At 72.7% G+C, this 112,106-nt stretch carries 101 protein-coding genes, 1 other RNA gene and 2 pseudogenes (2 of these 104 cut by a window edge); 57 read left to right on the top strand and 47 right to left on the bottom strand.

What is annotated here, in order from left to right; all coding sequences use genetic code 11:
* The 4 genes from C1N81_RS31690 to C1N81_RS31675 form a co-directional block, all read right to left on the bottom strand.
* Positions 1 to 680, bottom strand: the 5' portion of a protein-coding gene (locus C1N81_RS31690; protein WP_394434728.1) for an MFS transporter. It extends 544 nt beyond the left edge of the window; 680 of the gene's 1,224 nt are visible here — the first part of the coding sequence; the start codon lies at positions 678 to 680; the stop codon falls past the left edge of the window.
* Positions 681 to 827: 147 nt separating this feature from the next.
* Positions 828 to 1,775, bottom strand: a complete 948-nt coding sequence (locus C1N81_RS31685; protein WP_394438349.1) for an endonuclease/exonuclease/phosphatase family protein — start codon at positions 1,773 to 1,775, stop codon at positions 828 to 830.
* 273 nt (positions 1,776 to 2,048) lie between these two features.
* Positions 2,049 to 2,729, bottom strand: coding sequence for a TetR/AcrR family transcriptional regulator (locus tag C1N81_RS31680; RefSeq protein WP_394434727.1), 681 nt, complete (start codon positions 2,727 to 2,729; stop codon positions 2,049 to 2,051).
* Between the two features lie 105 nt (positions 2,730 to 2,834).
* On the bottom strand, positions 2,835 to 4,430 hold the full coding sequence (locus C1N81_RS31675; protein WP_394434726.1) for a DHA2 family efflux MFS transporter permease subunit: 1,596 nt from the start codon (positions 4,428 to 4,430) through the stop codon (positions 2,835 to 2,837).
* Positions 4,431 to 4,620: 190 nt separating this feature from the next.
* Between C1N81_RS31675 and panB the strand changes: the two genes are divergently transcribed.
* The 3 genes from panB to C1N81_RS31660 all read left to right on the top strand — a co-directional run bounded on the left by panB (position 4,621) and on the right by C1N81_RS31660 (position 7,618).
* The gene (panB, locus tag C1N81_RS31670) at positions 4,621 to 5,493 is read left to right on the top strand and encodes a 3-methyl-2-oxobutanoate hydroxymethyltransferase (RefSeq protein WP_394434725.1); all 873 of its coding nucleotides are present in this window, start codon (positions 4,621 to 4,623) and stop codon (positions 5,491 to 5,493) included.
* A gap of 251 nt (positions 5,494 to 5,744) precedes the next feature.
* Positions 5,745 to 6,776, top strand: coding sequence for an ATP-binding cassette domain-containing protein (locus C1N81_RS31665; protein ID WP_394434724.1), 1,032 nt, complete (start codon positions 5,745 to 5,747; stop codon positions 6,774 to 6,776).
* Positions 6,773 to 7,618 (top strand): ABC transporter permease, encoded by an 846-nt coding sequence (locus tag C1N81_RS31660; protein ID WP_394434723.1) that lies wholly within the window; start codon positions 6,773 to 6,775, stop codon positions 7,616 to 7,618. The genes C1N81_RS31665 and C1N81_RS31660 overlap by 4 nt, the downstream gene beginning before the upstream one ends.
* A gap of 40 nt (positions 7,619 to 7,658) precedes the next feature.
* Here the strand turns inward: C1N81_RS31660 and C1N81_RS31655 are convergent, their stop codons facing one another.
* The gene (locus C1N81_RS31655) at positions 7,659 to 10,925 is read right to left on the bottom strand and encodes a BTAD domain-containing putative transcriptional regulator (RefSeq protein WP_394434722.1); all 3,267 of its coding nucleotides are present in this window, start codon (positions 10,923 to 10,925) and stop codon (positions 7,659 to 7,661) included.
* A gap of 260 nt (positions 10,926 to 11,185) precedes the next feature.
* Between C1N81_RS31655 and C1N81_RS31650 the strand changes: the two genes are divergently transcribed.
* Positions 11,186 to 11,989, top strand: a complete 804-nt coding sequence (locus tag C1N81_RS31650; RefSeq protein WP_394434721.1) for a site-2 protease family protein — start codon at positions 11,186 to 11,188, stop codon at positions 11,987 to 11,989.
* Here the strand turns inward: C1N81_RS31650 and C1N81_RS31645 are convergent.
* The 3 genes from C1N81_RS31645 to C1N81_RS31635 all read right to left on the bottom strand — a co-directional run bounded on the left by C1N81_RS31645 (position 11,976) and on the right by C1N81_RS31635 (position 14,147).
* Entirely contained in the window at positions 11,976 to 12,182 is a 207-nt protein-coding gene (locus C1N81_RS31645) for a hypothetical protein (RefSeq protein WP_394434720.1), read from the bottom strand. The two genes, C1N81_RS31650 and C1N81_RS31645, sit on opposite strands and share 14 nt — an antisense overlap.
* 108 nt (positions 12,183 to 12,290) lie before the next feature.
* The gene (gene npdG, locus C1N81_RS31640; protein ID WP_394434719.1) at positions 12,291 to 13,022 is read right to left on the bottom strand and encodes an NADPH-dependent F420 reductase; all 732 of its coding nucleotides are present in this window, start codon (positions 13,020 to 13,022) and stop codon (positions 12,291 to 12,293) included.
* Positions 13,023 to 13,031: 9 nt separating this feature from the next.
* Positions 13,032 to 14,147, bottom strand: a complete 1,116-nt coding sequence (locus tag C1N81_RS31635) for a sialidase family protein (protein WP_394434718.1) — start codon at positions 14,145 to 14,147, stop codon at positions 13,032 to 13,034.
* 210 nt (positions 14,148 to 14,357) lie between these two features.
* Here C1N81_RS31635 and C1N81_RS31630 point away from each other — a divergent pair, with 210 nt between their 5' ends.
* Genes C1N81_RS31630 through C1N81_RS31615 form a run of 4 tightly spaced genes read left to right on the top strand, consistent with a single transcriptional unit; the run spans position 14,358 to position 20,003 of the window.
* Entirely contained in the window at positions 14,358 to 16,904 is a 2,547-nt protein-coding gene (locus C1N81_RS31630; RefSeq protein WP_394434717.1) for a hypothetical protein, read from the top strand.
* Positions 16,905 to 16,913: 9 nt separating this feature from the next.
* A complete protein-coding gene (locus C1N81_RS31625; RefSeq protein ID WP_394434716.1) occupies positions 16,914 to 18,317 on the top strand; it encodes a hypothetical protein in 1,404 nt (467 codons plus the stop codon).
* Entirely contained in the window at positions 18,314 to 19,375 is a 1,062-nt protein-coding gene (locus C1N81_RS31620) for a hypothetical protein (protein WP_394434715.1), read from the top strand. Before C1N81_RS31625 ends, C1N81_RS31620 begins: the two co-directional genes overlap by 4 nt.
* Before the next feature lie 16 nt (positions 19,376 to 19,391).
* Positions 19,392 to 20,003, top strand: a complete 612-nt coding sequence (locus C1N81_RS31615; protein ID WP_394434714.1) for a hypothetical protein — start codon at positions 19,392 to 19,394, stop codon at positions 20,001 to 20,003.
* Between the two features lie 76 nt (positions 20,004 to 20,079).
* On the opposite strand, the gene C1N81_RS31610 is transcribed toward C1N81_RS31615, so the two are convergent.
* Positions 20,080 to 20,307, bottom strand: coding sequence for a hypothetical protein (locus tag C1N81_RS31610; RefSeq protein ID WP_394434713.1), 228 nt, complete (start codon positions 20,305 to 20,307; stop codon positions 20,080 to 20,082).
* A gap of 68 nt (positions 20,308 to 20,375) precedes the next feature.
* On the opposite strand from C1N81_RS31610, the gene map reads away from it, so the two are divergent.
* The gene (gene map / locus C1N81_RS31605; RefSeq protein ID WP_394434712.1) at positions 20,376 to 21,260 is read left to right on the top strand and encodes a type I methionyl aminopeptidase; all 885 of its coding nucleotides are present in this window, start codon (positions 20,376 to 20,378) and stop codon (positions 21,258 to 21,260) included.
* 169 nt (positions 21,261 to 21,429) lie between these two features.
* On the top strand, positions 21,430 to 22,080 hold the full coding sequence (locus C1N81_RS31600) for a biliverdin-producing heme oxygenase (protein ID WP_394434711.1): 651 nt from the start codon (positions 21,430 to 21,432) through the stop codon (positions 22,078 to 22,080).
* 38 nt (positions 22,081 to 22,118) lie between these two features.
* Here C1N81_RS31600 and C1N81_RS31595 read toward each other — a convergent pair whose 3' ends face one another.
* Positions 22,119 to 22,778 (bottom strand): PhzF family phenazine biosynthesis protein, encoded by a 660-nt coding sequence (locus C1N81_RS31595; RefSeq protein ID WP_394434710.1) that lies wholly within the window; start codon positions 22,776 to 22,778, stop codon positions 22,119 to 22,121.
* 214 nt (positions 22,779 to 22,992) lie between these two features.
* On the opposite strand from C1N81_RS31595, the gene efeO reads away from it, so the two are divergent.
* From efeO to C1N81_RS31575, 4 genes are read left to right on the top strand one after another with little or no spacing between them, the layout of a single operon-like run.
* Complete coding sequence (gene efeO / locus C1N81_RS31590; protein WP_394434709.1) at positions 22,993 to 24,147, top strand: iron uptake system protein EfeO; 1,155 nt, start codon at positions 22,993 to 22,995, stop codon at positions 24,145 to 24,147.
* Positions 24,148 to 24,177: 30 nt separating this feature from the next.
* Positions 24,178 to 25,464: an iron uptake transporter deferrochelatase/peroxidase subunit gene (efeB, locus tag C1N81_RS31585; protein WP_394434708.1), complete on the top strand. Its 1,287-nt coding sequence runs from the start codon at positions 24,178 to 24,180 to the stop codon at positions 25,462 to 25,464.
* Position 25,465: 1 nt separating this feature from the next.
* Positions 25,466 to 26,311 (top strand): iron uptake transporter permease EfeU, encoded by an 846-nt coding sequence (gene efeU, locus C1N81_RS31580; RefSeq protein WP_394434707.1) that lies wholly within the window; start codon positions 25,466 to 25,468, stop codon positions 26,309 to 26,311.
* A gap of 37 nt (positions 26,312 to 26,348) precedes the next feature.
* Positions 26,349 to 27,329: a hypothetical protein gene (locus C1N81_RS31575; protein WP_394434706.1), complete on the top strand. Its 981-nt coding sequence runs from the start codon at positions 26,349 to 26,351 to the stop codon at positions 27,327 to 27,329.
* A gap of 97 nt (positions 27,330 to 27,426) precedes the next feature.
* Here the strand turns inward: C1N81_RS31575 and C1N81_RS31570 are convergent, their stop codons facing one another.
* Positions 27,427 to 28,149, bottom strand: a complete 723-nt coding sequence (locus C1N81_RS31570) for a bifunctional DNA primase/polymerase (RefSeq protein ID WP_394434705.1) — start codon at positions 28,147 to 28,149, stop codon at positions 27,427 to 27,429.
* Between the two features lie 141 nt (positions 28,150 to 28,290).
* Between C1N81_RS31570 and C1N81_RS31565 the strand changes: the two genes are divergently transcribed.
* Complete coding sequence (locus C1N81_RS31565) at positions 28,291 to 29,235, top strand: glycerophosphodiester phosphodiesterase (RefSeq protein WP_394434704.1); 945 nt, start codon at positions 28,291 to 28,293, stop codon at positions 29,233 to 29,235.
* Here C1N81_RS31565 and C1N81_RS31560 read toward each other — a convergent pair.
* Positions 29,213 to 29,896, bottom strand: a complete 684-nt coding sequence (locus tag C1N81_RS31560) for a TetR/AcrR family transcriptional regulator (RefSeq protein WP_394434703.1) — start codon at positions 29,894 to 29,896, stop codon at positions 29,213 to 29,215. The genes C1N81_RS31565 and C1N81_RS31560 overlap by 23 nt on opposite strands.
* A gap of 145 nt (positions 29,897 to 30,041) precedes the next feature.
* On the opposite strand from C1N81_RS31560, the gene C1N81_RS31555 reads away from it, so the two are divergent.
* On the top strand, positions 30,042 to 30,224 hold the full coding sequence (locus C1N81_RS31555) for a DUF6243 family protein (protein WP_394434702.1): 183 nt from the start codon (positions 30,042 to 30,044) through the stop codon (positions 30,222 to 30,224).
* A gap of 96 nt (positions 30,225 to 30,320) precedes the next feature.
* On the top strand, positions 30,321 to 31,160 hold the full coding sequence (gene ddaH / locus C1N81_RS31550) for a dimethylargininase (RefSeq protein WP_394434701.1): 840 nt from the start codon (positions 30,321 to 30,323) through the stop codon (positions 31,158 to 31,160).
* A 124-nt stretch (positions 31,161 to 31,284) separates the two neighbouring features.
* Here ddaH and C1N81_RS31545 read toward each other — a convergent pair whose 3' ends face one another.
* Genes C1N81_RS31545 through C1N81_RS31535 form a run of 3 tightly spaced genes read right to left on the bottom strand, consistent with a single transcriptional unit; the run spans position 31,285 to position 34,802 of the window.
* Complete coding sequence (locus C1N81_RS31545) at positions 31,285 to 32,301, bottom strand: small ribosomal subunit Rsm22 family protein (RefSeq protein WP_394434700.1); 1,017 nt, start codon at positions 32,299 to 32,301, stop codon at positions 31,285 to 31,287.
* A 36-nt stretch (positions 32,302 to 32,337) separates the two neighbouring features.
* A complete protein-coding gene (locus tag C1N81_RS31540) occupies positions 32,338 to 33,519 on the bottom strand; it encodes a serine hydrolase domain-containing protein (RefSeq protein ID WP_394434699.1) in 1,182 nt (393 codons plus the stop codon).
* Complete coding sequence (locus tag C1N81_RS31535) at positions 33,474 to 34,802, bottom strand: multidrug effflux MFS transporter (protein WP_394434698.1); 1,329 nt, start codon at positions 34,800 to 34,802, stop codon at positions 33,474 to 33,476. The genes C1N81_RS31540 and C1N81_RS31535 overlap by 46 nt, the downstream gene beginning before the upstream one ends.
* Before the next feature lie 104 nt (positions 34,803 to 34,906).
* Here C1N81_RS31535 and C1N81_RS31530 point away from each other — a divergent pair, with 104 nt between their 5' ends.
* Positions 34,907 to 35,905 (top strand): Gfo/Idh/MocA family protein, encoded by a 999-nt coding sequence (locus C1N81_RS31530; RefSeq protein ID WP_394434697.1) that lies wholly within the window; start codon positions 34,907 to 34,909, stop codon positions 35,903 to 35,905.
* A gap of 206 nt (positions 35,906 to 36,111) precedes the next feature.
* Here the strand turns inward: C1N81_RS31530 and C1N81_RS31525 are convergent, their stop codons facing one another.
* Positions 36,112 to 37,743 (bottom strand): alkaline phosphatase D family protein, encoded by a 1,632-nt coding sequence (locus C1N81_RS31525; protein ID WP_394434696.1) that lies wholly within the window; start codon positions 37,741 to 37,743, stop codon positions 36,112 to 36,114.
* Positions 37,744 to 37,887: 144 nt separating this feature from the next.
* Between C1N81_RS31525 and C1N81_RS31520 the strand changes: the two genes are divergently transcribed.
* The 3 genes from C1N81_RS31520 (at position 37,888) to C1N81_RS31510 (ending at position 40,267) form a co-directional block, all read left to right on the top strand.
* Positions 37,888 to 38,688, top strand: coding sequence for an SDR family oxidoreductase (locus C1N81_RS31520; RefSeq protein ID WP_394434695.1), 801 nt, complete (start codon positions 37,888 to 37,890; stop codon positions 38,686 to 38,688).
* 142 nt (positions 38,689 to 38,830) lie between these two features.
* Entirely contained in the window at positions 38,831 to 39,295 is a 465-nt protein-coding gene (locus C1N81_RS31515; RefSeq protein WP_394434694.1) for a lamin tail domain-containing protein, read from the top strand.
* Between the two features lie 96 nt (positions 39,296 to 39,391).
* On the top strand, positions 39,392 to 40,267 hold the full coding sequence (locus C1N81_RS31510; RefSeq protein WP_394434693.1) for a PhzF family phenazine biosynthesis protein: 876 nt from the start codon (positions 39,392 to 39,394) through the stop codon (positions 40,265 to 40,267).
* Between the two features lie 10 nt (positions 40,268 to 40,277).
* Here C1N81_RS31510 and C1N81_RS31505 read toward each other — a convergent pair whose 3' ends face one another.
* Both C1N81_RS31505 and C1N81_RS31500 read right to left on the bottom strand, forming a co-directional pair.
* Positions 40,278 to 40,451, bottom strand: a complete 174-nt coding sequence (locus C1N81_RS31505; RefSeq protein ID WP_394434692.1) for a hypothetical protein — start codon at positions 40,449 to 40,451, stop codon at positions 40,278 to 40,280.
* Positions 40,452 to 40,512: 61 nt separating this feature from the next.
* Positions 40,513 to 40,836, bottom strand: a complete 324-nt coding sequence (locus tag C1N81_RS31500) for a nuclear transport factor 2 family protein (protein WP_394434691.1) — start codon at positions 40,834 to 40,836, stop codon at positions 40,513 to 40,515.
* 119 nt (positions 40,837 to 40,955) lie between these two features.
* On the opposite strand from C1N81_RS31500, the gene C1N81_RS31495 reads away from it, so the two are divergent.
* The 3 genes from C1N81_RS31495 (at position 40,956) to C1N81_RS31485 (ending at position 42,980) form a co-directional block, all read left to right on the top strand.
* Positions 40,956 to 41,567, top strand: a complete 612-nt coding sequence (locus tag C1N81_RS31495) for a DoxX family protein (protein WP_394434690.1) — start codon at positions 40,956 to 40,958, stop codon at positions 41,565 to 41,567.
* 76 nt (positions 41,568 to 41,643) lie between these two features.
* Positions 41,644 to 42,006: a MazG-like family protein gene (locus tag C1N81_RS31490; RefSeq protein WP_394434689.1), complete on the top strand. Its 363-nt coding sequence runs from the start codon at positions 41,644 to 41,646 to the stop codon at positions 42,004 to 42,006.
* 68 nt (positions 42,007 to 42,074) lie between these two features.
* Positions 42,075 to 42,980, top strand: a complete 906-nt coding sequence (locus tag C1N81_RS31485; protein ID WP_394434688.1) for a glycosyltransferase family 2 protein — start codon at positions 42,075 to 42,077, stop codon at positions 42,978 to 42,980.
* A gap of 24 nt (positions 42,981 to 43,004) precedes the next feature.
* Here the strand turns inward: C1N81_RS31485 and C1N81_RS31480 are convergent, their stop codons facing one another.
* Together C1N81_RS31480 and C1N81_RS31475 are read right to left on the bottom strand one after the other, a co-directional pair.
* The gene (locus C1N81_RS31480) at positions 43,005 to 44,549 is read right to left on the bottom strand and encodes an HtaA domain-containing protein (protein ID WP_394434687.1); all 1,545 of its coding nucleotides are present in this window, start codon (positions 44,547 to 44,549) and stop codon (positions 43,005 to 43,007) included.
* 112 nt (positions 44,550 to 44,661) lie between these two features.
* On the bottom strand, positions 44,662 to 46,083 hold the full coding sequence (locus tag C1N81_RS31475; RefSeq protein WP_394434686.1) for an HtaA domain-containing protein: 1,422 nt from the start codon (positions 46,081 to 46,083) through the stop codon (positions 44,662 to 44,664).
* A gap of 124 nt (positions 46,084 to 46,207) precedes the next feature.
* On the opposite strand from C1N81_RS31475, the gene C1N81_RS31470 reads away from it, so the two are divergent.
* The 3 genes from C1N81_RS31470 to C1N81_RS31460 are packed head-to-tail and all read left to right on the top strand — an operon-like array spanning position 46,208 to position 49,277.
* Positions 46,208 to 47,275 carry a heme/hemin ABC transporter substrate-binding protein gene (locus C1N81_RS31470; protein WP_394434685.1) on the top strand — a complete coding sequence of 356 codons (1,068 nt, stop codon included), beginning with the start codon at positions 46,208 to 46,210 and terminating at the stop codon, positions 47,273 to 47,275.
* A 2-nt stretch (positions 47,276 to 47,277) separates the two neighbouring features.
* Entirely contained in the window at positions 47,278 to 48,384 is a 1,107-nt protein-coding gene (locus C1N81_RS31465; protein WP_394434684.1) for a FecCD family ABC transporter permease, read from the top strand.
* Positions 48,381 to 49,277, top strand: coding sequence for a heme ABC transporter ATP-binding protein (locus C1N81_RS31460; RefSeq protein WP_394434683.1), 897 nt, complete (start codon positions 48,381 to 48,383; stop codon positions 49,275 to 49,277). Before C1N81_RS31465 ends, C1N81_RS31460 begins: the two co-directional genes overlap by 4 nt.
* Before the next feature lie 168 nt (positions 49,278 to 49,445).
* Here the strand turns inward: C1N81_RS31460 and mycP are convergent, their stop codons facing one another.
* Positions 49,446 to 50,645: a type VII secretion-associated serine protease mycosin gene (mycP, locus tag C1N81_RS31455; RefSeq protein WP_394438347.1), complete on the bottom strand. Its 1,200-nt coding sequence runs from the start codon at positions 50,643 to 50,645 to the stop codon at positions 49,446 to 49,448.
* Between the two features lie 1,177 nt (positions 50,646 to 51,822).
* On the opposite strand from mycP, the gene C1N81_RS31450 reads away from it, so the two are divergent.
* On the top strand, positions 51,823 to 52,266 hold the full coding sequence (locus C1N81_RS31450; protein WP_394434682.1) for a hypothetical protein: 444 nt from the start codon (positions 51,823 to 51,825) through the stop codon (positions 52,264 to 52,266).
* Positions 52,267 to 52,583: 317 nt separating this feature from the next.
* Here the strand turns inward: C1N81_RS31450 and C1N81_RS31445 are convergent, their stop codons facing one another.
* Together C1N81_RS31445 and rnpB are read right to left on the bottom strand one after the other, a co-directional pair.
* Positions 52,584 to 53,042 (bottom strand): DUF2563 family protein, encoded by a 459-nt coding sequence (locus C1N81_RS31445; RefSeq protein WP_394434681.1) that lies wholly within the window; start codon positions 53,040 to 53,042, stop codon positions 52,584 to 52,586.
* Positions 53,043 to 53,185: 143 nt separating this feature from the next.
* Positions 53,186 to 53,595, bottom strand: an RNA gene (gene rnpB, locus C1N81_RS31440) — RNase P RNA component class A.
* A gap of 118 nt (positions 53,596 to 53,713) precedes the next feature.
* On the opposite strand from rnpB, the gene C1N81_RS31435 reads away from it, so the two are divergent.
* From C1N81_RS31435 to eda, 4 genes are all read left to right on the top strand, one after another.
* Entirely contained in the window at positions 53,714 to 54,526 is an 813-nt protein-coding gene (locus tag C1N81_RS31435; protein WP_394434680.1) for a MerR family transcriptional regulator, read from the top strand.
* The gene (locus tag C1N81_RS31430; RefSeq protein ID WP_394434679.1) at positions 54,523 to 55,323 is read left to right on the top strand and encodes a hypothetical protein; all 801 of its coding nucleotides are present in this window, start codon (positions 54,523 to 54,525) and stop codon (positions 55,321 to 55,323) included. Before C1N81_RS31435 ends, C1N81_RS31430 begins: the two co-directional genes overlap by 4 nt.
* Positions 55,324 to 55,371: 48 nt before the next feature.
* The gene (gene yaaA, locus C1N81_RS31425; RefSeq protein ID WP_394434678.1) at positions 55,372 to 56,163 is read left to right on the top strand and encodes a peroxide stress protein YaaA; all 792 of its coding nucleotides are present in this window, start codon (positions 55,372 to 55,374) and stop codon (positions 56,161 to 56,163) included.
* Between the two features lie 72 nt (positions 56,164 to 56,235).
* Positions 56,236 to 56,859, top strand: a complete 624-nt coding sequence (gene eda / locus C1N81_RS31420) for a bifunctional 4-hydroxy-2-oxoglutarate aldolase/2-dehydro-3-deoxy-phosphogluconate aldolase (protein ID WP_394434677.1) — start codon at positions 56,236 to 56,238, stop codon at positions 56,857 to 56,859.
* On the opposite strand, the pseudogene C1N81_RS31415 reads toward eda, so the two are convergent.
* The 3 genes and pseudogenes from C1N81_RS31415 to C1N81_RS31405 all read right to left on the bottom strand — a co-directional run.
* A pseudogene (locus C1N81_RS31415) lies at positions 56,849 to 57,505 on the bottom strand (histidine phosphatase family protein); the annotation flags it as partial. The gene eda and the pseudogene C1N81_RS31415 overlap by 11 nt on opposite strands.
* A gap of 35 nt (positions 57,506 to 57,540) precedes the next feature.
* Positions 57,541 to 58,284, bottom strand: a complete 744-nt coding sequence (locus C1N81_RS31410; protein WP_394438344.1) for a zinc ribbon domain-containing protein — start codon at positions 58,282 to 58,284, stop codon at positions 57,541 to 57,543.
* Positions 58,281 to 59,141 carry a Nif3-like dinuclear metal center hexameric protein gene (locus tag C1N81_RS31405; RefSeq protein WP_394434676.1) on the bottom strand — a complete coding sequence of 287 codons (861 nt, stop codon included), beginning with the start codon at positions 59,139 to 59,141 and terminating at the stop codon, positions 58,281 to 58,283. Before C1N81_RS31405 ends, C1N81_RS31410 begins: the two co-directional genes overlap by 4 nt.
* Positions 59,142 to 59,439: 298 nt before the next feature.
* Between C1N81_RS31405 and C1N81_RS31400 the strand changes: the two genes are divergently transcribed.
* Both C1N81_RS31400 and C1N81_RS31395 read left to right on the top strand, forming a co-directional pair.
* Positions 59,440 to 60,687, top strand: a complete 1,248-nt coding sequence (locus C1N81_RS31400; RefSeq protein WP_394434675.1) for a hypothetical protein — start codon at positions 59,440 to 59,442, stop codon at positions 60,685 to 60,687.
* A 54-nt stretch (positions 60,688 to 60,741) separates the two neighbouring features.
* Complete coding sequence (locus C1N81_RS31395; RefSeq protein ID WP_394434674.1) at positions 60,742 to 60,921, top strand: hypothetical protein; 180 nt, start codon at positions 60,742 to 60,744, stop codon at positions 60,919 to 60,921.
* Positions 60,922 to 61,012: 91 nt separating this feature from the next.
* On the opposite strand, the gene C1N81_RS31390 is transcribed toward C1N81_RS31395, so the two are convergent.
* The 3 genes from C1N81_RS31390 to C1N81_RS31380 form a co-directional block, all read right to left on the bottom strand.
* Positions 61,013 to 61,951 (bottom strand): 3-oxoacyl-ACP reductase, encoded by a 939-nt coding sequence (locus C1N81_RS31390; protein ID WP_394434673.1) that lies wholly within the window; start codon positions 61,949 to 61,951, stop codon positions 61,013 to 61,015.
* An 85-nt stretch (positions 61,952 to 62,036) separates the two neighbouring features.
* Positions 62,037 to 63,113, bottom strand: a complete 1,077-nt coding sequence (locus C1N81_RS31385) for a Zn-dependent alcohol dehydrogenase (RefSeq protein WP_394434672.1) — start codon at positions 63,111 to 63,113, stop codon at positions 62,037 to 62,039.
* A 123-nt stretch (positions 63,114 to 63,236) separates the two neighbouring features.
* Positions 63,237 to 64,091, bottom strand: a complete 855-nt coding sequence (locus C1N81_RS31380) for a MaoC/PaaZ C-terminal domain-containing protein (protein WP_394438342.1) — start codon at positions 64,089 to 64,091, stop codon at positions 63,237 to 63,239.
* Between the two features lie 276 nt (positions 64,092 to 64,367).
* On the opposite strand from C1N81_RS31380, the gene C1N81_RS31375 reads away from it, so the two are divergent.
* The 4 genes from C1N81_RS31375 to C1N81_RS31360 are packed head-to-tail and all read left to right on the top strand — an operon-like array spanning position 64,368 to position 67,998.
* Entirely contained in the window at positions 64,368 to 65,303 is a 936-nt protein-coding gene (locus C1N81_RS31375; RefSeq protein ID WP_394434671.1) for an ABC transporter ATP-binding protein, read from the top strand.
* The gene (locus C1N81_RS31370; protein WP_394434670.1) at positions 65,303 to 66,019 is read left to right on the top strand and encodes an ABC transporter permease; all 717 of its coding nucleotides are present in this window, start codon (positions 65,303 to 65,305) and stop codon (positions 66,017 to 66,019) included. Before C1N81_RS31375 ends, C1N81_RS31370 begins: the two co-directional genes overlap by 1 nt.
* A 41-nt stretch (positions 66,020 to 66,060) precedes the next feature.
* Entirely contained in the window at positions 66,061 to 67,347 is a 1,287-nt protein-coding gene (locus tag C1N81_RS31365) for a sensor histidine kinase (protein WP_394434669.1), read from the top strand.
* 18 nt (positions 67,348 to 67,365) lie between these two features.
* On the top strand, positions 67,366 to 67,998 hold the full coding sequence (locus tag C1N81_RS31360; RefSeq protein ID WP_394438340.1) for a response regulator: 633 nt from the start codon (positions 67,366 to 67,368) through the stop codon (positions 67,996 to 67,998).
* A gap of 367 nt (positions 67,999 to 68,365) precedes the next feature.
* Here C1N81_RS31360 and C1N81_RS31355 read toward each other — a convergent pair whose 3' ends face one another.
* A complete protein-coding gene (locus C1N81_RS31355) occupies positions 68,366 to 69,817 on the bottom strand; it encodes an MFS transporter (protein ID WP_394434668.1) in 1,452 nt (483 codons plus the stop codon).
* A gap of 115 nt (positions 69,818 to 69,932) precedes the next feature.
* Here C1N81_RS31355 and C1N81_RS31350 point away from each other — a divergent pair, with 115 nt between their 5' ends.
* The gene (locus tag C1N81_RS31350) at positions 69,933 to 70,493 is read left to right on the top strand and encodes a GNAT family N-acetyltransferase (RefSeq protein WP_394434667.1); all 561 of its coding nucleotides are present in this window, start codon (positions 69,933 to 69,935) and stop codon (positions 70,491 to 70,493) included.
* A gap of 3 nt (positions 70,494 to 70,496) precedes the next feature.
* Here C1N81_RS31350 and C1N81_RS31345 read toward each other — a convergent pair whose 3' ends face one another.
* From C1N81_RS31345 to C1N81_RS31335, 3 genes are all read right to left on the bottom strand, one after another.
* A complete protein-coding gene (locus tag C1N81_RS31345) occupies positions 70,497 to 71,690 on the bottom strand; it encodes a lipid-transfer protein (protein ID WP_394434666.1) in 1,194 nt (397 codons plus the stop codon).
* Positions 71,691 to 71,749: 59 nt separating this feature from the next.
* A complete protein-coding gene (locus C1N81_RS31340; protein WP_394434665.1) occupies positions 71,750 to 72,931 on the bottom strand; it encodes an acyl-CoA dehydrogenase family protein in 1,182 nt (393 codons plus the stop codon).
* A gap of 489 nt (positions 72,932 to 73,420) precedes the next feature.
* Positions 73,421 to 75,598 (bottom strand): acyl-CoA dehydrogenase, encoded by a 2,178-nt coding sequence (locus tag C1N81_RS31335; RefSeq protein ID WP_394434664.1) that lies wholly within the window; start codon positions 75,596 to 75,598, stop codon positions 73,421 to 73,423.
* 254 nt (positions 75,599 to 75,852) lie between these two features.
* Here C1N81_RS31335 and C1N81_RS31330 point away from each other — a divergent pair, with 254 nt between their 5' ends.
* Entirely contained in the window at positions 75,853 to 77,607 is a 1,755-nt protein-coding gene (locus tag C1N81_RS31330) for an MFS transporter (RefSeq protein WP_394434663.1), read from the top strand.
* 93 nt (positions 77,608 to 77,700) lie between these two features.
* On the opposite strand, the gene C1N81_RS31325 is transcribed toward C1N81_RS31330, so the two are convergent.
* The gene (locus C1N81_RS31325; protein WP_394434662.1) at positions 77,701 to 79,350 is read right to left on the bottom strand and encodes a hypothetical protein; all 1,650 of its coding nucleotides are present in this window, start codon (positions 79,348 to 79,350) and stop codon (positions 77,701 to 77,703) included.
* Between the two features lie 99 nt (positions 79,351 to 79,449).
* Positions 79,450 to 79,980, bottom strand: a complete 531-nt coding sequence (locus C1N81_RS31320; RefSeq protein ID WP_394434661.1) for a hypothetical protein — start codon at positions 79,978 to 79,980, stop codon at positions 79,450 to 79,452.
* A gap of 159 nt (positions 79,981 to 80,139) precedes the next feature.
* On the opposite strand from C1N81_RS31320, the gene C1N81_RS31315 reads away from it, so the two are divergent.
* The 4 genes from C1N81_RS31315 (at position 80,140) to C1N81_RS31300 (ending at position 84,044) form a co-directional block, all read left to right on the top strand.
* Positions 80,140 to 80,826 (top strand): class I SAM-dependent methyltransferase, encoded by a 687-nt coding sequence (locus C1N81_RS31315; RefSeq protein WP_394438338.1) that lies wholly within the window; start codon positions 80,140 to 80,142, stop codon positions 80,824 to 80,826.
* 9 nt (positions 80,827 to 80,835) lie between these two features.
* Positions 80,836 to 81,888 (top strand): N-acetylmuramoyl-L-alanine amidase, encoded by a 1,053-nt coding sequence (locus tag C1N81_RS31310; protein ID WP_394434660.1) that lies wholly within the window; start codon positions 80,836 to 80,838, stop codon positions 81,886 to 81,888.
* 130 nt (positions 81,889 to 82,018) lie between these two features.
* Positions 82,019 to 82,909, top strand: coding sequence for a hypothetical protein (locus C1N81_RS31305; protein ID WP_394434659.1), 891 nt, complete (start codon positions 82,019 to 82,021; stop codon positions 82,907 to 82,909).
* A gap of 118 nt (positions 82,910 to 83,027) precedes the next feature.
* Complete coding sequence (locus tag C1N81_RS31300) at positions 83,028 to 84,044, top strand: LLM class F420-dependent oxidoreductase (protein ID WP_394434658.1); 1,017 nt, start codon at positions 83,028 to 83,030, stop codon at positions 84,042 to 84,044.
* Between the two features lie 9 nt (positions 84,045 to 84,053).
* On the opposite strand, the gene C1N81_RS31295 is transcribed toward C1N81_RS31300, so the two are convergent.
* A complete protein-coding gene (locus C1N81_RS31295; protein WP_394434657.1) occupies positions 84,054 to 84,617 on the bottom strand; it encodes a hypothetical protein in 564 nt (187 codons plus the stop codon).
* 157 nt (positions 84,618 to 84,774) lie between these two features.
* On the opposite strand from C1N81_RS31295, the gene C1N81_RS31290 reads away from it, so the two are divergent.
* Positions 84,775 to 85,062, top strand: a complete 288-nt coding sequence (locus tag C1N81_RS31290; protein ID WP_394434656.1) for a hypothetical protein — start codon at positions 84,775 to 84,777, stop codon at positions 85,060 to 85,062.
* A 182-nt stretch (positions 85,063 to 85,244) separates the two neighbouring features.
* Here the strand turns inward: C1N81_RS31290 and C1N81_RS31285 are convergent, their stop codons facing one another.
* The 3 genes from C1N81_RS31285 to C1N81_RS31275 are packed head-to-tail and all read right to left on the bottom strand — an operon-like array spanning position 85,245 to position 88,389.
* Complete coding sequence (locus C1N81_RS31285; RefSeq protein WP_394434655.1) at positions 85,245 to 86,318, bottom strand: prenyltransferase; 1,074 nt, start codon at positions 86,316 to 86,318, stop codon at positions 85,245 to 85,247.
* Positions 86,315 to 87,055, bottom strand: a complete 741-nt coding sequence (locus C1N81_RS31280; protein ID WP_394434654.1) for a class I SAM-dependent methyltransferase — start codon at positions 87,053 to 87,055, stop codon at positions 86,315 to 86,317. The genes C1N81_RS31285 and C1N81_RS31280 overlap by 4 nt, the downstream gene beginning before the upstream one ends.
* Positions 87,049 to 88,389, bottom strand: coding sequence for a glycosyltransferase family 4 protein (locus C1N81_RS31275; protein ID WP_394434653.1), 1,341 nt, complete (start codon positions 88,387 to 88,389; stop codon positions 87,049 to 87,051). The genes C1N81_RS31280 and C1N81_RS31275 overlap by 7 nt, the downstream gene beginning before the upstream one ends.
* A 221-nt stretch (positions 88,390 to 88,610) precedes the next feature.
* Here C1N81_RS31275 and C1N81_RS31270 point away from each other — a divergent pair, with 221 nt between their 5' ends.
* Positions 88,611 to 89,231, top strand: a complete 621-nt coding sequence (locus C1N81_RS31270) for a TetR family transcriptional regulator (RefSeq protein ID WP_394434652.1) — start codon at positions 88,611 to 88,613, stop codon at positions 89,229 to 89,231.
* 145 nt (positions 89,232 to 89,376) lie between these two features.
* Positions 89,377 to 89,841 (top strand): annotated as a pseudogene (locus C1N81_RS31265) (LuxR C-terminal-related transcriptional regulator); the annotation flags it as partial.
* Here the strand turns inward: C1N81_RS31265 and C1N81_RS31260 are convergent.
* The 6 genes from C1N81_RS31260 to C1N81_RS31235 all read right to left on the bottom strand — a co-directional run bounded on the left by C1N81_RS31260 (position 89,764) and on the right by C1N81_RS31235 (position 98,262).
* Positions 89,764 to 91,635 carry an ATP-binding cassette domain-containing protein gene (locus C1N81_RS31260; protein ID WP_394434651.1) on the bottom strand — a complete coding sequence of 624 codons (1,872 nt, stop codon included), beginning with the start codon at positions 91,633 to 91,635 and terminating at the stop codon, positions 89,764 to 89,766. The pseudogene C1N81_RS31265 and the gene C1N81_RS31260 overlap by 78 nt on opposite strands.
* A complete protein-coding gene (locus C1N81_RS31255) occupies positions 91,632 to 93,359 on the bottom strand; it encodes an ABC transporter ATP-binding protein (RefSeq protein WP_394434650.1) in 1,728 nt (575 codons plus the stop codon). Before C1N81_RS31255 ends, C1N81_RS31260 begins: the two co-directional genes overlap by 4 nt.
* Positions 93,360 to 93,513: 154 nt before the next feature.
* Complete coding sequence (locus C1N81_RS31250; RefSeq protein ID WP_394434649.1) at positions 93,514 to 93,648, bottom strand: SapB/AmfS family lanthipeptide; 135 nt, start codon at positions 93,646 to 93,648, stop codon at positions 93,514 to 93,516.
* A gap of 90 nt (positions 93,649 to 93,738) precedes the next feature.
* A complete protein-coding gene (gene lanKC / locus C1N81_RS31245; protein ID WP_394438336.1) occupies positions 93,739 to 96,366 on the bottom strand; it encodes a class III lanthionine synthetase LanKC in 2,628 nt (875 codons plus the stop codon).
* 187 nt (positions 96,367 to 96,553) lie between these two features.
* On the bottom strand, positions 96,554 to 96,787 hold the full coding sequence (locus C1N81_RS31240) for a ferredoxin (RefSeq protein WP_394434647.1): 234 nt from the start codon (positions 96,785 to 96,787) through the stop codon (positions 96,554 to 96,556).
* 2 nt (positions 96,788 to 96,789) lie between these two features.
* Positions 96,790 to 98,262, bottom strand: coding sequence for an aldehyde dehydrogenase (locus C1N81_RS31235; RefSeq protein ID WP_394434646.1), 1,473 nt, complete (start codon positions 98,260 to 98,262; stop codon positions 96,790 to 96,792).
* Between the two features lie 220 nt (positions 98,263 to 98,482).
* On the opposite strand from C1N81_RS31235, the gene C1N81_RS31230 reads away from it, so the two are divergent.
* From C1N81_RS31230 to C1N81_RS31195, 8 genes are all read left to right on the top strand, one after another.
* Positions 98,483 to 99,553: an MBL fold metallo-hydrolase gene (locus C1N81_RS31230; RefSeq protein ID WP_394434644.1), complete on the top strand. Its 1,071-nt coding sequence runs from the start codon at positions 98,483 to 98,485 to the stop codon at positions 99,551 to 99,553.
* A 107-nt stretch (positions 99,554 to 99,660) separates the two neighbouring features.
* Positions 99,661 to 99,915, top strand: coding sequence for a hypothetical protein (locus C1N81_RS31225; RefSeq protein ID WP_394434642.1), 255 nt, complete (start codon positions 99,661 to 99,663; stop codon positions 99,913 to 99,915).
* A gap of 13 nt (positions 99,916 to 99,928) precedes the next feature.
* Positions 99,929 to 101,086, top strand: coding sequence for a flotillin family protein (locus C1N81_RS31220; RefSeq protein WP_394434640.1), 1,158 nt, complete (start codon positions 99,929 to 99,931; stop codon positions 101,084 to 101,086).
* Positions 101,087 to 101,627: 541 nt separating this feature from the next.
* Positions 101,628 to 102,845, top strand: coding sequence for a prenyltransferase/squalene oxidase repeat-containing protein (locus C1N81_RS31215; RefSeq protein WP_394434638.1), 1,218 nt, complete (start codon positions 101,628 to 101,630; stop codon positions 102,843 to 102,845).
* Positions 102,846 to 102,901: 56 nt separating this feature from the next.
* The gene (locus C1N81_RS31210) at positions 102,902 to 103,492 is read left to right on the top strand and encodes an SCO2322 family protein (RefSeq protein ID WP_394438334.1); all 591 of its coding nucleotides are present in this window, start codon (positions 102,902 to 102,904) and stop codon (positions 103,490 to 103,492) included.
* A gap of 4 nt (positions 103,493 to 103,496) precedes the next feature.
* Entirely contained in the window at positions 103,497 to 104,627 is a 1,131-nt protein-coding gene (locus C1N81_RS31205; protein WP_394434636.1) for an energy-coupling factor transporter transmembrane component T, read from the top strand.
* Complete coding sequence (locus C1N81_RS31200) at positions 104,624 to 106,258, top strand: ABC transporter ATP-binding protein (RefSeq protein ID WP_394434634.1); 1,635 nt, start codon at positions 104,624 to 104,626, stop codon at positions 106,256 to 106,258. Before C1N81_RS31205 ends, C1N81_RS31200 begins: the two co-directional genes overlap by 4 nt.
* A gap of 224 nt (positions 106,259 to 106,482) precedes the next feature.
* On the top strand, positions 106,483 to 107,289 hold the full coding sequence (locus tag C1N81_RS31195; RefSeq protein ID WP_394438332.1) for an ECF transporter S component: 807 nt from the start codon (positions 106,483 to 106,485) through the stop codon (positions 107,287 to 107,289).
* Here C1N81_RS31195 and C1N81_RS31190 read toward each other — a convergent pair.
* On the bottom strand, positions 107,273 to 108,442 hold the full coding sequence (locus tag C1N81_RS31190) for a steroid 3-ketoacyl-CoA thiolase (RefSeq protein ID WP_394434632.1): 1,170 nt from the start codon (positions 108,440 to 108,442) through the stop codon (positions 107,273 to 107,275). The two genes, C1N81_RS31195 and C1N81_RS31190, sit on opposite strands and share 17 nt — an antisense overlap.
* 306 nt (positions 108,443 to 108,748) lie before the next feature.
* Here C1N81_RS31190 and C1N81_RS31185 point away from each other — a divergent pair, with 306 nt between their 5' ends.
* The gene (locus C1N81_RS31185; protein WP_394434630.1) at positions 108,749 to 109,996 is read left to right on the top strand and encodes a cytochrome P450; all 1,248 of its coding nucleotides are present in this window, start codon (positions 108,749 to 108,751) and stop codon (positions 109,994 to 109,996) included.
* Positions 109,997 to 110,080: 84 nt separating this feature from the next.
* On the top strand, positions 110,081 to 111,724 hold the full coding sequence (locus tag C1N81_RS31180; protein WP_394434629.1) for a hypothetical protein: 1,644 nt from the start codon (positions 110,081 to 110,083) through the stop codon (positions 111,722 to 111,724).
* Here C1N81_RS31180 and C1N81_RS31175 read toward each other — a convergent pair.
* On the bottom strand, positions 111,698 to 112,106 hold the final stretch of the coding sequence (locus tag C1N81_RS31175; protein ID WP_394434627.1) for a lytic transglycosylase domain-containing protein. It continues 821 nt past the right edge of the window; 409 of the gene's 1,230 nt are visible here — the last part of the coding sequence; its start codon lies beyond the right edge, outside the window; the stop codon is at positions 111,698 to 111,700. The genes C1N81_RS31180 and C1N81_RS31175 overlap by 27 nt on opposite strands.

Here is a 112,106-nt window from a genome sequence, read left to right as displayed (position 1 = left end):
AGCATCGGCGTGATGTAGCTGTAGGCGGAGAAGAGCGCGCCGAACCCGGCGACGGTGGTGCCGAGGGCGAGCCAGACCGGGAGCGAGCGCAGTGCCCGCAGTTCGCCGCGGACGCCGACGGCGGAGCCGTGTCCGTGGTCGGCGGGGACGAGCGCCGCGAGGGCGGCGATCGCGGCGAGCCCGATGGCGCTGACGGCGAGGAAGGTGGCGCGCCAGCCGAGCTGCTGCCCCATGGCGGTGGCGACGGGGACGCCGATGATGTTGGCGACGGTCAGGCCGAGGAACATCAGCGACACGGAGCGGGCCTTGCGCTCGGGCGCGACGAGCGAGGTGGCGACGACGGCGCCGACGCCGAAGAAGGCGCCGTGCGGCAGCCCGCTCACGAAGCGGGCGAGCAGCAGCCAGTGCTGGTCGGGGGCGACGGCGGAGACCGCGTTGCCGATCACGAAGAGCGCCATGAGCCCGATGAGGACGCGGCGGCGCGGCATCCGGGCGGTGACGGCGGCGAGGAGCGGGGCGCCGATGACGACGCCGAGCGCGTAGGCGGAGACGAGGTGTCCGGCGGCCGGGATCGAGATGTCCAGGTCGTCCGCGACGTTGGGCAGCAGGCCCATCATCACGAACTCGGTCGTGCCGATGCCGAAGGCGCCCACGGCGAGCGCGAGCAGGGCGAGGGGCATGGAAGATCGTCCAAAGAAAGTGGGGACACGGGGCAGGGGAGGCGGAGCCGAACTCAAAAGTTTACGTACGGAACAAAGTCTGCCGCACGCAGTATTCCGCCAGGTAAAAGCCCCGTGACAGTCAGCGCCCTACTGGGGTAACTCGCGTCACAAGGTGACGCTCGCCGCGATCGGCAGATGGTCGCTGCCGGTCTCGGGCAGCGTCCACGACGACACCGGCTCCACGCCCTTGACCATGATCTGGTCGATACGGGCCATCGGGAACGCGGCCGGCCAGCTGAACCCGAAGCCGCTGCCCGCCGCGCCCTGGGTGGAGCGCATCTGGGAGGTGATGGCGGTCAGGGCGCGGTCGTTCATGGTGCCGTTGAGGTCGCCGAGCAGGACGACCTTGCCGAGCGGCTCGTCGGAGATCGCCTCGCCCAGCGCGTTCGCGCTCGTGTCGCGCTGGCTGGCGGTGAACCCGGAGTTCAGCTTGACCCGTACCGACGGCATGTGGGCCACGTAGACGGCGACCTGGCCCTTCGGCGTCGTCACGGTGGAGCGCATGGCGCGGGTCCAGCCCAGCTTGATGTCGACGGGCCGGGTCGCGGAGAGCGGGTACTTGCTCCACAGGCCGACCGTGCCCTGCACCGAGTGGTAGGGGTAGGCGGAGCGGAGCGCCTTCTCGTACGTCGGCACGGCCCTGGCCGTCAGCTCCTCCAGGGCGACGACCTGGGCGCCGGAGGCGGCGACGTCCTCGGCGGTGCCGGTCGGGTCGGGGTTGTCCGCGTTCACGTTGTGCGTGGCGACGGTCAGGTCGCCGCCGCCGCTCTGCTTGTCGGTGAGCAGGCCGCCGAAACTGTTGAACCAGACGATCGTCGGGACGAGCAGCGCGACGAGCGCGGTCGCCGACCTGCGCACGAGCCCCAGGACCAGCAGCACGGGGACGAGCAGGCCGAGCCACGGCAGGAACGTCTCGATCAGCGAGCCGAGGTTGCCGACGCTGTTGGGGATCTGCGCGTGCAGCAGCATGACGAGTGCCAGGAGCACCGCGAGGACCGCGAGGACGATGCCGCGCCGCCACAGACCGCGGTCGCTCCGCAGCCGGCGGCCCATACGGCGCAGGCGGTCACCCGGTCCGGTCCGCCCGGTCTCCTGGCCGTCCACCGTGTCGGTGTCGTACGCCTGCGCCATACCCTCGTCGCCTCACTGCCGTGCCCGCCGTCCCTGCCCGAAAAACCCTAGGGGATATCCGGCGGCTATCTGTCCCGTCACACCCCGAAGAGGCGGGGTCTGTGACGTCCGTACGGCCACGATGACGTCCGGGGCGGCGTCCGGAGTTCCGAACACGGCAGCCAAATAAGCCGCTTGTGACGAAACGCGCACATTTCAGCGGGGGTTCCCGGCGGGGTCGCCGGTCCGCAGTCCGGCGAGGGCGAGGTCGACGATCCGCTCCGCGAGGTCGTCGGCGAGAGGCATGTCACTCCGCATGATGGAGCGCACCAGCATGGGTCCGGCGAGCAGGTCGTTGGCCAGCTCGACATCGGTGCCCGCGGGCAGTTCGCCGTCGGCGACACCGCGCCGCAGCACGTCGTGCATGCGCCGGCGGCGCGGTTCGATGACGATCTCGTGGTAGGCGTCCCAGAGCCGCGGCAGGGTTTTCATCTGCGCGAACACGTTGTGCAGCAGCACCGACCTGCGCATGCTGAGGCCGCGTCGGCGCAGGTGCTCCAGGAGGCAGACGAGGTCGTCGCGCATGGAGGTGCCGGGCAGTTCGGGGTCGGGGACCTCGATGGAGCGCAGGACGTCGACGAAGAGCTCCTCCTTGCCGCTCCAGCGCCGGTAGATGGTGGCCTTGCCGACGCCCGCGGTGCGGGCGATCCGCTCGATGGACAGCTCGGCGAGCGGGACCCCGTCCTCCAGGAGCAGGACGACGCCCTCGACGATGGCCTGCTCCACGGCCTCGCTGCGCGGACGGCCCCGGGCGGGCGCCCCGGGCTCCGGTGGCGGTGTCGGCGTGCCGGGGCCCTTGTGCCGTCGCGCCTGCCGCCCGGCCCGTTCCGTGTTCACGCCTCCGCCTTTCCGCCACGGCCCCGGAAGCCGGCACTCCGCCGGCTTCCGGGGTGATTGTCTCAGCGCTCCCCCGCACCGCTCGCGCGCGGGTGCGCGGGCTTGTCAGTGGCCCGCGCCGACCTTCTCCGCCTCCCCCGGCTGCCCGGCGGGCGCGGCCGGAGCCCTGCCGGGCAGGAACAGGGCCGTGACGACGGCGCTGACCAGGGCGATGCCCGCACCCCACAGGGCGGTCACGTGCATGGCGTGCAGGAACGAGTCGTTGGCCGCGCCGACCAGGCTCTCGGCGCGCGGCCCGATCTTCTCGGCGACGCCGAGCGTGGCCTCGATGGAGCCGCCCGCGGTGGAGCGCAGGTCGGGCGGGAGCAGGCCGAGCTTGTCCTCGATGCCGCCCCGGTAGGCGGTGGAGAGCACGGAGCCGAGCACGGCGATCCCGAGCGCGCCGCCGACCTGCCGGAAGGTGTTGCTGAGCGCGGAGGCGGAACCGGCCTTCTCGCGCGGCAGCGCCTGCATGATCACGACGCTGGTCGGCGTCATGACGTGCGCCATGCCCGTGCCCATCAGGAAGAACATGACCTCCAGGACCCAGATCGGGGTGTCCGCGTCGAGGATCGTGAAGGCGGCCAGCATGCCCGCGAGCAGGACGAGCCCGCCCGTGGTCGTGGCCCGTACGCCGATCCTGTCGACGACGAGCCGGGCGCGCGGCGCGAAGATCAGCTGGGCGACGGCGAGCGGCAGCATCAGGGCGCCGGTCTGCAGCGGCGAGTACCCGCGCACGCTCTGCGTGTAGAAGACGGAGAAGAACGTGACGCCCATCAGCGCGAAGAAGACCAGGGCGATGGCGGCGATCGCGGCCGAGAACACCTTGTTCTTGAAGTAGTTGATGTCGATCGAGGGGTGGTCGCTGCGCTTCTCGTAGACCACGAAGGAGGCGAGCACGACGAGCCCGGCGATGATGGTGGCGAGGACCTGGACGCCGGTGAAGTCGCCCTCGTCGCCGCCCTTGATGATCCCGTAGACGAGCAGGACGAGGCCCACGATGGACAGGACCACGCCGACGAGGTCGATCCGGCCCGGCTTCGGGTCCTTGGAGTCGGGCACGAGCGCGATCATCAGGATGACGGCGAGGATCACGATCGGCACGTTCACCAGGAAGACCGAGCCCCACCAGAAGTGGTCGAGGAGCAGGCCGCCGGTGATCGGGCCGATGGCGATGGCGAGGCCGACGCCGCCCGCCCAGATGCCGATGGCCTTGGGCTGCTCCTCGCGCTCGAAGACGTTCATGAGCACGGCGAGCGTGGCCGGCATGACGAAGGCGGCGCCGAGCCCCATCAGCGCGCGGAACGCGATGAGCTGGACCGGCGAGCCGGACTCGGCGGCGAGCGCGGAGCCGATGCCGAAGACGACGAGCCCGCCGATCAGCACCTTCTTGCGGCCGAGGCGGTCGCCGAGGAGGCCCGCGGTGAACAGCAGGCCCGCGAAGACGAGGGTGTAGGAGTTGATGGCCCACTCGAGCTCGCTCTGGGTGGCACCGAGGCCGGTGGGCGCGGGCGTCGAGATCGTCTTGATCGCGACGTTGAGGATCGAGTTGTCCAGGACGACGATCAGCAGGCTCAGCATGAGCACGCCGAGGATCGCCCATCGGCGGCGATGCACGGCCTCCGGTACACGGGAAGCCGCGGGGACGGCAGGACTGGTCATGTGTACGACCCTAGCCCCGTTTCGATACGGGACCGTCTCGTATTGAAATCAGAGGCAAAGCCTTACCCAGGCTTTACAAGCGCATTGCTCATGAGGGGGCCTGGCCTTTTGTCGGCACCCGGTGCCACCATGGGAAGCGATCCGGGGACGCCGTCAGGGCGCCTCGAGACGACATGAAGGAGCCGTTGCGATGACGCAACTTCAGGCTGCCCAGACACCGGCCACCGACAGCAGCGACCCCAAGGCGCTGTACGGAGGCAAGGGCACCCGGCGCATCACGGTGCGCGACATCACCCTCGCCAAGGAGCGCGGCGAGAAGTGGCCGATGCTCACCGCGTACGACGCCATGACGGCGTCGGTCTTCGACGAGGCCGGCATCCCCGTCATGCTGGTCGGCGACTCGGCGGGCAACTGCCACCTCGGCTACGACACCACCGTCCCCGTCACCCTCGACCAGCTCACCATGCTCTCGGCCGCCGTCGTGCGCGGCACGAGCCGCGCGCTGATCGTCGGCGACCTGCCCTTCGGCTCCTACCAGGAGGGCCCGGTCCAGGCGCTGCGTTCGGCGATGCGCCTGGTCAAGGAGGCGGGCGTCGGCGCGGTCAAGCTGGAGGGCGGCGAGCGCTCGCACGAACAGATCAAGCTGCTCGTCGAGGCGGGCATCCCGGTCATGGCCCACATCGGCCTGACCCCGCAGTCCGTCAACACCATGGGCTACCGGGTGCAGGGGCGCGGCGAGGAGGCGGCGCAGCAGCTGCTGCGCGACGCGAAGGCGGTGCAGGACGCGGGCGCGTTCGCCGTCGTCCTCGAACTGGTCCCGGCGGAGCTGGCCGCGGAGGTCACGCGGGTCCTGCACATCCCGACGGTCGGCATCGGCGCGGGCCCCGAGACGGACGCCCAGGTCCTCGTGTGGACGGACGCGCTCGGCCTCACCGGCGGCAAGATGCCGCGCTTCGTCAAGCAGTACGCGAATCTGCGTTCGGTGATGTCCGACGCGGCGAAGGCGTTTGCGGAGGACGTGGTCGGCGGAACGTTCCCTCTGGAGGAGCACTCCGTCCACTGACCCCCGCTCCTGCGTTTCCCCCTTGAGCCATAGCGGCACCAACGCGGCCCGTCGATCTTCCCCCGTCGACGGGCTGCGGCCGTTCCGGCATCCGCCCTGGCATCTGTCCCAACATCCGTCCCAACATCCGTCCCGACATCCGTCCCGACATCCGTCCCGACATCCGTTCTGTCGGCGATATATCGGCGATCGTTCTTGTCTGTCGGTCGGCTGTCGGTGACTTGTCGGTGGCGGCTGGCACCTTGTTGCCCATGACGCGAATCGACAAGAACCCCGGCGACAGCGCCGGCGGCCGCCCGGTGGCCGTGTCCGTGCGGGGACTGGTCAAGCACTACGGCGCGACCAAGGCCCTCGACGGCGTGGACCTCGACGTCCACGAAGGCACCGTGATGGGTGTCCTCGGCCCCAACGGCGCCGGGAAGACCACCCTCGTCCGCTGCCTGTCCACCCTCATCGTCCCCGACTCCGGCACCGCGGTCGTCGCGGGCTACGACGCGGTGAAGCAGCCCCGCCAGCTGCGCCGCGTGATAGGCCTCACCGGCCAGTACGCCTCGGTCGACGAGAAGCTCTCCGGCCGCGAGAACCTGTACATGATCGGGCGCCTGCTCGACCTGTCCCGCAAGGAAGCCAGGGCCCGCGCCGACTCGCTCCTGGAGCGGTTCTCCCTGACCGACGCCGCGACCCGCCCCGCCAAGACCTACTCCGGCGGTATGCGCCGCCGCCTCGACCTCGCGGCCTCGATGATCGGCCGCCCGCACGTCCTCTACCTGGACGAGCCGACGACCGGGCTCGACCCCCGCACCCGTAACGAGGTGTGGGACGAGGTCCAGTCGATGGTGCGGGACGGCGTCACCGTCCTGCTCACCACCCAGTACATGGAGGAGGCCGAACAGCTGGCCTCCGAGCTGACCGTCATCGACCGCGGCCAGGTCATCGCGGGCGGCGGCATCGAGGAGCTGAAGGCGAAGGTCGGCGGGCGCACCCTGCGCATCCGCCCGGCCGACCCGCTGGAGCTGCGCCCGCTCGCGGCGGCCCTCGACGACATGGGCCTGACCGGGCTCGCCACGTCCACCGTCGACCCCTCGACCGGCACCGTCCTGGTCCCGATCCTCAGCGACGAGCAGCTCACCGCCGTCGTCGGCGCGGTCACCGCGCGCGGCATCACGATCGGCTCCATCGCCACCGAACTGCCCAGCCTGGACGAGGTGTTCCTCTCCATCACCGGCGAGAAGGCGTCCGCGCCGCAGGACGCCCGCCCCGCACTCGAGGAGGTCGCCGTATGAGCACCACCACCTTGTCCCCCCTGCCTGGCACGCCCGCGCCCACCATCACGGTCGAGGCCGACCCCCGGATCGGGTTCCGCGGCCATCTGCGCCACACCGGCGCCCTCGTCCGCCGCAACCTGCTGTGGATCAAGCAGGACCCGGAGTCGATGTTCGACGCCGTCCTGATGCCCATCGTCTTCACGCTGCTGTTCGTCTACGTCTTCGGCGGCTCGATCGGCCAGTCCCTCGGCGGCGGCCAGGACGCCTACGTGCAGTACGTGATCCCCGGCATGGTCGCGATGATGTCCATGAACATCGCCCAGGGCGTCGGCACCGGCTTCAACGAGGACTTCCACAAGGGCATCATGGACCGCTTCCGGTCCCTGCCCATCGGACGGGGCTCGGTCCTGGTCGCGAAGATCTCGGTGGAACTGCTGCGGCTGCTCACCGCCGTCACGGTCCTGATGGTCGTCGCGGTCCTCGTCGGCTTCGACATCACCAACTGGGCCGGTCTGTTCGGCGCCGTCGGCCTCGCCGCGCTCTTCGGCTCCGGCATCATGTGGATCTTCCTGGTCCTCGGTGTGACCATGAAGAACGCCCAGTCCGTGCAGGCCATGGGCTTCCTGGTGATGATGCCGCTCCAGTTCGGCTCGTCGATCTTCGCGCCGACCAAGTCGATGCCGGGCTGGCTGCGGAACTTCACCGACTACAACCCGATGTCGGGGCTCGCGGACGCCGCCCGCGGCCTCATGGTCGGCGGCCCGGTCGCCCACGGCCTGTGGGTGACGCTCGCCTGGACGGCCGGCCTGACGGTCGTCATGGCACCGGTCGCGATCCGCAAGTTCACCAAGCAGAGCTGACGCCCGGGGTGCCCGGTCGACACGCGTCGGCGACCCAGGCTCACAACAGGGCGGCGGCCTCCTCCACGGAGAGGCTGCCGCCCTCGGCGTGTGCCCGCTCGTACGCGGCGTCGTCGAGCAGCGCCCGCACCGCCGCCTCGGCGTCCTCACGCCACTCCCGCTCCATCCGGGACGGCACGTGCCCGGCGGACAGCGAGGCGTCGGACGCGCCGATCAGCCGGGCCGCGAGGGACGCGTCGCCGGGGTTGCCGCGCAGCGCGAGCCCGCGCGCCGCGGTGAGCAGGTGCAGCGCCCCGAGGCTCGGCATGATCACGGCGGCCAGCGGATCGCCCGCGAGGCGGACGGCGCGCACCGCGCCCTGCAGAGCCTTGCCCGCGTCTCCGTCGATGACGTCGAGCATCGCCTCCATGCCGGTGGCCATGCCGTGGAAGAAGGTGATGTCCGCGACCTTGAACTCGCCGCGCAACGCGTCGAGTTGCTCACGCGCCTCGCCGGTCCGCCCGGTCCCCGCGAGACGGCCGACGAGCATCATCCGGGCGGCCGGCCTCGCCTCGTTCGTGTGCCGGCTGCTGACGTCGAGCGTCTCCCACAGCATCCGCTCGCCGCGCTCGCCGTCGCCCTGCTCGATGGCGACCTGGCCGAGCCGCACCTTGAGGATCGTGGCCTGCGCGTGCGCGCCCATCGACTCGGCCAGCTCGCGGGCGCGGGCGTAGTCGGCGGCGGCGTCCGCGAACCGGCCGAGCTTCTCGTGCGCCTCGCCGCGCGAGGACAGCGCCTCCGCGACGCCCCACGCGTCGCCGAGCCGGGTGAACAGGGCGAGCGCCTCGTCGGCGTCCACGAGCCCCGTGGGGGCCGTGTCGCTCCGGTTGGCCGCCATGTTGGCGCGGAACTGCAGGACGAGCGCCAGCTCCCAGTCGTAGCCCAGCTCGCGGCAGGTGCGTACGGTCGTGTCGGCCAGCTCGTTCATCTTGTCGAGCTGCCCTGTCATCAGGACGGCGAAGTACCAGATGTTGCCCGGGGTACGGCACGCCTGCGGCAGGTCCGCGCGGTACGTCTCCCGGATGACGCGCAGCCTGTCCTGCCCCTCCTCGGACTGCCAGGTGTCCATCTCCATGTCCATGTAGCCCAGGCGGGCGAGGTGGACCTGGCGGCGGGCCTCGTCGAGGAGTTCGCCGGTGAGCGGCGGCGGCCTGTCGGTGCAACGCTCCAGGAGCGGCGGCGCGGGCTTCGCGGGTCCGGCGAACGGGTCCGGGCCGAGGTCCGCGACCTCCCCCGACCACAGCCGGGCGTCACTGCGCAGATCCCGCATCTGCCAGAACCAGACCAGGGACAGGACGAGGCTGAGCGCCTCCTGCTCGTCCCTGCCCGCGACGGCGCGGCGCAGGGCGGAGCGTACGTTCTCGTAGTCGCGCTCGATCCGGGCGAGCGCGGCGCGCTGACCGTGGCCGCGCAGCAACGGGTCGGTGGTGCGCACCAGTTCACGGAAGTACGTGAGATGGGCGCGCTCGGCGCCCGCCCGGTCACCCGCCTCGTCGAGGCGCTGGCCCGCGTACTCGGCGACGGTCTCCAGGAGCCGGTAGCGCATCGCCCCGTCCTCGCCGTCGGGGGCGGCGACGACCAGGGACTTGTCGACGAGGGAGGCCAGCGCCTCCAGGGTGTCCGGGCCGCACACGGCCTCGGCCGCGGCCAGGTCGCAGCCGCCGCTGAAGACCGACAGATGGGCGAGGACGGTGCGCTCGGGGGCGTCGAGCAGGTCCCAGGACCAGTCGACGACCGCGCGCAGCGTCTGCTGGCGCGGCAGCGCGGTGCGGGCCCCCGAGGTCAGCAGCCGGAACCGGTCGTCGAGCCGGTCGGCGATCTGGCGCGGCGTGAGCATCCGCAGCCGGGCGGCGGCCAGCTCGATGGCGAGCGGCAGCCCGTCCAGGCGGCGGCAGATCTCGGCGACGGCCTCGGGCGCCTGGTCCACCGTGAACCCGGGGCGCACGGCGGCCCCCCGCTCACCGAACAGGCGGAGCGCGTACGGCTCCGGCAACGGCTCCACCGGGTAGAGCAGCTCGCCGGGGACGCCGAGGGGCTCGCGGCTGGTGGCGAGGACGGTGACGCCGGGGCAGTGCGCGAGCAGGTGCTCGGCGAGCGCGGCGGCGGCACCGATGACGTGCTCGCAGTTGTCGAGGATCACCAGCATCCGGCGGCCCGTGCAGTGCTCGACCAGGCGGACCAGCGGATCGTCGCCCTGTCGCTCGCTCGCGGCCCGCAACTCCTCCGCGCCCGCGCCGCGCAGCACGGTCTCGCGCGCCCCGAGCGCGCTCAGGACCGCCTCCGGCACGGCCTCCGGATCGCTCACCGGGGCCAGCTCGGCGAACCACGCGCCGTCCGGCAGCGAGCCCGCCATCCCCTCGGCCGCCTCCTGCGAGAGCCGCGTCTTGCCCGCGCCGCCGGGGCCGAGGAGCGTGACGAGGCGGACGCGGCCGAGGTCGGCGCGGATGGCGTCGAGATCGTCGCCCCGGCCGACGAAGGAGGTGAGACGGGCGCGGAGATTGCCCGGGGCGGCCTCGGCCCGCCGCGGCTCCGGCGCGCCCTGGCTCGGCTCTGGGTCCAGCAACTCCTCGTACAGGGAACGGAGTTCGGGCCCCGGGTCGGCGCCGAGGCGGTCCGCGAGTTCGCGTCGTACGTCCTCGTAGGCGGCCAGCGCCTCGGCGGCCCGGCCCACGTCGCGCAGGGCCCTGACGCGCAGCGCCTGGAGCGGTTCGTCCAGCGGGTGCGCGTCGCACAGCGCGGTCAGCTCGGGCAGCACCTCGTCCGCCCGGCCGAGCTCGAGGCGGGCGGCGAGCAGGGTGCGGCGCGCGTCGAGGCGGCGGGCGTCCCAGCGGGCCGCGTCCGCGGTGCGGTCGGGCAGGTCGGCGAGGGCGGGGCCGCGCCACAGGCCCAGCGCCTCCGCCAGCACGTCGGCCGCCTTGACGGGATTGCCGTCGGCGAAGGCGCGGGCGCCGTCCGCGGTGAGCCGCTCGAACCGGAACAGGTCCACGTCCTCGGCGGTGGCCACCAGCCGGTAGCCGCCCTCGTCCGACGCGACCGAGCCGGGGCCGAGCGCCCGCCGCAGCCGCCCCACGAGCGCCTGCAACGCGCCCGGCGCGTCCGCCGGCGGCTCACTCCCCCACACCTCGTCGACGAGCACGGCAGGGGGCACGATGCGGCCCGGCCGCAGGGCCAGCACGGTGAGCAGCGCACGCAGCCGCGCCCCACCGACAGGAACGGCCGTGCCGTCGTCGTGGAGCGCCTGGGTGGTGCCGAGGATGCGGTAGCGCACGGAGTCATTGTCCCCGGTGCGCGGTGCGCGGGGCGCCGGGGCGCCGTTACGTCGCGCCGTCGGCGAGCGGGCCGTGGGCGATCTTGCGGTGCGTCGTGGCTGAGCGCGCGGTTCCCCGCGCCCCCGAGACGCGCACTTCGTGCGCCATCTCCGCGGAACTCCTTGCCCGGGGCTGCGCGTTTTCCGTAGCGCACGGGTACGTTCAGTGACGCCACCCTCCAGCACCGGTCCGACACACAGCCAATCCGGGAGCTCCACCCATGACCACCGCCACATCCCGTCGCGGCGACAGCCGGATCAGCCCCGTCTTCATCGGCATCGTCGCGGTCGCCGCCGTCTCCGGGTGGGCGGTGTGGACGGACTTCGCCGCGCAGCCCGGGGTCGCCGTCTTCCTGTTCGTGACGGCCGCCTGGATCGTCTCGCTGTGTCTGCACGAGTACGCGCACGCGCGCACCGCCCTGCACAGCGGGGACATCTCGATCGGCGCCAAGGGCTATCTGACTCTGAATCCCCTCGTCTACTCCCACGCCGTGCTCAGCATCGTCCTCCCCGTCCTCTTCGTGATCATGGGCGGGATCGGGCTTCCGGGTGGTGCCGTCTTCATCGAGCGGGGGCGGATCCAGGGGCGCTGGAAGCACAGCCTGATCTCGGCGGCGGGGCCGTTGACGAACGTGCTGTTCGCGGTGGTGTGCACGGCCCCGTTCTGGCTGGACGCGCTGGACGGGGTGCCGGACACGTTCCGTTACGCGCTCGGGTTCCTGGCGCTGTTGCAGGTGACGGCGGCGATCCTGAACTTCCTGCCGGTCCCGGGTCTCGACGGGTACGGGGTGATCGAGCCCTGGCTGTCGTACAAGGTGCGGCGGCAGGTGGAGCCGTTCGCGCCGTTCGGGCTGCTCGCCGTCTTCGCCGTGCTGTGGATCCCGGGGATCAACCACTATTTCTTCGACGCGATCCACGCCGTGCTGCGCTCGCTGGGGGTCAACGAGTGGGACACGTACTGGGGGCAGAAGTTCTACCGGTTCTGGGAGGGCACCCCGGAGATCTCGACCTTCACACAGTCGTAGTCGTCGACCCGGGCCCCGACTGCCGCTCCTTCTCCATCTTCGCCTTGCGCACGTAGAACCAGGTCATGTTCGACGTGATGCCCGCGATGAGGACCCACACGATCCCGAGGAAGCTGCCCTCGACGAAGGAGACCACCGCCGCCGCGACGGCGAGGACGCAGACGACGAGGGCGAAGAGTGCGATGCGGGGCATGGGGTCGGCTCCAATACGGCACGGCTCGGTGTTCGCCGACCAGTGTCCCCCATGCCCCGCTGCCGCATGAAGCCGCCCTGAATGTACGGGAAAGATAAAGATGGGGCGTTATACGTCCGTGATGCGCAGGGCCGCGTGCGCCTTGTAGCGGCGGTTGGTGGAGATGAGGTTCGCGACCAGGGATTCGACCTGGTGGGCGTTGCGCAGACGGCCCGCGAAGACGCCGCGCATCCCGGGGATGCGGCCGGCGAGCGCCTGGACGAGGTCGGTGTCGGCGCGGGACTCGCCGAGGACCATGACGTCCGTGTCGATCCGCTCGACCGAAGGGTCGGTGAGGAGCACGGCCGAGAGGTGGTGGAAGGCGGCGGTGACGCGGGAGTCCGGGAGGAGCGCGGCGGCCTGTTCGGCGGCGCTGCCCTCCTCGGGCTTGAGGGCGTAGGCGCCCTTCTTGTCGAAGCCGAGCGGGTTGACGCAGTCGATGACGAGCTTGCCGGCGAGGTCCTCGCGCAGGGCTTCGAGCAGCGTGCCGTGTCCGTCCCACGGCACGGCGACGATCACGATGTCGCTGCGGCGCGCGCATTCGGCGTTGTCGGCGCCCTCGATGCCCTGGCCGAGTTCGCCGGCGGCGGCCTCGGCGCGCTCGGCGGCGCGCGAGCCGATGATCACCTTCTGGTCCGCGCGGGCGAACCGGTAGGCGAGGCCCTTGCCCTGCGGCCCGGTGCCGCCGAGGACGCCGACGGTGAGCCCGGAGACGTCGGGCAGGTCCCAGGGGTCCTTCTTGGCCGGGGCCTGCGCACCGCTGTTCTTCGCGTTGTCGCTGTCACTGTCACTGGTAGTCATGGGGCGACCTTACTCAGCGGCGGGGCCCGTGAGCGCGGTGACGGGGATGCGCCGGAAGGTGATCGTCTCGTACGCGGAGAAGTCCCCGGTCTCGTAGAGCAGGCCGACGGTGGTGTCGTCGACGCGGACGAGGTCGCTGTAGGCGGCGGGCAGGCCGTCGACGGTGTGGGCGGTGGTCCAGGTGGTGCCGCCGTCGAGGCTGCGGCGGACGGTCATCAGGGCGCGGGCGGCCGGGTCGGCGGGTCCCGAGTAGAGGAGCACGTCCGGTTCGCCGAGGTGGAGGAGGCTGCCTTCGACCACCGGTCCGGTCAGGCCCGCCTGGGGCCGGAAGGGCTTCAGGAGGTGTTCGCCGCCGTCCGCGGAGCAGGCGTCGGCGCGGTTGCCCGGGGACGGTGAGTCGTTGCGGGTGTTGAAGTAGAGGCGGCCGTCGGGGAGTTGGGCGGCCGTCGTCTCGTTCACGTTGACGTAGCCGTCCGGGTTGTCGTCGACGTAGCCGATCCGCCAGGTCGCGCCGTCGTCGTCGCTGAGGAGGCAGTGGCCGCCGTTGTACTTGCTCTCGGTGCCGGTGTCGGGGCCGGTGGGCGGCAGGGAGTGGTTGGCGGGGACGACGACGCGGCCTTCGCGGGTGAGCAGGGCGTGGCCGGGGGTGGTCGCGTACCAGCGCCACTCCGCGCGCTTCACGCTGGAGGTGATCTCGGTGGAGGAGGCCCAGGTGGCGCCCGCGTCGTCGCTGTGGGTCACCCAGACGCGGCGCCCGTCGGCGGCGGCGACCCGGCCTCGGCGGATGGCGTCCTCGGTGGCGGCGGCCGCGTTGCGGACGTGGACGAGCAGGACGCGTCCGGAGGTGAGCACGACGGGCGCGGGGTTGCTCGCGAGGTCGGGGCCGTTGCGGAGGACGACCTGGAGCGGGCCCCAGGTCCGGCCGCCGTCCGTGGACCGGCGCAGCACGAGGTCGATGTCGCCGCTGTCGGCGCTGGAGGCCACCCGGCCCTCGCAGAAGGCCAGGAGGGTGCCGTCGTACGCGGCGACGACGGCGGGGATACGGAAACTGGCGTAGCCGTTCTGCCCGGCGCGGAACGGCACGGAGGTCACGTACGGCTCGGGACGCAATCCTGTGGCGGTCATGCCCACCATGCTCCCCGCCGAAGGTAACTCCGGGTGAACTGTGCGGAACGGGCGGGCCGTTCGGTCCACCCGCACACCGCAGCAGTGTCCGCACCGCCGTGGACGTAGCGGAATCCGTACCGGCCCCGGCGCATATGCCCTCGGCCGCGTCGGGTACCAGTCCTACTCGGAGTCACCACGGCCCTTCTCGGCCGAACGGGGGAACGCGCCATGAGCGATGCCGGCTTGTACCGCCACGCGGAGCGGCTCTTCGAGGCGGGGCCCGGGGTCCTCGTCCTGCACGGCGCCCCGGGGATCGGGAAGTTCCGGCTCGCGTCCGCCATCGCGGACCAGTTGCTCGCCCGGCACGGGCGGCGCGGCAAGCGCCTGGAGCTGCGGATGGCGTCCGGCATCATCAACACGCCCCGCTACAACCTGCTCGAACTGTTGCGGGAGCTGGACGCCAAGCTGTCGCGGCGGCCCTGGGAGATGGACGACCTCCAGCTGTGCGAGATCTACCGGGAGGCGACCCGGTACGAGCCGGTGGTGCTGCTGCTCGACGAGATCGACCGGTGGGGCGAGGTGAAGGACTTCCTGCTGCCGGGCGGGGCCCGGTCGATCGTGATCGCGAGCGCGGAGGCGCCGCTGTCACGGGCCGACCTGCGGGACAGCGGGCTCGCCCCCGACCGGATCCACCAGGTCCTCGTGCCGGGCCCGGACCGCGCCCAGGCCCGGAAGATCTTTCTGGGGGCGGGGCGGCGCGCGCCCTCGTCGCCGCAGGAGCGTGCCGGGGTCGAGGAGCTGATCGGCCTGTGCGAGGACCGGCCCCTCGCGGTGAAACTGGCCGCCGGCCTCTACCGGCACAACCCGGGTCAGTCCGCCCGTGATGTCGTCGCCCGGATGCGGCGCCGCTCCGACGAGGACGACGAGGATGTCGCGCGCAGGCTGCTGCGCTCGGTGTACGAGCAGCTCAGCGAGGACGACCGGCGCCTGCTCGACCTGCTGTCGCTGTCCACGCGCTCGACCGTGGAGCCGCTGTCGGGGGTGACGGTGGAGAGCCTGCGCGGCCGGGAGCGGCACCGGCACATCGAGCCGGCCGCGCTCGGTGAGGCGGGCCTGTCCTCGCTGACCGACTGGGGGCTGCTCGAGGAGGTGGGCGAGCGGCGCTACCGGCTCAGCCCGTCGGTGCAGCGCTTCGCCGAGGAGCAGGTGTCGGGCCGTGACCGCCTGGACACCGGCGCCCGCAGCCTCGTGGACGCGTTCCGGCTGTTCGTCGCGGCGATGCCGGCGCTGCCGGGGATGCCGCTGGAGAACGGTTCGATCGCGCAGATCCTGAACCGGCCGCCGGACGACAAGAACCACGAGATGTTCATCCGGGTGATGGCGGCGGACCTGTGCGACCACCTCGTGCAGCAGCGCGAGTCGCTCGTCCTGACGATGCTCCTGCACGTCGTCGAGCAGTTCGGGGACGACGAGGCCCGCCGTGTCCTCGGTCTCGCGGTGCACGGCGCGCTCGGTGTCCTCGACCGCAAGTCGGGCCATCTGGACGAGGCCAGGGACCGGCTGATGTGGGTGCGCGACCAGTACGCGGCGCGCGACTGCCTGCTCCTGGAGGTCAGGACGCTGCGGCAGATCGGGGTCGCCTACTACCACGCGGGCGAGCTGCGCACCGCCGTGCACTATCTGCGCCGGGCCGTGGACCTGGTCGCGGGCGACGACCCGGAGCACGTGCGCGAGCGGCCCTGGGTGCTGCGCGTCCTGGGCGCCGCCTACGTCGACCTGGGACGCCTTGAGGAGTCCCGGCAGATCCTCACCGAGAGCGCCCTGCTGCACGAGCAGCACGACAACCCGCTGGGCGGCGCGTGGGCCCGCACCTTCCTCGCGGGCTGCCTGCTCCAGTCCGGCGAGGTGCGGGAGGCGGAGCGGCAGCTGGACATGGCGCAGAAGGTGTTCGAGGAGCGGACGGCGGAGGAGTCGTTCGCGCGGGCCTGGTCGGATCTGATGCGGGGCCGTCTGCTGTGGCGCGACCCGGAGTCGCGGGTCGGGGCCCTGGAGCGGATGCGGCGCTGTCACGAACTGTCCAAGCAGGTCGGGGAACCGCTCGGGATGGCCTACGCCAATCTGGAGGTGGGCCGGTGCAAGCGGGTGTCGGCCGACTTCGACGCGGCCCGCAGGGCGCTCGACGCCGCCCATCACGAGTTCGCGCAGATGGGCAACCGGCTCGGGGTGGCCTGGGCCTCGTACGAACTGGCGCTGCTGCCCGACGCGCCGCTCCCGCTGGCCGAGCCGCTGCTGGCGTTCGCGGCGGAGGAGTTCGAGGTGTGCGGGGAGCGCCTCGCCCTGGATCTGACGCGGCGCCAGCAGGAGCGGGTGCGCCGTGGCGAGCGGCCGGACGCGGCGGACGTCCGGCTCGTCGGCGAGCCGGCGCCGGAAACCGCCTGCCTGGTCACGGTGGACCGGATCGACGACCCGCACGAGGAGCCGGTGCCGGACCGGCCCGGCGCGCTCCTGTGCGTCTCGGTCTACCCCGAACTCGCCCTGCAGAAGGCGCTGACCAGCAGCGCGCACCCCAGGTGCCGGGTGCTCGCCATGGCGCAGGACGCGGACGTGGTGCCGGGGGCGCTGCCCCTGGACCCGTGCGAGGAGGCGTGGCCGATGCAGGCCACGTTCGATGTACGCAGTGATGAGCGCGGGCCCAAGGCGGTCCGGTTCGTCGTCCTGAACGAAGCGGCCGGGGCGCTGCTTCAAGACGTGGAAGTCACCTTGGACATGGAATGAGTCGCGCCCATGAGTTCGCACAAGTACCCCGCACGCACCGACCGCTACGAGTACCGGGGAGCGCGCAGGCGCGCCCTGCGCACCCGGTACGAACGCCGGACCCGGGCCGCCGACCTGATCGCGGAGCTGGACGTCCGGACGCCCCGTGAGGTCACGCTCGCCTTCCTGCGCGGTCCCGGCGACCGGAGCTACAGCTGCCGCCTGCTCTTCACCGACGAGCCCGAGCTGTCGTGGTCGGCGGCCTGCGGCCGTGAGCAGCGCATCGACACGGTCCTGCGGGACCTGCGGACCGCCTGGGACGAGGCGATCCGCGCCGAGGGCTGGGAGCGGCGGCTCGACCTGACGGGCCCGGACGCGGACCGGTGGGACGCGGTCTTCCGGCGGCTCGCGGCGGCGGGCCAGGCGGCGTTCGAGGCGATCTTCGTCAACCACGAGAAGCCCGCTCCGATGCGGGAGCTGGCGGAGCAGTTGTGCGCGCGGCTGCGGGCCAGGCGCTGTGTCGTCGGGGTCTGGTCGAACGAGCTGTTCGCGCCGTGGGGGCTGCTGGTGCTGCCGCCGCCGCCCGCGTCGGAGGCGAACCGGCTGGCCCAGGAGCGCCGGGACCGGCAGGACGAGCTTGCCCTCGACGGGGCCGGGGCCGAGGGCGGCACCGGTGGGCCTGTGACGGCCGCGCAGCGCTGGGGCCCGCGGTTCCTCGGCTACCGGCATCTGATCGAGCACCGCAGTCTCCTCACCCACGCGCACTGTTCGGCCTCGTCCATCCCCCGGCGCAACGGCACGCGGGCGGCGGCGCTCGCCCTGGTGCACCGGGACGCGCCGCCGGAGCACGCCGAGGTCATCCGGGTCCTCGCGGACCACACGGATCTGTACGCGTGCGGCTCCGACGCGACGGACTTCCTCGCGCAGCTGCACTCGGGCACCTTCCGACACCAGATGATCTACGTCTTCTCGCACGGCCACGGCTACAGCGGGGACCCTGCGCGCCTGTATCCGTCGACGCGGGGCGAGGAGTCCATCGGGGTCGGGCAGTTGCTCAGCGCGGTCGCGGGCGGCACCGAGGACCGTGCCGAGCCGCACGACGTGTGCGCGGTGCACCATCTGACGGGCAGCCCGCTGATGTACTTCAACGTCTGCCGGGCCGGGGAGTTCACGCCCGCCAGCGGCGACTCGGTGACCCGGCAGCTGAGCGAGCTGGGCGCGTCGTGCGCGATCACGCCCGAGCTGATCGCGCCCAAGGTCCTCGCGGTCGAGCACGCGCTGCGCTTCCTGGAGCCGTTCCTGCGCGACGGCGTCGAGGTCGGGGCCCGCCTGCGCCACCTCACCCGCGCCTTCGCCCGCGAGTACGGCACGCTCCTCGGCCTCATGTACGGGGTCAAGGGCCGCCTGGACACGCGGCTCGGGCCCACCTCGTGACCGCGCCCGTCACGCTCGCCCCCGCCTACCTCGACCTCGACGAGGACGGCATGCTCCGCCACCCCGACAGCGGCCGGCGGATCGACGACGACGCCGAGCTGCCCGAGGTGCTGCGGCAGTCGCTCAGCCTGCCCGGCGCCGCCACGGACCTGCTGGTGTTCGTGCACGGCTGGCTGACCCCGCCCGCCGAGGTGGAGCGGCGGCTCGCACGGCTGCTCGCGCTGACCGAGCAGGTGTGGGCCGGGGGCCGGGAGCACTACGGGCGGCTGCCGGACGCGCCGCGGCTGCTGCCGGTCGCGCTGCGCTGGCGCTCGCGCACCGGCTACCGCGCGGCGATCGCCCGCGCCCACGACGCCACGGTCGAGGGCCAGGCCGCGCACGTGCTCGCGGCGCTGCTCGGCTATCTGGACGAGTGGCGTGAACTGCCGGGCTCCGACGCCTCGTTGCCGGGCCGGGGTGGGCAGTACCTGCACTGTGTGGGGCACTCGTTCGGCTGCCGGTTCCTGTCCCGGGCGCTGCCCGAGGCGGGCCCGGCGGAGTTGGTCGCGCGGGCCGAGCACGTCCTGGCGGGGCCGGTCCATGCCGACCCGCGGTATCCGTGGACGGTCGACTCGGTGCTGCTGTTGCAGATGGCGGCGGAGCGCTCGACGCTCGGGCCCGGCGGCGCCTACGCGGACCTGTTCGCGCGGGCCCCGGTCAGCGGTCCCGTCGCCCTGACGCACTCGCGTCACGACCGGGCGACCGGCCTGTGGCACCTCCTCGCGGAGCGGCACCGGGGCATCGGCACGGCGGGCCTGCGCGAGGCGGCCGTGCCGGTCCACCGGATCCGGATGCACCGCCCGGACGAGCCGTACACCGACGCCGACCTGCACCACCGCCTCGTCGACGTGAACGCCTCACGGGTCTTCCGCCGCGGCCGTCTCCGCTTCGCCGGGGCCCACTCCGACCTGTGGCACCCGCACACCGCGCACCTGCTGCTCAGCCTGATGGACCGGGCGCGGGCGGCGCCCCGTACGGGCGGTCTTTCGGTGAACGGGCGGGACGCGGGCGCCGGTTGAGGCAGGATGCGCCCCCATGGACGCCGTACGAGTAGCCCTGCTGCGTGAGGTCCTCGCCGGGACCGAGTGGCCCGCCGCCACCCGCCGGTTCGCCGGGACGCTGCGCACCTCCGTCGCGGCGCACGGGGGCGGGCTGCTCCTCGTGGGCTCGGCGACGTACGAGCCGTGGCATCTGGCGGCACATTTGGTGGACGAGGCGGCCTGGTCCGGGATGCCCGAGCTGGCGCCGACCCTCGTGCGGCACGCGGCGCGCCCCGACGACCCGGCGCACCTGGCCGTCGGCCTGGGCCGGATCGCGGCGGCCAAGCGCGGCGAGACGCTGCTCGTGGTGGCGCCGGACGCGGCGGGCGCGCCCCTGCTCGAACGGGTGCATGACGCCCGCCGGGCCGGGGCGACGGTCCTCGCCCTGGACGCGGGCCCGGCGGGCAACGGCGACCTGCACGCCATGGCGCACGACGCGCTGACCGTCCCCGGCGACACGGACCTGGACCTCGACACGGTGCAGCACCTGGTCAGCGCGGCGGCCGGGGAGAACGGCGGCCACACCCTGCGCACCCGCCGCACCTTCCGCGACCGCCTCTCCCGCCTGGCGGACCATCTGACGTCACCGCCACCGGCCCGCTGGTGACCGCTCCGGCCGTTCTGGCCGGCTCGGTCGTCCAGTCGCCCCAGTCGTCCTAGACGCCCTAGACGTTCTAGTCGCCCTAGTCGTCCTCGCTCCGCGCGTTCGCGTCGTGCCAGCGCGGGTCGTTCTCCCACTCCAGGTTCTTCTCCCGGGCGGTGGCCATCGCGTGCTCCGCCTCCTGGCGGGTCGGGTACGGACCGAACCGGTCCTTCGCCGGACAGTCGGGACCCTCCTCGACCCGGTGGTGCTCCAGGCAGTAGAACCACTCGCCCGGCTTGCCGACGGTCCGCTTCTTGAACAGGGCCACGGCCGAACTCCTCTCCTCGGAACGCTCATGGCCATGGTCCCCCACGGCCGCTCGTTACACTCGCTGGCATGTCTGGCCAGCCGACGCAGTCCGCGCAGTCCTCGTACCCCGTCCTCGTACCGGGGCAGCAGTCCCCCGTCCGTGCCGTTCCCGGGAACATCCGGCGCCCCGAGTACGTCGGCAAGCCCGCGCCGACCCCGTACACCGGCCCCGAGGTGCAGACCCCGGAGACGATCGAGGCGATGCGGGTCGCGGGGCGGATCGCCGCGCGGGCGATGGCGGAGGCGGCGAAGGCGATCGCGCCCGGCGTCAGCACGGACGAGCTGGACCGGATCGCGCACGAGTACATGTGTGACCACGGTGCCTACCCCTCGACGCTCGGATATCGCGGATTCCCCAAATCCCTGTGCACAAGCGTCAACGAGGTCATCTGCCACGGCATCCCCGACTCCACGGTGCTGCGCGACGGCGACATCATCAACCTCGACGTGACCGCGTACATCGGCGGCGTGCACGGGGACAACAACGCCACCTACCTGGTGGGCGACGTGGACGAGGAGTCGCGGCTGCTCGTCGAGCGCACCCGCGAGTCCCTGGACCGCGCCATCAAGGCGGTGAAGCCGGGCCGCCAGATCAACATCATCGGGCGGGTCATCGAGTCGTACGCCAAGCGTTTCGGCTACGGCGTCGTCCGCGACTTCACCGGCCACGGCATCAACACGTCGTTCCACTCGGGCCTGATCGTGCCGCACTACGACAGCCCGCACGCGACGACGGTGATCCGGCCCGGCATGACGTTCACGATCGAGCCGATGCTGACGCTCGGCACGCACGAGTACGACATGTGGGAGGACGGCTGGACCGTCGTCACCAAGGACCGCAGGCGCACGGCCCAGTTCGAGCACACGCTGGTGGTGACGGAGACGGGGACGGAGATTCTCACGTTGCCGTAGGTTCCCGTCGCCCTGCCCTTACACCAGAAGCCCGCTCCCCTGCACCGGGAAGCGGGCTTCTCGCGTTGCCGATCAAGAGAACGGGTACCTTTTTTACCGACAGCTCGTCGGGAAAGCTGTTATGTTAGGTAAGGCTAACCTACCTAGACCCCGTCGGCGGAGGCCTTCCATGGACCCCTCGTTCTCCACCCTGATCCGCACCGCGTCGCACGAGCAGCACACCGAGGCGGAGACGTCGACGTTCATGGGCGACCTGCTCAGCGGCGCGCTCGGCGTCGACGCCTACGCGCGGTACACGGAGCAGCTCTGGTTCGTCTACCGCGCCCTGGAGAGCGGCGTCGAGCGCCTCGCCGACGACCCCGTCGCCGGTCCCTTCATCCAGCCCGAGCTGCTGCGCCTGCCCGAGCTGGAGCGCGACCTGCGGCATCTGCGCGGGGACGACTGGCGCGGGACGGTATCGGCGCTGCCCGCCACGCAGGCGTACGCGGACCGCATCGAGGAGTGCGTCGCCTCCTGGCCGGCCGGGTATGTGGCGCACCACTACACGCGGTACCTCGGTGATCTCTCCGGTGGGCAGATCATCCGCGACAAGGCCGAGCGGACGTGGGGGTTCGCCCGCAAGGGGGACGGGGTGCGGTTCTATGTGTTCGAGCAGGTCGGGAACCCTGCCGCGTTCAAGCGGGGGTATCGCGAGCTGCTCGACGGGATCGGGGTGGACGAGCTGGAGAAGCAGCGGGTCGTCGCCGAATGCAAGGCCGCTTTCGCTTTGAACACCGGGGTCTTCCGGGCGCTGGGCGAGGAGTTCTCCGCCGCCGCCTAGGGCGTACCGTCACGGGGCTCCGCCCCGGACCCCGCTCCTCAACCGCCGGAGGGGCCCGCACTGCGCAGCAGCACCCTTCCGCCCACCTCGATCAAGCCCTCCGGCTGCGGTGCCGTCAGGATCTGGGAGCCGCGGCCCTGCCTGATGTTCAGAGCCCGCTCCAAGTGGGCCGTGAGGAGGAGCGCCGCCGCGCCCGTCGCCTCGTCCTCCTCGATGCCGTCGTCGCGGCCGGGAAAGGCGCGGGCGCGTACCCGGCCCGCGGCCTTGTCCTCCCAGGCCCAGGCGTACACCCATTCCCCGGGCGCGGGCACCGGCAGCGCGTCGACCTCGGGCGCCGAGCCGTACTGGCGCAGGGTGCGCGGCGGGGCCCACTCGGGGCGCGCCTCGATCCAGGTGAACTCCCCGTCGAGGCGGGTGCCGACGGTGCCCGCGGGGACGACGAGTTCGGGCACGTCGAGCAGCCAGGCCGCGCCGACGCACGGGTGCCCGGCGAAGGGCAGGCGCAGGGTCGGGGTGTAGATGTCGAGGACGCCGCGCTCGGGGTCGTCGACGAACACCGTCTCGCTGAAGCCCAGTTCGCGCGCGAAGGCCTGACGCTCCGCGCGGCCGGGCAGCCGGGCCCCTTCGCGTACGACTCCGAGCTGGTTGCCGTGGCGGCCGTCGGGTCCGCAGAACACGTTCAGTACGTCGTAGTCCACGGGGGCAGTGAACCATGTGAGGGGCGTTGCTTGACCGCCCTTTGACCGTTCGCTGGGTCGTCCGTGGGTCGCTCGTATCCCCGCCGCGACCAGGGCATTTCGATGAGAGGTGAATCACGGGAAGAGCGGGTAGCACTAAGGCAAGCCTCATATAAGTTAGGGCCGCCTTAGCACCTGTCTGCGTACCAGCTGTGCATTCCCCTGGGAGCCCGTCATGCGAGCCGTCCGTCTCTCTGTCGTCACCGCCGTCGCCACGGCGGCGGCCCTGACCGCCGTCACCGGCTGCACCGAGAAGAGCGACGCCAAGAGCGGCTCCGGCGCCATCCAGGTGACCGCCACCGACGACGGGTGCGAGGTGGCGAAGACCGAGTTCCCCGCCGGGCACGTCGAGCTGGCCGTCGAGAACAAGGGCTCGCGCGTCACCGAGGTCGAGATCCTCTTCCCCGACGACCGCATCGTCTCCGAGCGCGAGAACATCGGCCCCGGCACCCGGCACACCCTCACCGCCGAGGTGAAGAGCGGCGACTACCGCATCGCCTGCATCCCCGGCATGAAGGGCAAGGGCCACCGCCAGGACGTCAGGGTCACCGGTGGCAAGGCCGCCGCCAAGCGGGACCCGCGCCTCGACAAGGCCGTCGCCGACTACCGGGCGTACGCGCAGGAGCAGGCCGACGCGACGCTGCCCCGGGTGAAGACCTTCACGGACGCGATCCGGGCGGGCGACCTGGACGCCGCGAAGAAGGCGTACGCGGTCTCGCGCATCGGCTGGGAGCGCACCGAGCCGGTCGCCGAGTCGTTCGGGAACATCGACCCGAAGACCGACGCCCGCGCCGACGGTCTCGAAGAGGGCCAGAAGTGGACCGGCTGGCACCGCCTGGAAAAGGCGCTCTGGCAGGACAAGAGGATCGGCGGCGCGGAGAAGGCCCTCGCCACGCAGCTCGACACGGACCTCGCGGACTGGCAGCAGCGCGTCGGCAAGGCCGAGATCACCCCGACCTCGATGGCCAACGGCGCCAAGGAGCTCCTCGACGAGGTCGCCACCGGCAAGGTGACCGGCGAGGAGGAGCGCTACTCGCACACCGACCTCGTCGACTTCAAGGGCAACGTCGAGGGCGCGGAGAAGGCGTACGACCTGCTGAAGCCGGTCGCCTCGGCCAACGACGCGGCGCTGACCAAGGAGCTGGACAAGCAGTTCGCGGCGCTCGACAAGCTCCTCGCCACCTACCGCACCGACCGGCAGGCGGACCCGGACGCGTACACGTTCGTCTCCTACGACAAGGTCGGCAAGGCGGACCGCAAGGAGCTGTCCGACGCCGTCAACGCGCTCGCGGAGCCGCTGTCGAAGCTGGCCGCCGCGGTCGTCAGGTAGGCGGTCATGGATCCCGTCACGGATGCGGTCATGGATGAGAACAACTCCCCTTCCCCGTCCCGGCGTTCGCTGCTGACCGCCGGAGGTGCCGGGCTCGCGCTCGGTGCCGTGGCCGCGGGCGGCGCCGCCGCGCTGGCCCGTTCCGACGGCGACGGTGCCATGCGGCCCGTCGCCGAGTCGGGCGGTCCTGTGCCGTTCCACGGCGCGCACCAGGCCGGTATCGCCACCGCGGTGCAGGACCGGCTGCACTTCGCCGCGTTCGACGTGAGGACCGAGGACCGCGAGGAGTTCGTGCAGCTCCTGAAGGACTGGACGCGGGCCGCAGCCCTGATGACCGAGGGGCGGCCGGTCGGCGACGGCGCGTACGGCGGGATCGCGGAGGCGCCGCCGGACGACACCGGCGAGGCGCTCGGCCTCAAGGCGTCCCGGCTGACGCTGACGATCGGCTTCGGGCCGTCCCTGTTCACCACGTACGGCAAGGCGTTCGGGATCGCGGACCAGCGGCCCGCCGCACTCGTCGACCTGCCGAAGTTCCCCGGCGACAACCTCGACAAGGCGCGCAGCGGCGGTGACCTGTGCGTGCAGGCGTGCGCCGACGATCCGCAGGTCGCCGTGCACGCGATCCGCAACCTGGCCCGCATCGGCTTCGGCAAGGTCGCCATCCGCTGGTCGCAGCTCGGCTTCGGCAAGACGTCGTCGACGACCCCGGACGCGCAGACCCCCCGCAACCTCATGGGCTTCAAGGACGGCACCCGCAACATCGCGGGCACCGAGACGAAGCGGCTCGACGCACACGTGTGGGCCGACGGCCACGGCGACCGCGACGGGTGGATGCGGGGCGGCTCCTACCTCGTCGCCCGGCGGATCCGGATGAACATCGAGACGTGGGACCGCACCTCGCTCCAGGAGCAGGAGGACGTGTTCGGCCGCGACAAGGGCGTGGGCGCCCCCGTCGGCAAGGCCGGGGAGCGCGACGAGCCGTTCCTGAAGGCGATGAAGCCCGACGCGCATGTGCGGCTCGCGCACCCCGACTCCAACGGCGGGGCGACGATCCTGCGCCGCGGCTACTCGTTCACCGACGGCACCGACGGCCTCGGCCGCCTGGACGCCGGGCTGTTCTTCCTCGCGTACCAGAAGGACCCGCGCACGGGGTTCATCCCGGTGCAGCGGCGGCTCGCGGCCGGCGACGCGCTCAACGAGTACATCCAGCACGTGGGTTCGGCGGTGTTCGCGGTGCCACCGGGCGTGCGGGACGGCAAGGACTGGTGGGGCCGCAGCCTCTTCGACAACACGGCGAGCACCAAGGGCGGGGCGTGACATGTTCGCGAATTACCTGATCGGGCTGCGCGAGGGTCTTGAGGCCAGCCTCATCGTCTGCATCCTCATCGCGTACCTGGTGAAGACCGGACGCAGGGACGCGCTGCGGCCCGTGTGGCTGGGCATCGGCGCCGCCGTCCTCCTCGCGCTCGCGTTCGGCGCCGCCCTGGAGTTCGGCTCGCAGGAGATGACGTTCAAGGCGCAGGAGGCGCTCGGCGGTTCCCTGTCGATCATCGCCGTGGGCCTGGTGACATGGATGGTGTTCTGGATGCGGCGCACCGCCCGGCACCTGAAGAGCGAGCTGCACGGGAAGCTGGACACGGCGCTGAGCGCGGGCACGGCCGCGCTCGTCGTCACCGCGTTCCTCGCCGTCGGCCGGGAGGGCCTGGAGACGTCGCTGTTCGTGTGGACGGCGGTGCACGCCACCGGCAACGGCACGGTCGAACCGGTGGCGGGCGCTCTCCTCGGCCTCGCCACGGCCGTGCTGCTCGGCTGGCTGTTCTACCGGGGTGCCCTGCGCATCAATCTGGCGAAGTTCTTCACGTGGACCGGCGCCATGCTGGTCGTCGTGGCCGCGGGCGTCCTCGCGTACGGGTTCCACGACCTCCAGGAGGCCGACTTCGTCGGCGGCCTGAACAACCTGGCGTTCGACATCAGCTCGACGATCGCCCCCGACGGCTGGCTCGGCACGTTCCTCAAGGGCGTCCTCAACTTCCAGCCCGACCCGACCGTCCTGCAGGTCGTCGTCTGGTGCGTGTACGTGGTGCCGACCCTGGTTCTCTTCTTCGCCCCGGCCGGTCTCCTCTCCCGCAGGGGCGCGGCAGTGGGCGCCTCCTCTTCCCGATAGGGTTCGGCCCCGGGAAGGGGAAGGTGAGAGCAACGTCATGAGCGAGGTCAGGATCGGGCTCGGCAGACCCGCGGCGGCAGCGGCGGCGGCGGTCGTGCTGTCCCTCACGGCGAGCGGCTGCGTGACCGTGCACGGGGAGCTCGAGGTCGTGCCCACGACCACGAAGGCGCAGGCCGCCCGCGCGCTGGACACGTTCGTCACCGCGTACAACAAGGCGGACAGGACGAACGACCGCACGGCCGACGCCAAGTACGTCACCGGGGCGCTCGGCGCGATCGACGCGGCCAAGCTGAAGGCGGGCCGCACGGTGAACCCGCAGGGCAACCCGCGGTTCAACGCGCTGAAGCTCACCGACTCGCGCTACACCATCCCGAAGAAGGCCGGCTGGCCGCGCTGGTTCGTCACCGACAGCGCCAACAGCCGGGTCGCCGACTCCCGCTGGGTCATGGTGTTCACCCGCGACAGCGTCGACGAGCCCTGGGCGGTCGCCTACCTGTCGGTGTTCCGGGGCGACACCCTGCCCGCGTTCAAGAAGGACGCGGACGGCTGGGCCGAGTCCGTCGCCGCGGACGACAAGAAGCTCGCGATGCGCCCGGCCGACCTCGGCACAAAGTACGCCGCGTATCTGAAGGACGGCGGGGACGGGTTCGCCGCCGGGCCCTCCACCTCCGAGTGGCGCGCGGCGCGGAAGAAGAACGGGACGCGGCCCGGTCTGTCCACGCAGTTCATCGACGAGCCGCTGACGTCCGGGGACTACGCGCCGCTCGCGCTGCGCACCGAGGACGGCGGGGCGCTCGTCTTCTTCGCCACGCGGCGCTACGAGAAGCAGACCGCGTTCGCGGGCAGTGACCTTCCGGCGATCAGCCCGAGCGTGAAGGCGCTGATGTCGGGGGACGCGAAGCAGTCGGTGACGTACGGGTTCGTGGCCAGCCAGACGGCCCTCATCGGTTCCGGCGCCGGGGAGGACGTCCAGGTCATGGACCGGGTCGAGGGGATCACTACCGCCGAGGGGTCCTGAGAGCCGGGGCGGCTGTCGTGGAGGTCGCGGGGCTCTGCCCCGGACCCCGCTCCTCGTCGCCGGAGGGGCTCGACCGGCCGGAGGGGCTCGACCGGGCTCAGGGCCAGGCCGACTCGTAGTCCGGTTCCGCTCCCGCGTGGCGGGCGCAGGCGTCCGTCAGGGGTTCCAGGAGGGTCAGCGGGTCGGGCAGCTCGTGCTCGGGTCCGCGGAGCCACTCCACCGTGCGGTCGCCGGGGAGGCGGGCCGGGGGGATCAGGACGTAGGAGCCGCGGCAGTGCCAGCGCATCCCGGGGTGTTCGTCCATGGTCTCGGGGTGGCAGTCCAGCTCGCAGGGCCACCACTCGTCCTCGTCCTCGGGCGTGCCGCGCGTCGCCGTGAAGAAGAGCATGCGGTCGCCGCCGGACACGGCGACGGGGCCGACGTCGACGCCGGTCGACAGGAGGCGCTCCAGCGCCTCGTGCCCGGCCTCGACCGGTACGTCCAGGACGTCGTGGACCATGCCGGTCGCGGTGATGAAGTTGGCCTGCGGCTGGTGCCGGGCCCAGCGCTCGATCTGCCCGCGGTCCGTCGTGGACTGGGTCTGCCAGGCGAAGGAGACGGGGTGGCGGCCGGGGGTCGGACAGCCGATGCGGTTGCACGAACACCGGTAGTCGACGGGGTGGGCGGCCGGGGCGAGCGGCAGTCCGGCGGCGGCGGCGGCCAGCAGCAGTGCGTCGCGGTCCACGTCCGTCGGGCTCTCCTTCGGGCCGCGGCCCGGCCTCAGCCACCGGGTGAACCTTCCCAGGCCCGAACGTGCGCTGTCACCGTGCTCCGCGCCCATCTATCCCCTTGCCACACCATCGCCGTCGAGCCGGGTGCCGGTTGATACCCGGACCACCATGGTCCCACTCTCGCGCTCCTGTAGGGGCCACAGGGTGTCATTGCCCTGTTTGTGCGCATTTGCGGACCTACCGTGGTCGCCATGGTTGCCATGGGCCCCCTCGTCACGCGCACCGCGCCGGTCGCCGGGCTCACCGGCGCGCTCTCCCTCACCGTCCTGGTCTTCGCGCCGGCGCTCGGCCGGGGCACCGGGCCGCTCACCGTGGACTCGCTGCCCCGGATCGCGTACACCGCGCACCGGGGCGGCGCCCTGGAGGTGCCGGAGAACAGCATGGCGGGCCTCGCCGCGGCCTTCGTACGGGGCAGCGCGCGCATCCTGGACTTCGACACCCGGATGCTGCGCGACGGCACGCTCGTCGTCATGCACGACGCGACCCTGGACCGGACGACCTCCGCGCGCGGCCCGGTGCGCGCCCTCGACCGGGCGCGCTGGGCGCGGGTGCGGCTGCGCCCGGCCGCCTCGCTGCCGGGCCACTGGCTCCAGGAGCGGCCGCCGACGGTCGCCGAGGTGCTCGACCGGTTCGGCGGCAGGACCCTGCTGATGCTGGAGGCGAAGGACCCCCGCTCCCTGACCGGGCTCGCCCGTCTCGTCCGGGTGCGCGGCCTGACCCGCTCGGTGCTCGTCAACTCCAACAGCCCGGCCGTCGCCGAGCGCGCGCACCGGCTCGGCCTCGTCACCCAGCTCTGGCGCTCCGCCCCGCAGATGAGGTCGGACCGGCCCGAGCGCTGGGCCGCGTACGTCGACGTCCTGGACATGGATCACATGGCCCGCGACACCGACCTCCTGCGGGCGGTGCGTTCCGGGGTGCCGCACGTGTGGGCGCACACCGTGAACACGCCCGGGGACCGGGACCGGGTGCTGCGGCTCGGCTGCGACGGGGTGATCACGGACGCGCCGGGCCTGCTCGCGACGGCGTCGTCCATGGTCACCGCCACGGACACCGCTCCGGTCACGGCCACCGCCACCGCCACCGCCACCGCCACCGCCACGACTACGACTACGGCTACGACTGCGGGCGGGCGCTGATCCCGTAGAGGGCGTACTCCACGAGCCGGTCGGCGTAGGCGTGGTCGAGCGGGCCGGTCTCCTGGAGCCAGCGCTGGGCGAGCGGGCCCGAGAACAGGTCGCGGGCGATCTCCGGGTCGACCTCCGCCTTGACCTGGCCCGCGTCCTGCGCGGCGCGCAGCCGGGCGGCGTAGAGGTCGAGCCCCGGCATGAGGAGCTTGGCGACGAACTCGCGGGCGAACTCTTGGTTGGCGACGCCCTCGGCGGCGAGCGCGCGGGCCGGGGCGTCGAAGCGGGGGTCGAGGAGTTCGTCGACGGTGGCGCGCAGCACGACCTTGAGGTCGGCCTCCAGGTCGCCGGTGTCGGGCAGGGCGACGGGGTTGAGCGGCACGTCGGGGTGGTGCTCGGCGGCGGCCCGCTGGTTCTGCTCGTTGAGGTCGAGGAAGGCCTCCATCAGCACCTGCGCCTTCGAGCCCCACCAGCGGTAGATCGTCTGCTTGCCGACACCGGCACGGGCGGCGATGCCCTCGATGGTCGTCCGGGGGTAGCCGATCTCCGCGACCAGGGCGAGCGCGGCGTCGTAGATCGCGCGGCGGGAGCGCTCGCTGCGGCGGGCGGAGTCGGGGGCCGTCTTCTTCTGGGCGTGGGCCTGCGCGCGGGCAGGGCCGGAGGTAGCGGACATGGTTCGAATGTAGCAGCGAGCGAGGCGAGACGTACCGTCTCGAAAACCCTTGACAAGACGATACGTCTCGTCCAGAGTAGAGCCCGTCAGCACGACGGACCGGACGAGCCCGTCAGCACGACGGACCGGAGAGAAGAGGCAGACCATGACCCGAGGTGGAGCAGGCGGCATGCTGGGCGTCGGCGGCACGCGCCGGAACCTCTCCCGCAAGGCGCTGCGCGGCGGTGGCCGTGGCGGACAGATCAGCGGCGGCGCCGATCCGGTGGCGCAGAAGCGGGAGTTGTTGCGGAAGTTGCGGGAGAGGCGCGATGCCGACCGCACCTCGTGATTCCGCTCCGTGAACCACCCATTCGGTTCACAGCCCGGAGGGCTCCTCCGACCGCACCATGGGCGCACCAGACCCTGCGGTTGTGAGGAGCCCTCATTGCGTGAGCCGTATCCCGGGTGTGCCGCCGGACGTCGCGCCACACCCCGGCGCTACCTCATGTGCCCACCGGCACACTTCAAGGTCACCTACTCGATCAATCCGTGGATGGACCCGGCGAAACCCGTCGACGTCCCCCTCGCCGTCGCGCAGTGGGAGGACCTGCGCGACCGGTACCGCTCACTCGGCCACACCGTCGAGCTCCTCGACCCGCTCCCCGGGCTGCCCGACATGGTCTACGCGGCCAACGGGGCGACCGTCGTCGACGGGCGGGTCCTCGGAGCCCGGTTCGCCCACCCGGAACGGGCGGGCGAGGCCGCTGCCCACCTGGCCTGGTTCCGGGCCCACGGCTATGCCGACGTGCGGGAACCCGAGCACGTCAACGAAGGCGAGGGGGACTTCGCCGTCACCGCCTCCTACGTGCTCGCCGGACGCGGGTTCCGGGCCTCGCCCCTCTCGCACGGCGAGGCGCAGGAGGTGTTCGGGCGGCCCGTCATCGGGCTCGACCTCGTCGACCCGCGCTTCTACCACCTCGACACGGCGCTCGCCGTCCTCGACGACCGGGGCGACGAGGTCATGTACTACCCGCCCGCGTTCTCGGCGGGCAGTCAGGGGGTGCTGCGGCGGCTGTTCCCCGACGCGCTGATCGCCTCGGAGTCCGATGCGATCGCCTTCGGCCTGAACTCGGTGTCTGACGGGCTGCACGTGTTTGTGCCGCAGGCTGCCGCCGGGTTGTTCTCGGCGCTGAGGGAGCGGGGTTTTGTGCCGGTTCCTATGGACTTGTCCGAGCTTTTGAAGGGGGGTGGGAGCGTCAAGTGCTGCACGCTTGAGCTTCGCTGAGCCGGATCGCCTTGTCGCCGTGGGGCGCGGGGATCGTTGGCGGGTAACGGTTCATCGTGGCTGGTCGCGCCCACGCGGCGGAGCCGCAAATCGATACAGCCCCGCGCCCCTGGCGGCGCCACCTCTAACGGGGCCATGCGTCGCCCCAGTTGGTGTTGCGGGCCCGCTTGTACTTCTCCCCGTGCTTCTTCGTCACCGTCGTCCGGGTCAGGGCCACCTCCGGTACGCACAGGTCCAGGAGGACCTGGCCCTTGCGGATCTGGGGGCGGCGGACCACGCGGGACGGGGCCGGGGACGGGGGGAAGCGGGTCGCTGCCACGTAGGAGAACTTCTCGTCCTCGTACGCCAGCGACCCGCCCTTGACCTGGCGGTGCAGGGAGGAGCGGCTGACCCGGGCCGAGAAGTGGCACCAGTCCTCGCCGGGGACGATCGGGCACCGGTCGCTGTGCGGGCAGGGGGCCGCGATGTGGAAGCCCGCCGCGATCAGGCGGTCGCGGGCCTCGATGATCCGGGCGTAGCCGTCGGGCGTGCCGGGTTCGATGACGACGACGGCCTCGGTCGCGGCCCCGGCGGCGGCGTCGACCACGGCCGCGCGGTCGGCGTCCGTCAGCTCCTTCAGCACGTAGGAGATCGTGACGAGGGAGGTGGGGGCGAGGGGGCCGCCCGTGCCGATGCGGGCGCGTTCCCAGTGGACGTCGGCCTTCAATCGCTCGTCGGAGCGGGCCAGTTCGCGGCCGAGGGCGAGGGCCGGTTCCGACCAGTCGAGGACCGTCGTCGGGCGCGGCGCGGGCCATACCGTGCGGGCCGCCCAGACCGCCGCGCCCGTACCACCGCCGATGTCGAGGTGGCCGGAGGGCGTCCAGTCGGCGGGCGCCGCGGCGGCGAGCGCGTCGAGACTGTCGGTGACCGCCTCGAACGTGGCCGGCATCCGGTACGCCGCGTACGCCGCCACGTCCGCCCGGTCGCGCAGGATCGGCGCGTCGGTGGGGGTGGTGCCCCGGTAGTTCGCGATGAGCCGGTCCACGGCGCGCGCCGCCTGGGTGGGCGGCAGCCCGTCGAGGAGCGCGGCGAGCGCGGCGCTCAGGGTCCCGGCGGGGTCGGTGGGCGCGGAGTGCGAGGTGGGGTGGGTCGGGGCGTTCACCCGGACGATTTTAGGTGCCGCTCCGCCGGTCCTGGTTCATGAGCCGGGCGGGCCCGTCACCGCGCGGGCCAGCTGGGTCGCCGCCGCAGCGCGGGGGCCGTTGTCGGCGGGGCGGCGGCGCGGGTGGACCGTGTTCGCGAGGAGGACGAGGAATGTGTCGCTCACCGGGTCCAGGACCAGGGAGGTGCCGGTGAAGCCGGTGTGCCCGGCGGCCCCGGCGCCCGCGAGCTCGCCCATGAAGGAGCGCTGGTCGATGCGGAAGCCGAGCCCCGGCGCGGCCAGCATCAGGTCGACGAAGTCGGGGCCGAGGATGCGGGCGGTGCCGTAGGAGCCGCCGTTGAGCAGGGTGCGGCACAGCACCGCCAGGTCGTAGGCGGTGGAGAAGAGGCCCGCGTGCCCGGCGACGCCGCCGAGCGCCCAGGCGTTCTCGTCGTGGACCTCGCCGCGCACCATGCCCCGGTCGGCCTTCGCCCAGGGGCGGCGCTGGTCCTCGGTGGCGGCGGCGCCGGGCCGGGGACCGAACGACGTGGCGGCCATGCCGAGCGGCCGGGTGATGCCGTCGCGGACCAGCGTGTCGAGCGGGCGTCCGGTGAGGCGCTCCAGGAGGTGCTGGAGCAGCAGCATGTTCAGGTCGGAGTAGAGGTACTCCCCCACGGGCGCCGAGGGGGCCTCGGCGCGCAGGAGCGCGAGCCGCGCGGCCGCGCCGCGCGCCTCGTACAGCGGGAGTTCGGGGCGCAGGCCCGAGGTGTGGGTGAGGAGCTGGCGGACGGTGAGGTCGTGCCGGGAGGCGGCGGTGAACTCGGGGAGGTAGGCGCCGGCCCGGGCGTCGATGCCGAGGGTGCCGCGCTCGATCTGCTGGACGGCGGCGATCGTGGTGAAGAGCTTCGTCAGGGAGGCGAGGTCGAAGACGGTGTCGAGGGTCATCGGGACCCGGTCGTCGGGCGGCAGCTCCACGCCCCGGTCGCTCTCCTCGTCGTACGCCGCGTAGCGCACGGCCCAGCCGGTGGCGGCCTCGGCGGCGAGCACCGGGCCGCGCCCGGCGAGCAGGACGGCGCCCGCGCACCAGGGGCGCGGTCCTTCGGGAAGCGCGCGCACGTCGCGGACGAGGCGGGCGATCCGGTCGGTGCGCAGACCGGCCCGCTCGGCGGTGCCGTGGCGCAGTCGTGGGGCGCTCAGGCCTCCGTCACCTCTTTCGTCGATCTGGCCGCGTGCTGCCACGGGCGGCACAGTGCCACGAAGGCGACGGCCGCCGCCAGGCCGCAGGAGAGCTGCACCAGGGCCATCGGCACGGCCGTGTGCTCGCCCGCGATGCCGACCAGCGGCGAGGCGACCGCGCCGATCAGGAACGACGAGGTGCCGAGCAGGGCGGACGCGGAACCGGCGGCGTGCGGGGTGCGCAGCAGGGCGAGCGCGTTGGTGTTGGGCGTGGCGAGGCCCATCGACGCCATCAGGACGAAGAGCCCGGCGGCGACGGGGACGACGCCGAGGTCCGCCGGGTCGCCGAACACGCCCGTGGCGACGAGGAGGAGGAACGCGGCGGCGAGGACGATCAGGGCCAGGCCGACCGCGAGGACCTTGTCGAGGCTGACGCGGCCGACGAGCACCTTGCCGTTGAGCTGGCCGACGGCGATCAGTCCGACCGAGTTGAGCCCGAAGAGCAGGCTGAACGTCTGGGGCGACGCCCCGTAGATCTCCTGGATCACGAACGGCGAGGCGCTGATGTACGCGAACAGAGCGGCGAACGCGAAGCCGCCCGCGATCATGTACCCGGTGAAGACCCGGTCGGCGAGCAGGGAGCGCATGGTGCGCAGCGCCTCGACGGTGCCGCCCGAGTGGCGGCGCTCGGGAGGGAGGGTCTCCGGGAGGAACTTCCCCACGATCGCGGTGAGCGCGATGCCGATGACGGTGAGGACGACGAAGACGCCGCGCCAGTCCGTGACGCGCAGGATCTGGCCGCCGATGAGCGGCGCGACGATCGGGGCGACGCCCGATATCAGCATCAGGGTGGAGAAGAAGCGGGCCATCGCGACACCGTCGTAGAGGTCGCGCACGACCGCGCGGGCGATGACGATGCCCGCCGCGCCCGCGAGGCCCTGGAGCAGACGGAAGGCGACGAGCAGTGCGGCGTTCGGCGCGAGGGCGCAGATCGCCGTGGCGGCGACGTAGACGAACAGGCCGATCATGAGCGGCCTGCGCCGCCCCCACTTGTCGCTCATCGGGCCGACGACGAGCTGGCCGAGCGCCATGCCGGTCAGGCACGCGGTGAGGGTCAGCTGCGCGGTGGCGGCGGAGGTGTGCAGGGCGCCGGTGACCTCGGGCAGCGCCGGGAGGTACATGTCCATGGACAGCGGCGGGACGGCGGTGAGGCCGCCGAGGACGAGGGTGACGAGGATCCCGGTGCGAACGGCCGCGCCGGGCACGGGAGTTGGGCTCTTCGCCGAGGTGACCTGCGGGGGCTTCGTGGTGCCCGTGGCACTCCCCGTACTTCCGCTCTCCGCCATCCCGTCGCCCCTCGTTCCCTTTCGTCTCTCCCGGCCGTACGTGCGATTACCTATGCTCTCAGCTCGGCGGAGTGGTCGAGACCAACATCTGAGGTGGGCGAGAGATGGCAGCGCAGCGCGTGCGGTGGGGCATTCTGTCGACGGGCGGGATCGCCGCGTCCTTCACGGGGGCCCTGCTCGACCTGCCCGACGCCGAGGTCGCGGCCGTCGCCTCCCGCACCGAGGAGTCCGCGAAGATCTTCGCCGAACGGTTCGGCATCGAGCGCGCCTACGGCGACTGGGCCTCCCTCGCCGCCGACGACTCCCTCGACGTGATCTACGTGGCCACGCCGCACTCCGCGCACCGGGCCGCGGCCGGGCTCTGTCTGGAGGCCGGGCGCGCGGTGCTCTGCGAGAAGGCGTTCACGCTGAACGCGCGCGAGGCGGAGGAGCTGGTCACGCTCGCGCGCTCGCGCGGCCTCTTCCTGATGGAAGCCATGTGGATGTACTGCAACCCGCTGATCCGGCGGCTCAAGGCGCTCGTCGACGACGGCGCGATCGGCGAGGTCCGCACCGTGCAGGCCGACTTCGGTCTCGCCGGGCCCTTCCCGCCCACGCACCGGCTGCGGGACCCGGCCCAGGGCGGCGGGGCCACCCTCGACCTCGGCGTGTACCCGGTGTCGTTCGCGCACCTGCTGCTCGGGGAGCCCTCCGAGGTCACCGCGCGGGCGATGCTCTCCGAGGAGGGCGTGGATCTGCAGACCGGGATGGTGCTGTCCTGGGCGGGCGGGGCGCAGGCGCTCCTGCACTGTGCGATCAACTCCGGTACGGGGGTGACGGCTTCCGTGACCGGGTCCGGCGGGCGGATCGACGTGCCGGCCGGGTTCTTCTACCCCGAGCGGTTCGTACTGCACCGGGACGGGCGTGAGCCCGAGGAGTTCGTGGCGGCGCCGGAGGACGGGCCCCGGGACTCGCTCCGGCACGAGGCGCTCGAGGTCATGGGGCGGTTGCGGGCCGGCGACACGGAGTCTCCGCTTGTGCCGCTCTCGTCTTCCCTGGGTGTGATGCGGACGCTGGATCGGGTGCGGGGGGCTGTGGGGGTGCGGTATCCCGGGGAGGAGTGACCTGTCCGTCGCCGGGCGCGCCACACGTCGTGGCTGGTCGCGCAGTTCCCCGCGCCCCTGAAGGCTGCGGCTTCGCCGCGCCTTCCCCGATGACAGGCCCGGCGTCCTTTCACCTGACGCGCCCCCGAGATGGCGCACGAAGTGCGCATCTCAGGGGCGCGGGGAACCGCGCGACCAGCCCCCACCGGCCCGCGGCCGACGAACCGTTACGCCGGACGCAGGCCCTGATTTCCGACCTCGGTGACGAAAGACGCCGCCGTACTGATCGGCGCCCCGGGCACGGAGATCAGCGGCACCGTCTTGAAGTCGGCCCGCGCCTCACGCCGCCCCAGATCCACGGTGACGTATCCGCGCCGCCCGTTGTAGAACTTCAGGTGCGGATTGGCCCGCATGTACGTGTCCCAGTTGGTGGGCCGCTCCGCCCCGTCCTTCCCGGAGGAGATGGACGTGGCGACGATCTCGGTGCCGAGGGTGCGCGACGCGGGGTCGCCGAAGTCGTCCTTGATGTCGAAGGCGTACCCGACGTGGACGTCACCGGTGAGCACCATGAGGTTCTCGACGCGCGCGGCCTTGACCCCGTCGAGGACGCGGCGCCGGGAGGCCCGGTACCCGTCCCACGCGTCCATGGACAGCTTCGCCTCGGCGTTGAGGTCGAGCTTGCGCTCGGCGAAGGTGACCTGCTGCGGGACGACGTTCCACAGGGCGCGGGAGTGGCGCCAGCCGTCGAGGAGCCAGCGCTCCTGCGTGGCGCCGGTGATGGTGCGCGCCGGGTCGTCCGACTCGGGCCCCGGCACGTGCGCGCCGTCGCCGTACGCCTGGTCGGAGCGGTACTGGCGGGTGTCGAGGATGTCGAACTGGGCGAGGCTGCCCCAGCCGAGCCTGCGGTAGAGCCGGGCGTCGGGGCCGGTGGGCAGCTGGGGGCGGCGCAGCGGCTGGTTCTCCCAGTACGCGCGGTACGCGGAGGCGCGGCGCAGCAGGAACTCGGCCGGCGGGTCGTCGTTCTCGGAGATGTCGCCTGCGTAGTTGTTCTCGGTCTCGTGGTCGTCCCAGGTGACGACGAAGGGGTGTGCGGCGTGCGCGGCCCGCAGGTCCGGGTCGGACTTGTAGAGGGCGTAGCGCAGCCGGTAGTCCTCCAGGGTGACGGTCTCCCGGTTGAAGAGGTCGGGAAGGACGCGGTCGGTGTACTTGCGGGCGCCGCCCGCCGAGTTGACCGCGTACTCGTAGAGGTAGTCGCCGAGGTGGAAGACGACGTCGACGTCGTCCTCGGCGAGGTGCTTGTACGCGGTGAAGTAGCCGTCGTGGTACGCCTGGCAGGAGACGGCGGCCAGCGTCAGTTCGGAGACGTGGCTCGCGGCGGCGGGCGCGGTGCGGGTGCGGCCGGTCTCGCTGACCCAGCCGCCGACGCGGAAGCGGTAGTAGTAGACGCGGCCGGGCGCGAGGTTGTCGACCTCGACGTGCACGGAGTGGTCGAACTCCGGGTGCGCGGTCGCGCTGCCGCGTCTGACGACGCGGCGGAAGCGCTCGTCGTGGGCGAGCTCCCAGCGGACCTCGACGCGTGCGGCGGGCAGCCCGCCGCCGGTCTCGAACGGTGTGGGTGCGAGGCGCGTCCACAGCAGGACGGAGCCGGGCAGGGGGTCGCCCGAGGCGACACCGAGGGTGAAGGGGTCGCTGGTCACCTTGCGGGCGTCCAGCTCGGCGGCGGCCGCGGTGCCCGCGGCGGGCAGGTTCACACTGAAGGCTAGCGCCGCCGCGGCGCCCGCGACAGTGAGGAAGCGACGCCGGCCCAAGTGCTGCGCGGCGGAGCGGAGTTCGGGTGCGTGCTGGGGTACGTGCGACATGGAGCCTCTCCCCTGAGCGCTGCTGTCGTGCGGTGTCAGGGGAATTTGAGTGGCCCGGGGCGACGCTCGACTGTCGCGTACACAACAGCCACATGGCGGATCGATGATCTCCCGGTGGCCGCACCGCCCGTACGCTGCGGCCCCATGGACGATCAGCGCACATCAGACCAGCGCACATCCGAGGCGGACAGCAGCACAGCGACGCGGACGGCCGTGGTCACCGGGGCCGGTTCCGGCATCGGCCGGGCCGTCGCCCTGGAACTGCTGCGCGGCGGCTGGCGCGTGGCCCTCGCCGGACGGCGCGCCGGGGCCCTGGAGGAGACGGCCGCCCTCGCCCCGGGCACGGACTCCCTCGCCGTCCGCACGGACGTGTCGGACCCCGGCGACGTGGAGGGCCTGTTCGCCGCCGTACGGGAGCGGTTCGGGCGGCTCGATCTGCTCTTCAACAACGCGGGGACGTTCGGGCCCGGCGGCGTGCCCGTCGAGGACCTTGCGTACGACGCGTGGCGGCATGTCGTCGACACCAACCTCAACGGGGCGTTCCTGTGCGCGCAGGCGGCGTTCCGGCAGATGAAGGAGCAGGACCCGCAGGGCGGGCGGATCATCAACAACGGCTCGATCTCGGCGCACACGCCCCGGCCGCGTTCGATCGCGTACACGGCGACGAAGCACGCGCTGACGGGCCTGACGAAGTCGCTCTCCCTGGACGGGCGTCCGTACCGGATCGCCTGCGGCCAGATCGACATCGGCAACGCGGCGACCGACATGACCGAGCGGATGCGGTCCGGCATCCCGCAGGCCAACGGGGAGCCGGCGGCCGAGCCCGTGATGGACGTGGCGGACGTGGCGCGCACGGTGCGGCACATGGCGGAGCTGCCACTTGAGGCCAATGTGCAGTTCGCGACGGTCCTCGCCACCAACATGCCCTACATCGGGCGCGGGTAGGGCCGGCCGCCGGCAACCGGAGCGGCTACGTGCTTGAGATCTAAATCTCCACAAGCGGAATTGCACCTACCGCCCCAGAACCGGACACCGCACCCCGTATGCTCAACTCCTCTCCACGAGAACTTCACATTTGGAGTGCATCTTGCGTATACGTTCCGCGGCTCCGGCCGCCCTCGCCGCGGTCGCCCTGACCGGCTCGCTGTTCGCCGCGTCCCCGGCCACCGCCGCCTCGCACCAGGGCGGGCTGCACCTCGGGTACATCCAGTTCGACAGCCCCGGTTCGGACAACCGCAGCAACACCTCGCTGAACGGGGAGTGGGTGAACATCCACAACAACTCCCGTTCCGCGATCCAGCTCAAGGGCTACAAGCTGAAGGACAGGACCGGCTACACGTACACCTTCGGCAGCTACAAGATCGGCGCGGGCAAGACCGTCAAGGTCCGCACCGGCAAGGGCCGCAACGCCACGGGCGTCCGCTACTGGGGTCGCGGATCGTACGTGTGGAACAACACCGGCGACAAGGCCCGCCTGCTCAAGCCGAGCGGTTCGCAGCTCGACTCGTGCACCTGGACCCGCCGGGGTTCGGGCGCGGTGAACTGCCACTGACGGCGCACCGCCACTGACCACTACGAGGGGGGTGGAGGGGGTGTCCGGGTCCTGGATCCGGACACCCCCTCCCGGCACGTTCGGCATCATGTCCTCATGACCGACCACACGACCGTTCCTGCAGCCGACACCGTGCTGCGCTACACCGCCTTCGCCACCGACCCGGCGGGCGGCAATCCCGCGGGGATCGTGCTCGACGCCTCCGCTCTCGACGACGCGGACATGCTGAAGATCGCCGCCGAACTCGGGTACAGCGAATCGGCGTTCGTCACCCCCGGACCGGCCGGAAGCGGCCGGAACGTTCACACGATCAGGTTCTTCAGCCCCAAGGCCGAGGTCTCGTTCTGCGGCCACGCCACGGTCGCCACCGCCGTCGCCCTCGCCGAGCTCCACGGCACCGGGGACTACATGTTCCACACCCCGGCCGGCGAGGTCCCGGTCACCGTGGACCGCGTGGACGGCGTGCTGCGCGCGACCCTCACGAGCGTCGCCCCGCACGTGGAGGACGTCTCCGCCGACGACCTCGCCGAGGCGCTGGCCGCGCTCGACTGGCCCGCGGCCGACCTCGACCCGGCCTTCCCGCCCCGGATCGCCTACGCGGGCGCCCGCCACCTCGTCCTGGCCGCCGCCACCCGCGAGCGCCTCGCCGACCTCCGGTACGACTTCGACCGGCTCCTGAACCTGATGCAGCGCCTCGACCTGACGACGGTGCAGCTGGTGTGGCGGGAGGGCGACGCCACCTTCCACGTGCGCGACCCGTTCCCCGTGGGCGGCGTCGTCGAGGACCCCGCCACCGGGGCGGCCGCCGCCGGGCTCGGCGCGTACCTGCGCGAACTGGGCCTGGTGCCGCACGCGGCCGAACTCACCCTCCATCAGGGCGCCGACATGGGGCGCCCCGGCGAGCTGACGGTGACGCTGCGGGAGGGCGACCCCCGGGTGCGGGTGAGCGGGGCCGCGGTCCCGATCGCGTAGCCGTACGCCTTCACGCCCGGCGCAGGATGTGCTCGACCTGCGCCGGCTCCGCGGGCGTGAGCGGGCCGTGGGCGAGGGCGCCCTGGGCCGGGGAGTCGTCGCTGCCGGTGAACGTCCTGGTGCGCTCGTCGAGGGCGCTGACCTCGATACCGCTGGGGCCCAGGGTGCGTGTGGTGGCGTCCATGGCGCGTGACGCCAGGATTTGAAGCGCGCGCGAGGTCAACTCGGCGCAGAGCGAAGTGTGTTCAGGCCTGGCCGGTCTCGAACCGGACGACCTTGCCGTTCGCCACGTCGAACGTCCACTTGGTGCGCATCTCGCCCCAGGCGTCGTTGCGGTAGTTGGCGACGAGGGAGCGACCGCCCGCCGTCTCCTTCTCGATCTCCATGTGACCGTGGGAGTCGAAGATCTCGCGGGCGGTCCAGTCGGCGAGGTCACGGTCGGAGCCGTCGTCCGCCATGGTCGCGTCGGGCGCGAGCGCCGCGCGGAAGGCTTCCTGGTCGTGGGCGTTCAGCGCCGAGACGAAGGCGCGGACGGCCGGATCACTGAGTTTCGCGGTCTGCATGGGCATGCGTTCAGGCTTGCACCGCGCCCCTGGGCCCGCCACCGGCCGTGGCGGGCGACCGCGCCCGCCACCCGAATGGGCCCGCGCGCGAGGTGGGCGGCGCGGGGCTGCCGGACGGTGGGGGCATGACCTGCACACGCTCCCGGATCTCCGGTCCCTTCTCCTCCGCACCGTCCTCCCCCTGCCGTTCCCGGCGTGACCTGGGCCTTCTCGCGCTGCGCGTGGGCACCGGCGGGGTCCTCGCCGCACACGGCGCCCAGAAACTGCTCGGCTGGTTCGGCGGGGGCGGCGTCTCCGGCACGGCCGCCGCCATGGACGCCATGGGCTACACCCCCGCCAAGGCCAGCGCCCTCGCGGCCGGGCTCGGCGAGGGAGCCGGCGGCGCGCTCCTCGCCCTCGGCCTCGCGACCCCGCTGGGCGGCGCCGCGGCGGCCGGGACCATGGCGGGCGCGGCGGCCGTACACGCCCCGAACGGCTTCTTCGCGATGAACGGCGGCTACGAGTACCCGGCCTTCCTCGGCTTCGTCGCGGCGGGCCTCGCCGTGACGGGGGCGGGCCGCTACTCCCTCGACCACGCGCTCGGCCACGTCCTCGACCGGCACTGGATGGTGCCGGCCGCGCTCGTCGGCGCGGCGGCGGCGACGCTCGCCGTGGTCGGCTCGCGCAGCAAGCGGGCGCAGGCGGCCGAGACGGCGGAGGAGACACAGGGAGCGCCGGAGGCCAAGAACACGAACTGACGCGGGAGCCGAAGCCCACTGTCAGAGGGGGCCCCTCCCCCCTCAGAGGGGGCCCCTCCCCCTAGGCTTCTCCCCCGTGACGACGAACGACGCGCCCCCGTACGACGACGAACTCTGGACCACCGTCGACCGGCTCCGCGCCTGGCTGGACGACCACAACAAGCTGCCGCGGCAAGAGGCCCTGCTGATCCGGATGTTGAAGCTCTCGGAGGAGGTGGGCGAGGTGGCGGAGGCTGTCATCGGTGCCGTCGCCCAGAACCCGCGCAAGGGCGCGAGCCACACCTGGCAGGACGTCGAGGCGGAGCTGTGCGACGTCGTGGTCACGGCCCTTGTCGCGCTCGGCACCCTGACCCCGGACCCGCGCGGGACGCTCGCCGCGCACGCAGCGAAGGTCGCGGAGCGCTCGCTCGGCCCCGCCGCGCCGCGGGACGGCAGCTGACGGGGCCCGCCGCCGGTCGCCCGAAGCCGACCGGAGCCGTCCGAAGGTGAACGACTACCATCGCCGCCATGACAGACAGGCGCCGAACCACCGAACTCCCCCGCTTGGGCGTGGCCATCGTCACCATGGGCAACCGGCCCAAGGACGTGGACGCGCTCCTGGAGTCGGTGGCGAAGCAGGACGCGCCGCCGACCCGGGTCGTCATGATCGGAAACGGCACGCCGCTGCCCGCGTTCACCGGCCTGCCCTTCGAGGTGACGAACGTCGAGCTCGACGACAACCTCGGCTGCCCCGGCGGCCGGAACGTGGCGCTCGCCCGGCTCCGCGAGTTCGGCGACGTGGACGTGGCCGTCGAACTGGACGACGACGGCCTCCTCGTCGACGCCGACGTCTTCTCCACGATCCAGCGCCTCTACGCGGCCGACCCGCGCCTCGGCATCGTCGGTTTCCGTATCGCCGACGAACTCGGCGAGACCCAGCGCCGCCACGTGCCGCGCCTGCGCGCGAAGGACCCGATGCGGCGCGGCCTGGTCACCGCGTTCCTCGGCGGCGGCCACGCCTTCTCCATGGACATGCTCGCCGAGACCGGTGACTGGCCCGCCGACTTCTTCTTCACGCACGAGGAGACGGACCTGGCCTGGCGGGCGCTCGACGCGGGATGGAAGGTCCTCTACGAGCCGTCGCTGCTGCTCCAGCACCCGAAGACGTCCCCGGCGCGGCACGCCGTCTACTACCGGATGACCGCCCGCAACCGCGTCTGGCTGGCCCGCCGCCGCCTCCCGCTCCCCCTCGTCCCCCTCTACCTGGGCACGTGGACGCTGCTGACCCTGCTGCGTACGCGCTCGCTCGGCGGCCTGCGCGCGTGGGCGGGCGGCTTCGTCGAGGGCGTGCGGACATCGGCGGGCGAGCGGCGCCCGATGCGCTGGCGCACGGTGTGGCGCATGACGCGGCTCGGCCGCCCGCCGCTGATCTGACGGACGGCCGTACGCGCCTGGGGGTCAGCTCTCCCGCGGGCGCCGCCTGCGCGCGGCGAACACCGTGCCCGCGCCCGCGGCGACGACGAGCGCGGCGGCCGCGGCAAGCGGCCCGGCCGGGAGGTCGGCGCCGGTCGAGGCGAGCGCGCCGCCGACGGTCGAACCGGTTCCCGTACCGCCGGTGGTGGACCCGGTGCCGGTGGCGCCGGTGGTGCCGGTGGTGCCCGAGGTGCCGCCGGACGTGGTGGCGCCGGACCCGTTGCCGTCGGGCAGGGCGGCGTCCTCGTCGAGGGAGACGGCGACGGTGACCGGGTCGAGCGCCTCGCCCGCCTGGTAGAACCCGCCGAACGCCTTCGCGCCGTCGGCGGTGAGGGTGGTCGCGGCGCCGTCCAGCTCGACGACGTCGTCCTTCGCGGTCAGATCGCCCGAGCCGACCTCGACCGTGGCCACGGTCAGGTCGTCGTACGTCGTGACCTTGCCGCTCTCCCGGTCCTTGCTGGAGACGTCGGCGACGAGCTTGCCGCTGCCGCCCGACGCCGTCACGCGCAGATCGCTGAACCGCAGGTCGAGCACGTACTCCCCGCCCTCCTCGTGGCCGAGGAAACGGACCTTGCCCGCGAACTTCGCGTCGAGGGACTTGGCGCCCGCGTCGTAGCGCCCGCTCGCGTCGCCGAACCGGTACACGGACCCGTTCTTGGCCGCTCCACCGCTCAGCTCGACCTTGCCGTGGGCGATGGGCCCGGTGACGTACGTGCGGAAGGACTCCTTGACGCCCCAGTCGAGGTTGCCGTCGGCGATGGCGCCGGAGACGGCGGGCTTCGGCGTCGTGGAGGCGGCCGGTTCGTCGGTGGGGGTCGCGGTCGGCCTGCCGGTCGGGGTGGTGGTCGGCTTGTCCGTCGGGGTGGCGGGCGGCGTGCTGGGCGGCGTCGTCGACGGGTCGGGGTCCGGGTCCGGGTCGGGCGAGGTGGTCGCGGCGGTGACCGTCAGCGTCGCCGGGTCGAGCGCGGCGCCCGCCTGGTACATGCCGTTGAACGCCTTGGCGCCGTCGGCGGTCAGCGTCGTCGGGATGTCCTTGAAGGTCATCGCGCCGCCCGCGCCCTGGCCCGGCCGCACGGCGGACAGATCGAGGGCGGCGAACTCGATGTCGTTCTGGACCGTGCCGTTGAGGGACACGTCGGCGTCGATGTGCCCGGTCGTGCCCGAGGTCACGACCTTCACGTCGCTGATCTCGATGTCGAACATGTGGGCCGTGGAGACGAACCGGACGCCGCCCTTGAACGCGGTGTCCGTGCCGTGCGTCGTCATGTCGTACGTGCCGACGCCACCGGTGAACCGGAAGACCCCGTTGCCGTCGGCCTGCGTGGCGCCGTCGCTCGCCTCGATCTTCCCGGCGGCGATCCCGGTGACGTACTTCCGGAACGACTCCTTCACGCCCCAGTCGAGCGTGCCGTCCTTCAACTCGATCGCGGGCGCCTTGTCGGCGGCGAAGGCGGGCAACGCGACGGCCCCGGCCCCGAGGGCGACGGCGGTGGCGGCCGCGAGGGCTATGGGGTGTCTGACGAGGGACATGGGGAACTCCTGAGATCCGGATCTGGGGAGGCGCCCTGAAGGGGCGCGGGGAACCGCGCGGGCAACCACGACGAAGGCGGCACCCGGCGACGAAAACTTCGGGGACGGACGCTCAACCGTCCGCAGGACTCCGCTTACGCATACGCACGACGAGGAGGACGGCCCCGCCGATGATCACCACGGCCCCGGCGGCGATCCCGGCGACGACACCACCGCTGACCCCGGAACCCCCCTGCTGCGCACCGGACTTGACGGCAACCGCGCTGGCGGCGGGCTCGGGACCGGGACCGGCCGACGCGGAGGCCCCCGCACTGCCGAGGTCGGGCAGAGCGGGCAGCTCCGCACCCGCGTCCAGCGCGACGGCCAGCGAAACCGGATCCATCGCGGCCCCGGCCTGATACATCCCGCCGAACGCCTTCGCCCCGGCGGCGGTGAGCACGGCCGGCGCCTCCTCGACCCGTACGAGCCCGTCCCCGGCGGCCAGGGACGTCACGGTGAAGGTGACGAGCGCGGTGGCCTTCGTGGTCTTGCGGCCACTGGTCACGTCGGCGCGCAGGGTTCCCTTCCCGTCGGCGACGGTGACGGTCGGCCGCGCGAGGGTGAGGTCGAGCCCGTGCTCGCCGGTGAACCGGACGGACCCGGCGAAGGCCCCGTCCAAAGTCTGCTTCTTCTTGTCGTACGTGCCCTTGCCGTCGGGGAAGCGGAAGAGGGCGCCGCCGTCCTGGGCCCCGTCGGCGAGCTTCCACCGGCCCTGGGCGATGTCTCCGGTGACGTACTCGCGGAAGGTGCGGCGCACACCCCAGTCGACGGCACCGTCCCGCAGCTTCCCGGACCCGTCCTTCTCCGCCTTCTTCCTGGTGGCGGAGGTGGAAGGGGTCGGCTTGGGCGCGGCGGACGTCTGCTGCCGCTCGGGCGTGACGTCCACGGCGAGGCTGACCGGGTCGAGCGCGGTCCCGGCGGTGTAGTACCCGGCGAAGGACTTGGCGCCCTGGGCGGTGAGGGTGGCGGGGACGTTGGTGAGAGCGACGGCGTTCCCGCCGCCCCTCATGTCGATCCCGCCCACCGCCAGCGTGGCGAAGGGCACTTGGCCGGACGACGTGACCGCCCCCGTGCCCCTCGCCCTGCTCACGACATCGACGTACAGCGTCCCGACGCCGCCCGAGATCCGGACGGTGGGGCGGCTGATGGTGAGGTCGAGTTCATTGGTCCCGTCGCTCTTCTTGTGCCCGACGAAGTGGACGCCGCCGGAGAACGAGGAGGCGAAGGCGCCCGTCGACCCGTCGTACGTGCCGGTCGCCGAGTGGAACCTGAACTGGCTCGCGCCGACGGTGGCCGCGCCGCCCGTCAGGGAGTAACTCCCCTGGGCGATGGGCCCGGTGATGTAGCTCTGGAACGACGATTTCAGGCCCCAGTCCAGGCGCCCGCCCTGCACCGTGCGGGACGCGGCGTGCGCGCCGGCGACCGGGAGCAGGGCGCCGAGCAACGCGGTGAACAGGGCGACGGCGAGGACGCGTAGCCGGGCGCGTCGGGGCATGGCGGTTTCCTCCGGGGTACGTCACCAGACCCTGGCGACTTAGGTAAGGCTAACCTAAACTACTATCCCTGACATCAACAGCCCCTCGGTGACCGCTCACCCCGACAGACAGGACGGTGTCCGCGTGCCGACGCCAGCCGCCAGCCCTCGCGCCTCCCGCGCTCCCCGACGACCGGGTGTGCTGGTCTCCGTACTCATCGCGGTCTTCGCCCTGACCCTGACGGCCTGCGGAGGAGCCGCCACTTCGGCCACGCGGCCAGGGACGGGGACGGGGACGGGCACGAAGCCCGCGTCCGCCCCCGCGAACCGGCTCGACCCCCTCACCCCGCCGCCCCACCCGGCCCTCCCGGTCACCACCACGTCCGCCGACGGCCACAAGGTGACGATCAGGAAGACCGACCGGATCGTGCCGCTCTCCGGCAGCCTCAGCGAGATCGTGTTCACGCTCGGGCTCGGCGAGGACGTCGTGGCGCGCGACATCACGGCCACGTTCGACCAGGCGACGAAGTTGCCGGTGGTCACGCGGAACCACGACGTGTCCGCGGAGAGCGTGCTCTCGCTCCGGCCCGACCTCGTCCTCGCCGAGAGGACGACCGGCCCGGCCGAGGCGATGCGGCAGATACGCGACGCGGGCATCCCCGTGGTCGTCCTGGACCCCGCGCTGGACCTCGACGACGTGGGCACCCGCATCCAGGCGGTCGCCGACACACTCGGAATCCCGGCGGCCGGACGGGAGTTGACCCGGCGCTCGCAGGACCGGATCGAGGCAGTACGCAAGGACATCCCGCGCACAACGGGGTCGAAGAAGCCCCGCATCGCCTTCCTCTACGTACGCGGCTCGGCCTCCGTCTACCTCATCGGCGGCGCCAAGTCCGGCGCCACGTCCCTCCTCGAAGCGGCGGGCGCGGTCGACGCGGGCGCCGCGTCCGGCCTGAAGACGGACTTCCGGGCCATCACCAGCGAGGCCCTCGCCAAGGCGGCACCCGACGCGATCCTCGTCATGACGAAGGGCCTCGCATCGGTGGGCGGCATCGACGGCCTGGTGAAGATCCCGGGCGTGGCGGAGACCCCGGCGGGCGTGGACCGGAGGGTCGTCTCGGTGGAGGACGGCGTACTCCTGAACTACGGCCCGCGCACCGACCAGGTGCTGCGCTCGCTGGTGGACCAGCTCTACGCCGAGAAGACCGCCTGAACATGACGACGACGGCCTCCTCCCCCTCCCCCTCCCCCTCCCCCTCTCCCTCCCCCACCACCACCGCCGCACCGGCCCGACCGGCACGCACCACCTGGCTCCTGACGACGGTGCTGGCGGCGGCCCTGCTCCTCCTGGCCCTCCTCTCGGCGGGCATAGGCGCCTACGACATCCCGCCCCAAGACGTGCTGGCCTCCGTCCAACACCACCTGGGCCTGGGCGGATCGGCCCTCGACCGGGTGGCCGAATCGATCCTGTGGAACGTGCGCCTGCCCCGCGTCGTCCTCGCCCTCCTCGTCGGCGCGTCCCTGGGCTGCGCGGGCGCCCTGATGCAGGGCGTGTTCGGCAACCCGCTCGCCGAGCCGGGCGTCATCGGCATCTCGTCGGGCGCGGCGGTCGGCGCGGTCGCCTGCATCGCGCTCGGCCTGAACTTCCTCGGTACGTGGACGATCACGGTCTGCGCGTTCGTGTCGGGCCTGGCGACCGTCCTCGTCGTCTACACGATGTCCCGCTCGAACGGCAGGACAGAGGTGGTCACCCTCATCCTGACGGGCATCGCGGTGAACGCGTTCGCCGGCGCCCTCATCGGCCTGTTCCTCACCTACGCGGACACGGCGGCGGTCAACCAGATCACGTTCTGGCAGCTCGGCTCGCTGGCCCAGGCGACGTGGCCGAAGGTACTGGCGGTACTGCCGTGCGCGGCGCTGGGCCTGTTGCTGGCCCCCCTCTACACCCGCAAGCTGGACCTGCTGTCCCTGGGCGAGAGGCCGGCCCGCCACCTGGGAGTGGACGTGGAGAGGCTCCGCGTCGCCTGCATCCTCCTCATCGCGCTGCTCACGGCGGCGGCGGTGGCCGTGTCGGGCGTGATCGGCTTCGTCGGCCTCGTCATCCCCCACCTGCTCCGCATGATGGCGGGCCCCGGCCACCGCTTCCTGGTCCCCGGCAGCGCCCTCGGCGGCGCGGTCGTCCTGGTCGGCGCGGACCTGGCCGCCCGCACGCTCGCCGCGCCCGCCGAACTCCCCATCGGCGTCCTGACCGCCCTGACCGGCAGCCCGTTCTTCTTCTGGCTGCTCCGCCGCACCCGCCGCAAGCAAGGAGGCTGGGCATGACACCCCCCTGGCCCACCCGCATCCGCCGCCGCACCCGCACGCTCCCCGCGCGGCACGCGCCGGGCGAGACGGTGGCGGAGGCGCGCGGCGTACACCTGCACCTGGGCGGGCGGGAGGTCCTGCACGAGGTGGACGTACAGGCCCGCGCGGGCGAGGTCCTGGCCCTCGTAGGCCCCAACGGAGCGGGCAAATCAACCCTGCTGGCCGCACTGGCGGCGGACCTCCACCCGACGCGGGGCACCCTCCACATCTCCGGCCGCCCGACCGCGTCCTGGACCCCACCCGAACTCTCCCGACGCCGCGCGCTCCTCCCCCAATCGGCGACGCTCTCCTTCCCGTTCACGGTGGAGGAAGTGGTCCGCATGGGCCGGGCCCCCTGGACCGGCACGCCGAACGAGGCCGAGGACGAGGCGGCGGTACGGGCGGCGCTGCGCGCAACAGAAACACAGCCCTTCACGAACCGCCCCTTCTCCGCCCTCTCCGGCGGCGAACGCGCCCGGGTCGCCCTCGCCCGCGTCCTCGCCCAATCAACCCAACTCCTCCTCCTGGACGAGCCCACAGCCGCCCTCGACCTCCGCCACCAGGAACTGGTCCTCCGCGTATGCCGCTCCCGCGCGGCGGCGGGCGACGCGGTGGTCGTCGTCCTCCACGACCTGGCGCTGGCAGCGGCGTACGCGGACCGCACGGTGATCCTGCGGGCCGGACGGGTGACGGCGGACGGGGCGCCGTCGGAGGTTTTCGAGGCGGATCTGCTCAGCGAGATCTACCAGCATCCGGTGGAGGTGCTAGCGCACCCGAAAACCGGCAGGCCATTGGTGGTTCCGGTCCGCGCTCAAACGAACCGACGGGAGACCGACAGCCATGTGGCCCTTCCGGTTCAGCCGTCGTGCTGAGAACGCGTGGCCTCACCGAGCACCGCCAATCGGAGCGCCACCATGACTCCAGCAATGCGCTCAAGAAGCGCGACGGAGAACTTCTGTGCCGAGCGCTGTAACTGCTCTTGCGCCAGGCAAGTGTGTCCGGGCTCAGCCAACCAACTCACGTGATACCGGCGGAACCGGTCACTGCCTCCCCGTCGTGTCGGTGCCCTGATGTGGCCATGGCCGATCTTGCCCCGGCTGCGGTCCGAACCCGGGCTGCTGAGCCCAGCCCTGGTAGGGCGCCGACGGTACGGGCGCCGCGCGGCGCCTGCGGCTGCGTACGGCGAGGGCTCCACCGCCCGCTCCGACCAGCACAAGTCCGCCCACGCCCGCCAAAATCCACGGCATGGAACTCGAATCGTCGCCGGATGCCGCCACGGGGGGCGCGGAAGCGGCCGGGGACGGTTCCGCGCTGCCACCACCCGGCTGCGCCGACGCCGAGGAGCCTGCCGCAAGGTCCGGCAGTGGATACTCGTCCGCCGGACCCGGATCGCCGGGGTTCGTCAGAGCGATCCGGGGGCGTACAGCGCCGTAACCGATCTCATCCGTGCGCTTCTTACCGCTGACCGGGCCGCTTGCCGTGTTCAGCATGACCCGCAGGACCTGGTTGTTCGTCCAGTCCGGATGCTTGGACCAGATCAATGCGGCTGATGCCGATGCGACGGCCGACGCGTCACTTGTGCCGTGCGACTTGCACAGGCCGGTCTTCCCGTCGCAGGTATGGATCATGTCGTCGCCGGGTGCGACCAGATCGACTTGCGCCCCGTACTGGGATTCGGCGGTCTTCTTGAAGTCCTTGCCGATCGCGCCGACTCCCACCACCCCCGGCGTCGCAGCCGGGTACTCCACCGGGTTGGTTCCGGCACCGAGGTTGCCCACGGCAGCGAAGATCAGCTTGTTCTTGGACAAGGCGTAGTCGACCGCGTCGTCCAGCATCCTCGAGTGCTCCGGGCCGCCCAACGAGACGTTGATGATCCGGGCGTCCGAATCGGCCGCATACCGGATGGCCTTGGCTACATACGTGGGGTAGTCGTCCGGGTTGCCGTCTTCCCGGCTCTGTTCGATGAAATCCGGTACCCGGATGGGGAGGATCTTCGCTCCAGGCGCCACGCCGTACGAACCAGTCGTCTCACCCTTCGCACCGGTCCCCGCGATAAGCACAGCCATGTCGGTGCCGTGGCCGTCGTAGTCCGTGTGCTCGTCACCGGGACGGTACGAGAAGTCCTTGCCCCGGAGCACCTGCCCACGCAGGTCCGGAAAGTGCGCGTCGACGCCGGAGTCGACGACCGCGACCGTGACTCCCTTGCCCGTGCTGGCCTTCCACATCTGCTCCGCATGCATGGCGTCCAAGTACCACTGCTGATCGCGGACGGTCTCGGCGTGGGCAGGCGTGGTGGCGACACCGGCGAGGACGATGCCGGACAGGAGACATCCGACCCGCAGCCTTCGGGCCTGCTTGTTACGGGAGCGCATGGTCATCCTCCGTCGTCACACCTCGTCTTCGGGCCGGCCCGGAAGCCGAGGCGCAGGCAGCGGCCGTGCAGTCCGCTGTTCCGGCTCCGACTCCTTCTCCGCACCTCGCCCACCGCGCAGGTGCTCCGCGGACACAGCCCGAGCCCCATCTTTGCGTGACGAGGCATGAGAACCGCGGGCGGGTCCGCCCCGCTGCGTCTCGGCCGGCCCGTCGGTCTCTTCGCGCGCGTAACCGGACCGCCTGGCCGCGGCCGACGAGTTCCTGCTCGGCTTCGCCTTCTGCGGCTGCCCGCCCGCGACACCGTCCGAGTGCGAGGGCATCCGTGCGCCGGACATGCCACTCCCACGCCCGGTACCTGTCACAGCGCCTCGGCCGGTGGCCTCCCCAGGACGCGCCCCTTCGGAAGCGCGCGTTCGGGCACCAGGGACCTGCTGAGCCGGGGAACCTCCGACCACCGTGCCCCGGGGAATCGACCCCGCCGCACGGCCGGTCTGCGACGGAGCCCCGCGGCCACCGGCGATCCCGTCGGACGGCCGCTCCGGAGCCGCTCCGCCCGGCCCCCGCACTGGTGACGCCTTGCCACCTTCCACCCCAGGTACCCCCGGCCGAGCCGTACCCGGAACACTGCGCCCAGGCACCGCCTCTCTTGGCGTGCCGAGTGCACCCGGAACGCCGGTGCGGCCGGTCCCCTCGGGCGCACCCGACGGACCACGCAGACTCGGCGAGATGGGACCGCGGCCACCTCTCACCCCCTGCGGAGGAGCAGCGGACCGGCCTGCACCTCCGAAGATGGGAGGCGCCCCCGGCGGAGGGGTGGCAAGGCCAAAAGCGGCTCCTTGTACAGGGGATGGTGGCACCGTCGGTGTGCGGGGCGTGGCGGGAGCAGCAGCCGAAGGAAGTGTGCCCGCCCTGTCCAAGCCGGTGTTCGGCCCGCTCGACAGAACATCCGGAACCACTCTCGGTGGCACAGTGAGGGGGGATGCCTGGTGGGTCGGGACGGCATGGTGGCCGCCCCCTGCCAGCGATGCGCCATGCGCCGCTTCCTTGAGCGCAGCGGCACCCGCGGCGGCGACGCCGACTCCACTCACGGCGGCGGCTGTCCCCGCGCTCGGCGAAGCGTCGGACGACGGCGAGTCCACGTCATCCCTGCCATCGAGTCTCCTGGGCACGAATCTCGCCGGGAGCGCGGGGAATTCCGGTGCCTGCAACCCCTCGATCTGCTCCGTAGACGCCGAGTACGACTGGGCGAGCTTCGTCATCAGCAAGGCAGCTTCGGCACGGTCGCCGTCGTACTGCGACTTGGCCGTCTTCACCGAGGACGTCGAAGGGCCGCCGCCATGGTTGCCCACGTCCTTCGCCGCGGCGTCGTGCGCGTCGAGGATCGAGCGCGCCGAGGCGCTGGAGTTCTTGAGCGCCTCGATCTGCGGCTTGACCTCGTGCAGCGTGTCCGCCGCGTGGCCCAGCCATTTCCCGGCGCTCTCGCTGTAGTCGCCCAGGCTCAGCGTCGCCCGCGCGGCCTGGTCGATCCACTTGTGGAACGCGTCGGCGCCTTCGCCCTCCCACTGCACCGACGTGCTGTGGGTCTTCAGATCGTCACCGATCTCCTTGATCGTCTTTGCCGCCGACGTCAGCAGGGAACCCAGATCCGTCGCGGTCGCGCCGTCCGCCGGCTCGACCATCGCCCACAGCTCGTCCGGGCTGTGCACCGCGAACCGATAGGACTTGGCCATGCCCCACACCTGGGAACCGAATTCACTCATGCCCCGTGTCCTCCCTCACTGACGTCGGTCTGCGTACCAGCGACATCACAGGCCACCCGCTTCGCCGTCCGTCGCCTTCGGCGCAGGCTCGCCCGAACCGCTGTGATGAGTGCCGTGCGACGTCTTCCTGCCCGGCTCCACCAGGGCGTCGGCCTGCGACCGGATGCGGCTCAGTCGCGCACGCACATCGTCGTCCAGGTTGTCGTAACCCGTCTTGGACGCGTCGACCGTCGCGACGAGGCCCTCGATCTGCAGCGCCAGCATCTTGGAGAGGTTCTCCAGCTGACCGTGCACCTTCGTGTAGGCGGAGTGCAGCCCGTCGGCCTCGTCGAAGGTGCCGAGGCGGCCGCTCGGCAGGGACCCGTTCGCGAGCGACTTCGGCGCCGCCTTCGAGTTCTCCAGTTCACGTAGCAAAGCGTCGACCCGACGCTTGAACGTCGACAGCGTCTCGCCCTCGACCAGCATGGCCTTGGCGGCTCCGGTTCCCCCCGTGCCGTCGGACACGATCCCATCCTCCCCCTGCTCCCCCACGACGGAACCACGTTCCGCGGGGCCCGCATGATGTCCCCATTCTTAACAGAGGCAACTACGGTAAGTCACCTCCGCCTTGCGGGCCGGGGCCTCGGGGAGGGCGGGGGAGGGTGGGGCAGACGAGTCGGGCTGTACGCCGGGTTCTGTCGCCCGGTCACCTCGCGGTGGCCGGGGAGACGGCCATCCATCTAGGGCCGGCGTTGCCGCCGGCCTCGTGCGGTCTACCCGCGGACTCGGGCGGGCAGCCCTCGATCGTCCGCGCAGGATCGTCTCCGAGGAGGCGTTCCCTCTTGACCTTGCTCCAGGTGGGGTTTACCTAGCCGCCTGAGTCACCTCAGGCGCTGGTGGTCTCTTACACCACCGTTTCACCCTTACCGAGGACCGAGGTCCCCGGCGGTCTGTTTTCTGTGGCACTGTCCCGCGGGTCACCCCGGGTGGCCGTTAGCCACCACCTTGCCCTGTGGAGCCCGGACGTTCCTCGGGGGGTTCCGATGAAGGGACCCCACGCGGCCGTCCGCCCGGCTCGTCTGCCGTGCCGTCATGATACCCGGCGAGACCTGGTACGGAGCACGGGAGCGGCCTGGTACGGATCATCGGGAGCGCCGCCTTGACCTTGCCGCAGCGTCAACGTTTCTACTGGCGTCATGAGGATCGGAGAGCTGGCCGCCACCGTCGGCGTGACCACGCGCGCCATCAGGCACTACCACCATCTCGGTCTGCTCGCGGAGCCCGAGCGGCTCGGCAACGGCTATCGCGAGTACGGGCTGCGGCACGCCGTCGAGCTGGCCCGGATCCGGCGCCTGACCGAGTTGGGGCTCGGGCTCGCCGAGGTGCGGGACGTGCTCGCCGACGACGCCGGGCGGGAGCTCGTGGAGGTGCTGGCCGAGCTGGACGAGGATCTGGCCCGGCAGGAGGCCGCCTTGAGTGAGCGGCGTGCCCGGCTGCGGGATCTGCTGGCACGGGCCGAGCTGGGGCGGCTGCCCGCCGAGGGGCCCGTCTCGCCCGAGCTCGCCGCCCTGCTCGGGGAGGTCGGGGAGCTGGCCGACTCGTCGCCGATGGCCGCGAAGGACCGCGAGATGCTCACCCTCATCGACACCACCGCGCCGCCCGAGCTCCGCGGGCAGCTGATCGCGGCTCTGCGGCCCACCGTCGCCGACCCGGCCGCGATGGCCGCGGTCCGTGACGTGTACGCCCGGCTGGACGCCCTCGCCGACGCCGCGCCCGACGATCCCCGCGTCGACGAGGCCGCGCGGGCGCTCGTCGCCTGCCTGCCCGCCGAACTGCCCACCGCCGAGACGTCCGCCCAGAAGGGGTTCCTCGACACCGTGCTCGCCGACTTCTCCCCGGCCCAGGCCGAGGCCGTACGGCTCGCGATGCGGATGGTCACAGAGATCGGCACAGAGATCGGCACAGAGATCGGCACAGAGATCGGCACAGAGAGAGGTGATGGGCGGTGAGGCGGGTCGTGCGGGCGCTGGCCTGCGTCGTTCTCGTCGCCGAGCTGGGGCTGGTCGTCTGCCTCCTTACCGGCGTGCGGCCGCCCGTGTATGTGGAAGGCGCCGTCGTCCTCGTCCTCGCCGTCGAGGGGCTGCTGCTCGGCCGCCTCTGCCTGCGCGGGGGGCTCGGCGCCGTCAAGGACGTCCTGCCACCCACCGCCCGCCGGCTCGTCGGGCACGAAGCGCGGGTGTTCGGGAGCCTCGGGCTGTGGGTGGCGCGGCGGCGGCACGGGGTTCCGGCCGGGGCCGACTCCTTTCCGTACGCCAAGGGGCAGGCGTCGATGATGTACGCGTTCGCCTTCGTGTGTGTCGTCGAGACCTTCGGGATGTGGGCGCTGCTGCGGGACCAGCCCGAGATCCACCGGGTCGTGTTCCTCCTGGACGTCTACACCGTGTTCATGGTGCTCGGGCTGCACGCGGCGGCCGTGACGCGGCCGCACGTGATCACCGAGGACGTGTTGCGGGTGCGCCGCGGGGCCCACGTCGACCTGCGGATACCGCTGGAGCGGATCACGCGCGTGCGCCGCGAGAACCGGTTCACGCACACCGAGACCGACGGCGAGCTGCACCTCGACGTCGCCTCGCAGACCAGCCTCACGCTCGAACTCGGCGAGCCCGTCACGCACTTCACCTTCCTCGGGCGGGCCAGGGACGTCGTACGGGTGCGCCTGCACGCGGAGGAGCCGGAGCGGCTGGCGCGTGCCCTGGAGGCGCGGCTCACAGCGGCGCGGGCCGAACCCTCACCTGTCGCCGACTAACCTGGCGCGGGGCCGCGCCCCTGCCCGTCGTACCGAAGGAGATCGCCCGTGCTCGTCTTGCTGCCGCCGTCCGAAGGGAAGGCCGCCTCCGGGCAGGGTGCCCCGCTGGAGCTGGAGTCGTTGTCGCTGCCGGGGCTCGCGGAGGCTCGGGCCGCCGTCCTCGGCGAGCTGGTCGAGCTGTGCTCCGCGGACGAGGAGAAGGCGCGCCATGTGCTCGGGCTCAGTGAGGGGCTGCGCGGCGAGGTCGCCAAGAACGCCGGGCTGCGCACCGCGGGCGCCCGGCCCGCCGGGGAGATCTACACCGGTGTCCTCTACGACGCCTTCGGCCTCTCCTCCCTCGACGCCGCCGCGAAAAAGCGGGCCGCGCGCCACCTGCTCGTCTTCTCCGGGCTTTGGGGCGCGGTGCGGGTGACCGACCGGATTCCGTCCTACCGCTGCTCGATGGGGGTGAAGCTGCCCGGTCTCGGCGCGCTCGGCGCGTTCTGGCGGGGGCCGATGGCCGACGTCATGCCCGAGGCCGCCGGGAGCGGGCTCGTGCTCGATCTGCGTTCGGCGGCGTACGCGGCCGCGTGGAAGCCGAAGGCCACAGATCAAGGAGTCGCGGAGCGGACGGCGACGGTACGGGTGCTGCACGCGCCGACCCGCAAGGTCGTCAGCCATTTCAACAAGGCGACCAAGGGCCGCATCGTGCGCTCGCTGCTGACCTCGGGCGTCGCGCCCGCGTCCCCGGCCGAGCTGGTCGAGGTGTTGCGGGAGCTGTCGTACGAGGTGGAGGTCGAGGCGCCCGCCAAGGCCGGGCGGGCCTGGAATCTGGACGTGCTCGTCGACGAGGTGCACTGACCCCGGCCACCCGCCGTTGCAAGGTGCGCAACGCGCTTTGCACATGATGTGTGCCCCGGGCAGGATGAGCCCATGACCACCTCCTCTGTGCTCGATCTCGCCCCCGTCGTTCCCGTCGTCGTCGTGGAGGACGTCGCCGACGCGGTGCCGCTCGCGCGGGCGCTCGTGGCGGGCGGGCTGCCCGCGATCGAGGTGACCCTGCGCACGCCCGCCGCGCTCGACGCGATCCGCGCCATCGCGGCCGAGGTCGGGGGCGCGGTCGTCGGCGCGGGCACCGTGATCTCCCCCGCGAACGTCGCCGACTCGGTGGACGCGGGCGCGAAGTTCCTGGTCAGCCCCGGGTGGACGGACACGCTGCTGGACGCGATGAAGGGTTCGGGGGTGCCGTTCCTGCCCGGCGTCTCCACCACCTCGGAGGTCGTGGCGCTGATCGAGCGCGGGGTCGAGGAGATGAAGTTCTTCCCCGCCGAGGCCGCAGGTGGCGCCGCCTACCTCAAGGCGCTCGCCGGGCCGCTGCCGCAGGCCCGGTTCTGCCCGACCGGCGGGGTCTCGCCCGCGAACGCGCCCGCCTACCTGGCGCTGAGGAACGTCGGCTGCGTGGGCGGCAGTTGGATGCTCCCGGCCGACGCGATCGCGGCGAAGGACTGGGCCCGGGTGGAGCGACTGGCCCGCGAGGCGAGCGCCCTCACCGTCTAGCGAAGAGGTGCGCCGTCTCGTTGACCGCGCGCACACTCGCGTTCCCGTCCGCGTAGTACGCGATCGTCGTCAGCGACGCCGCTGACAGCTCCATGCGGAACAGCGCCTCGGACGGGGCGCCGAGCGCGAGCCGTACCAGCGTCTTGATCGGCGTGACGTGGCTGACCAGGAGGACCGTGCGGCCCCGGTGGACGGCGGTCAGCCGGTCCCGGGCCGCCGCGACCCGCTCGGCGACCGCCGCGAAGCTCTCGCCACCGCCGCCGGGCGCGGCCTCGGCTGAGGCGAGCCAGGCGTTCATGTCGTCCGGATGGCGCTCCCCGACCTCCTTGAACGTGAGCCCTTCCCACGCCCCGAAGTCGGTCTCGCGCAGACCGTCGTCGACCGTCACGCCGAGCCCGAGCCGGTCGGCGACGGCCCGCGCCGTCTCCCGGCACCGCTTCAGGGGCGACGACACGACCGCGTCGACACCACCGCGCGCCGCCAGCTCGGCCGCCGCGCGCCGCGCCTGCTCACGGCCCGTCGCCGACAGCTCAGGGTCACCGCCGACGCCCCGCAGGAACCCGCTCCCGGAGAACCGCTTCTCCGGGGTGAGCGCCGTCTCGCCGTGGCGGAGCAGCACGAACGTGGCCGGGGGGCCCATGTCCGGCCCCCCGGCCCGCGCGTTCGTGACCGTCGTGCCGGTCAGAGGCCCGACTCCGCCGTACGGACCAGGATGCGGCGGCAGTTCTCGCAGCGGACGACGGCGTCGGGGGCGGCGGCGCGCACCTCGTTCAGCTCGGTGATGTTGAGCTCCAGGCGGCAGCCCTCGCAGCGGCGCTGGAACAGCTTGGCCGCGCCGACGCCGCCCTCCTTCTCGCGGAGCTTGTCGTAGAGCTTCAGCAGGTCGGCGGGGATCGACCCGGCGACGACCTCGCGCTCCTTGGCCACCGCGGCGGCCTCGGTGTCGAGCTGGGCGGCGGCCTGGTCGCGGCGGGCCGTCGCGTCGTCGACCTTGGCCTGGACGGCGGCGAGGCGCTCGGACAGCTCGCTCACGCGCTCCTGCGCCGACTCGCGGCGCTCCATGACCTCCAGGACGACGTCCTCCAGGTCGCCCTGGCGCTTGGCGAGCGAGGCGATCTCGCGCTGGAGGTTCTCCAGGTCCTTCGGCGAGGTGACCGCGCCGGAGTCGAGGCGCTGCTGGTCACGGGTGGCGCGCTGGCGGACCTGGTCGACGTCCTGCTCGGCCTTGGTCTGCTCGCGGGAGCAGTCGCTCTCCTCGGTCGTCGCGGCGACGTGCAGGTCACGCAGTTGGGCGAGGTCCTTGGTGAGCGACTCGATCTCGGCGTGCTCGGGCAGCGACTTCTTCTTGTGGGTCAGCTGCTGGAGGCGGACATCCAGATCCTGGACGTCGAGGAGACGGATCTGGTCGGCGGGCGCGGCGTTCAGTTGGGGGCTCCAAAAGTAGTCAGGGGTTCGCGGTGGGACGCCGCGTGGGCGGTCCAGGGGTCGGTGACCGTACGGGAGACGTGGACGCGCAGGTCCCATCCCTCGCGGTCGGAGACCTCGTCGAGCTGGGCGGCGGCCTGTTCGCACCAGGGCCACTCGGTGGCCCAGTGCGCCGCGTCGAGCAGCGCGAGAGGGGAGTGTTCGCGGGCCTCGCTCACCGGGTGGTGGCGCAGGTCGGCGGTGAGGAAGGCGTCGACGCCCGCGGCGCGCACGGCGTCGAAGAGGCTGTCGCCGCTGCCGCCGGAGACGGCGAGCGTACGGATCGTCGCGTCCGGGTCGCCGGCCGCGCGGATGCCCTGCGCGGTGGCGGGGAGCCGCTCGGCGGCGCGCTGCGCCAGCTCGCGCAGGGTGAGCGGGTGGTCGAGCTCGCAGACGCGGCCGAGACCGCGGCGGCCCGACGGGTCCGCCGGGTCGGGCACGAGGGGGCGGACGACCCGGACGTCGAGCGCTCCGGCGAGCGCGTCGGAGACGCCGGGGTCGGCCTTGTCGGCGTTGGTGTGCGCGACGTGCAGGGCGATGTCGTGTCTGATCAGGGTGTGGACGGCCCGGCCCTTGAAGGTGTCGGCCGCGACCGTCGTCGTCCCGCGCAGATACAGCGGGTGGTGCGTGACCAGCAGGTCCGCACCGAGCTTCACCGCCTCGTCGACGATCTCCTGGACCGGGTCGACGGCGAACAGGACCCGGCCCACCTCGGCGTCCGGGTCCCCGGCGACCGTGCCGACCGCGTCCCAGCCCTCGGCGAGAGCGGGGGGCCAGAGGGCGTCGAGCGCGGCGGTTACTTCAGACAGACGGGGCACGCAGACAGGTTACCTGCGCCGCGCCGCGCTCCCCCAAGCCCGGGGACCCGGTGAGGTCCGCGGACCGGGCCGCGGACAGGTTCATGAGCACAACAAGCACTTCCCTCACAGCTGATTCCGGCCACGGCCACCCTTTGGTGTGAAGCGGCGGGCCGGGCGGACCCCGGAGGTACGTGCGAAAACTAGCTTCGGCTGTGCAGGCGAGGGGGCGAACGGGGCGGGGCGCGAGGCGGGGCAGCACGGGGCGGGGACCGAGAAGAGCACTGGCGGACCAGGACAGTCGGAGGCGACGCAACCCATGACGGCCTTGGCCATAGAGCCCGCGGCAGAGAAACGGGCGGCACAGACGGGGACGGGACCGACGGGCACGGGCCCGGCGGGGACGTCCCAGACGGGGGCGGCACAAACACAGGTGGTGCAACCACAGGCGGCGCAGACGCGACCGGAGCCCCCGTCGCCCGGATGCGTGATCACCGCCGACGCCACCTACGCGGCCCGGCTCGTCCACGACAACGGCAGCCCCGGCGCGTGGTACCCCGAGCGCTGGACCCTCGACGGCCCCGAGCCGTACGCGGTGCCGCTCCCCGCCCACCAGCCGGAGGAGCCCGGCACCGCCGTCCTGCCGCTGACCGACGGCCGGGTCCTCATCCACCGCCGGGCGGACGGCCGCCACCTGTTCTCCCTCCTCTACCCGACCGGGCCCGCGACCGGCGAGGTGCCGCTCGGGGCCGTCGAGTGCGGGGAGCTGACGCTGTTGCCGCCGAGCCCGGACGGGTCCCGCGCGTACGCCCTCGCCGTACGCGAGGAGACGACGGACGTGTGGCTGGTGGCGGGCGGCGCGTTCGGCCCCGAGCACGTGGCCGAGGTGAAGGGCAGCTGCTCGGGCGGGGTGTGGCTGGAAGCCACCGGGCGGCTGCTCGCGCTCGACCGGGAGGAGCCCGGCGGCGGCCCGGTGAAGACGGTGGCGGTCGACCTGGAGCGGGGCGGTGAGGTCTCGCCGCTGCTGCAGATCGGCGCGGAGAGCGAGGACCGGCTGCTCCTCGCCGACCCGGACAGCGGCCTGATCCTGGTCCGCTCGGACGCCGCGGAGGCGGGCCGGCCCCGGCTCGGCTGGGGCGTCCTCGGCAGCACGCTCCCGATCCGCTTCCCGCGCGCGCTGCGGCCCGCCGGATGCACGGTGACGCCGTTCGCGGTGCAGCCGGGGCAGACGCTCACGCCCGAGGGGTGCGCGGTGGCGCTGCGCATCGACGGCGCCGCCGGGACGCAGGGTTCGCCGTGGCTCGGGGTGTGGCGTCCGAGCGAGGGCCGGCTGCATCAATTCCCGGCGCCGCACGGGTGGTTGGCGGGGTCCGGTTTCTGGTCGCGCTCGGGCGAACTGGCGCTCCCCTACGCCACGGGCGACGTGCCCTGCGGCCTCGCGCGGCTGTCCGCGCCGGAGCCCGCGGCGCCGGAGGAGGAGGCGCCGAGCGAGCCGCCGCCGCCTGCCGCGCCGCGTCCGGTGCCGTTGGCGCAGGCGCCTCTCGGGGGGCGGAAGGCCGGAGGTTAGACTCCCCCGGCGAATCTGAACGATCTTGTATGGGTGTACGGGGTGAGTTTTCCGATGGCGGAAAGCAACGGTATGGACGCGGGTACGGACGGTCCGGAGGCGGGGGCCACCACGGAGCGGACGGGGCACGGACGGCACCGGGGTGCGGTGACCTCCGCCCCCGCGGCGCAGGACCAGCGGCCCGAACCGCGCGGGCGGCACCGGGGGCCCCGCGCCGAGGAGCCGCAGGGGTAACCACGGGCGTAGGCCCAGGCACAGGCGCACGCACAGACGCACGCACAGACGCAGGCACAGACGCAGGCACAGACGCAGACGCAGGCCCGGCTCACTCGCGCTTGAGGCTCAACACCTCCGCCGCCGCGAACGTCTCCGTCGGCGGCCGTTCCTCGTAGTGCGGGGTGAGCAGCGCGTCCAGCTCCTCGTACGTGAACACCTCCTTCGCGGCGTCGAACTTCGCCCGTACACGCGGCCGTTCGACGATCGCGACCATGCCGCCGTGCACGACGAGGAGCTGCCCGTTGACGTGCGCGGCGGCGGGTGAGGCGAGGTAGCCGACGAGCGGGGCGACGTGTTCCGGGGCCAGCGGGTCGAGCCCTTCGCCGGGTTCGGCGAATCCGGCGAAGACGTCCTCGGTCATCCTGGTGCGGGCCCGGGGGCAGATGACGTTGGCGGTGACGCCGTACTTGGCGAGGGCCAGCGCCGTGGACGTGGTCAGTCCGACGATGCCGCCCTTCGCCGCCGCGTAGTTCGGCTGCCCTGCCGAGCCCGCGAGGAACGCCTCCGACGACGTGTTCACGATGCGGCCGTGGACGGGGGCGCCGTCCGCCTTGGCGCGGTCGCGCCAGTGCCGGGCCGCGAAGTGGGTCGTGTTGTAGTGGCCCTTAAGGTGCACGCGGATGACGGAGTCCCACTCGTCCTCGGTCATCGAGAAGATCATGCGGTCGCGGAGGATGCCGGCGTTGTTGACGAGGATGTCGAGGCGGCCGTACGTGTCTATCGCCGCCTGGATCAGTTGTGCGGCCTGTTCGTGGTCGGCCACGTCGCCCGCGTGGGCGCTTGCTGTGCCGCCCCCGGCGCGGATCTCTTCCGCCACCTGGTGTGCGGGGGCCGCGTCTGTGTCGCCGGTGCCGTCGCGGCTTGGTCGGCCGTAGTCGTTGACGATGACGTTCGCGCCCAGGCGGGCCAGTTCCAGGGCTTCTGCGCGACCCAGGCCGCGGCCGGCGCCTGTGACAATTGCCGTGCGGCCCTTGAGCGGCGTTGACATGCTGGTCCCTTCACCGGTCGTTTCTGAAAGTGCTGCGCCGCCGTGGCTGGTCGCGCGGTTCCCCGCGCCCCTGGGCGGCTATGGGCTAGAGCTCGATGCAGGTTCTCAGCGCTGACCCAGTGCGCATCTGGTCCAAAGCCTCGTTGATCTCCGCGAGGGGGACCCTGTGCGTGATGAGTGACTGGAGGTCGATGCGGCCCGCCCGCCACAGGGCGATGGCTCGTTCGTAGGAGCGCAGGACGTCCCCGCCTCCGTACATCGAGGGCAGGATCCGCTTCTCGTCGAAGAAGAGCTCGAACATGTTGAGCTGGAGGACGTCGTCCATCGCGCCCGCGCCGACGACGACGAGGGTGCCGCCGCGCCGGGTGGTCTCGTAGGCGGTGCGGGCGGTGGCCGACTTTCCGACGACCTCGAAGACGTAGTCGAAGCCCTCGCCCTCGGTGAGGCGCTGCTTGGCGTCGGCGAGCGCGTCGGGGGCGACCGCCTCGGTCGCGCCGAAGTGCAGGGCCGCCTCGCGCCGTGACGCCACCGGGTCCACGGCGACGATCTGGGCGGCGCCCTTGAGCCGGGCGCCCTGGATCGCGGAGATGCCGACGCCGCCGCAGCCGATGACCGCGACCGACGAACCCGCCTGTACGTCGGCGGTGTTGACGGCCGCGCCGAGTCCGGTGGTGACGCCGCAGCCGATGAGCGCGGCGATGTCGAAGGGGACGTCGTCGGGGATCGGCACGGCGCACCCCGCGTCGACCACGACCTCCTCGGCGAAGGTGCCGGTGCCCGCGAAGCCGAACACGTCGCCGCCGGGGCGCTTGAAGTTGGGCGTGCCCGCGTTCATGAACCCGGCGAGACAGAGCTGGGTCTGGCCGCGTTTGCAGGCGGGGCAGGCGCCGCAGGCGGGCAGCCAGCAGACGACGACGCGCTGGCCGGGGGCGAGGCCGGTCACGCCTTCGCCCACGTCGACGATCTCGCCCGCGCCCTCGTGCCCCGGGACGAAGGGGGCGGGCTGCGGCAGGACCCCGCTCATGGCGGAGAGGTCGGAGTGGCACAGGCCCGTCGCCCGGACCCTGATGCGTACCTTGCCGGGGCCGAAGCCGACCGCCTCGACGTCGTCGAGGACCTCGAGTTTGTCCTGGCCTGTCTCGTGCAGAACGGCTGCTCGCATGGGGTGCGGCTCCTTCGCGTGAGGTGCGGGTGCGGGTGCGGGTGGTCAGCTGTGGCCTGCGGGTGGTCAACCGGCCCGTGGGTGGTCAGCCGGCCTGCGGGTGGTCAGCCGGCCTGCGGGTGGTCAGCTGTGGTCGATGACGGTGTCGGCCAGGACCGGGGCCTCGTCGCGTTCCAGGGCCGCCACCGCGACCCGGATCCGGCCGGGCTCCCGCCACATCCGGATGCGCAGCGTCTCGCCGGGGAAGACGACGCCGGTGAACCGGGTGGTGTAGCGGGTGACGCGGGAGACGTTGCCGTCGAGCAGCGTGTCGACGACGGCCTTGAGTGTCATGCCGTACGAGCACAGGCCGTGCAGGATCGGCCGGTCGAACCCGGCGAGCTTGGCGAACTCGGGGTCGGCGTGGAGCGGGTTCCAGTCGCCGGAGAGGCGGTAGAGGAGGGCCTGGTCCTCGCGGACGTGGCGGTCGACGGTGCGGTCGGGCTCGCGGACGGGGTCCGGGAGGCGGTCGGAGGGCCCGCGTTCGCCGCCGAAGCCGCCTTCGCCGCGGATGAAGATCTGCGCGTCGCTCGTCCACAACGGGCCGTCTACGTCGGTGACTTCGGTGCGCAGGACGACGACGGCGGCCTTGGTCTTGTCGTACACGGCGGCCACGCGGGCGCTCGTGCGGGCCGTGCCCTCGACGGGGATGGGGCGGTGCAGTGCGACGGTCTGGCCGCCGTGCAGGACGTGCGCGAGGTTCACGTCGATGCCGGGTGCGGCGAGACCGCCCATCATGGCCATCCCGGCGCCCGCGACCGTCGCGAAGCTCGGCAGGACCTGGAGCTTCGACTCCAGGGTGTAGCGCAGTTCGTCGGGGTCGGTGGCGGGGGTGCCCGCGCCGATGCCGAGGTGGTAGAGCTGGACGTCCTTGTGGCCCCAGGTGATCTCGGCGGTCCGTGGGGCGGCGGCTACGGCCTTCGCGGCGTCGATGGGCATGGGGCGGGCGCTCCTCACATGGTCGGGCAGGCGGGTCAAGACCTCGGTGCGGCCGTCCGCACCGTCGGCCGCACCGAGGTCGTCGCGCGCCGGTTCTAGAACCTGTTTCATTCCGCCCGGCGACCTCCTGTATAGCCAAGCGGGGGTGGGTTGGGAAGGGTGCGGTCATCCCTTTCTGACGTTACGTCAGATGCCATGCCGGGTGACATTTGTACTGGCGAGGTCCGGACTTGCGCATCTGCCGCCGCCCCGGCCCCGGTCCGTAGCGTCCTTCCCATGACGACGAGGGCGAAAGAGACAGCGGGCACCGGCCCCGCACCCGCCGTGTCCTTCACGGGAGCGGTCAGGACGTTCGGGGCCGTACGCGCGGTCGACGGGCTCGATCTGGAGATCGCGGCCGGCGAGACGGTGGCGCTGCTCGGCCGCAACGGGGCGGGCAAGTCCACCGCCCTCTCCCTCCTGCTCGGCCTGGACGAGCCGGAGGAGGGCCGCGTCGAGCTGTTCGGCGCCGCGCCGCAGGACTCCGTACGGGCCGGTCGGGTCGGCGCCATGCTCCAGGAGGGGCGGGCGGTGCCCCGGGTCACCGTCGCCGAGCTGGTCGGTTTCGTGGCCCGGCGGTACCCGGCGCCGATGGCCGTCCCGGAGGCGCTGCGGCTCGCCGGGATCGGGGAGCTGGCGGGCAGGCGGGTCGACAAGCTGTCGGGCGGCCAGACGCAGCGCGTGCGGTTCGCCGTGGCGCTCGCCGGAAACCCGTCCCTGATCGTGCTCGACGAGCCGACCGCCGCCCTCGACGTGGAGGCGCGGCACGCCTTCTGGGCGTCGATGCGGGCCTTCACGCGGCGCGGGCACACGGTCCTGTTCTCCACGCACTACCTGGAGGAGGCCGACGCCAACGCCGACCGGATCGTCGTCATCGACCACGGCCGGGTCGTCGCCGACGGCAGCGGCGAGGAACTGCGCCGGGCGGGCGGCGGCAGCCTCGTCTCCTTCGACCTGGCGGGGCACGGCTCCGAGGGGCTCTCCCTGCTGCCGGGCGTGCGCTCCGTCGAGATCCGCGGTGACCGGGCCCGGCTGCGCACCGACGACTCCGACGCCACGGTCATGGCGCTGGCCGGGATGGACGCCGTACGCCGTCTGGAGGTCGCCCCGGCCTCCCTCGACGACGCCTTCATGGCGCTGACCGCGGACCCCCGCGACCTGGAGCGTGTGTGATGAGGGACTACCTGCGGCTCGAAGTGCGGCGCACGCTGCGCGACGGCAAGTACGTGATCGGCACGGTCGCGATGCCCGTCCTGATGTACCTCCTCTTCACCAACATCGGCGCCGACGCGGGCGCGTGGAAGACGGCGTCGATGATCGGCATGGCGGCCTACGGGGCGCTCGGCGCCGCCCTCAACACGGGCGCCGGCGTCGCCGAGGACAAGGCGATCGGCTGGCTGCGGCAACTGCGGATCACCCCGATGACCCCGCGCCAGGGCGTCATCGGCCGGGCCCTGACCGGCGCGGTGACCGTGCTGCCCGCGATCACGGCGGTGCTCCTCGCGGGCGCGCTGGTCAACGGCGTACGGATGGACCTGTGGAAGTGGCCGGTCATCGCGCTGCTGCTGTGGGCGGGCTCGCTGCCCTTCACCATGCTCGGCCTCGGCAACGGCTACCGCCTCACCTCGCAGGCCATGGGCGGCATCACCATGCTCTGCTACCTGGGCCTCGCCGTCCTCGGCGGCCTGTGGTTCCCGGTGGAACTGTTCCCCGGCTGGCTGCGGCACGTCTCGTCCTTCACCCCGACCAACCGGTTCGCCGAGCTGGGCACGGCGGTCGCCGACGGCCGGCTCCCCTCCCTCGCCGCCCTCGCCGTGCTCCTCGGCTGGCTGCTGGCCTTCGGTTCGTACGCTGTGGTGTCGTACCGCACATCGGCGCGGACCGCATGAACGAGGCCACGGGGACGACGGGGACCCGGAGAGGGACGGACATGTCCTGGTGGAGCAAGGTCAACGAGCAGTTCCACGAGCTGCGCACGACACAGACCGAATGGAAGGCCGAGAACGCGCGCGTGCGGGCCGAGCACCGGGCCTCCGGTGCGCCGGGCGGGCCGCCCGAGGACCTCGGCCCGCCGCCGACCGGCTTCGCGCTCCTCCCCTGGCTGCTCCTCGGCCTCGGCGCGTTCTCCAACATCGTCCAGGGCAAGACCGGCAACCCGTGGCTCGGCGGCCTCGGCCTGCTCACCTTCAACTCCCTGTACGTGTACGTCGTCTTCCGCGCGTTCCACAAGAAGACCCGCGGCGCGGCCTCCACCCGGCTCGCACTCGCCCTGATGACCGTGCTGACCTGCGCACTCGTCCTCGGCTTCGGCGGCAACTGGCTGGCCTTCTTCCCGCTGCTCGGCCTCGCGGCGGGCGCCATCCTGCGCGGCCCGCACCTCGGCAGGGCGGGGCTCGGGCTGAGCGCGCTGGCCGGGGTCGTCGCCGGGTACAAGGAGGGGTGGGACGCGCTCGGCGTCGTCTACGGCACGTTCCTCTCCATGATGGTGACCGCCGCGATCCTCTCCCTCTCCGAAGCGGTACGTGAACTGCGCGCGGCCCGCGAGGAACTGGCGCGGCGCGCCGTCGAGAAGGAACGGCTGCGGTTCTCCCGCGACCTGCACGACCTGCTCGGGCACACCCTTTCGGTGATCGTCGTGAAGTCGGAGGCGGCACGGCGGCTCGCGCCGCGCAGCATCGACGCGGCCCTGGAACAGGTCACCGACATCGAGGCGGTCGGCCGCCAGGCGCTCACCGAGATCCGTGAGGCCGTCACCGGGTACCGCGAGGGCAGCCTCGCCACCGAACTGGACCGGGCCCGCTCCGCGCTCACCGCGGCGGGCGTCGAACCCGTCGTCCGCCAGTCGGGGCCGCCGCTGTCCGCGCAGACGGAGGCGCTGCTCGGCTGGGTGGTGCGCGAGGCCGTCACGAACGTGGTGCGGCACAGCTCCGCCACCACGTGCGTGATCTCCGTCGAGGGGGCCGCCGAGAGGGTGCGGCTGCGGGTGACGGACGACGGCTCCGGCCCGTCGGCCGTTGCCGGTACGGGCGTCGGCGGCACCGGGCTCAAAGGGCTCACCGAGCGGCTCGCCACCGCGGGCGGCTCCCTGGAGGCGGGGTCCGGCGCGCGTGGCGGATTCGAGGTGCGGGCCGAACTCCCCGTCGGCGGCCGCGAGTCGGTGCCGGACGCCGCACTCGTGGACATCGTCCGGGCCGCCCCGCACCGCCCGGCCACGTAATCTGCCCCCGTGACGGAAATGCCGCAGGACCACCGGCCCGCCAAGAGTGTGCGCCTGCTCCTCGCCGAGGACCAGCAGATGATGCGGGGGGCGCTCGCGCTGCTGCTCGGCCTGGAGGCGGACATGGAGGTCGTCGCGCAGGTCGCGGCCGGTGACCTCATCGTCGACAAGGCCCTCGAATGCCGCCCCGACGTCGCCCTCCTCGACATCGAGCTGCCCGGCCGCAGCGGGCTCGACGTGGCCGCCGAACTCCGTGACCAGGTGCCGGACTGCCGGGTGCTGATCCTCACGACGTTCGGGCGGCCCGGGTATCTGCGGCGGGCGATGGAGGCGGGGGCCTCCGGGTTCCTGGTCAAGGACGGGCCCGTCGAGGATCTCGCCGAGTCGATCCGCAAGGTGCTGCGGGGGGAGACCGTGGTGGACCCGGCGCTCGCCGCGGCGGCGCTGAGCGCTGGGCCGAACCCGTTGACGGCCCGGGAGGCGGATGTGCTGCGGGCCTCCGCCGACGGGGCGACCGTCTCCGACATCGCCGGGGCGCTTCATCTCTCCGAGTCGACCGTGCGGAACTATCTGTCCTCGGCGATCGGGAAGACCGGCACCCGGAACCGGATGGAGGCGCTTCGGGAAGCACGGCAACAGGGCTGGGTCTAGCGCCGCGGGCGTCCGGGCCCGCCCCCGGGTACGGCATGCACCGCGGCTGCCCGCGCAGTTCCCCGCGCCCCTATAACGCCCGTCCCCGAGTGCGACGTACGTCGTGGTTGCTCGCGCCGTTCCCCGCGCCCCTGAAACGCCCGATTCCGGGTGCGACGCCATCGTGGTTGCTCGCGCCGTTCCCCGCGCCCCCTGCGATGCGCACTTCGTGCGCCATCTCACGGGGCGCGGGTGTTGGGCGCCGTCTCAGGGGGCGCGGGTGTTGGGCGCCATCTCAGGGGCCCTGGGGCTGCGGCGAAGCCGCATGCTTCAGGGGCGCGGGGAACTGCGCGACCAGCCACGACGGTGGCGCGCCCGGCAGCGGGACTCAGCGTGAGGCGGCGCGGTCGCGTGGCATGTAGGACAGCAGGATCACCACCGCGACGACCAGAATCCCCGCCCCCCAGAGGAACGCCCCCGCATAGCCGCGCGTCAGCGCGGCAGAATCCGCCGACCCCGCGGAGCGACTCGTCGCCACGGTCGAGAGGACGGCCAGTCCCAGCGCACCCCCCAGCGTGCGGCTGGTGTTGACGAGCCCGGAGACGAGCCCCGCGTCCCCCGGCGCCGCCCCGGACGTGGCCAGAGAGGCCAGCGGCGTCATCGCGAACCCGGCCCCGGCCATCATCACGATCCCGGGCAGCATGATCGTCAAGACGTACGTGCCGTCCGCGCTCATGGTCGACTGCCAGCCGAACCCGGCGGCGGTGACGAGGACACCGGCGACGGCGACGTTCCGCGCGCCGAACCTCGGCATGAGCCGGGGCGCGATCTTCGACCCGGCGACGACCGCGAGGGAGCTGGGCACGAGCGCGAGGCCCGCTTCGATGGGCGTGTAGCCGAGGACGTTCTGCGCGTAGAGGGTCATGAAGAACCACATGGCGAAGCTGCCCATGCCGCAGACGAACATCGCCGCGTTGGCGGCGGCCACGGCCCGCACCCGGAACAGTGCGAGCGGCATCAGCGGCAGCCGCGTACGCGCTTCGACGAGCAGGAACGCGGCGATCAGCGCGAGGGCGATCCCGAGGGGGACCAGCGTGGACGCGGCGGCCCAGCCCTCCGCCTCGGTCTGCACGATGCCGTAGGCGAGGAGGGCCGTGCCGGCGGTGACGAGGACGGCGCCGGGCAGGTCGAGGCGGCGTTCACCCCCGGCCCTTGACTCACGGATCCAGCGGGCGGCGGCCGCGAGGACGACGGCGCCGAGGGGCACGTTGATGAGGAGCACCCAGCGCCAGTTCAGGCCCTCGGTGAGGACGCCGCCGACGAGACCGCCCGCCGCGCCGCCGCCCGCGCCGACGGCGGTCCAGGTCGCGATGGCGCGGGCCCGTGCCGCGCCCTCGGGGACGGCGGAGGTGAGGATGGTGAGGGTGGACGGGGCGAGCACGGCGGCGCCGAGGCCCTGGACGGCGCGCGCGGCGAGGAGCTGCCAGTCGTCCTGGGCGAGGCCGCCGGCGAGCGAGGCGAGGGTGAACAGGCCGAGCCCGACGAGGAACATCCGCTTGCGCCCGAAGAGGTCCCCGGCACGGCCGCCGAGCAGCATGAACCCGGCGAACGCGATGGAGTACGCGTTCACCACCCATTGCAGGCCGCCCGCGCTCATGCCGAGGTCGGTGCGCATGGACGGCAGGGCGACGTTGACGACGGACACGTCGAGGACGACGAGGAACTGCCCGGCACACGCCACGGCGACGATCAGCCAGGCGGGCGGGGCGGGTCTGCGGGCGGATATGTCGGCGCCGGTGTCGGCTCGCACGGCGGGGGAGGTCTGCGGCATACGTGTCATGGTCGCAGGCGGACCGGGCCCCGTACATCCGGATTAAGGTGCACGGCGCATGGGCCGGAGGTCCTAGGCCGTAAAAGCTTTAGCGCGTCGCGGGGCGGTGGCGCACACTGCCCCGATGACCGCGACCCCCTTCTCCCGCAAGCCCGTCCTGACCGGCGACCGCACCGTCCTGCGCCCCTTCACCGAGGACGACGCGGACGTCATGGCCGGCATCCTCGACGACCCCGAGCTGCTCCATTTCACGGGCGGCGACCCGGCCCCGTTCAGCCGTGCGTATCTGCGGTCCTGGTACGGGTCGCGGGCCGCGCAGCAGGACCGGCTCGATCTGGCGGTGACCGACCGGGCCACCGGTGAGCTGGTCGGCGAGGTCGTGCTGAACGACTGGGTGCCGGAGCACCGCCGCTGCACGTTCCGCACGCTGATCGGCCCGCGCGGACGCGGCCGGGGCCTCGGCACGGAGGCGGTCGCCCTGATCGTCGGCCACGGTTTCGAGGCGCTCGGCATGCACCGCATCGAGCTGGCGGCGTACGCCGACAACGACCGGGCGCTGCACGTCTACGAGAAGGTCGGCTTCGTCCGGGAGGGCCTGCGCCGCCACATCGAGCTGCGCGACGGGGTCTGGCGCGACGAGGTGCTGATGGCGGTCCTCGCCGACGAGTGGCGACGGGCAGGCTGAGCGTCAAGGGCGGCGCACCAGCGTCACCACCGCCGCCCCGCCGAGCCCGATGTTGTGCGCGAGCCCGGTCCTGGCCCCCGTCACCTGGCGGGCGCCCGCCTCGCCGCGCAGTTGCCATGTCAGTTCGGCGAGCTGGGCGATGCCGGTGGCGCCGAGCGGGTGGCCCTTGGAGATGAGGCCGCCGGAGGGGTTCACGACCCAGCGGCCGCCGTATGTGGTCGCGCCGGACGCGGCGAGTTTGCCGGACTCGCCGGGCTCGCACATGCCGAGCGCCTCGTAGGTGAGGAGTTCGTTGATCGAGAAGCAGTCGTGGAGTTCGACGACGTCGATGTCGTCGATGCCGAGCCCGGATGCCTCGTAGACCTGGCGGGCCGCCGCCCGTGACATGGGCTGTCCGACCACGTCGACGCACGAGCCGGACGCGAAGGACTCCTCGGTGTCGGTCGTCATGGCCTGCGCGACGATCTCGACGGCCCGGCCCCCGAGGTCGTGCCGCTCGACGAAGCGTTCGGAGACGACGACGGCCGCCGCCGCGCCGTCCGACGTCGGCGAGCACTGGAGCTTGGTCAGCGGGCGGTGGATCGTCCTCGCGGCGAGGATCTCGTCGACCGTGTACGCGTCCTGGAACTGGGCGTTCGGGTTGTTCACCGAGTGCCGGTGGTTCTTCGCCGCGACCGCCGCGAGCTGCGCCTCCGTCGTGCCGTACCGCTCCATGTGCTCGCGCGCCGCGGCGCCGAAGATCTGCGCGGTGGGCGGGCTCGCCTCGAAGCCGTGCCGGGCGGCCATGACGCCGTAGTGGCGGGCGACCGGCGAGGCGGCGAAGTCGGCGCCCGCGTCCGCGCCGCCGCCGAGGGCGCCGCGCCGCATCTTCTCGAAGCCGAGGGCGAGCACGCAGTCGGCGGCGCCGCCCTCGACGAACTGGCGGGCCAGCATGAGCGCGGTCGAACCGGTGGCGCAGTTGTTGTGGACGTTGTAGACGGGGACGCCGGTCAGGCCGAGTTCGTACACCGCGCGCTGGCCCGCCGTGGAGGGCTGGAAGCAGTAGCCGACGGGGACCTGCTGCACGTCCTCGTAGGTGATCCCGGCGTCGGCGAGCGCGGCGTCGCCCGCCTCCCGGGCCATGTCCCAGTACTGCCAGTCGCGGCTCTCGGGCTTCTCGAACCGTGTCATGCCGACGCCGACCATGTACGCCTTCATCTCCGTACACCCTCCTGCCACTGCCTGACGGGTCGTCAGATAGTGGCAGGGGGCGGCGCTCAACGGAAGGCCGCGAGCCCCGTCAGTGCCTGGCCGAGCGCGAGCGTGTGCATCTCGGACGTGCCCTCGTAGGTGAGGACCGATTCGAGGTTGTTGGCGTGGCGGATCACCGGATATTCGAGCGAGATGCCGTTGGCGCCGAGGATCGTGCGGGCGGTGCGGCAGATCTCGATGGCCTCGCGCACGTTGTTCAGCTTGCCGAAGCTGATCTGCGCCGGGTGGACGCCTGCGGGCGAGTCCTTGAGGGCCGAGAGGTGGAGCGCGGTCAGCGTCGCCTTGTGCAGTTCGAGCGCCATGTCGACGAGCTTCTGCTGGGTCAGCTGGAAGCCCGCGATCGGCTTGCCGAACTGCTCGCGCTGGAGGGCGTAGTCGCGGGCCGCCCGCCACGCCGAGCGGGCGGCGCCGGTGACGCCCCAGACGATGCCGTAACGGGCCTCGTTCAGGCAGGTCAGCGGGGCGCCGACGCCGCGCGCCCCGGGCAGCCGGGCGCTGTCGGGCAGCCGGACGCCGTCCAGGACCAGCTCGCTCGTCACCGAGGCGCGCAGCGACATCTTGTGCTTGATGAGGGGCGCCGAGAAGCCGGGGGTGTCGGTGGGGACGACGAAGCCGCGTACGCCGTCCTCGGTCTGCGCCCAGACGACGGCGACGGCCGCCACCGAACCGTTGGTGATCCACATCTTGCGGCCGTCGAGCACCCAGTCCGCGCCGTCGCGGCGGGCCCGCGTCGTCATCGACGCCGGGTCGGAGCCGTGGTCGGGCTCGGTCAGGCCGAAGCAGCCGATGGCCTCGCCCGCGGCCATCCGCGGCAGCCACTCCCGCTTCTGCTCCTCCGAGCCGAAGCGGTGGAGGGCGAACATGGCGAGGGAGCCCTGTACGGAGACGAAGGAGCGCAGCCCTGAGTCGGTGGCCTCCAGCTCGCGGCAGGCGATGCCGTAGGCGCGGGCCGACATCCCGGCGCAGCCGTAGCCCTCCAGGTGCATGCCGAGCAGGCCCATGGCGCCGAACTCGCGGGCGAGCCCCGGCAGGTCCGGCAGTTCGCCGGACTCGAACCAGTCGGCGATGTGCGGCTCGACCTTGTCGTCGAGGAACTGGCGCACGGTGTCGCGCACGGCCCGCTCCTCGTCGGTCAGGAGGGCTTCGAGGTTCAGCGGGTCGACGGGGTCGAGGGCGGGGAACGGCATGGGGCTCGGGCTCCTCAGCGACGGTGGTGAACGGCCTGACCCGTCCACCTTCCGTCAGCGGGGCGGAGCGGTCCAGGGCGGGGCGGGGTGCGGCGTGGGTGGTGAGGATCACGCTGCCCGTCGGCGCGCGACGGGGTATGGGGACGGGGGAACCGCATGACGTTCGGGAAGGCCGTGCCGGCGATCGTGCTCCTTGCCGCTCTGGCGGCGGGCTGCGGCGACAAGCCGAGCGGGGACGGCACCGCGGACGCGTCCCGGCGTACGCGTCCGGCCCCGACGGCGCCCTCGACGCCGTCCACGCCGGAGGACCACCACTGTCCGGGCGAGGACCCGTCCCCGTCGGCGTCCTCCTCCGCGCCCTCCGACGGGAGCACGGCCCCGCCCGGTGACCACTACGCCGAGAACCACGGGTTCCGGGTCCCGTTCGCGCTGCAGGGCACGGGCTGCGCCATGCCCTCCGGGGGGCATGAGGAGAGTGCCCGGCGGGGTCTAGTCGCGCGGCAGGCCCAGGAGGCGTTCGGCCACCACGTTGAGCTGCACCTGGGTCGTTCCGCCCGCGATCGTGAGGCAGCGGGAGAGCAGGAAGCCGTGCAGGGCGCGTTCGCCGGGGCCTTCGCGGAGGGCGCCCGCGGGTCCGAGGAGTTCGAGGGCGAGTTCGGCGACTTTCTGCTGGTGCGGGGTCTGGACGAGTTTCCTGACCGATGCTCCGGCGCCGGGTTCGTCGCCCGCGATCTGCCGCAGGGTCGTCCGCAGGCCGATGCAGCCGAGCGCGTGCGCCTCCGCCGCGAGCGCGCCGATCCGCGCCCGGTACGCGTCGTCCAGGTCGCCCGCGCGGTCGAGCAGCGCCTCCAGGCCGGTGTCGAAGGTCAGCTGGTCGGCCATGTGGACGCGTTCGTTGCCGAGGGTGTGCCGGGCGACGCGCCAGCCGTCGTCGACGTCGCCGACCACCGCGTCGGCGGGGAGCAGGACGTCGTCGAAGTACACCTCGTTGAAGAGGGAGTCGCCGGTGATCTCGCGCAGCGGGCGGATGTCGATGCCGTCCGTGTCCTTCATGTCGACGAGGAAGTAGGTCAGCCCCTTGTGCTTGGGGGCCGCCGGGTCGGTGCGGGCGAGGAGGATGCCGTGGTCGGCCCACTGCGCGGCGCTCGTCCACACCTTCTGGCCGTTGATCCGCCAGCGGCCGTCCTCGGTGCGTTCGGCGCGGGTGCGCAGTGAGGCGAGGTCGGAGCCCGCGCCGGGTTCGGAGAAGAGCTGGCACCACAGGACGTCGCCGCGCAGGGTCGGCGGGAGGTGGCGGTCGCGCTGGTCCTGGGTTCCGTGGGTGAGGAGGGAGGGGACGACCCAGGTGGCGATCCCGAGGTCGGAGACCCTCACCCCGGCCGCGCTCAGCTCCTCCTGGATGGCGAGCTGGTGGACGGGGTCCGCGCCGAGCCCGTACGGCGGGGGCAGGTGCGGGGCGGCGTAGCCGGTCGGCGCGAGGACGCGGCGCGCGGCGGCGGGGTCGAGGCCGCGGGCCCGCCCGATGACCGCGCGGGCCGCCTTCCGGTACACGTCGGCCTCGGCGGGCAGGGAGCAGCGCAGGGCGCGGCGGGCCCCGGACCGGGCGAGGCGGACGGCGCGCAGCCGGTGGGCGTCCCCGGCGCCGATGAGCTGGCGGGCGACGACGGCCCGGCGCAGGTACAGGTGGGCGTCGTGCTCCCAGGTGAATCCGGTGCCGCCGAGGATCTGGACGCAGTCCTTGGCGCAGCCGTACGCGGCGTCGAGGGCGGTGGCGGCGGCGAGCGCGGCGACGAGAGCGCGGACGTCGGCGGCGGGTTCGTCGTCGAGGGCCCGCGCCGCGTCCCAGGCCAGGGCGCGGGCCTGCTCGACGCGGACGAGCATGTCGGCGCAGAGGTGCTTGACGCCCTGGAACCGCCCGATGGGCCGGCCGAACTGTTCGCGGACCTTGGCGTGCTCGGCGGCGGTGTGCAGCGCCCAGGCGGCGGTGCCGCAGGCGTCGGCGGCGAGGAGGACGGCCGCGAGGTCACGGACGAGGCCGGGGTCCACGTCGAGGACCCGGCCGGCGGGGACGACGGCGCCCGTCGCGGTGACCTCGGCGGTGGGCCGGGTCGGGTCGGCGCTCTCGTGGCCGCGCACGGCGAGCCCGGGGGTGTCTGCGTCGACGGCCAGCCAGACGACGCCGTCGGTACTGTCGGCGGCCACTATCAGCAGATCCGCGTCGGCGCCGGTCAGCACGGGTGGCGCGGTCCCGTCGAGGACGAGCCCGGCGTCCCCGGCGACGGCGACCATGGCGCCGGGCCCGAACGCGGCGGCGCCGATCCGCTCCCCGCGCGCCAGCTCCGCCGCGAGCCCGGTCCGGCCCGCGCGCCGCAGCACCTCGGCGGTGAGCGCATGGCCGACGCAGGGTCCCGGCAGCGCGGCCCGGCCCGCCTCCTCGATCACCACCGCGAGGTCGAGGAGGGTCCCGCCCCCGCCGCCGTACGCCTCGGGCAGGTGCACGCCGAGGAGGCCCTGGGCGGCGAGGCCGTCCCAGTACGGCGGGCGGTGGCCGGGGGCGGCCGGGGCGTCGAGCAGCTTGCGCACCTCGTCGGGCGGGACGGTGCGCGCGATCCAGCCGCGCACGGAGTCCGCGAGTTCCCGCTGTTCCTGCGTGATGGCGATGCTCATGCCGCGCACGGTAGAACACGTTCCAGAAGAGCGGAAGGCACAACCTGACGATAAGTCAGCTGCCTTTGATGGGGCGTCAGATGGTCCGCCAGGTGAACAGTGCGGCCGCGCATGTAAACAAAAGGTCAAGGTTCGCCCTCGTACGACGATCATCGGAATAGTCGCCCGAGGAAACAGGTTCGACCTACACGCATACGCAAGCCGCTCGCTCGCCGTCCGCGACCCCCGACACACTGCCTCCGGAGGCCTCCTTAATGTCCCAGCCGACGACCGCACCGCGCCGAACAGGCGGAGTCGTCCCCGTCCTCGCCTTCTCCGGCATCGTCGTCGCCGTCATGCAGACGCTGCTCGTGCCGGTGATCAAGGACCTGCCCGAGCTGCTGAGCACCGCCCCCTCCGACGCCACCTGGGTCATGACCGCGACCCTGCTCGCCGGCGCCGTCGCCACCCCGATCATGGGCCGCCTCGGCGACCTCGCGGGCAAGCGCAGGATGCTGCTCAGCAGCCTCGCCGTCATGGTCGTCGGCTCGCTGATCTGCGGTTTCACCGACCAGCTCGTGGTGATGATCGCCGGCCGCGCCCTCCAGGGCTTCGCCATGGGCGCCATTCCGCTCGGCATCGGCCTGATGCGGGACATGCTGCCGCCGGAGAAGCTCGGCTCGGCCATGGCGCTGATGTCGTCCTCCATCGGCGTCGGCGGCGGCCTCGCGCTGCCGCTCGCCGCGCTCGTCGCGCAGCACGCGAACTGGCACGCGCTGTTCTTCCTCGCGGCGGGCCTCGGCGTCGTCGCGATCGTCCTGACGCTGCTCCTCGTCCCGGAGAGCCCGCTGCGGGCGCAGGGCACGTTCGACGTCGCGGGCGCGATCGGCCTCTCCCTCGGCCTGGTCCTCTTCCTCCTCCCGATCACCAAGGGCAGCGACTGGGGCTGGACCAGCGGCACCACGCTCGGCCTGTTCGCCGCCGCGCTCGTCACCCTTCTCGCCTGGGGCGCGATGGAGCTGCGCCTGAAGGCGCCGCTGGTCGACCTGCGCACCACGGCCCGGCGTGAGGTGCTCCTCACCAACCTGGCCTCGATCATGGTCGGCGTCGCCTTCTACGCGATCTCCCTGGTCCTCCCCCAGCTGCTCCAGCTCCCCTCCGGCACCGGCTACGGCCTCGGCCAGTCGATGGTCGTCGCGGGCCTGTGCGTGGCCCCGCTGGGCCTGACGATGATGTTCACGGCCCCCATCTATGCCCGCCTCTCCGCGCGCTTCGGCCCGAAGGTCACCCTCATCCTCGGCATGGTGATCATCGCGATCGGCTACGGGGCCGGGCTCGGCCTGATGAGCGCCGCCTGGCAGACCATCGTCATCTCGGTCGTCGTCGGCGCGGGCATCGGCCTCGCCTACTCCTCACTGCCCGCGCTGATCATCGGCGCCGTGGACGCCTCCGAGACGGGCGCGGCGAACGGCCTCAACACCCTGATGCGCTCCATCGGCACCTCGGTGTCCTCGGCCGTCATCGGCATGGTCCTCGCCAACACGGCGAACAACGTGGGCGGGGCCGCCGTCCCCACGATGCACGGCTTCCGCGTCTCGTTCCTGATCGCCACGGGCGCCGTCGCGGTGGGCGTCCTGATCGCCCTGTTCCTGCCCGGACGCCGCGCGGCCGTCGTCCGCCAGCACGTCCAGCTCCGCGCCAGCAGCGAGGAGGACGCGAACCTCGCCCGCGCCGAGGAGGCTCGTACCGGAGAGGCTTTCGCGCACTTCCGCGGGCAGGTCCTCGACCCGGCGGGCCTCCCCGTCGCCCACGCCAAGGTCACCCTGATCGACCGCCGCGGGCGCCAGGCGGGCGCCGCCCTGACCGACCCCGAGGGGCACTACGCCCTCGACGTCCCCGAGGGCGGCTCCTACGTCCTCGCGGTGACGGCCCACGGCCACGCCCCGCGCGCCTCGTCGGCGACGCATCACGGGGAGAACCGGGCGGTCCATGTCGACCTGGCGCTCGAAGCGGTGGCCGAGCAGGTCTGAGCCCGGGGCCGAGTCGAAGACGCGCCGCGCTTCTGCGCGGCGCGTCTTTTCCCGCGGCAGCAGTGTGCGGGCACCTCTGGGCCGAAACGCGCCCTAGACGCGGCGGGCCCTCCGGACCGCCACCACACCCGCCGCCAGCAGCGCCGCGGCCGCACCCGTCGCGGCCAGCACGCTCGTGCCCGTGGAGGCGAGGCTGCCGCCGGTCGCGCCGGAGGCGGTCGTGCCGGTGGCGCCGCCCGTGGTGGAGCCGATGGTTCCGGCCGCGACCGGGGCGGTCGTGGCGGCGGAGGGCGGGGGCACCTCGTCGCCACCGCCACTGTCGCCACCGCCACCGTCCCCACCACCCGCGTCACCGGCGCCACCCGGGTCCGGCGACCCGGCCGGTTCCGACTGCCCCGGCGACGGGGTCTCCGTACCCGGCTCGGGGTCCGGCTCCGTCACCGTCAGGGTCACCGCATCCGTACGCGCGGCCCCCGCCTCGTTCGTGAACTCGGCGCGGAAGCGCACCCCGTCCTGGCCGGCCGCGGCCGTGAACGCGTACGTGGTGCCGTCTGCGCCCTCGCCCTCCACGTCCTCCCAGCTCTCCCCGTCGTCCGCGCTGGACTGCCACCGGACCGCCGGCGCCGGGCTCCCCTCCGCCTCGGCGGTCAGCTCGACCGGGGCACCCTCCTCCACCGTGACGTCCGTCGGCTGACGCGTCACCGCCGGCGACACCTGCCGGACCAGTTTCACGATGCCGGAGGCGTCGGGGTGGGGGTTGGAGACGAAGACCTCGCCGCCGCCCGGGGTCACCGCTACCGCCGAACTGCCGTACTGAGAGGTGCTGTTGCGCAGCGGGACCGGAGTCACCACCTCCTTCAACGTCTTCGTGTCGTAGACGCCGAGCGAGCCGACGCCGTTGCCGTCGGAGCCGGGCGCCCCCGGTGATTCGCTGTCCTGGCGGACCAGGAACGCCCGCGAGGACTCCGCGTCGAAGGCGACGCCGCCCGCGTAGTCCGTGCCGGTCAGGGTGGCGCGGGCGGTGCCGTCGGCGGCGTGGACCGCGACCGTGTCTCCGTGCCCCACCCACACCGAGCCGTCGGCGGGGTCGACCTCGATGAAGGGCGCGGCGTTGCCCTGGTGGGCGGGGAGTTCGTAGGAGCCGGTGACGGTCAAACCCGCCGTCTCGACATGGCGCAGCAGACCTGCCGCCGTGTCGAGGTACCAGATGCCGCCCCGCCGCACGTCGACCGCGAAGGGGCCCGTGCCGCCCGGTTCCACGGAGCGCAGCACCGTTCCCGTGGCCCGCTCGATCTCGGAGAGCTTCGTGCCCTGGGCGACGAAGGACGTGGTGTCGCGGGTGCCGGGGCCGAGGTCGGAGATCGTCGTGCCGGTCAGCCAGACGCCGGACGCCTGCGCGTCACCGTCCGCCGCCGAACCGATGCCCCGCAGCGGGTAGTTGAAGACGACGCCGTCGGCGGCGCCCGGCAGCGGGCCCGCCATGCGGCGCGCCGCGACCGTGGCGAGCGTGCCGGTCGAGTTCGGGGCCTGGGTGACCTTGCCGAGCAGGGCGCCGGTGGCGGGGTCGAGCACGTACAAGCCGCGCTCGTCGATGTCGGCGGTGGCGGCGAGGTTGTCGGCGCCGACGTACAGCTTCCCCGAGGTCGGGTGGAGGAGCAGGTCGAGAGGCTTGCCGACGCCCGCGAACGCCCCTCCTTGTACGTACAGTTCGGTGCCGGGCGGCACGGTCTCGTCGGCCGCCACGGCCGGCGCCGCGGCGCACCCGAGCACTACAGCGGCGGCAGCCGCCACCCGCGCCGCCCGTCTTCGGCCACGTACGGAGTGATGCATGCTGTGCGGCCTCTACTGGAAGTCGATGGGGGCGTGGACGTCGTACGTGCGGTTCGCGGAGCCCGTGTGGTCGGCGCGGGTCACGACGGCGCATTCGACGGTCGAGCCGCAGACGTTGCCGCCGCCGAGGTCGGCCTTGACGTGGAGGGTGACGCTGAAGCTGCCGTTCGCGGCGAAGGTCGTGCTGTTGGGGACGGAGCCGCCGCCCTGGTTGGAGATCCAGTACGAGGCGCCGGTGGTGCCTGACTCGTCCTGACCGCCGAGGCACGGGGTGGGCTTGTTGGCGCCCTGGGCGCCGTCGATCGCGCACAGGCCGACGTAGATGCCCTGCGCCGGGTTGTAACCGCTGCCGCTGACAGTGACGTTGGCGCCTGTCGCGGCCGCGCTGTCGGGTGCGGTGAGCGACAGGTTGTAGGTGGTGGCGCCGACGGTGACGGTGCGCGTCGCGGTCGCGGCGGAGGCGGAGCCGGCCAGGGCGGCGGTCAGCGCGGTGGCGGCGACGACGGACAGGCCGAGGCGGGCGGCGGTACGGAAGGCGGTCATGGCGGCGGGACCTTTCTCGTCCACGGAGCCGGGGCACGGGAGGGCGCGGCGCACCACCCCGATCACCCGAACTTAGGTTAGCCTTACCTAATCTTGACTGTCCGTCGTATGTCAACCACCGCAGGGCTGCCCACCCGCCCCGCCACCCCGTACGGCAGCATGAGCGGCATGACCAGCACGAGCCGCAGCCGCGCCCCGCACCCCGACACCCTCGCCGCCTTCGAGAAGGCCAAGGGGTTCATGCCGCTCGGTGAGGGGCTCGCGCTGTACGGGGCCGCGGTCGAGGCGGCGGGGCTCGGGCTTCCGCTGCTCGAAGTGGGCACGTACTGCGGGCGCTCGACGCTGCTGCTCGCGGACGCGGCCCGCGCCGCCGGGGTGACGGCGCTGACCGTCGACCACCACCGCGGCAGCGAGGAGCAGCAGCCGGGCTGGGACTTCCACGACCCGGAGACGGTCGATCCGGTGGTCGGCCTGATGGACACGCTGCCGACCTTCCGGCGCACCCTGCACGCGGCGGGTCTGGAGGAGCACGTGGTCGCACTCGTCGGACGCTCCCCGCAGGTCGCGCAGGTGTGGGGCGGGCCGCTCGGGCTCGTCTTCATCGACGGCGGCCACACCGACGAGCACGCGAACGCCGACTACGAGGGCTGGGCGCCGCACGTCGCGGAGGGCGGCCTCCTCGTCATCCACGACGTCTTCCCCGTCAAGCACGACGAGTGGACGGGACAGGCCCCGTACCGCGTGTACCTGCGGGCCCTCGCGTCCGGGGAGTTCACCGAGGTCTCGGAACACGACTCGCTGCGCGTCCTGCGCCGAACAGGCGCAAGGATCCGGACGCACGGTTAGGCTCGCCCCGTGTCGTACGAAGGTCCGGACCCCGATGGCTTTGATGATTACTACAACAACGCCCCGAGCGACGGAGGGCGCAGACCACGCGGGTCGCGTACCCGGCCGCTGCTGATCACGGCGGCGGCCTGCGCGGTCGCGGCGGGCGCGATCTGGACGGTCGCGCACGCCGTGGGCGGCAGCGGCGGCGGGGACGCGGCGAAGGTGCTCCCCGCGCCGAGCAGGTCCACGACGTCCGCCCCCTCGCCCGCGGGGTCGTCCGACGAGGCCGACGCCAAGCAGCCGAACGGCTCCCCGTCGAAGGCGGACCCCTCCACCGCCTCCCCGTCCGCCCCGTCCGCCCCGGCGGCGCCGAAGACACCGTCACAACCGGCGGGCGGCGGCTCGGGCCCGCTCGCGGGCAAGGTGGTCGTGATCGACCCGGGTCACAATCCGGGTAACTTTCGGCACACGGCCGATATCAATCGCCAGGTGAACGTCGGCAACGCGACCAAGGAGTGCGACACCACCGGCACCTCCACCAACGCCGGTTACACCGAGGCGCAGTTCACCCTCGACGTGTCGCGCCGCCTGCGCACCCTCCTGCAAGAGCAGGGCGCCACAGTGCGGTTGACCCAGAACGGCGACCGGGCCTGGGGCCCGTGCGTCACCGAGCGCGCCGCGATCGGCAACCAGGCCAAGGCGGACGCGGCGATCTCCGTGCACGCGGACGGCTCCGGCGCGGGCAACCGCGGCTTCCATGTGATCCTTCCCGCATCCGTGCACGCGGGCGCCGCGGACACCCGTCCGATCGTCGCCTCCTCACGTGACCTCGGCGAGCGGGTCGCGGGCAAGTTCCTCCAGGTCACAGGGCAGCCACCGTCGAACTACATCGGCGGCGGCACCGGCCTCGACACCCGCGGGGACCTGGGCGGGCTCAATCTGTCGACCGTGCCGAAGGTCTTCATCGAGTGCGGCAACATGCGGGACACGCAGGACGCGGCGCGGCTGACCTCCGACGCCTGGCGACAGAAGGCCGCGCAGGGGCTTTCCGAGGGAATCGTGAGTTTCCTGCGCGGGTAGACACCCCCGTGTGGATCTCGGCAGACACCTCTGGGACGTGGACGATAGTGTCCTCCGTACGATGAGGGGCCACCCCCGCGCATGGCGCCGCCTCCTGACGATGACGTGACGACTGACCGAAGGACCTGAAGTGAATATCCGCTCCCTCACTCGAGGCGACGGCGTGGTGATCGGAGCAGCGGTGTTGCTGTTCATCGCCTCGTTCCTCGATATCTATACGGCCGACGGGGCCGACGGCTTCGACTTCCCGAACTCCTGGGAGAGCGGCCCGCTCCTGATGAGCGTGGTCCTCGCCGGGATCATCGGCGCGGCGCTCGTCGTGATCAGCCGCGGCCAGCCGCAGCCCCTCAAGGTGGCGGGTCTCGACCTCGGTCAGTTCGGTGTCGCCTGCACGGTGCTCGCCGCCTGGGCCGCGCTCGGCAACATCTTCGACCCGGCCGGTGGCTACAACAACCTCGGCGGCGCCGCCGGGGACGGCCCGGACCGCGGTATCGGCCTCATCCTCTCCCTGATCGCCACCCTGGTCATGGCCGCAGCCGCGGTCGCGACGCCGCTGGTCCCGGCCCTCAAGGCCGCTCTCGTCGGCGCCCCGCGCCCCCAGCAGCCGCAGCCCTACGGCGGTCAGCCGCAGGGTGGTTACGGCTACCCGGGCGCCCAGCAGCACGGCCAGCCCGGTCCGGGCCAGCCGTACGGCGCGCAGCCCGGCCAGCCGGGTCCCGGCCAGTCCGGCGGCGGGCAGCCGTTCGGCGCGCAGCCGGGTCAGCCCGGCCAGCCGCAGCAGGCCGCCGCTCCGGCGCCGCAGGCCGGCGGTCAGCCCGCCGGGGACTTCTCCCCGTTCTGGTTCGCCGTGCCGGTGCCGCGTCCGCTGTACGCGGAGGACGGCTCGCCGACCCCGATCGCCGAACTGGCGCCCGGCACCTGGTACTTGGCCGTCGAGCAGCGCGGCCCCGGCCTGGTGGCCCAGACGCAGGACGGCCGTCGCGGCGTCCTGCAGGACACGACCGGGATCCAGCGCGGCTGATCCCGCACGCACCCCGACAAGGCCCCTCGCCCGGCTTCCGGGCGCGGGGCCTTTCGCGTACGCTCGCCCGACGGACGGCCGGGCTGACTGGCCGTCAGGTCACGCCTTGGGGGCGCGTATGCGGCTCGGACTCGCACTCGGCTACTGGGGGCGCGGGCCCGACCCCGGCCACCTCGAACTCGTCCGCCGGGCGGAGGCGCTGGGGTACGACTCCGTGTGGACCTCCGAGTCGTGGGGCAGTGACGCCTTCACGCCGCTGACCTGGTTCGCGGCGCACACCAGCCGGATTCGCCTCGGTACCGCGATCGCGCAGATGGCGGCCCGCTCCCCCACCACGACCGCGATGCACGCCCTGACCCTGGACCATCTGTCGGGCGGCCGGACGATGCTCGGGCTCGGCCTGTCCGGGCCGCAGGTGGTGGAGGGCTGGTACGGGCGGCCGTTCCCCCGCTCTCCGCTGACCGCGACGCGCGAGTACGTGGACGTCGTCCGGCAGGTGCTGCGGCGCGGGGGCCCGGTCGAGAGCGACGGGCGCTTCCACCCGCTCCCCTACCGGGGCGAGGACGCCACAGGGCTCGGCAAGGCCCTGAAGCCGATCACGCACCCGCTCCGCGCCGACCTGCCGCTCCTGCTCGGCGCCGAGGGCCCGAAGAACGTCGCGCAGACGACGCGGATCGCGGACGGCTGGCTGCCGCTGTACTGGTCGCCGACCCGGACCGACGCGTACGAGGCGGCGCTGACCGGCCTGCCCGAGGGGTTCATGGTCGCGCCGATGGCACGGGCGAAGCTCTGCGACGACGTGGCCGAGGGGCTGCTCCCCGTCAAGGCCATGCTCGGCTTCTACATCGGCGGCATGGGGCACAGCACCCGCAACTTCCACGCCGACCTCATGGCGCGCATGGGGTACGAGGCCGAGGCCCGGCGCATCCAGGAACTCTTCGCGCAGGGGCGGCGCGAGGAGGCGGTGCTCGCGGTGCCGGACGCGTTCGCCGACGAGATCTCGCTGGTGGGGCCGCGCGGGCGGATCGCCGAGCGCCTGGAGCTGTGGCGCGAGGGCCCGGTGACGGACCTGCTCGTCCTGTCACCGGACCCGGAGACCCTGCGCGTCCTTGCCGAGCTGAACACGGGCTCCTGACCGGGGCCTTCAACCGGCGTTGCGCAGCTCCGACGCCGACGGCACCTTGTCCTTGACCTCGGCGCCCGCGTCCTTCCCCGCGCCCTTCACCTTGTTGATGATGTCGTCGAAGGACGAGGCGACCGAGTCGGTGCCCTCGCCCTTGCGGAGCTTGCCCGGCAGGTCCTTGAGCGCGTCGATGCCGGAGGTGAGCGGGGCGACCGCCTTGGCGAGCGTCGGGTCGCCCTCGGCGTTCTTCTTCGCGGCCTTCAGCCGGTTGTAGGTGAGGGCGCCCGCGAGGCCCGCCTTGACCAGGGCGAACTTGCGGCCGTCCGCGTCCTTCTTGAACTTGCCGGCCTTCCAGGGCTTTACGATCCACTGGTAGGTGGCACCGGCCGCGATCCCGGCGTTGGCGACGAACCGCGTCTTGGCCAGTTTCTGCTTCTCCGCCGTGGTCGACGCCCCGGGGCTGGCCGACGCGTCGGCCGCCGCGTCCTTGTCGTCGCCGCCGCAGGCGGTGGTGCCGGCCAGCAGGGCGCCGCACAGGAGCACGGCCACGAGCGGGCGGCGCAGGGGAAGGGGGAAGCTGAGCACCACGGGTTACCTCCGGGCCTTGGGCTGCACACTGCTGGCAGCCTCACCCGGCCCCGATCACTGCGCCACCCGGGCGAGCCCGTCCGTGGCGGCGTCCCGTACCACGAGGCGCTCGGCGCCCTGGTTTTCCCGCGGGATTCGGGGACATCCGGACTGCATGTCTGTGAATCGAAGAGGCTCAAGCGCAGGCCGGGTTGTCATGATCATTGCAGACATCCTGGCCGTCATCCTCGTCCTGTGGATCCTGATGTACCTGCTGGACGCGAACCGGGGCAACGACCTGGTCCAGTGGGTCCACGACGCGGCGAACTGGCTCGCCGGCTGGTCGCACGACCTGTTCACCTTCGACGCCGCGTGGGCGCGCGTGGTCGCGGGCTACGGCCTCGCCGCCGTCGTCTACCTGGCGATCGGTCACTTCGTCGCCAACCAGCTGCGCCGCCACTGACCGGCTCCGCCATGGTGCCGGGATCTTGTGACGGGCCGGTGTGGTGGCGCGGGCCGCCGGCCGGGGCGCCCGGGCGAGGCGTCCGCAGGAGGGGACGGCGGCACGCGGGCCGGCGACGCGGCGCGCTCCCCGGGCACCGAGGGCCCGGGGCCGCGCCGTCCGGCCGCACGCCGAACGGAAGGCTAGACGCAGCAGTCCGGGTCCACTCCCGACGGGAGGAGCTGGCCGCCGAAGACCTGGCAGGTCGCCTCGTCGCCGCCGAGGGCCGCCACGGCGAGCAGCACCGAGCCCGCCGTCCATGTGGTCAGTTCCTCGGGCCACACGGCCCGGTCCTCGAAGACGTAGCCGGTCCAGTAGAGGCCGGAGCGCGGATCGCGCAGGTGCTGGATGTCCTGGAGGATCGTCAGCGCGCGGTCGGATTCGCCCGTCGCCCAGAGCGCGAGGGCGAGTTCGGCGCTCTCGCCGCCGGTGACCCACGGGTTCGGCACGACGCAGCGCACCCCGAGGCCGGGCACGACGAACCGCTCCCAGCCCTCGTCGATGCGCGCCTTCGCCTCGGCTCCGCGCAGGGCGCCGCCGAGCACCGGGTAGTACCAGTCCATGGAGTAGCGGTCCTTGTCGAGGAACCGCTCGGGGTGGCGCCGGATGGCGTGCCGCAGCGCGCCGACGGCCAGCTCCCAGTCGGGCTGCGGCTCCTCGCGCTGCTCGGCGATGGCGAGGGCGCAGCGCAGGGCGTGGTGGATCGACGAACTGCCGGTGAGGAGCGCGTCGTTCACCGCCGCGCCGTCCGGTTCGCGCTTCCAGCCGATCTGCCCGCCGGGCTGCTGGAGCCGCAGCACGAACTCGACGGCCGCGTACACCACGGGCCACATGCGGTCCAGGAACGCGTCGTCGCCGGTGGAGAGGTAGTGGTGCCAGACGCCGACGGCCACGTAGGCGACGAAGTTGGTCTCGCGGCCGTGGTCGGTGACGTCGCGGGGGTCGCCGTCGAGGTAGGCGGCGTACCAGGAGCCGTCCTCGTTCTGGTGGCGGGCGAGCCACTCATAGGCCCGCTCGGCGGCCTCGTGCTCCCCCGCCACGTCGAGCGCCATGGCGGCCTCGGTGTGGTCCCAGGGGTCCAGATGGTGGTGGCGGAACCACGGTATGGCGCCGTCCGGGCGCTGCGCGTCGAGCAGGCCGTGCACGGTCCGTGTGACCTGATCCGCCGTCAGGACGCCGTCGAGTACGAGGAGTTCGGTCCGTTCGGGACTGCTCACGCAGCGGCCCCGCTGTCCTTCGGCAGGTGCGGCTTGGTGGCGTAGGCGACGAAGCTCTTGCCGACGACGGGGTTGAGGAGCTGCTCGGCGACCCGGGTCAGGGCGGGCTTCTTCATGATGTCCCAGACCAGGAGCTTGTGGTACGCCTTGACCGGCAGCGCCTTGTCGTTGTCGACGCCGAACGCGCACTTCAGCCACCAGTACGGGGAGTGCAGCGCGTGCGCGTGATGGGTGCCGTACGGCTTCAGGCCCGCCTCGCGCATCCTGCCGAGCAGTTCGTCGGCCTTGTAGATGCGGATGTGGCCGCCCTCGACCTCGTGGTACTCGTCGGACAGTGCCCAGCAGACCTTCTCGGGGCCGTAGCGCGGCACGGTGACGGCGATGCGGCCGCCCGGCTTGAGGACGCGGACCATCTCGGCGAGCACGCCCTTGTCGTCGGGGATGTGCTCCATGACCTCGCTGATGATGACGACGTCGAACGACTCGTCGGGGAAGGGCAGGTGGAGCGCGTCGCCCTCCATCGCGGTGGCGGTGGCGCCCGCGGGGGCCTCCCCGGCCTCCTTCATGGCGGCGAACCACTTGGCGACCTCGGCGATCTCCTCCGCGTTCTGGTCGAGGGCGACGACCTGGGCCCCGCGCCGGTAGCACTCGAAGGCGTGCCGCCCCGCACCGCAGCCGAGGTCGAGGACGCGATCACCCGCGGCGAGCGGGAAGCGGGTGAAGTCGACGGTCAGCACGTGGCCCTGCTTTCCTGAGAGGTTTCCTGAGGAGCTGTCTGGTTAGGTCGTACGGGGGCGCCGGGGGCCGCCGCGTCGATGGCCGCGCGGTACAGCTCGGCGGTGCCCTGCGCGGCCCGCGCCCACGTGAAGCGGGCCAGGACCCGGGCGCGGCCGGCGGCGCCGAGGCGGGCCCGCAGGGGCGCGTCGCCGAGGAGGCGGAGCAGGGCGGCGGCGAGCGCGCCCGCGTCCCCGGTCGGTACCGCGAGGCAGGTCTCCCCGTCGGGGCCCGCGACCTCGGGGATCGCGCCGCCGGTGGTGGCGACGAGCGGGGTGCCGGTGGCCATGGCCTCGGCGGCGGGCAGCGAGAACCCCTCGTAGAGGGAGGGCACGCAGGCGACCTGTGCGGAGCGGACGAGATCGACGAGTTCCTGGTCGCTGATGCCCTTGACGAAGCGGACGGCGCCTTCGAGCCCGTACCGCTCGATGGCCTGGGCGACCGGGCCGTCCTCGGCGCGCTTGCCGACGACGACGAGGTGTGCGTCGGGCTGCTCGGCGCGGACCTTGGCGAGCGCTTCGACGAGGAAGACGAGGCCCTTGAGGGGGACGTCGGCGCTGGAGGTGGTCACGATCCGCCCCGGCACCTCGGCCACGGCCGGATCCGGCGAGAAGAGGTCGGTGTCGGCGCCGATGTGGACGACGCTGATGCGCTTCTCCTCGACGCCCAGGTGCTGCACGATCTCGTCGCGGGAGGTGCCGGAGACGGTCAGCACGGAGGGCAGGCGGCGGGCGACGCGCTTCTGCATCCGGGTGAACGCGTACCAGCGGCGCACCGAGAGGCGGCGGCGCCGGTTCGCGGCGGCGTCCAGCTCCAGCTGCCGGTCGACGGTGATCGGGTGGTGGATGGTGGTGACCAGCGGGGCGCCGAGCGCGTCCGGGCCGCCGAGGAGGCCGTAGCCGAGGGTCTGGTTGTCGTGCACGACGTCGAACTCGCCGCGTCTGGCCCGCAGATGGCGCCGGGCGCGCAGGGAGAACGTGAGGGGCTCGGGGAAACCGCCGGTCCACATGGTGGCGACCTCGGCGGCGTCGATCCAGTCCCGGTACTCCTCGCGCTTCGGCGTGCGGAACGGGTCGGGGCTGCGGTACAGGTCGAGGCTGGGCAGCTCGGTGAGGGAGAGCCCGGCCAGGTCCTCGCCCTCGTCCAGTACGGGGTAGGGCTGGGCGCCGATCACCTCCACCCGGTGCCCGAGCCGGGCCAGCTCACGCGAGAGGTGCCGCACGTACACGCCCTGGCCCCCGCAGAACGGGTTGCCCTTGTACGTGAGCAGAGCGATGCGCAACGACTCCGCGGTCACTCCAGGCCACCCTTCTCCCTGCTTGCCCGTGGACACTGGACACTACGTGGGGACGCTAATCTAGAACAAGTTTCAGACTGGATCGTTCAATGTGCATCGAATCTACCGGCAGGTAGCGAGGCTGTGACCGGCGGATCGGGTGATTCACGCCACGGCCGGACCACCGGCCGCCGACGGCACCACGGGACACGGACCGGACCACGGGACACGGAAGCGAACTGATGACAGCTCCGGACGGCAGAAGCTCCGCGCAGGGCGCCCCCGCCCTCACCGAGCGGCAGGAGGCGCGGCGCCGCCGCATCCTGCACGCGAGCGCCCAGCTCGCGGCCCGCGGCGGCTTCGACGCGGTACAGATGCGCGAGGTCGCCGAGGTCTCGCAGGTCGCTCTCGGCACGCTGTACCGCTACTTTCCCAGCAAGGTCCATCTGCTCGTCGCCACCATGCAGGACCAGTTGCAGCACATGCACACCACGGTCCGCAAGCGTCCGCCGTCCTCGGACTCCCCCGCCGAGCGCGTCGCCGAGACGCTGATGCGCGCCTTCCGGGCCCTCCAGCGTGAGCCACATCTGGCCGACGCGATGGTGCGGGCGCTCACCTTCGCGGACCGCAGCGTCAGCCCGGAGGTCGACCAGGTCTCGCGGCAGACCACGGCGATCATCCTGGACGCCATGGAGCTGGACGACCCGACGCCCGCGCAGCTCTCCGCCGTCCGCGTCATCGAGCACACCTGGCACTCCGCGCTCATCACCTGGCTGTCCGGGCGGGCCTCCATCGCCCAGGTGAAGATCGACATCGAGACGGTGTGCCGGCTCATCGACGTGACCGATCCCGGCCAGCGCTGAGCGATTTGTGGCCGTTGACAGTTCCGCCCGCCCTTAACGGGGAACCCGTCGGTTGAATTGTTCAAGCGCTTGGGGGAGCGACGGGCGCGGACGGTTTTGAGGGGGCAGCGTGATCCGGGTACTTCTCGTGCACGACTCCTGTCTGATGCGTTCGGCGCTGGCCGAACGGCTCGGACGGGAACCGGATTTGGAAGTGCATCACACACCATGGCGTACGGCGGGCGTCCGCGTGGGCGCACTCGCGCCGCAGATATGCGTGGCGGACCTGGACTGCGACGCGTCGTACGGCACACCACCGCTGGCGGAGCTGCGCAGCGCACTCGTGGTACTCGCCAGCAAGAGCAAGCCTGGACCGCTGCGCAGGGCCATGGAGGCCCAGGCGCTCGGCTTCGTGGACAAGGACGGACCCGTGGAACAACTCCTCACCGGAATCCGGCAGGTCGCACAGGGACAGCGGTTCGTGGACGACTCGCTGGGGTTCGGGTTCCTCAGAGCGGCGCAGAACCCCTTAACCCGAAGAGAGCTGGGGGTGTTATCCCTCGCGGCCGAGGGGGCTCCGGTCGCCGAGATCGCGCGCCGCCTGCATCTGTCCAACGGCACGGTGCGCAACTACATGGCCGCCATCACCCGCAAGATCGGCGCCCGCAACAGGATCGACGCCATACGCATCTCCCAGGGCGAGGGCTGGCTGTGACGGCTGCTCCGGCAGCCCCCACGCCCCGGCCAGATCGCGGTAGAGCGGCGAGCGCAGCAGCAGTTCCCCGTGGTCCCCGCTGACGGTGCGGGGGCCGTCCATCACCAGCACGCGGTCGGCCCGGTGGGCGGAGCTGATCCGGTGGGCGACCACCACCAGGGTCCCGCCGGGCCGGGCCGCGAACGCCCGCTCCGCCCGCTCCTCCGCCGCCGGGTCGAGATGGCAGGTCGCCTCGTCGAGCAGGGCGAGCGGCGCGGGCGACAGGTAGGCGCGGGTCAGCGCGATCAGCTGGCGCTCCCCCGCGGACAGGGCCGCCGGGTCGAAGGGGGCGTCCAGCCCGCCGAGCCGTACGAGCAGCGCGTCGAGGCCGACGGCGGTCGCGGCGGCGGTGAGTTCGGCGTCGGGCACCGGGTCCTGGCGCAGGTAGCCGAGGTTGTCGCGCAGGGTGCCGCCGAAGACGTACGCCTCCTGCGGGATGAGGACGCGTTCGGCGGCGGCCCGCGGGGAGCCGGCGGGCAGCCCGCAGACCCGGACCTCCCCGGCGCCGGGGACGAGCAGTCCGGCGGCGAGCCCGGCGAGCGTGGACTTGCCGATGCCGCTGGGGCCGACGACGGCGAGGTGGCCGCCGCGCGGGACGGTCAGGTCAAGACGGTCGACGACGGGCGCGGCGCCCGGCCCGTACGCGAAGGTGAGCCCGGACACGTGCAGGGCGGGAGCGGAAGGGTCGCCGTCCCCGACGGTCGACTCCCGCGCAGGCGGTTCCTCCTGCCCCGTCTCCACGGTCAGCCTGCGCAGCACCACGGCCAGGCGTGAGCCGCCCGCGCCGAGGCCGTGCACGAGGCTCTGCAGGGCGGGGGCGAGGGACTGCCCGACGTAGGCGAGGGCGCCGACGAGGGCGCCCGGGGTCACGCCCCGGTCGAGCGTCCAGGGCGCCGTCACCAGGAGCAGCAGCAGCGGCAGCTGGGCGCCGATGCCGAGGGCGAGCCCGCGCGGGACGGCCCACCAGGCGAGGGTGCGGGCGGCCCGGTACTCGTGGTCGATCAGGGCGCCCGCGCCGCGTGCCGTGGGCTCCTCGGCACCTGCGGCGGTGACGTCCCTGAGCCCGGCGCAGACGACGGCGAGCCGCGCCGAGACGCTCTCGTCGGCGATCAGGTAGCTCTCCTGCCCGCGTGCGAGCGGCCGCAGGGTGCCGAGGAACAGGGCGACGCCCGCGATCAGCGGCGGCGCGACGACGAGCAGCAGGACCGGGGCGAGCGAGAACAGGCCGACGAGCGCGCCCGTGGCGGTGAACACGAACGACCGGGAGACCATGATCAGCCCGGCGAAGGTGTCCCGGGCGATCTCCACCTGCTGGGTGAGGCGCGAGACGGCCGCCCCGTCGCCGCCGCGCACCCCGCGCTCGACGACGCGGCGCACCAGGAGGTCCCGCAGCGGTTCGACGAGCCCGGCGACGGCCCCGTAGACCTTGGCGGTGCCGAGGGCGCCCGCGGCGACGCCGAGGACGGCCACGCCCAGCCAGAGGAGACCCGTGTCCTGGCGTCCGGCGAGGAATCCGTCGTCGAGCGCGCGGGCGAGCGCGAGGCCGAGCAGGAAGGTCTGGCCGGTCTCCAGGACCGACCAGAGGGCGAGCCGCACGACCGTGGCGCGGCGCCGCAGCAGGAAGCGCAGGCCGCGGCGGTACGTGCCCGGGTTCGGGGCGGTCGTGGTCATGCCACTTCCTCCGCTTGGGTGCTTGCGAAGACGGCCCGGTACTCCGGGTCCCGCCAGAGCCGTGCGTGCGGGCCGAGCGCGCGGACCCGGCCGCCGTCGAGCCAGGCGACGGTAGTGGCGCGGGCGGCGGTCGTGGCGCGGTGGGCGACGACGAGGCGGGTGGTGCCGGGCGTGTGCCGCAGCAGCGCGGCGGCGATCTCCCGTTCGGTGATCATGTCGAGGCTGGACAGCGCGTCGTCCAGGACGAGCAGCCGCCCGCCGTGCGCGAACGCCCGCGCGAGGCCCAGGCGTTGGGCCTCGCCGCCGGACAGGGGCGCGTCGGCGCAGGCGGTCGCGTACCCGTCGGGCAGCCGGCGGACGAAGGTGTCGGCGCGGGCGGCCTCGGCGGCGCGGACGATCCGCTCGTCGTCGCCCGTACGGGGTCCTGGCCCGAGGGCGATCGTGTCGGCAAGGGTGTCGCCGAGCAGGGTGGGCCGCTCGAAGGCGTAGCCGACGGCGGCGCGCAGCTCGGCCCGGTTCAGCTCGGTGAGCGGTACCCCGTCGAGCAGGACGGTCCCTTCGTCGGGGTCGGCGAGGCGGCCGGCGAGGGCGGCGAGCGTGGACTTGCCCGCGCCGGAGACACCGACCACGGCGACGGTCTCCCCGGCGGGGACGGTCAGATCGAGCCGGTCGAGAACGGTCCGGCCGTCGCGCCGTGCGGTGACGGAGCGCAGTTCGAGCCGCCCGCCGCCCGCGCGCAGGGGCGTGTCCCCGTACGCGGGCGCCCGCTGCTCCAGGACGTCGCCGAGCCGTTGTCCTGCCGCGCGGGTGCGGACCAGGGCGGCGATGTCGCCGACGAGCATGCCGACGCCGGTGGCGAGGGCGGCGTACCGGGAGGCGGCGAGCAACTCCCCGACGGAGAGCCGGTCGTGGAGGAGGAGCAGCCCGGCCGTGGCGATGACGGCGATCTGGAGCAGCGGCGCGAGGGCGACGGCTCCCGCGCTGGCGCGCCCCTGCACGTGCCACAACCGCAGCCCCTGATGGCGCAGTTCGGGCAGGGGTTCGAGGACGCGGGCGGTCTCGCGCTCCGCCGTGTGCGCGGCGGCGATGGTGCGGGCCCCGCCGATCGCCTCGGTGAGCCGGGTCGCGAGGTCGCCCTGCGCCTTCTGGTAGGCGCTGACGCAGTCGGACGAGGCGCGGGCGAAGGCGCGGAGCAGCAGGGCGAGCGCGGGCGCCCCGGCGAGGAACGCGGCGACGAGCCAGGGGTCGGTGAGGCCGAGGGCGACGAGCGCGCCGACGGGTGTGATCACGGTGGCGGCGAGCGCGGCGACGGTCGCCGGGGCGGGTCCGGCCTGCGCGGTGGAGCCGACCAGCCGGGCGACGAGGTCACCGGCAGGGAAGCGGGCGGTGGCGCCGGGGCCGACGTTCAGGACGTGGCCGACGAGGCGGTGGCGCAGCCAGGCGGTGGTGCGGGCGTTGGTGGTGCCGGTGAGGACGTCCTCGCAGGCGCCGAGCAGCATGAGCCCGCCGAGCAGGACGCCGCAGATCAGCAGCCAGTGGTGGGCGGCGCCGTCCTTCGCGGGCGCGGTGTGCGCGGCGAACAGGGCGTCCAGGGTGCGCCCCAGCACGTAGGGAAGGAGCAGGCCCGCGCCCGAGGTGACGACGGTGAGCAGGCAGAGGGCCAGACAGCGGCCCGCGCTGTACCGGGTGGCGGAGCGCAGGAGCGCGTCGCCGGAGCCCTTCATGGGTCCTCGCATCCGTCCGGTCGGGGCAGGGAAGAAGACGGGGCCGCCCACCAGGGGCGACCCCGCCGTCGTCAGTACTGAGAGACCTTCGTCACCGGTTGTGGAAGACCGTGGTCGTCAGTTCTGAGGAGCCTTCGTCGCGGCGGACGGACCGTCACAGACAAAGGATCGTGCTGTTGGAGCTGTGCTTGTCGCAGAGCAGCAGGCTGACGTTGCTGCCCGCGTCGCCGCCGCCGCCACCGCCGGTGGTCTCGTCGGCTTCCATGCTCTGCAGGTCGAGAAGTGCCATGGTCTTCCCTTTCGTCAACTTCATCTCATGGGGACGGGGTGGTGCTGTGCGGTTGTTGTGTCACGACTCCGGACGGTGCCGGGGCCGGCTTCAGGGCCGCCGCAGGGGCGGGAGGAACGGCAGGTGGACGCCGCGTTCCGGTTCCATGGCCGCGCCGAGCGCGAGGAGGCACCCTGCCGTTCCGGTGCCGAGGTCCATGGACAGGCGCATCATCTGGTGCCCGGGGAAGGCGAGTTCGCCCTTGTACGGCATCGACAGCCAGCCGAGGGCGTCGATCTGCGCGGCGAGCTGCGCCCGGGTGGCGCCGGGCGCCGTGGTGCGGGCGAGGTGCAGGATCATTCCGGCGCGGCCTTCGAGGAGGCCGGGCTGGACGTAGAAGCGGGAGGTCGCGGCGGTGACGATGGACGTGCGGACCTGTTCGGGGTCGCGCCCGCCGAGGTCGGCGCCCGGGGCGATCCGCAGATAGTCGTCGAGGACCATGCCGACCCCGGCGCTGCCGTCCCCGAGGTAGGGCATGGTGCGCCAGCCCTCGTCGACATGGAGCCCGCCGTCGGACGAGGTACGGCACCGGTCGAGGTCCAACTCAAGCGCTGTGCCGGCCAGTTCGAGGTGTTCGGGGTCGCCCGTGTGCTCGTACAGCCGCAGCAGGAACAGGGCGGGCCCGGTGAGGCCGCGCATCAGTCCGGCCCGCCGCTTGGAGGTGGGGGCCCGGTCCGTGTCGCGTACGTGGACGATCCGGTCGGCGACGATCCCGGCCGCCTCCAGGGCCCGGTCCGCGAGGGCGCTCTCGCCGGTGGCGCGGGCGAGGTGGTCGAGGACGAGGCCGACGCCGGCGAGCCCGCCGTTCAGGCCGGTGGTCAGCCGCTGCCACTTCTCGCCGAGCAGCCGGTCGACGAGGTCGAGGGCGCGTTGCCGGTGCCCCATGCGCTCCATGGCGTAGGCGATGCCCGCGAGGCCGTCGTAGAGGCCGAGCGCGGTGCCGGCCGGTACGGGGTCGGTGTGGTCGAGGAGCCACTGCTCGCCCTGTTCGTAGCGGGCGGCGCCGGTCTGGTCGAGGGCGAGGAGGACGCCGGCCGCGCCGTGGGCGAGGCCGAGGCCGCCGCCGGTGGCGAACTGGGCGACGTCGCCGGGGAAGAGCCGGTCGTCGCGGTCCGGGGTGGCCGAGGCGAGGACGGCCGCGGCCATGGAGTCGCGGGCGGCGGGCCAGTCGCCGGGCTCGGCGCACGGCGCGGCGCCGGTCGCTCCCCTCCTCGTGACCGGCGGCGCGTCCGCGCTCCCCCGGGTGATCTCGGCGACGGCCTCGTCGAGGAAGTCCCGGGGGACGGTGGGGAACTCGGCCGCGATGATGTCCGCGAGGTGCGCGGCCTTCGCGCGGTCCACGACGAACAGGGTCGTGACGGGCAGGAACAGCGCGATCCGCAGACAGGCGAGGGCGTAGCGGTCGATGTCGGTGCCGGTGCGGTCCAGGGGCGCCCAGAAGCCGGGGTGGGCCAGCATCTGGCCGCCGTTCTCCTCGGCGCGGGTGGCGGCCTCGAAGTCGATGAGGGTGACGGACTGCTCGTCGGGTTCGACCATGATGTTGAACAGGTGCAGGTCGTTGAAGACGATGCCGCGCTCGTGGACGGCGGCGACGGCCTTCTCGACGGCGGCGTTGATCCGCAGCACCCAGTCCGCGTACGCGGCGACGGTCTCCTGGTCGGGGTCGGGCGAGAGCAGCGGGTGCCGCTCGGCGAAGAACGCGTTGAGCGGGCGCCCTTCCACGAAGTCCATGACGAGGAAGCGGTGGTCGCCGATGAGGAACCAGTCCCGCACCTCGGGCGCCACACCGAGCCCGGAGAGCCGCTCCAGGGCGGCCTTCTCGCGCTCCAGGCGGGCGATGGCGTCGGCCCCGTCGGCGGCGAGACCGGCGTGCGGCCGGCCCTCCTTGAGGACGACCTTGCGGCCGTCGCGGGTGTCGACGCCCCGGTAGACGCCGCCTCCGTTGGAGAAGTGCAGGGCCTTCTCGAAGCGGTACGGCAGCTCGGTGACGGTCGTCGCGTTGCGGGCGTCGAAGTGGGGTTTGAGGAAGGCGGGCAGGGGCACCCAGTCGGGGACGTGGAACGCGGGCTCCCTGTTGTCGGGCACGAGGCGGCCTTCACCGTCCTCGATGGCCGGGACAAGTACCCCGCGCTCATTGACGACCATGCGGCGGGCGAAGGCGCCGTAGCGCACGTAAAGCGGACCGTCGCCCCAGCGCAGATCGGTGAGAATGTAGGGCCCGTCGAACCCGCGAAGGAGTTCGTCGAGCTCTTCGAGTATGCGGTGGCATTGGCGGTCGTCGGCCGGATAGACGGTGACGAACTTCCCGCTGGTGTCGCGGCTCGCATATTTGGCGTTCCGTAAATGGAGCAGATGCGGCGCCGGCACGAATTTGAACGGAATACCGCGCGGCACGCAGTAGTCCCAGACGATCGAGGCCATCTTCTCCGCGTCGCCCCGGGTGGCCGAGGCATGGATCTTCCACCCCTGCTCAGGGCCCTGGCGGGGCGCGCCGTCGGCGTCGAGCGGGGTGAGATTCAGCCATTCCCCGTTGGTGTCCGAGCGCCATCCGTCGGGCACAGGCCTGCGGGCCGTCTCGAACTCGGGCAGGGCGCGCGCTTTCCCGTCCCCGGCGAGCCGCTCGGGCGTCTCGTAGAAATGCGGGTCGGCAAGGGCGTAGACCTCGTACCGCTTGTCCATGGCGTGGTCCGCCCTCCTCGGCATCTCGTTGTCGGACGGCAACGAGATTGGCATGCGGCCAAGGAAGGCGGACAGTCACAGGCGTCATGAGAAAACTATGCGGAACGCACGAGGTAAGTAATGTTCGCCCCGTTCGAAATCTACCGCACGCATATTCGACATACACGTGCCGATGTCCATCGCGGATTCATTCCTCCGGCGGGAAGACCGGCTCTCCCCCGTCGGCGATCGTGATCATGATGGCCTCGACGGGACACCCCTCCGCCGCCGCCAGGACGTTCTCGTTCGCGTCCGTCTCGGACTCCTCCGGGTGCGACTGGCGCGCCGCGTCGAGGCGGAAGGCGCCGGGCGCGTGGTGCACACACATGCCCGAGCCGATGCAGACGCCCCGGTCGACCTCCACATGCCAGCGGTCGCCCATGCTCAGCCCTCCTCGGGTGCGTACCCGGCGGGCAGATGGATCATCTTGTGCTCCAGGTAGGCGCCGAACCCCTCGGGGCCGAACTCCCGCCCCAGGCCGCTGTTCTTGTAGCCGCCGAAGGGTCCGAGCATGTCGAGGCTGAAGGTGTTCACGTTGTACGTGCCGGTGCGCACCTGCCGCGCGAGGTCGATGCCGTGTGCGACGTCGGCGGTCCAGACGCTGCCGCTGAGCCCGTAGTCGGAGTCGTTGGCGATCTTCACGGCCTCGGCCTCGTCCCCGTACGGGAGGAGGCAGATGACGGGCCCGAAGATCTCCTCACGGGCGATGCGCATGCCGTTGTGGACGTCGCCGAAGAGGGTCGGCTCGACGTACCAGCCGTGTTCGAGCCCGGCGGCGGTGGGCGCACCCCCACCCGTGAGGATCTTGGCACCCTCCTCCTGCCCGATCCGGATGTAGTCGAGGCTGCGCTGCTGCTGGCGCCGGGCGACGAGCGGTCCGACCTGGGTGGCGGGGTCGAGCGGATCACCGACGGCGAGGGCGGAGGCGGCCGCGGTGAACGCCTCGGCGAACTCGTCGTAGCGCGAGCGCGGCAGCAGGATGCGGGTCTGGGCGACACACGCCTGCCCGTTGTTCATCCAGGCGGCGGGCACGACCCCGGCGACGGTCGGCTCCACGTCGGCGTCGGGCAGCACGACGGCGGCCGACTTGCCGCCCAACTCCAGGGTCACCCGGGTCAGATGACGGGAGGCGACCTCCATGACCCGCTTGCCGGCGGCGACGGACCCGGTGAACGAGATCTTGTCGATCCCCGGATGCCCGACCAGGTACTCGCTCACCTCACGGTCGGCGGGAAGGATGGAGAGGACCCCCTCCGGCAGCCCGGCCTCGCGCGCGATCTCGCCGAGGAGGTAGGCGTCGAGGGGCGACTCCGGCGACGGTTTCAGGACGACCGCGCAGCCGGCGAGGAGCGCGGGCGCGAGCTTGGCGGCGGCCACGAACTGCGGCACGTTCCACGGCACGACGGCGGCGACGACCCCGACCGGCTCCCGCCGCACGAGCAGCTTCCCGAGGGCGCCGTCGCGCGTCTCCTCGTAGGTGAAGCCGCGTGCGACATTGATCGCGGAGTCCCAGACCATCATCGCGCCGAGCGCCTGGGCGAGGACGGACCAGGAGTAGGGCGACCCGTTCTCCCGCGAGATGAGCTTCGCGATCTCCTCGTGGCGGACGGCGATGGCGTCCTTCACGCGGGTGACGACGGCGATCCGCTCGTCCAGGCCCATGCGCGGCCAGGGGCCCTCGTCGAAGGCGCGGCGCGCGGCGGCGACGGCCCGGTCCACGTCGGCGGGCGCGGCGTGCGGCACCCGGCCGAAGACCTCGCCGGTGTGCGGGGAGACGACCTCGATGACGTCCTTGCCGAGGGGGTCGGTCAGCTCCCCGCCGATGAACAGCTGGCTGTGTTCCACGAGCTCGGTCATGACGACCACCGCTTCCGCATCCGTGAGGTGTCCTGGCGCTCCGAACCTTTCTGACACTGCATCAGAACTGATACCAGTTCTACTTGTACGGCGGAAGACGAGGGGCGCCCCCTGGGCAGGCCGCCTCGGGCAACCATTGAAACAAGTTCTACAACTTCGTTTACAGTGGCGGCAGTTCGGCGCGGCGACGAGCGCACTCGGCGGCGGAGGGGCACCCCCGATGACAGGACCGACTGGGACCACACCGGCGACGCGGGTGAGCGACCACGGCGGAGGCGTGCACAGCATCCGCGTGCCGATCCCCGACAACCCCCTCGGCTTCACCCTCATCTACCTCCTGGACACCGACGCGGGCCCCGTCCTCGTCGACACCGGCTGGGACGACCCCGCGTCCTGGACCGCGCTCACCGAGGGCCTGACCGCGTGCGGCACCACGGTCACCGATCTCACCGGCGTCCTCATCACCCACCACCACCCCGACCACCACGGCCTCTCCGCCAAGGTCCGCGAGGCGTCCAGCGCCTGGATCGCCATGCACGAGGCGGACGCCGCCGTCGTACGCCGCACCCGCGAGAACCCGCCCGCGCGCTGGTACGCGTACATGGCCGCCAAACTGCTCGCCGCCGGAGCGCCCGAGGAGCATGTGGCGCCGCTGGTCACCGCCGCGGAGACGGGCCGCCCGCGCCGCCTGCCAGGGCTCGACGCGGCCCTGCCCGACCGCGCCGTCACCCCCGGCGACCTCCTCGACCTGCCCGGCCGCCGCCTCCGCGCGATCTGGACCCCGGGACACACGCCCGGCCACCTCTGCCTGCACCTGGAAGAGGCCCACCCGTCGGGCCTCGCGGGCAACGGCCGCCTCTTCTCCGGCGACCACGTGCTGCCCGGCATCAGCCCGCACATCGGCCTCTACGAGGACCCGTCCGTCGAGGAGGGCTCCACCGACCCGCTCGGCGACTACCTCGACTCCCTGGAACGCGTCGGGCGCCTCGCCCCGGCGGAGATACTCCCCGCCCACCAGCACCCCTTCACGGACGCGCCCGCACGGGTCCGGGAACTGCTCGACCACCACGAGGCCCGCCTCACCGGCCTGCGCGGGCTGCTGTCCGCGCCGCTCACCCCCTGGCAGCTCGCCGAGCGCATGGAATGGAACAGGCCCTGGGCCGACATCCCCTACGGCTCCCGCACCATCGCCGTCTCCGAGGCGGAGGCGCACCTGCGCAGACTGGTGAAACTGGGCCGCGTGGAGACCGTCCCGGGCAGCGACCCCGTCACCTACGTGGCGGCCCCCTGACCGGCGACGGATCTTTGCCGCGCGTAGATGGAAGGGCCCTGCCCGCAGGCGTAGGGTCTGGCCTTCAAGGGCTCAACTGAGCTGGAACGACAAGGGGGCGGCCGCCGATGGCGCCGGACGAGGCTGTGGTCGGCTGTACGGGGAAGCTCGTCGTCGGCACCCGGGGTGCCGACGGTCCGGGCGAGGTACTGGTACGGGTCAGGGGCGGCACGGAGACGTTTCTCGCGTACTCCGACGAACCCCTGATCCGGGACACGACCGTGCTGGTCACCGAGTCCCTCGGACACCGCAAGGTGACCGTCATGGCCTGGAGCGACCCACTCCTCGAACCGCCGCTCGGCGGCGACGGCGGCGCCCGCTAAGGAGACATCAGGGATGTTCGGATATCGCGTTCCCGCACCCGACGAGGCGATGCTGATCTCGGGCGGCAGGCGGGGACTTGGGGGAGCGCCGTTCCGCGTCGTCACCGGACACGGAAAGTTCGTCCTGCCCGTCTTCCGCAAGACCCGCTTCCTCTCCCTCGCCATGAGCGAGGCGGAGGTCGTCGAGAAGTGCGTGACCCGGCAGGGCATCGCCCTGACCGTGCGCGCCGTCATCGCGTTCAAGGTCGGCAACGACCACGAGTCCATCGTCAACGCCGGCCAGCGCTTCCTCTCCGACCAGGAACAGATGTCCGTCCTCACCGGGCGGATCTTCGCCGGTCACCTGCGCTCGATCATCGGCTCCATGACGGTCGAGGAGATCGTCACCGAGCGGCAGAAACTGGCGACGGAGGTCCTCGACACGTCCAAGGCCGAGATGGCCAAGATCGGGCTGCACGTCGACTCGCTCCAGATCCAGTCCATCGACGACGGCCAGACCGGCTACATCGAGGCGATGTCGCGTCCGCACAAGGCCAACATCCAGCGGGCCGCGCAGATCGCCCAGGCCCAGGCCACCCAGGCGTCCGCCGAGGCGGAACAGGCCGCCGCCCGCAAGCAGGCCGAGTACGCGCGCCAGACCGCGATCGTGCAGGCCGAGTACAACGCCGAGGTCGACCGGGCCAAGGCGCAGGCCGACCAGGCGGGGCCGCTGGCGCTCGCGCGTGCGCAGCAGGAGGTTCTGGCGGCCCAGACCGAGCTGGCGCTCAAGCAGGCGGAGCTCCGGGAGAAGCAGCTCGTCGCCGAGATCGTGAAGCCCGCGCAGGCGGACGCGGAGCGGATCCGGGTCCTGGCGCTGGCCGAGGCCGAGCGGATGAAGATCCAGGCGGAGGCTGCCGCCAGCTATGACCGGGTCGCGCTCGACCGGATGCTCATCGATCAGTTGCCGCAGATCGTGAAGGAGGCGTCTGCCGGTCTTGCCGGGGCCAACGTGAATGTGCTCAATGGGGCGGACGGGCTCGGGGAGATCGCGGCGGGCCTCGTCGGACAGGGGCTGACGATCCTCGACTCGGTCCGCAAGAACCTGGGCGGTTCGGCTGAGCCGGGCACCGGGATCGAGCGGTACGTGGGGGCGCCGCGGGGGGATGACGACGGGCCGGTCGACGTACGGTAAGTGGTCCGCCGCGGGGCGTCCGCCGGTTCGCCGTAGGGGCTCGGACCGGTGCGCGACCGCGGGCCTCGTCGTGGCTGGTCGCGCAGTTCCCCGCGCCCCTGGGCGGCGCGACCGTAACCGTCGCCCGCGAGGTGCGCCCCGTCAGGGGCGCGGGGAACTGCGCGAGCAACCACGACGCACCCGCACCCACGAACAAACCGGAGAAGCCACGGCGCCCGGCTGAGGGACGCGGGTCCACCCCCGACCGACCCCCGCCCGGCAGGGCACCCGCGACTCACCCGGAGGGGCTCGCTCGGGGGCCGGTACAGTGGCTGGGTCGTCATAGGCGCGTCCTAGGGGAGGCCGGTGCGAGTCCGGCGCTGATCCCCTCCCCAAGCTCTCGGCTGCGCTCGAGCAGGGGATACCCCGATCCGTACAGCCGGAGTGCCTGGGGCGCGTCATGATCGGCTCAGGACCGTCGAGGCATACGGGACCGGAGCCGCCCGGTGCCCGCGTGTGCCGTGCCGCCCGGTCCCCCGCAGGGAGAGGCACCCGCCCCACCATGAACATTCGCCGCAGCGCCGCGCTCGTCGCCGCGACCGTCGTGATCGGCGCCGTGAGCGCGCAGGCCGCGGCGGCGGACAGTGCCTCCCCCTCGCCGAAGGCCGTCGTCCCGTCGGGCCTGTACGGCAAGTCGGACCCCACGTACGACGGCGTGTGGCGCCAGTCGCTCGCCCTGGTCGCGCAGGACACCGTCGGCGTGAAGCCCGCGGCCAAGGCCGTCGACTGGCTGGCGGGGCAGCAGTGCGAGAACGGCGGCTGGGCCGCCTTCCGCGCGGAGCCCGGCAAGGCGTGCGACGCGAAGACGATGCTGGACAGCAACAGCACGGCCGCCGCCGTGCAGGCGCTGGCCGCGGTCGGCGGCCGGGACGGCGAGGTCTCCAAGGGCGTCGACTGGCTGAAGAAGAACCAGAACGGTGACGGCGGCTGGGGCTACAACCCGGGCGGGGACAGCGACGCCAACTCCACCTCCGTCGTCATCGGCGCGCTCGCCGCCGCCGGCGAGAAGCCCGCCGATGTGAGGTCCGAGCCCGGCAAGTCCGGTTTCGACGCCCTCGCCTCCTTCGCGCTGCCCTGCTCCGAGGGCAAGAACGGCGGCGCCCTCGCCTACCAGCCCGACAAGAAGGGCAAGCTGGCCGCGAACGCCGACGCCACCGCGGCGGGCGTCCTGGGCGCGCTCGGCACGGGCTTCGCGCCCGGCAAGGGCAAGGCCCCGGACGCGTACACGTGCGAGGACGGCAGGACGCCGGAGGCGCTCGCGCACAACGGCGCCGTCTACCTGCAGAACCAGCTCTCCACCCACCTGTACCTGAAGTCGCAGCTCGCGGGCGCCGAGGACCAGCCCGACTACGGCAACACCGCGGACGCGGTCGCCGCGGTCGCCGCCGCGGAGGGCGTCAAGTACACGAAGGACCCGTACGCCTGGCTGGAGAAGAACGCCAAGGGCTGGGCCGCGAAGTCCGGCCCGGCCGCGTACGCCCAGCTGATCTTCGCCGCGCACGCCACGGGCAACGACCCGCGCGACTTCGCGGGCACCGACCTGGTCGCCGCCCTGAACAAGACGGGCCCGGCGCCCGCCTCCGCGAAGTCCGCCGACGAGCACCAGGACGAGGACGACAAGAGCGACGGCTTCGGCACCTGGTGGATCGTCGGTGTCATGTTCGTCGCCGCCGTGGGCGCTGGCTTCCTGCTCAGCGGCCGCAAGAAGCAGCAGCTGTGAGGCGTGCACGCAGGACGGCCGCTCTCGTGCTCGGCCTGCTGGTCGCGCTCCTCGCCATGACCGCCGCCCCGGCGCAGGCCGCGGGCTACCGCTACTGGTCGTTCTGGGAGCGCGACGGCGGCACGTGGACCTACGCGTCCATGGGCCCGTCCGGCACCAGGCCCTCCGACGGCGACGTGCAGGGCTTCCGCTTCGCCGTCAGCGCGGACTCGAAGGATGCCACGCGGCCGCGCGGCACCGCCGACTTCGCGACCATCTGCGCCGACACGCGGACCAAGGCGGACACCAAGCGCATAGCCCTGGTCATCGACTTCGGCACGGCGCAGGACGCCCCGGGCGGCGAGACGCCGCCGAAGGCGCGCACGGCCTGCGCGCAGGTCGACGAGGACGCCACGTCGGCGGACGCGCTGGCCTCGGTCGCCAAGCCGCTGCGCTACGACAGCAACGCCCTGCTGTGCGCCATCTCCGGCTATCCGCGCAGCGGCTGCGGCGAGCAGGTGACGGGCCCGGACTTCTCCGCCGCCCCGTCCACGAGCCCGGCGAAGCCGTCGCACTCGGGACCGTCCGTCGGTGTCATCGCCGGGGTCGCCGTCGTCGCCGCGCTCGGCGTCGGCGCGATCTGGCAGGCCAAGCGCCGCCGCGGCTGACGCGATGACCGGCCGTACGCTGCGGGCCCCGCGGGCCCACCGTTCCAATGCCGTGCACCCGGGCGCCTGGTGGATCTGGGCGCTCGGCCTGGGCACGGCGGCGTCCCGTACGACGAACCCCCTGCTCCTCGCCCTCCTGATCGGGGTCGCGGGCTATGTGGTGGCGGCGCGGCGCACGGAGGCCCCCTGGGCTCGCTCGTACGGCGCCTTCGTGAAACTGGGTCTGGCGGTGATCGGCATCCGCCTGCTCTTCGCCACGGTCCTGGGCTCCCCCATCCCGGGCACGCACCTCCTCTTCACGCTCCCGGAGATCCCGCTCCCCGACTGGGCGCAGGGTGTACGGATCGGCGGCAAGGTCACCCTGGAGGGCCTGACCTTCGCCCTGTACGACGGCCTGAAACTGGCGACGCTCCTCATCTGCGTGGGCGCGGCGAACGCCCTGGCCTCCCCCTCCCGCCTCCTCAAGTCGCTCCCCGGCGCGCTCTACGAGGCGGGAGTGGCGGTGGTCGTCGCCATGACCTTCGCCCCGAACCTGATCGCGGACGTCCGCCGCCTGCGCGCCGCCCGCCGGCTGCGCGGCCGTCCGGACAGCGGCGTGCGGGGCCTGCTCCAGGTCGGCCTCCCGGTCCTGGAGGGCGCACTGGAGCGCTCGGTCTCCCTGGCGGCGGCGATGGACGCCCGCGGCTACGGCCGGACGGCGAAGGTCCCCGCCCCCGTCCGCCGGGCGACGGCCGCGCTCACCCTGGGCGGCCTGATCGGCGTCTGCGCGGGAACGTACGGCCTCCTCGCCGCGTCCGGCGCGGGCTACGGCCTCCCGGTCCTCCTGATCGGAACGGCGTCGGCGCTCGCGGGCCTGTGGCTGGGCGGCCGCCGCTCGGTCCGCACGCGCTACCGCCCCGACGTCTGGGGCGTGCGGGCCTGGCTGATCGCGGCGTCGGGCGCGGCGACGGCCACGCTGATGATCTGGACATCGACGACGGACCCCGCGGCGCTCCAGCCCCAGATCGTCCCCCTCACCACCCCCACCCTCCCCCTCTGGCCGGCGGCGGGCATCCTTCTGGCGCTGCTCCCCGCGTTCGTGGCCCCGGCCCCCGACCGCCCCTCCACCGACCGCCCGCCGAAGGCACAGCGATGATCCACTTCGAGAACGTCTCCGTACGCTACGACGACGCCGAGCACCCCACCCTCACGGGCATCGAACTGACCGTGCTCGAAGGCGAGTTGATGCTCCTTGCGGGCCCTTCGGGCGTGGGCAAGTCGACGCTGCTCGGGGCGGTCAGCGGACTCGTACCGCACTTCACGGGCGGCACGCTCACCGGCAGGGTCACCGTCGCGGGCCGCGACACGCGCACGCACAAGCCCCGCGAACTGGCGGACGTGGTCGGCACGGTGGGCCAGGACCCGCTCGCCCACTTCGTGACGGACACGGTCGAGGACGAGCTGGCCTACGGCATGGAGTCCCTGGGCCTCTCCCCGCCGACCATGCGGCGCCGCGTCGAGGAGACCCTGGACCTCCTGGGCCTGGCCCCGCTCCGCGACCGCCCGATCGCCACCCTCTCCGGCGGCCAGCAACAGCGCGTGGCGATCGGCTCGGTCCTGACGACGCACCCCCGGGTCCTGGTCCTGGACGAACCGACGTCGGCCCTGGACCCGGCGGCCGCGGAGGAGGTCCTGGCGGTCCTGCAACGCCTGGTGCACGACCTGGGCACGACGATCCTCATGGCGGAACACCGCCTGGAACGGGTCGTCCAGTACGCGGACCAGGTGGCCCTGCTCCCCGCCCCCGGCGCGCCCCTCCTTGTCGGTGACCCGGCGACGGTGATGGCGGAGTCGCCGGTGTACCCGCCCGTGGTGGGCCTGGGCCGCCTGGCGGGCTGGACCCCGCTGCCCCTCACGGTGAGGGACGCGCGGCGTGCGGCAGCGGACCTGCGGTCTCGCCTGGCGGAATCCGGGCCGTCTCCCGACCACCCGTCCGCCGTGGCTGGTCACGCGGTTCCCCGCGCCCCTGGCGGGGATGTTCTCGCGCACGTCAGAAGGCTGGCGGTCCGTCGGGGACGGGTGGAGGCCCTGCGCCACGTGAACATGGAGGTTGCCGGCGGCGAGATCATCGCGCTCATGGGGCGCAACGGCGCCGGAAAGTCTACCCTCCTCGCCACCCTGGTGGGGATGATCAAGCCGACGACCGGCACCGTAGAAGTGAACGGCCGGGCACCCCACGCGCTGTCCCCCCGCGAACTGATCCGCAGGGTGGGCCTTGTCCCGCAGGAGCCCCGGGATCTGCTCTGCGCGGACACGGTGGAGGCCGAGTGCGGGTCGGCGGACAAGGACGCGGCGGCGGAGCCCGGCACCTGCCGCACCCTCCTCTCGGAACTCCTGCCGGGGATCGCGGACGACACGCACCCCCGCGACCTGTCCGAGGGCCAGCGCCTGACTCTCGCCCTGGCGATCGTGCTGACGGCGGCCCCGCCCCTGCTCCTCCTGGACGAACCGACGAGGGGCCTGGACTACGCGGCGAAGGCACGCCTGGTGAGGATCCTCCGCGAGCTGGCGGCCCGGCGCCACGCGATCGTCATGGCGACCCACGACGTGGAGCTGGCGGCGGAGCTGACGGACCGGGTGGTGATCCTCGCGGACGGCGACGTCGTGGCGGACGGCCCGACCCCGGAGACGGTGACATCCTCCCCCTCGTTCGCGCCGCAGGTGGCGAAGATTCTGGCCCCGCAGGCCTGGCTGACGGTTAGCCAGGTCGAGGAGGCTTTGTCGTGACGGACGAGGAACCGGAGGCGAGGCCGCGTACGAAACGGGAGGGGACGCGTCGGGGTGCCCCCGCAGGACTCCGCTGGAATCAAGCACCGGACGACCCGCCTATGGCGTCGGGTGGCGACGTGACCGATCCGGCCGAGGAGGTACCCCGGCGCGGCCCCGCCCCCCTTCGCGAGGGACGGCGCACCAGCCCCGCCGCTCCCGACCGCCAGGCCAACCCCGTCCGCCTGGGCCCCCGCTCGATCGCCGCCCTGCTGCTGGTCAGCGCCGTGGGCGTCGTCGCCATCGGCTGGCCGCTGATCACCGGCCCCGGCTCCCAGCTGACCGCCCACGCCCAGGACGCCCCGTGGCTCTTCGCGGGTCTGCTCGTCCTCCTCGTGGCCGTGGTGGCGGCCACGATCTCCGAGTCCGGCATGGGCCCGAAGGCCGTGGCGATGCTCGGCGTCCTGGCCGCCGCGGGAGCCGCCCTGCGCCCGATCGGCGCGGGCACGGCGGGCATCGAGCCGATGTTCTTCCTGATGGTGCTGAGCGGCCGCGTCCTGGGCCCGGGGTTCGGCTTCGTGCTCGGCTCGCTCAGCATGTTCGCCTCCGCCCTCCTCACGGGCGGCGTCGGCCCCTGGATGCCGTTCCAGATGCTGTCGATGGGCTGGTTCACGATGGGCGCGGGCCTGCTCCCGGCCCCGCACACGCTGCGCGGCCGCGCCGAGCGCGCCCTGCTCGCCGCCTACGGCTTCCTCGCCGCGTTCGCCTACGGCACGCTCATGAACCTGGCCGGCTGGCCGTTCATGAACGCCCTCGCCTCCTCGGTCGCGTACCAGCCGGACGCGGCGCTCCACGAGAACCTGGCCCGCTTCCTCGCGTACTGCGCGGCGACGTCCCTCGGCTGGGACCTGGGCAGGGCCGCGCTGACCGTGGTCCTGACGCTGACGGTGGGCGGCGCGGTCCTGAAGGCGCTGCGCAGGGCGACGCGCAGGGCGGCGTTCGAGGCGCCGGTGCGCTTCGCGAGCGGCGAGGACGTCAGAGCCGCTGAATGATGGTCCCGGTGGCGAGCGCCCCGCCGGCACACATGCAGATCAGCGCGAACTCCTTGTCGCGCCGCTCCAGCTCGTGCAGGGCGGTGGTGAGGAGACGCGCCCCGCCGGCCCCCACAGGATGCCCGAGGGCGATGGCCCCGCCATTGACATTGACCTTCTCAAGATCCTGCTCGAAGACCTGCGCCCAGCTGAGCACCACGGAGGCGAACGCCTCGTTGATCTCCACCAGGTCGATGTCCTTGAGCGTCATCCCCGCTTTCCCCAGCACGGCCCGCGTCGCATCGACGGGCCCGTCCAGATGGAAGTGCGGATCGGCCCCCACGAGCGCCTGAGCCACGATCCGGGCCCGGGGCCTCAGCTTCAGAGCACGGGCCATCCGCTTGCTGGCCCACAGCATGGCGGCGGCCCCGTCGGATATCTGCGACGAGTTCCCGGCGGTGTGGACGGCGGTGGGCATGACGGGCTTGAGCCCGGCGAGCCCTTCCATGGAGGTGTCCCGTAACCCTTCGTCGCGGTCGACGAGCCGCCACATCCCCTGCCCCGCGGCCTGCTCCTCCTCGGTGGTGGGGACCTGCACGGCGAACGTCTCCCGCTTGAAGCGCTCCTCGGCCCAGGCGACGGCGGCCCGCTCCTGCGAGATGAGCCCGAGGGAGTCGACGTTCTCCCGGCTGAGCCCGCGCCGCCGCGCGATGCGTTCGGCGGCCTCGAACTGGTTGGGGAGGTCGACGTTCCACTCGTCGGGGAACGGCTTCCCGGGCCCGTGCTTGGACCCGGACCCGAGCGGCACCCGGGACATGGCCTCGACACCGCAGCTGATCCCGACGTCGATGACACCGGCGGCGATCATGTTGGCGGCCATGTGGGAGGCCTGCTGCGAGGACCCGCACTGGCAGTCGACGGTGGTGGCGGCGGTTTCGTAGGGGAGCCCCATGGTGAGCCAGGCGGTGCGGGCGGGGTTCATGGACTGCTCGCCCGCGTGGGTGACGGTGCCGCCGACGACCTGCTCGACGCAGTCCGCGGGGATGCCGGTGCGCCCGAGGAGTTCGCGGTAGGTCTCCCCGAGGAGGTACGCGGGGTGGAGGTTGGCCAGCGCGCCCCCGCGCTTGCCGATCGGCGTACGTACGGCTTCGACGATGACGGGCTCGGCTGCCATGACGGTCGTCCTTCCACGCTTCCCGGACCAGCAGGACCAGAACCGGCAGGCGCACCCCTCGCTCGCCGCACACGCACGCACGAACGCTCGCTCGCACGCACGCACGCACGCACGCGAAACTAGAACGCGTACCAGTTCTGCAAGCAGTCTCGGTGCGATTACCCGGGGTACGCAAGGGGCGTGCAAGCACCGCGCACCGAACCGACACACCCGCGACCCTTGCCACTTCTAGAACGCGTTACTACCTTTCGAGCCATACCTGACGGCCAGTCAGAACGCTGCTGCCGCAAGACTCGGGAGAGACTCATGCCGTGCCCCGCGCTGCCCGACGGGTTCGACTTCACCGACCCCGATCTGCTGCAAGCCCGCGTGCCGTACCCGGAGTTCGCCGCCCTCCGGCAGACCGAACCGGTGCGCTGGATCGAACAGGAGCCGGGGATCTCCGGCTTCGACGACGCGGGGTACTGGGCGGTCACCCGGCACGCGGACGTCAAGCACGTCTCCACCCACCCGGAACTGTTCTCCTCGAACACCAACACGGCCGTGATCCGCTTCAACTCCTCGATCCAGCGCGACCAGATCGAGGTCCAGAAGATGATCATGCTGAACATGGACCCGCCGGAGCACACCCGCGTCCGCCAGATCGTGCAGCGCGGTTTCACGCCACGCGCGATCCGCTCCCTTGAGGACGCGCTGCGCACCCGCGCCCGCGACATCGTCGCCTCGGCACGCGGCGCGGCGGGCCCGGACGGCACGTTCGACTTCGTGACGAACGTGGCGGTGGAGCTCCCGCTCCAGGCGATCGCGGAGCTCATCGGCATCGCGCAGGAGGACCGCTCCCGGGTCTTCGACTGGTCGAACAAGATGGTGGCCTACGACGACCCGGAGTACGCGATCACGGAGGAGATCGGCGCCGAGGCGGCGATGGAGATAGTCGGCTACGCGATGAACCTGGCGGCCGAACGCAAGCGGTGCCCGGCGAGGGACATCGTCAGCCGGCTGGTGGCGGCGGAGGACGAGGGCAACCTGTCGTCGGACGAGTTCGGCTTCTTCGTGATCCTGCTCGCGGTGGCGGGCAACGAGACGACGCGCAACGCGATCACCCACGGCATGCACGCGTTCCTGACCCACCCGGACCAGTGGGAGCTGTACAAGCGCGAACGCCCCTCGACGGCCGCGGAGGAGATCGTCCGCTGGGCGACCCCGGTGGTCTCCTTCCAGCGCACGGCGACGCAGGACACGGAGCTGGGCGGGCAGAAGATCGCGGCGGGCGACCGCGTCGGCCTCTTCTACTCGTCCGCCAACCACGACCCGGAGGTCTTCGAGCACCCCGACGCCTTCGACATCACCCGCGACCCCAACCCCCACCTGGGCTTCGGCGGCGGCGGCCCGCACTTCTGCCTGGGCAAGTCGCTCGCCGTCCTGGAGATCGACCTGATCTTCCACGCGATCGCCGACGCGCTGCCGGATCTGCGCCTGGCGGGCGACCCGCGCCGGCTGCGCGCGGCATGGCTGAACGGCGTGAAAGAACTGAAAGTAGCCATAACCGGCTGAACATTTCCGTTGCCATACGCGTCTTCGTCCGTGGAACATGCCCACGCCAGCTATAAGCGACGAAACGGAAACGGACGAGTACCCGTGGCCACGGTCGACCTGCCCCTCGGCGGTGCCCCCGCGCGCCGACGCCCCACCCTTGCCGCGCACCACCGTGTAGCGCTGCTCGCCACCGCCCCCACGCTGCCCCTGTACGTGGTGTGGGCGCTGTTCCTGGCGACGGGCGGCGGTGATCTGGCGGCCCAGCAGGCCTGGGCCAGGTTCGCCGCCGATCACGGCGCGTCGGCGTACAACCTGTTCTGGTACGGCGGGATGCACACCGCCAACTACTCGCTGATCTCGCCGTACCTGATGGCGGGGCTCGGGGTGCGCCCGGTGACGGTGGTGTCGGGTCTGGCGGCGGCCTGGCTCGGGGCGGTCTATGTCGCACGGTCGGGAATCAGCCGTCCGCTGGCCCCGGCGGTGCTGCTGTCGCTCGCGCTGTGGTGCAACGTGGCGTCGGGCCGTACGACGTTCGCGCTCGGCGTCGCGTTCGGTCTCGGCGCCTGTGTGGCCCTGCGCGGCAGAAGCGGGCCGTGGCGGCTGGTCACGGCGGTGGTCTGCGGGGTGCTCGCCACGATGGCGTCCCCGGTGGCGGGCCTCTTCCTGGCGGTGCTCGGCGCGGGGCATCTGGGCGCGCGGGACTGGCGCCGGGCCGCCGCCCTCCTCGTGCCGCCCGCGGCGGTGGTGGGCACGACGACGCTGCTGTTCCCGTTCAAGGGCGAGCAGCTGATGCCGCTCGACCGGATCTGGCCCCCGGTCCTGTTCTCGCTGGCGCTCCTCGTGGCGGGTCCCCGGCGCTGGCGGGTGGCGCGCTGGGCGGCGGTGACGTACGCGGTCGGCACCGTCCTCACCTACCTCGTCCCCTCCCCCATCGGCACGAACGTGGAGCGGCTCGCGGAGCTGGTCGCGCCGGCCGTCCTGCTGGCGGCGCTGCGCACCCCGAACCCGGTCCGGTGGAAGGTGGCGGTCCTGGTCGCGGGGCTCGTGCTGTCCTCGGCGTGGGTGGTGAAGAAGACGGCCGACGACCTGGAGGTGTCGACGAAGGTACCGACGTGGGCGGCCGAGACGCACGGGGTCGTCACGGAGCTGCGGCGGCTCGGCGCGGACCGCACCCGGGTCGAGGTGATACCGGCCCGCAACCACCGGGAGGCGACCCGGCTCGCCCCGTACGTGAACATGGCGCGCGGCTGGAACCGGCAGCTCGACATCGAGCGCGGGCGGCTCTTCTACGACGGCACGTTCTCGGCGGCGACGTACCGGGCGTGGCTGGACCGGTGGGCGGTCGGCTTCGTCGTGCTGCCCGAGGGCAAGCCGGACGGGTACGCCGAGCAGGAGGCGGCGTTCGTCCGGGGCGGCGCCGACTATCTGGAGCCGGTGTGGCGCGACGCGCACTGGCGGGTGTTCCGGGTGCGGGACGCGGTGCCGCTGGTGTCCGCGCCCGCGTCCGTGGTCAGCTCGGACGGGGCGCGGGTCACGGTCAGGTTCCGGGCGGCGGGCACGGCGACGCTGCGGGTCGCGTACTCGCCCTGGCTCAAGTCCGAGGGCGGCTGTCTGAAGGTGCGCAGGCAGGAGCGGGGCGAGTTCACCGAGCTGACGGCGACGGCCCCCGGCACGTACCGGATCGGCTCGCACTGGGAGTCGTCGCCGTCGCCGAGCGGGTCAGGCGGTGGGTGTGGCGCACGGTGAGGCGGAGTCCGACGGGGACGGGTCCGGGCTCTCGGGCGTCTCGGGGGTCGTGCCCGGGGTGGGCTCCTCCGACGGCGACGCGGTGTCGCTCGGGCAGGGGGTCGGGGTGCCCGGCTGCGTCGACGGGTCCTCGGTGGTCGGCCCGTCCGTCGGCTCCCCGGTGGGAGGCGTGGTCGGCGGATGGGTGGGCGGGGTGACGGAGTCCGAGGGGCCCGGGGTCGGGCTCGGAGTGCCGGACGGCTTCGGGCTCGTGGTGGGCCGGGGGCTCTTGGAGGGCTGAGGGCCGATGACGATGCCGCCGCCCTTGTGGTCCGTGCCCTCGTCCTCGTGGCCCACGGGTTTGGTGGCCGGGGTCTTCGACCCGGCGCCCGGGGTGTCCGGC

The organism is Streptomyces sp. SGAir0957 (genome assembly GCF_043523415.1).
This window is presented reverse-complemented; position numbering and strand designations above follow the sequence as displayed.

Bases quoted from the DNA above. Each gene is read 5' to 3' on its own strand.
- C1N81_RS31685 (WP_394438349.1), bottom strand. From the start codon at position 1,775: ATGGGCCGCCGGCTGCGGAGCGACCGCGGTCTGTGGCGGCGCGGCATC.
- C1N81_RS31675 (WP_394434726.1), bottom strand. From the start codon at position 4,430: ATGACCAGTCCTGCCGTCCCCGCGGCTTCCCGTGTACCGGAGGCCGTG.
- panB (WP_394434725.1), top strand. From the start codon at position 4,621: ATGACGCAACTTCAGGCTGCCCAGACACCGGCCACCGACAGCAGCGAC.
- C1N81_RS31665 (WP_394434724.1), top strand. From the start codon at position 5,745: ATGACGCGAATCGACAAGAACCCCGGCGACAGCGCCGGCGGCCGCCCG.
- C1N81_RS31660 (WP_394434723.1), top strand. From the start codon at position 6,773: ATGAGCACCACCACCTTGTCCCCCCTGCCTGGCACGCCCGCGCCCACC.
- C1N81_RS31650 (WP_394434721.1), top strand. From the start codon at position 11,186: ATGACCACCGCCACATCCCGTCGCGGCGACAGCCGGATCAGCCCCGTC.
- C1N81_RS31645 (WP_394434720.1), bottom strand. From the start codon at position 12,182: ATGCCCCGCATCGCACTCTTCGCCCTCGTCGTCTGCGTCCTCGCCGTC.
- npdG (WP_394434719.1), bottom strand. From the start codon at position 13,022: ATGACTACCAGTGACAGTGACAGCGACAACGCGAAGAACAGCGGTGCG.
- C1N81_RS31635 (WP_394434718.1), bottom strand. From the start codon at position 14,147: ATGACCGCCACAGGATTGCGTCCCGAGCCGTACGTGACCTCCGTGCCG.
- C1N81_RS31630 (WP_394434717.1), top strand. From the start codon at position 14,358: ATGAGCGATGCCGGCTTGTACCGCCACGCGGAGCGGCTCTTCGAGGCG.
- C1N81_RS31625 (WP_394434716.1), top strand. From the start codon at position 16,914: ATGAGTTCGCACAAGTACCCCGCACGCACCGACCGCTACGAGTACCGG.
- C1N81_RS31615 (WP_394434714.1), top strand. From the start codon at position 19,392: ATGGACGCCGTACGAGTAGCCCTGCTGCGTGAGGTCCTCGCCGGGACC.
- map (WP_394434712.1), top strand. From the start codon at position 20,376: ATGTCTGGCCAGCCGACGCAGTCCGCGCAGTCCTCGTACCCCGTCCTC.
- C1N81_RS31600 (WP_394434711.1), top strand. From the start codon at position 21,430: ATGGACCCCTCGTTCTCCACCCTGATCCGCACCGCGTCGCACGAGCAG.
- efeO (WP_394434709.1), top strand. From the start codon at position 22,993: ATGCGAGCCGTCCGTCTCTCTGTCGTCACCGCCGTCGCCACGGCGGCG.
- efeB (WP_394434708.1), top strand. From the start codon at position 24,178: ATGGATGAGAACAACTCCCCTTCCCCGTCCCGGCGTTCGCTGCTGACC.
- efeU (WP_394434707.1), top strand. From the start codon at position 25,466: ATGTTCGCGAATTACCTGATCGGGCTGCGCGAGGGTCTTGAGGCCAGC.
- C1N81_RS31575 (WP_394434706.1), top strand. From the start codon at position 26,349: ATGAGCGAGGTCAGGATCGGGCTCGGCAGACCCGCGGCGGCAGCGGCG.
- C1N81_RS31570 (WP_394434705.1), bottom strand. From the start codon at position 28,149: ATGGGCGCGGAGCACGGTGACAGCGCACGTTCGGGCCTGGGAAGGTTC.
- C1N81_RS31565 (WP_394434704.1), top strand. From the start codon at position 28,291: ATGGTTGCCATGGGCCCCCTCGTCACGCGCACCGCGCCGGTCGCCGGG.
- C1N81_RS31560 (WP_394434703.1), bottom strand. From the start codon at position 29,896: ATGTCCGCTACCTCCGGCCCTGCCCGCGCGCAGGCCCACGCCCAGAAG.
- C1N81_RS31555 (WP_394434702.1), top strand. From the start codon at position 30,042: ATGACCCGAGGTGGAGCAGGCGGCATGCTGGGCGTCGGCGGCACGCGC.
- C1N81_RS31535 (WP_394434698.1), bottom strand. From the start codon at position 34,802: ATGGCGGAGAGCGGAAGTACGGGGAGTGCCACGGGCACCACGAAGCCC.
- C1N81_RS31530 (WP_394434697.1), top strand. From the start codon at position 34,907: ATGGCAGCGCAGCGCGTGCGGTGGGGCATTCTGTCGACGGGCGGGATC.
- C1N81_RS31525 (WP_394434696.1), bottom strand. From the start codon at position 37,743: ATGTCGCACGTACCCCAGCACGCACCCGAACTCCGCTCCGCCGCGCAG.
- C1N81_RS31520 (WP_394434695.1), top strand. From the start codon at position 37,888: ATGGACGATCAGCGCACATCAGACCAGCGCACATCCGAGGCGGACAGC.
- C1N81_RS31510 (WP_394434693.1), top strand. From the start codon at position 39,392: ATGACCGACCACACGACCGTTCCTGCAGCCGACACCGTGCTGCGCTAC.
- C1N81_RS31505 (WP_394434692.1), bottom strand. From the start codon at position 40,451: ATGGACGCCACCACACGCACCCTGGGCCCCAGCGGTATCGAGGTCAGC.
- C1N81_RS31500 (WP_394434691.1), bottom strand. From the start codon at position 40,836: ATGCCCATGCAGACCGCGAAACTCAGTGATCCGGCCGTCCGCGCCTTC.
- C1N81_RS31495 (WP_394434690.1), top strand. From the start codon at position 40,956: ATGACCTGCACACGCTCCCGGATCTCCGGTCCCTTCTCCTCCGCACCG.
- C1N81_RS31485 (WP_394434688.1), top strand. From the start codon at position 42,075: ATGACAGACAGGCGCCGAACCACCGAACTCCCCCGCTTGGGCGTGGCC.
- C1N81_RS31480 (WP_394434687.1), bottom strand. From the start codon at position 44,549: ATGTCCCTCGTCAGACACCCCATAGCCCTCGCGGCCGCCACCGCCGTC.
- C1N81_RS31475 (WP_394434686.1), bottom strand. From the start codon at position 46,083: ATGCCCCGACGCGCCCGGCTACGCGTCCTCGCCGTCGCCCTGTTCACC.
- C1N81_RS31465 (WP_394434684.1), top strand. From the start codon at position 47,278: ATGACGACGACGGCCTCCTCCCCCTCCCCCTCCCCCTCCCCCTCTCCC.
- C1N81_RS31460 (WP_394434683.1), top strand. From the start codon at position 48,381: ATGACACCCCCCTGGCCCACCCGCATCCGCCGCCGCACCCGCACGCTC.
- mycP (WP_394438347.1), bottom strand. From the start codon at position 50,645: ATGCATGCGGAGCAGATGTGGAAGGCCAGCACGGGCAAGGGAGTCACG.
- C1N81_RS31435 (WP_394434680.1), top strand. From the start codon at position 53,714: ATGAGGATCGGAGAGCTGGCCGCCACCGTCGGCGTGACCACGCGCGCC.
- eda (WP_394434677.1), top strand. From the start codon at position 56,236: ATGACCACCTCCTCTGTGCTCGATCTCGCCCCCGTCGTTCCCGTCGTC.
- C1N81_RS31400 (WP_394434675.1), top strand. From the start codon at position 59,440: ATGACGGCCTTGGCCATAGAGCCCGCGGCAGAGAAACGGGCGGCACAG.
- C1N81_RS31395 (WP_394434674.1), top strand. From the start codon at position 60,742: ATGGCGGAAAGCAACGGTATGGACGCGGGTACGGACGGTCCGGAGGCG.
- C1N81_RS31390 (WP_394434673.1), bottom strand. From the start codon at position 61,951: ATGTCAACGCCGCTCAAGGGCCGCACGGCAATTGTCACAGGCGCCGGC.
- C1N81_RS31385 (WP_394434672.1), bottom strand. From the start codon at position 63,113: ATGCGAGCAGCCGTTCTGCACGAGACAGGCCAGGACAAACTCGAGGTC.
- C1N81_RS31380 (WP_394438342.1), bottom strand. From the start codon at position 64,091: ATGCCCATCGACGCCGCGAAGGCCGTAGCCGCCGCCCCACGGACCGCC.
- C1N81_RS31375 (WP_394434671.1), top strand. From the start codon at position 64,368: ATGACGACGAGGGCGAAAGAGACAGCGGGCACCGGCCCCGCACCCGCC.
- C1N81_RS31370 (WP_394434670.1), top strand. From the start codon at position 65,303: ATGAGGGACTACCTGCGGCTCGAAGTGCGGCGCACGCTGCGCGACGGC.
- C1N81_RS31365 (WP_394434669.1), top strand. From the start codon at position 66,061: ATGTCCTGGTGGAGCAAGGTCAACGAGCAGTTCCACGAGCTGCGCACG.
- C1N81_RS31360 (WP_394438340.1), top strand. From the start codon at position 67,366: ATGCCGCAGGACCACCGGCCCGCCAAGAGTGTGCGCCTGCTCCTCGCC.
- C1N81_RS31355 (WP_394434668.1), bottom strand. From the start codon at position 69,817: ATGACACGTATGCCGCAGACCTCCCCCGCCGTGCGAGCCGACACCGGC.
- C1N81_RS31350 (WP_394434667.1), top strand. From the start codon at position 69,933: ATGACCGCGACCCCCTTCTCCCGCAAGCCCGTCCTGACCGGCGACCGC.
- C1N81_RS31345 (WP_394434666.1), bottom strand. From the start codon at position 71,690: ATGAAGGCGTACATGGTCGGCGTCGGCATGACACGGTTCGAGAAGCCC.
- C1N81_RS31340 (WP_394434665.1), bottom strand. From the start codon at position 72,931: ATGCCGTTCCCCGCCCTCGACCCCGTCGACCCGCTGAACCTCGAAGCC.
- C1N81_RS31335 (WP_394434664.1), bottom strand. From the start codon at position 75,598: ATGAGCATCGCCATCACGCAGGAACAGCGGGAACTCGCGGACTCCGTG.
- C1N81_RS31330 (WP_394434663.1), top strand. From the start codon at position 75,853: ATGTCCCAGCCGACGACCGCACCGCGCCGAACAGGCGGAGTCGTCCCC.
- C1N81_RS31320 (WP_394434661.1), bottom strand. From the start codon at position 79,980: ATGACCGCCTTCCGTACCGCCGCCCGCCTCGGCCTGTCCGTCGTCGCC.
- C1N81_RS31315 (WP_394438338.1), top strand. From the start codon at position 80,140: ATGAGCGGCATGACCAGCACGAGCCGCAGCCGCGCCCCGCACCCCGAC.
- C1N81_RS31300 (WP_394434658.1), top strand. From the start codon at position 83,028: ATGCGGCTCGGACTCGCACTCGGCTACTGGGGGCGCGGGCCCGACCCC.
- C1N81_RS31290 (WP_394434656.1), top strand. From the start codon at position 84,775: ATGTCTGTGAATCGAAGAGGCTCAAGCGCAGGCCGGGTTGTCATGATC.
- C1N81_RS31270 (WP_394434652.1), top strand. From the start codon at position 88,611: ATGACAGCTCCGGACGGCAGAAGCTCCGCGCAGGGCGCCCCCGCCCTC.
- C1N81_RS31260 (WP_394434651.1), bottom strand. From the start codon at position 91,635: ATGACCACGACCGCCCCGAACCCGGGCACGTACCGCCGCGGCCTGCGC.
- C1N81_RS31255 (WP_394434650.1), bottom strand. From the start codon at position 93,359: ATGAAGGGCTCCGGCGACGCGCTCCTGCGCTCCGCCACCCGGTACAGC.
- C1N81_RS31250 (WP_394434649.1), bottom strand. From the start codon at position 93,648: ATGGCACTTCTCGACCTGCAGAGCATGGAAGCCGACGAGACCACCGGC.
- lanKC (WP_394438336.1), bottom strand. From the start codon at position 96,366: ATGGACAAGCGGTACGAGGTCTACGCCCTTGCCGACCCGCATTTCTAC.
- C1N81_RS31240 (WP_394434647.1), bottom strand. From the start codon at position 96,787: ATGGGCGACCGCTGGCATGTGGAGGTCGACCGGGGCGTCTGCATCGGC.
- C1N81_RS31235 (WP_394434646.1), bottom strand. From the start codon at position 98,262: ATGACCGAGCTCGTGGAACACAGCCAGCTGTTCATCGGCGGGGAGCTG.
- C1N81_RS31230 (WP_394434644.1), top strand. From the start codon at position 98,483: ATGACAGGACCGACTGGGACCACACCGGCGACGCGGGTGAGCGACCAC.
- C1N81_RS31225 (WP_394434642.1), top strand. From the start codon at position 99,661: ATGGCGCCGGACGAGGCTGTGGTCGGCTGTACGGGGAAGCTCGTCGTC.
- C1N81_RS31220 (WP_394434640.1), top strand. From the start codon at position 99,929: ATGTTCGGATATCGCGTTCCCGCACCCGACGAGGCGATGCTGATCTCG.
- C1N81_RS31215 (WP_394434638.1), top strand. From the start codon at position 101,628: ATGAACATTCGCCGCAGCGCCGCGCTCGTCGCCGCGACCGTCGTGATC.
- C1N81_RS31210 (WP_394438334.1), top strand. From the start codon at position 102,902: ATGACCGCCGCCCCGGCGCAGGCCGCGGGCTACCGCTACTGGTCGTTC.
- C1N81_RS31205 (WP_394434636.1), top strand. From the start codon at position 103,497: ATGACCGGCCGTACGCTGCGGGCCCCGCGGGCCCACCGTTCCAATGCC.
- C1N81_RS31200 (WP_394434634.1), top strand. From the start codon at position 104,624: ATGATCCACTTCGAGAACGTCTCCGTACGCTACGACGACGCCGAGCAC.
- C1N81_RS31190 (WP_394434632.1), bottom strand. From the start codon at position 108,442: ATGGCAGCCGAGCCCGTCATCGTCGAAGCCGTACGTACGCCGATCGGC.
- C1N81_RS31185 (WP_394434630.1), top strand. From the start codon at position 108,749: ATGCCGTGCCCCGCGCTGCCCGACGGGTTCGACTTCACCGACCCCGAT.